The 112,968-nt window shown below is 67.6% G+C and carries 101 protein-coding genes, 1 tRNA gene and 1 riboswitch (1 of these 103 only partly in view); of the genes, 60 read left to right on the top strand and 42 right to left on the bottom strand.

All coding sequences use genetic code 11. The features are described from left to right. The 7 genes from FZ029_RS09630 to FZ029_RS09600 form a co-directional block, all read left to right on the top strand. On the top strand, nt 1-381 hold the 3' portion of the coding sequence (locus tag FZ029_RS09630) for an alpha/beta hydrolase (RefSeq protein ID WP_149269049.1). 414 nt of this gene lie to the left of the window's left edge; only the last 381 of its 795 coding nucleotides appear in the window; its start codon lies beyond the left edge, outside the window; its stop codon occupies nt 379-381. 96 nt (nt 382-477) lie between these two features. Beyond that, a tRNA-Ser gene (locus FZ029_RS09625) sits at nt 478-568 on the top strand. 320 nt (nt 569-888) lie between these two features. After that, nucleotides 889-1,443 carry a hypothetical protein gene (locus FZ029_RS09620; RefSeq protein ID WP_149269048.1) on the top strand — a complete coding sequence of 185 codons (555 nt, stop codon included), beginning with the start codon at nt 889-891 and terminating at the stop codon, nt 1,441-1,443. Beyond that, entirely contained in the window at nt 1,440-1,937 is a 498-nt protein-coding gene (locus FZ029_RS09615) for a hypothetical protein (protein ID WP_188051883.1), read from the top strand. The genes FZ029_RS09620 and FZ029_RS09615 overlap by 4 nt, the downstream gene beginning before the upstream one ends. A 24-nt stretch (nt 1,938-1,961) precedes the next feature. Beyond that, on the top strand, nt 1,962-2,429 hold the full coding sequence (locus FZ029_RS09610) for a hypothetical protein (protein WP_149201645.1): 468 nt from the start codon (nt 1,962-1,964) through the stop codon (nt 2,427-2,429). 13 nt (nt 2,430-2,442) lie between these two features. After that, the gene (locus FZ029_RS09605) at nt 2,443-2,997 is read left to right on the top strand and encodes a hypothetical protein (RefSeq protein WP_149201644.1); all 555 of its coding nucleotides are present in this window, start codon (nt 2,443-2,445) and stop codon (nt 2,995-2,997) included. After that, nucleotides 2,994-3,443, top strand: a complete 450-nt coding sequence (locus tag FZ029_RS09600) for a hypothetical protein (RefSeq protein WP_247892236.1) — start codon at nt 2,994-2,996, stop codon at nt 3,441-3,443. The genes FZ029_RS09605 and FZ029_RS09600 overlap by 4 nt, the downstream gene beginning before the upstream one ends. Nucleotides 3,444-3,738: 295 nt before the next feature. Here the strand turns inward: FZ029_RS09600 and FZ029_RS09595 are convergent, their stop codons facing one another. Together FZ029_RS09595 and FZ029_RS09590 are read right to left on the bottom strand one after the other, a co-directional pair. Then, nucleotides 3,739-5,754, bottom strand: coding sequence for a hypothetical protein (locus tag FZ029_RS09595; protein ID WP_149269047.1), 2,016 nt, complete (start codon nt 5,752-5,754; stop codon nt 3,739-3,741). A 278-nt stretch (nt 5,755-6,032) separates the two neighbouring features. Further along, a complete protein-coding gene (locus FZ029_RS09590) occupies nt 6,033-6,527 on the bottom strand; it encodes a MarR family transcriptional regulator (RefSeq protein ID WP_244560711.1) in 495 nt (164 codons plus the stop codon). Between the two features lie 401 nt (nt 6,528-6,928). Here FZ029_RS09590 and FZ029_RS09585 point away from each other — a divergent pair, with 401 nt between their 5' ends. Both FZ029_RS09585 and xth read left to right on the top strand, forming a co-directional pair. Further along, entirely contained in the window at nt 6,929-7,612 is a 684-nt protein-coding gene (locus tag FZ029_RS09585) for a fumarylacetoacetate hydrolase family protein (RefSeq protein WP_149269046.1), read from the top strand. 10 nt (nt 7,613-7,622) lie between these two features. After that, nucleotides 7,623-8,417: an exodeoxyribonuclease III gene (gene xth / locus FZ029_RS09580; protein WP_149269045.1), complete on the top strand. Its 795-nt coding sequence runs from the start codon at nt 7,623-7,625 to the stop codon at nt 8,415-8,417. Between the two features lie 40 nt (nt 8,418-8,457). On the opposite strand, the gene FZ029_RS09575 is transcribed toward xth, so the two are convergent. From FZ029_RS09575 to FZ029_RS09565, 3 genes are all read right to left on the bottom strand, one after another. Continuing rightward, nucleotides 8,458-9,039, bottom strand: coding sequence for a histidine phosphatase family protein (locus FZ029_RS09575; RefSeq protein ID WP_149269044.1), 582 nt, complete (start codon nt 9,037-9,039; stop codon nt 8,458-8,460). A gap of 40 nt (nt 9,040-9,079) precedes the next feature. Beyond that, nucleotides 9,080-9,925, bottom strand: a complete 846-nt coding sequence (locus FZ029_RS09570; protein ID WP_247892235.1) for a DUF882 domain-containing protein — start codon at nt 9,923-9,925, stop codon at nt 9,080-9,082. Between the two features lie 220 nt (nt 9,926-10,145). Next, nucleotides 10,146-11,069: an MBL fold metallo-hydrolase gene (locus FZ029_RS09565; RefSeq protein ID WP_247892234.1), complete on the bottom strand. Its 924-nt coding sequence runs from the start codon at nt 11,067-11,069 to the stop codon at nt 10,146-10,148. 259 nt (nt 11,070-11,328) lie between these two features. Here FZ029_RS09565 and FZ029_RS09560 point away from each other — a divergent pair, with 259 nt between their 5' ends. Continuing rightward, on the top strand, nt 11,329-12,105 hold the full coding sequence (locus FZ029_RS09560; RefSeq protein WP_149269042.1) for a hypothetical protein: 777 nt from the start codon (nt 11,329-11,331) through the stop codon (nt 12,103-12,105). Between the two features lie 51 nt (nt 12,106-12,156). Here the strand turns inward: FZ029_RS09560 and FZ029_RS09555 are convergent, their stop codons facing one another. Continuing rightward, complete coding sequence (locus FZ029_RS09555; protein ID WP_149269041.1) at nt 12,157-12,861, bottom strand: response regulator transcription factor; 705 nt, start codon at nt 12,859-12,861, stop codon at nt 12,157-12,159. A 130-nt stretch (nt 12,862-12,991) separates the two neighbouring features. Next, complete coding sequence (locus FZ029_RS09550) at nt 12,992-13,522, bottom strand: glycosyl transferase (protein WP_247892233.1); 531 nt, start codon at nt 13,520-13,522, stop codon at nt 12,992-12,994. Nucleotides 13,523-13,803: 281 nt separating this feature from the next. Between FZ029_RS09550 and ribA the strand changes: the two genes are divergently transcribed. The 3 genes from ribA (at nt 13,804) to FZ029_RS09535 (ending at nt 16,815) form a co-directional block, all read left to right on the top strand. Next, on the top strand, nt 13,804-15,054 hold the full coding sequence (ribA, locus tag FZ029_RS09545) for a GTP cyclohydrolase II (RefSeq protein ID WP_149269143.1): 1,251 nt from the start codon (nt 13,804-13,806) through the stop codon (nt 15,052-15,054). Between the two features lie 223 nt (nt 15,055-15,277). Further along, on the top strand, nt 15,278-16,261 hold the full coding sequence (locus FZ029_RS09540) for a hypothetical protein (RefSeq protein ID WP_149269040.1): 984 nt from the start codon (nt 15,278-15,280) through the stop codon (nt 16,259-16,261). Next, nucleotides 16,258-16,815, top strand: coding sequence for a L,D-transpeptidase family protein (locus FZ029_RS09535; RefSeq protein WP_149269039.1), 558 nt, complete (start codon nt 16,258-16,260; stop codon nt 16,813-16,815). Before FZ029_RS09540 ends, FZ029_RS09535 begins: the two co-directional genes overlap by 4 nt. 29 nt (nt 16,816-16,844) lie before the next feature. Here FZ029_RS09535 and FZ029_RS09530 read toward each other — a convergent pair whose 3' ends face one another. Beyond that, nucleotides 16,845-17,588 carry a YggS family pyridoxal phosphate-dependent enzyme gene (locus FZ029_RS09530; RefSeq protein ID WP_247892232.1) on the bottom strand — a complete coding sequence of 248 codons (744 nt, stop codon included), beginning with the start codon at nt 17,586-17,588 and terminating at the stop codon, nt 16,845-16,847. A 159-nt stretch (nt 17,589-17,747) separates the two neighbouring features. On the opposite strand from FZ029_RS09530, the gene FZ029_RS09525 reads away from it, so the two are divergent. Then, entirely contained in the window at nt 17,748-18,350 is a 603-nt protein-coding gene (locus tag FZ029_RS09525; RefSeq protein ID WP_149201635.1) for a hypothetical protein, read from the top strand. 76 nt (nt 18,351-18,426) lie between these two features. Here the strand turns inward: FZ029_RS09525 and FZ029_RS09520 are convergent, their stop codons facing one another. From FZ029_RS09520 to FZ029_RS09510, 3 genes are all read right to left on the bottom strand, one after another. After that, nucleotides 18,427-19,515, bottom strand: a complete 1,089-nt coding sequence (locus FZ029_RS09520) for a porin (RefSeq protein ID WP_149269038.1) — start codon at nt 19,513-19,515, stop codon at nt 18,427-18,429. A gap of 347 nt (nt 19,516-19,862) precedes the next feature. Next, complete coding sequence (locus tag FZ029_RS09515; protein ID WP_149269037.1) at nt 19,863-20,957, bottom strand: porin; 1,095 nt, start codon at nt 20,955-20,957, stop codon at nt 19,863-19,865. Between the two features lie 353 nt (nt 20,958-21,310). Continuing rightward, nucleotides 21,311-22,471 (bottom strand): porin, encoded by a 1,161-nt coding sequence (locus FZ029_RS09510; RefSeq protein WP_149201632.1) that lies wholly within the window; start codon nt 22,469-22,471, stop codon nt 21,311-21,313. A gap of 334 nt (nt 22,472-22,805) precedes the next feature. On the opposite strand from FZ029_RS09510, the gene FZ029_RS09505 reads away from it, so the two are divergent. The 6 genes from FZ029_RS09505 (at nt 22,806) to FZ029_RS09480 (ending at nt 28,568) form a co-directional block, all read left to right on the top strand. Next, a complete protein-coding gene (locus tag FZ029_RS09505; protein WP_149269036.1) occupies nt 22,806-23,345 on the top strand; it encodes a DUF3576 domain-containing protein in 540 nt (179 codons plus the stop codon). Nucleotides 23,346-23,429: 84 nt separating this feature from the next. Further along, entirely contained in the window at nt 23,430-26,000 is a 2,571-nt protein-coding gene (leuS, locus tag FZ029_RS09500) for a leucine--tRNA ligase (RefSeq protein ID WP_149269035.1), read from the top strand. Further along, the gene (gene lptE / locus FZ029_RS09495) at nt 25,987-26,529 is read left to right on the top strand and encodes an LPS assembly lipoprotein LptE (RefSeq protein WP_149201630.1); all 543 of its coding nucleotides are present in this window, start codon (nt 25,987-25,989) and stop codon (nt 26,527-26,529) included. Before leuS ends, lptE begins: the two co-directional genes overlap by 14 nt. An 18-nt stretch (nt 26,530-26,547) precedes the next feature. After that, nucleotides 26,548-27,573, top strand: coding sequence for a DNA polymerase III subunit delta (gene holA, locus FZ029_RS09490; RefSeq protein ID WP_149269034.1), 1,026 nt, complete (start codon nt 26,548-26,550; stop codon nt 27,571-27,573). A gap of 46 nt (nt 27,574-27,619) precedes the next feature. After that, the gene (locus tag FZ029_RS09485; protein ID WP_149269033.1) at nt 27,620-28,150 is read left to right on the top strand and encodes a tryptophan-rich sensory protein; all 531 of its coding nucleotides are present in this window, start codon (nt 27,620-27,622) and stop codon (nt 28,148-28,150) included. Nucleotides 28,151-28,229: 79 nt separating this feature from the next. Further along, nucleotides 28,230-28,568: a GIY-YIG nuclease family protein gene (locus tag FZ029_RS09480; RefSeq protein WP_247892231.1), complete on the top strand. Its 339-nt coding sequence runs from the start codon at nt 28,230-28,232 to the stop codon at nt 28,566-28,568. A 10-nt stretch (nt 28,569-28,578) separates the two neighbouring features. Here FZ029_RS09480 and FZ029_RS09475 read toward each other — a convergent pair whose 3' ends face one another. After that, nucleotides 28,579-29,616 (bottom strand): lysine-2,3-aminomutase-like protein, encoded by a 1,038-nt coding sequence (locus FZ029_RS09475; protein WP_149269031.1) that lies wholly within the window; start codon nt 29,614-29,616, stop codon nt 28,579-28,581. 66 nt (nt 29,617-29,682) lie between these two features. On the opposite strand from FZ029_RS09475, the gene FZ029_RS09470 reads away from it, so the two are divergent. The 3 genes from FZ029_RS09470 (at nt 29,683) to irrA (ending at nt 32,735) form a co-directional block, all read left to right on the top strand. Continuing rightward, the gene (locus tag FZ029_RS09470) at nt 29,683-30,438 is read left to right on the top strand and encodes a glycerophosphoryl diester phosphodiesterase (RefSeq protein ID WP_149269030.1); all 756 of its coding nucleotides are present in this window, start codon (nt 29,683-29,685) and stop codon (nt 30,436-30,438) included. 254 nt (nt 30,439-30,692) lie between these two features. After that, on the top strand, nt 30,693-32,090 hold the full coding sequence (locus tag FZ029_RS09465; RefSeq protein ID WP_188051882.1) for a nitronate monooxygenase: 1,398 nt from the start codon (nt 30,693-30,695) through the stop codon (nt 32,088-32,090). A gap of 219 nt (nt 32,091-32,309) precedes the next feature. Beyond that, the gene (gene irrA / locus FZ029_RS09460; RefSeq protein ID WP_149269029.1) at nt 32,310-32,735 is read left to right on the top strand and encodes an iron response transcriptional regulator IrrA; all 426 of its coding nucleotides are present in this window, start codon (nt 32,310-32,312) and stop codon (nt 32,733-32,735) included. A gap of 28 nt (nt 32,736-32,763) precedes the next feature. Here the strand turns inward: irrA and FZ029_RS09455 are convergent, their stop codons facing one another. Further along, the gene (locus FZ029_RS09455) at nt 32,764-33,006 is read right to left on the bottom strand and encodes a hypothetical protein (protein ID WP_149269028.1); all 243 of its coding nucleotides are present in this window, start codon (nt 33,004-33,006) and stop codon (nt 32,764-32,766) included. After that, nucleotides 33,003-33,245, bottom strand: a complete 243-nt coding sequence (locus tag FZ029_RS09450; RefSeq protein ID WP_085087450.1) for a hypothetical protein — start codon at nt 33,243-33,245, stop codon at nt 33,003-33,005. Before FZ029_RS09450 ends, FZ029_RS09455 begins: the two co-directional genes overlap by 4 nt. A gap of 279 nt (nt 33,246-33,524) precedes the next feature. On the opposite strand from FZ029_RS09450, the gene FZ029_RS09445 reads away from it, so the two are divergent. Then, nucleotides 33,525-35,591 carry an ATP-binding protein gene (locus tag FZ029_RS09445; protein ID WP_247892230.1) on the top strand — a complete coding sequence of 689 codons (2,067 nt, stop codon included), beginning with the start codon at nt 33,525-33,527 and terminating at the stop codon, nt 35,589-35,591. A 53-nt stretch (nt 35,592-35,644) separates the two neighbouring features. Beyond that, on the top strand, nt 35,645-35,866 hold the full coding sequence (locus FZ029_RS09440) for a hypothetical protein (RefSeq protein WP_014246575.1): 222 nt from the start codon (nt 35,645-35,647) through the stop codon (nt 35,864-35,866). A 62-nt stretch (nt 35,867-35,928) separates the two neighbouring features. Here the strand turns inward: FZ029_RS09440 and FZ029_RS09435 are convergent, their stop codons facing one another. Next, nucleotides 35,929-37,611, bottom strand: a complete 1,683-nt coding sequence (locus tag FZ029_RS09435) for a cation acetate symporter (RefSeq protein ID WP_149269027.1) — start codon at nt 37,609-37,611, stop codon at nt 35,929-35,931. Further along, nucleotides 37,608-37,931: a DUF485 domain-containing protein gene (locus FZ029_RS09430; RefSeq protein WP_149201621.1), complete on the bottom strand. Its 324-nt coding sequence runs from the start codon at nt 37,929-37,931 to the stop codon at nt 37,608-37,610. Before FZ029_RS09430 ends, FZ029_RS09435 begins: the two co-directional genes overlap by 4 nt. 231 nt (nt 37,932-38,162) lie before the next feature. Here FZ029_RS09430 and FZ029_RS09425 point away from each other — a divergent pair, with 231 nt between their 5' ends. From FZ029_RS09425 to FZ029_RS09400, 6 genes are all read left to right on the top strand, one after another. Further along, nucleotides 38,163-40,940, top strand: coding sequence for a cache domain-containing protein (locus FZ029_RS09425; RefSeq protein WP_149269026.1), 2,778 nt, complete (start codon nt 38,163-38,165; stop codon nt 40,938-40,940). A gap of 65 nt (nt 40,941-41,005) precedes the next feature. Further along, nucleotides 41,006-41,728 (top strand): response regulator transcription factor, encoded by a 723-nt coding sequence (locus FZ029_RS09420; protein ID WP_109075983.1) that lies wholly within the window; start codon nt 41,006-41,008, stop codon nt 41,726-41,728. A 156-nt stretch (nt 41,729-41,884) separates the two neighbouring features. Next, nucleotides 41,885-43,549, top strand: coding sequence for an acyl-CoA synthetase (locus tag FZ029_RS09415; protein ID WP_149269025.1), 1,665 nt, complete (start codon nt 41,885-41,887; stop codon nt 43,547-43,549). Between the two features lie 205 nt (nt 43,550-43,754). Further along, a complete protein-coding gene (locus FZ029_RS09410) occupies nt 43,755-44,504 on the top strand; it encodes an electron transfer flavoprotein subunit beta/FixA family protein (protein WP_149269024.1) in 750 nt (249 codons plus the stop codon). A 186-nt stretch (nt 44,505-44,690) separates the two neighbouring features. Next, nucleotides 44,691-45,617 (top strand): FAD-binding protein, encoded by a 927-nt coding sequence (locus tag FZ029_RS09405; protein WP_149269023.1) that lies wholly within the window; start codon nt 44,691-44,693, stop codon nt 45,615-45,617. A gap of 107 nt (nt 45,618-45,724) precedes the next feature. Next, nucleotides 45,725-46,615 (top strand): VOC family protein, encoded by an 891-nt coding sequence (locus FZ029_RS09400; RefSeq protein WP_149269022.1) that lies wholly within the window; start codon nt 45,725-45,727, stop codon nt 46,613-46,615. 44 nt (nt 46,616-46,659) lie between these two features. Here FZ029_RS09400 and FZ029_RS09395 read toward each other — a convergent pair whose 3' ends face one another. Next, nucleotides 46,660-49,149, bottom strand: a complete 2,490-nt coding sequence (locus FZ029_RS09395) for an ATP-binding protein (RefSeq protein ID WP_149269021.1) — start codon at nt 49,147-49,149, stop codon at nt 46,660-46,662. A 247-nt stretch (nt 49,150-49,396) separates the two neighbouring features. On the opposite strand from FZ029_RS09395, the gene murJ reads away from it, so the two are divergent. The 3 genes from murJ to FZ029_RS09380 all read left to right on the top strand — a co-directional run bounded on the left by murJ (nt 49,397) and on the right by FZ029_RS09380 (nt 52,988). Next, nucleotides 49,397-50,983, top strand: a complete 1,587-nt coding sequence (gene murJ, locus FZ029_RS09390) for a murein biosynthesis integral membrane protein MurJ (protein ID WP_149269020.1) — start codon at nt 49,397-49,399, stop codon at nt 50,981-50,983. 34 nt (nt 50,984-51,017) lie between these two features. Next, a riboswitch (SAM riboswitch) is annotated at nt 51,018-51,097 on the top strand. An 80-nt stretch (nt 51,098-51,177) separates the two neighbouring features. Next, nucleotides 51,178-52,386 carry an O-succinylhomoserine sulfhydrylase gene (gene metZ, locus FZ029_RS09385; RefSeq protein ID WP_149269019.1) on the top strand — a complete coding sequence of 403 codons (1,209 nt, stop codon included), beginning with the start codon at nt 51,178-51,180 and terminating at the stop codon, nt 52,384-52,386. A gap of 86 nt (nt 52,387-52,472) precedes the next feature. Then, on the top strand, nt 52,473-52,988 hold the full coding sequence (locus FZ029_RS09380; protein ID WP_149269018.1) for a phasin family protein: 516 nt from the start codon (nt 52,473-52,475) through the stop codon (nt 52,986-52,988). Nucleotides 52,989-53,009: 21 nt separating this feature from the next. Here FZ029_RS09380 and FZ029_RS09375 read toward each other — a convergent pair whose 3' ends face one another. Then, nucleotides 53,010-53,972: a cation diffusion facilitator family transporter gene (locus FZ029_RS09375; RefSeq protein WP_247892229.1), complete on the bottom strand. Its 963-nt coding sequence runs from the start codon at nt 53,970-53,972 to the stop codon at nt 53,010-53,012. Between the two features lie 152 nt (nt 53,973-54,124). Here FZ029_RS09375 and FZ029_RS09370 point away from each other — a divergent pair, with 152 nt between their 5' ends. Both FZ029_RS09370 and FZ029_RS09365 read left to right on the top strand, forming a co-directional pair. After that, nucleotides 54,125-54,544, top strand: coding sequence for an OsmC family protein (locus FZ029_RS09370; RefSeq protein ID WP_149269017.1), 420 nt, complete (start codon nt 54,125-54,127; stop codon nt 54,542-54,544). 89 nt (nt 54,545-54,633) lie between these two features. After that, entirely contained in the window at nt 54,634-56,700 is a 2,067-nt protein-coding gene (locus FZ029_RS09365) for a YjbH domain-containing protein (RefSeq protein WP_149269016.1), read from the top strand. A 2-nt stretch (nt 56,701-56,702) separates the two neighbouring features. Here FZ029_RS09365 and FZ029_RS09360 read toward each other — a convergent pair whose 3' ends face one another. Further along, the gene (locus tag FZ029_RS09360) at nt 56,703-57,125 is read right to left on the bottom strand and encodes a hypothetical protein (protein ID WP_149269015.1); all 423 of its coding nucleotides are present in this window, start codon (nt 57,123-57,125) and stop codon (nt 56,703-56,705) included. Between the two features lie 339 nt (nt 57,126-57,464). On the opposite strand from FZ029_RS09360, the gene FZ029_RS09355 reads away from it, so the two are divergent. Further along, nucleotides 57,465-57,629 (top strand): DUF1328 domain-containing protein, encoded by a 165-nt coding sequence (locus tag FZ029_RS09355; protein ID WP_085090676.1) that lies wholly within the window; start codon nt 57,465-57,467, stop codon nt 57,627-57,629. 328 nt (nt 57,630-57,957) lie between these two features. Here FZ029_RS09355 and FZ029_RS33575 read toward each other — a convergent pair whose 3' ends face one another. Next, on the bottom strand, nt 57,958-58,761 hold the full coding sequence (locus tag FZ029_RS33575; RefSeq protein WP_247892228.1) for an RNA polymerase sigma factor: 804 nt from the start codon (nt 58,759-58,761) through the stop codon (nt 57,958-57,960). Between the two features lie 702 nt (nt 58,762-59,463). Between FZ029_RS33575 and FZ029_RS09345 the strand changes: the two genes are divergently transcribed. The 4 genes from FZ029_RS09345 to FZ029_RS09330 all read left to right on the top strand — a co-directional run bounded on the left by FZ029_RS09345 (nt 59,464) and on the right by FZ029_RS09330 (nt 62,212). Further along, a complete protein-coding gene (locus FZ029_RS09345; protein WP_247892227.1) occupies nt 59,464-60,369 on the top strand; it encodes a transglycosylase SLT domain-containing protein in 906 nt (301 codons plus the stop codon). Between the two features lie 201 nt (nt 60,370-60,570). Then, nucleotides 60,571-60,906 carry a hypothetical protein gene (locus tag FZ029_RS09340; protein ID WP_149269014.1) on the top strand — a complete coding sequence of 112 codons (336 nt, stop codon included), beginning with the start codon at nt 60,571-60,573 and terminating at the stop codon, nt 60,904-60,906. 137 nt (nt 60,907-61,043) lie between these two features. After that, complete coding sequence (locus tag FZ029_RS09335; protein ID WP_149198568.1) at nt 61,044-61,355, top strand: hypothetical protein; 312 nt, start codon at nt 61,044-61,046, stop codon at nt 61,353-61,355. Continuing rightward, nucleotides 61,352-62,212 carry a methyltransferase domain-containing protein gene (locus FZ029_RS09330; protein ID WP_247892226.1) on the top strand — a complete coding sequence of 287 codons (861 nt, stop codon included), beginning with the start codon at nt 61,352-61,354 and terminating at the stop codon, nt 62,210-62,212. Before FZ029_RS09335 ends, FZ029_RS09330 begins: the two co-directional genes overlap by 4 nt. 51 nt (nt 62,213-62,263) lie before the next feature. Here FZ029_RS09330 and FZ029_RS09325 read toward each other — a convergent pair whose 3' ends face one another. Further along, nucleotides 62,264-66,592, bottom strand: coding sequence for a translocation/assembly module TamB domain-containing protein (locus FZ029_RS09325; RefSeq protein ID WP_247892225.1), 4,329 nt, complete (start codon nt 66,590-66,592; stop codon nt 62,264-62,266). An 83-nt stretch (nt 66,593-66,675) separates the two neighbouring features. Continuing rightward, the gene (locus FZ029_RS09320) at nt 66,676-68,646 is read right to left on the bottom strand and encodes an autotransporter assembly complex family protein (protein WP_247892224.1); all 1,971 of its coding nucleotides are present in this window, start codon (nt 68,644-68,646) and stop codon (nt 66,676-66,678) included. A 275-nt stretch (nt 68,647-68,921) separates the two neighbouring features. Between FZ029_RS09320 and typA the strand changes: the two genes are divergently transcribed. Continuing rightward, complete coding sequence (gene typA, locus FZ029_RS09315) at nt 68,922-70,748, top strand: translational GTPase TypA (protein ID WP_149198565.1); 1,827 nt, start codon at nt 68,922-68,924, stop codon at nt 70,746-70,748. A gap of 191 nt (nt 70,749-70,939) precedes the next feature. Continuing rightward, nucleotides 70,940-72,613 (top strand): iron ABC transporter permease, encoded by a 1,674-nt coding sequence (locus FZ029_RS09310; RefSeq protein ID WP_149269011.1) that lies wholly within the window; start codon nt 70,940-70,942, stop codon nt 72,611-72,613. 16 nt (nt 72,614-72,629) lie between these two features. Here the strand turns inward: FZ029_RS09310 and FZ029_RS09305 are convergent, their stop codons facing one another. Further along, nucleotides 72,630-74,528: a potassium/proton antiporter gene (locus FZ029_RS09305; RefSeq protein ID WP_149269010.1), complete on the bottom strand. Its 1,899-nt coding sequence runs from the start codon at nt 74,526-74,528 to the stop codon at nt 72,630-72,632. Nucleotides 74,529-74,647: 119 nt separating this feature from the next. Next, a complete protein-coding gene (locus FZ029_RS09300) occupies nt 74,648-75,154 on the bottom strand; it encodes an RT0821/Lpp0805 family surface protein (RefSeq protein WP_085089554.1) in 507 nt (168 codons plus the stop codon). 163 nt (nt 75,155-75,317) lie between these two features. Here FZ029_RS09300 and FZ029_RS09295 point away from each other — a divergent pair, with 163 nt between their 5' ends. Then, nucleotides 75,318-75,500, top strand: a complete 183-nt coding sequence (locus tag FZ029_RS09295) for a hypothetical protein (RefSeq protein ID WP_085089555.1) — start codon at nt 75,318-75,320, stop codon at nt 75,498-75,500. Nucleotides 75,501-75,538: 38 nt separating this feature from the next. Here the strand turns inward: FZ029_RS09295 and FZ029_RS09290 are convergent, their stop codons facing one another. After that, complete coding sequence (locus tag FZ029_RS09290; protein WP_149269009.1) at nt 75,539-76,549, bottom strand: patatin-like phospholipase family protein; 1,011 nt, start codon at nt 76,547-76,549, stop codon at nt 75,539-75,541. A gap of 190 nt (nt 76,550-76,739) precedes the next feature. On the opposite strand from FZ029_RS09290, the gene FZ029_RS09285 reads away from it, so the two are divergent. Further along, nucleotides 76,740-78,527 carry an ABC transporter transmembrane domain-containing protein gene (locus FZ029_RS09285; protein ID WP_149269008.1) on the top strand — a complete coding sequence of 596 codons (1,788 nt, stop codon included), beginning with the start codon at nt 76,740-76,742 and terminating at the stop codon, nt 78,525-78,527. Between the two features lie 138 nt (nt 78,528-78,665). Here the strand turns inward: FZ029_RS09285 and FZ029_RS09280 are convergent, their stop codons facing one another. The 3 genes from FZ029_RS09280 to FZ029_RS09270 form a co-directional block, all read right to left on the bottom strand. Continuing rightward, nucleotides 78,666-79,721 carry an ABC transporter ATP-binding protein gene (locus tag FZ029_RS09280; protein WP_149269007.1) on the bottom strand — a complete coding sequence of 352 codons (1,056 nt, stop codon included), beginning with the start codon at nt 79,719-79,721 and terminating at the stop codon, nt 78,666-78,668. A gap of 1 nt (nt 79,722) precedes the next feature. Continuing rightward, nucleotides 79,723-80,745: a Fe(3+) ABC transporter substrate-binding protein gene (locus FZ029_RS09275; RefSeq protein WP_149269006.1), complete on the bottom strand. Its 1,023-nt coding sequence runs from the start codon at nt 80,743-80,745 to the stop codon at nt 79,723-79,725. 97 nt (nt 80,746-80,842) lie between these two features. Continuing rightward, nucleotides 80,843-82,993: a bifunctional diguanylate cyclase/phosphodiesterase gene (locus tag FZ029_RS09270; protein WP_149269005.1), complete on the bottom strand. Its 2,151-nt coding sequence runs from the start codon at nt 82,991-82,993 to the stop codon at nt 80,843-80,845. A gap of 575 nt (nt 82,994-83,568) precedes the next feature. Here FZ029_RS09270 and FZ029_RS09265 point away from each other — a divergent pair. Continuing rightward, nucleotides 83,569-83,829 (top strand): hypothetical protein, encoded by a 261-nt coding sequence (locus tag FZ029_RS09265; RefSeq protein WP_149269004.1) that lies wholly within the window; start codon nt 83,569-83,571, stop codon nt 83,827-83,829. On the opposite strand, the gene FZ029_RS09260 is transcribed toward FZ029_RS09265, so the two are convergent. After that, entirely contained in the window at nt 83,801-84,142 is a 342-nt protein-coding gene (locus tag FZ029_RS09260) for a YnfA family protein (protein ID WP_149269003.1), read from the bottom strand. The genes FZ029_RS09265 and FZ029_RS09260 overlap by 29 nt on opposite strands. A gap of 187 nt (nt 84,143-84,329) precedes the next feature. On the opposite strand from FZ029_RS09260, the gene FZ029_RS09255 reads away from it, so the two are divergent. The 5 genes from FZ029_RS09255 to trpE all read left to right on the top strand — a co-directional run bounded on the left by FZ029_RS09255 (nt 84,330) and on the right by trpE (nt 88,853). Further along, a complete protein-coding gene (locus FZ029_RS09255; RefSeq protein ID WP_149198554.1) occupies nt 84,330-84,545 on the top strand; it encodes a hypothetical protein in 216 nt (71 codons plus the stop codon). Nucleotides 84,546-84,580: 35 nt separating this feature from the next. Beyond that, nucleotides 84,581-84,907: a hypothetical protein gene (locus FZ029_RS09250; protein ID WP_149269002.1), complete on the top strand. Its 327-nt coding sequence runs from the start codon at nt 84,581-84,583 to the stop codon at nt 84,905-84,907. A 111-nt stretch (nt 84,908-85,018) separates the two neighbouring features. Next, nucleotides 85,019-85,198: a CsbD family protein gene (locus FZ029_RS09245; RefSeq protein ID WP_149269001.1), complete on the top strand. Its 180-nt coding sequence runs from the start codon at nt 85,019-85,021 to the stop codon at nt 85,196-85,198. A gap of 220 nt (nt 85,199-85,418) precedes the next feature. After that, nucleotides 85,419-87,299 carry a peptidylprolyl isomerase gene (locus FZ029_RS09240; RefSeq protein WP_149269000.1) on the top strand — a complete coding sequence of 627 codons (1,881 nt, stop codon included), beginning with the start codon at nt 85,419-85,421 and terminating at the stop codon, nt 87,297-87,299. Nucleotides 87,300-87,341: 42 nt separating this feature from the next. Continuing rightward, entirely contained in the window at nt 87,342-88,853 is a 1,512-nt protein-coding gene (gene trpE / locus FZ029_RS09235) for an anthranilate synthase component I (protein ID WP_149268999.1), read from the top strand. A gap of 413 nt (nt 88,854-89,266) precedes the next feature. Here trpE and FZ029_RS09230 read toward each other — a convergent pair whose 3' ends face one another. From FZ029_RS09230 to FZ029_RS09185, 10 genes are all read right to left on the bottom strand, one after another. After that, complete coding sequence (locus FZ029_RS09230; RefSeq protein ID WP_149268998.1) at nt 89,267-90,754, bottom strand: carboxypeptidase M32; 1,488 nt, start codon at nt 90,752-90,754, stop codon at nt 89,267-89,269. Beyond that, a complete protein-coding gene (locus FZ029_RS09225) occupies nt 90,732-91,532 on the bottom strand; it encodes an SURF1 family protein (RefSeq protein WP_149268997.1) in 801 nt (266 codons plus the stop codon). Before FZ029_RS09225 ends, FZ029_RS09230 begins: the two co-directional genes overlap by 23 nt. Further along, entirely contained in the window at nt 91,529-91,936 is a 408-nt protein-coding gene (locus tag FZ029_RS09220) for a DUF983 domain-containing protein (protein ID WP_149268996.1), read from the bottom strand. The genes FZ029_RS09225 and FZ029_RS09220 overlap by 4 nt, the downstream gene beginning before the upstream one ends. Before the next feature lie 33 nt (nt 91,937-91,969). Continuing rightward, complete coding sequence (locus tag FZ029_RS09215; protein WP_211104130.1) at nt 91,970-92,845, bottom strand: cytochrome c oxidase subunit 3; 876 nt, start codon at nt 92,843-92,845, stop codon at nt 91,970-91,972. A gap of 21 nt (nt 92,846-92,866) precedes the next feature. Then, on the bottom strand, nt 92,867-93,511 hold the full coding sequence (locus tag FZ029_RS09210; protein WP_149268995.1) for a cytochrome c oxidase assembly protein: 645 nt from the start codon (nt 93,509-93,511) through the stop codon (nt 92,867-92,869). Further along, nucleotides 93,511-93,696, bottom strand: a complete 186-nt coding sequence (locus FZ029_RS09205) for a hypothetical protein (protein WP_149198545.1) — start codon at nt 93,694-93,696, stop codon at nt 93,511-93,513. Before FZ029_RS09205 ends, FZ029_RS09210 begins: the two co-directional genes overlap by 1 nt. Next, complete coding sequence (cyoE, locus tag FZ029_RS09200) at nt 93,693-94,604, bottom strand: heme o synthase (RefSeq protein WP_149268994.1); 912 nt, start codon at nt 94,602-94,604, stop codon at nt 93,693-93,695. The genes FZ029_RS09205 and cyoE overlap by 4 nt, the downstream gene beginning before the upstream one ends. A 152-nt stretch (nt 94,605-94,756) precedes the next feature. Continuing rightward, on the bottom strand, nt 94,757-96,391 hold the full coding sequence (ctaD, locus tag FZ029_RS09195; RefSeq protein WP_174757279.1) for a cytochrome c oxidase subunit I: 1,635 nt from the start codon (nt 96,389-96,391) through the stop codon (nt 94,757-94,759). Nucleotides 96,392-96,507: 116 nt separating this feature from the next. Then, entirely contained in the window at nt 96,508-97,359 is an 852-nt protein-coding gene (coxB, locus tag FZ029_RS09190) for a cytochrome c oxidase subunit II (RefSeq protein WP_149198543.1), read from the bottom strand. Between the two features lie 634 nt (nt 97,360-97,993). Next, complete coding sequence (locus FZ029_RS09185; RefSeq protein WP_247892223.1) at nt 97,994-99,373, bottom strand: DUF3422 domain-containing protein; 1,380 nt, start codon at nt 99,371-99,373, stop codon at nt 97,994-97,996. 229 nt (nt 99,374-99,602) lie between these two features. Between FZ029_RS09185 and tldD the strand changes: the two genes are divergently transcribed. The 4 genes from tldD to FZ029_RS09165 all read left to right on the top strand — a co-directional run bounded on the left by tldD (nt 99,603) and on the right by FZ029_RS09165 (nt 102,769). Next, nucleotides 99,603-101,036 carry a metalloprotease TldD gene (tldD, locus tag FZ029_RS09180; protein ID WP_149268993.1) on the top strand — a complete coding sequence of 478 codons (1,434 nt, stop codon included), beginning with the start codon at nt 99,603-99,605 and terminating at the stop codon, nt 101,034-101,036. A gap of 150 nt (nt 101,037-101,186) precedes the next feature. Beyond that, nucleotides 101,187-101,747: a polymorphic toxin type 46 domain-containing protein gene (locus FZ029_RS09175; RefSeq protein WP_149268992.1), complete on the top strand. Its 561-nt coding sequence runs from the start codon at nt 101,187-101,189 to the stop codon at nt 101,745-101,747. Nucleotides 101,748-101,833: 86 nt separating this feature from the next. Further along, nucleotides 101,834-102,121, top strand: coding sequence for an immunity protein Tsi6 family protein (locus FZ029_RS09170; RefSeq protein WP_149268991.1), 288 nt, complete (start codon nt 101,834-101,836; stop codon nt 102,119-102,121). Between the two features lie 108 nt (nt 102,122-102,229). After that, nucleotides 102,230-102,769, top strand: coding sequence for an ACT domain-containing protein (locus FZ029_RS09165; protein WP_149268990.1), 540 nt, complete (start codon nt 102,230-102,232; stop codon nt 102,767-102,769). 153 nt (nt 102,770-102,922) lie between these two features. Here the strand turns inward: FZ029_RS09165 and sugE are convergent, their stop codons facing one another. Then, entirely contained in the window at nt 102,923-103,240 is a 318-nt protein-coding gene (gene sugE / locus FZ029_RS09155; RefSeq protein WP_149198536.1) for a quaternary ammonium compound efflux SMR transporter SugE, read from the bottom strand. 225 nt (nt 103,241-103,465) lie between these two features. Here sugE and FZ029_RS09150 point away from each other — a divergent pair, with 225 nt between their 5' ends. From FZ029_RS09150 to FZ029_RS09140, 3 genes are all read left to right on the top strand, one after another. Beyond that, the gene (locus FZ029_RS09150; RefSeq protein WP_149268988.1) at nt 103,466-103,789 is read left to right on the top strand and encodes a succinate dehydrogenase assembly factor 2; all 324 of its coding nucleotides are present in this window, start codon (nt 103,466-103,468) and stop codon (nt 103,787-103,789) included. 120 nt (nt 103,790-103,909) lie between these two features. After that, on the top strand, nt 103,910-107,551 hold the full coding sequence (gene mfd / locus FZ029_RS09145) for a transcription-repair coupling factor (protein WP_149268987.1): 3,642 nt from the start codon (nt 103,910-103,912) through the stop codon (nt 107,549-107,551). A gap of 1 nt (nt 107,552) precedes the next feature. Next, nucleotides 107,553-108,506: an ACT domain-containing protein gene (locus tag FZ029_RS09140; RefSeq protein ID WP_149268986.1), complete on the top strand. Its 954-nt coding sequence runs from the start codon at nt 107,553-107,555 to the stop codon at nt 108,504-108,506. A gap of 116 nt (nt 108,507-108,622) precedes the next feature. Here FZ029_RS09140 and FZ029_RS09135 read toward each other — a convergent pair whose 3' ends face one another. Together FZ029_RS09135 and FZ029_RS09130 are read right to left on the bottom strand one after the other, a co-directional pair. Next, nucleotides 108,623-108,820, bottom strand: coding sequence for a hypothetical protein (locus tag FZ029_RS09135; protein WP_149268985.1), 198 nt, complete (start codon nt 108,818-108,820; stop codon nt 108,623-108,625). 57 nt (nt 108,821-108,877) lie between these two features. Beyond that, a complete protein-coding gene (locus FZ029_RS09130) occupies nt 108,878-109,288 on the bottom strand; it encodes an HIT family protein (protein WP_149268984.1) in 411 nt (136 codons plus the stop codon). A gap of 256 nt (nt 109,289-109,544) precedes the next feature. Here FZ029_RS09130 and FZ029_RS09125 point away from each other — a divergent pair, with 256 nt between their 5' ends. Further along, nucleotides 109,545-112,157, top strand: a complete 2,613-nt coding sequence (locus FZ029_RS09125) for a glycosyltransferase family 2 protein (RefSeq protein ID WP_149268983.1) — start codon at nt 109,545-109,547, stop codon at nt 112,155-112,157. Nucleotides 112,158-112,263: 106 nt separating this feature from the next. Continuing rightward, nucleotides 112,264-112,839 (top strand): hypothetical protein, encoded by a 576-nt coding sequence (locus FZ029_RS09120; RefSeq protein ID WP_149268982.1) that lies wholly within the window; start codon nt 112,264-112,266, stop codon nt 112,837-112,839. Nucleotides 112,840-112,968 lie beyond the last annotated feature (129 nt).

Below are 112,968 nucleotides of genomic sequence, written 5' to 3'. Positions count from 1 at the left end.
GCCCCCGACTTCACCGAAGACCTGATGTGGGACATCTTCGATGCCGATGTCCGCCGCCGGATCATGGAGGAGGGCGTCTGGAACCGCCCGTCGGAGTACGGCCCGGAGCCCCAGCCGATAACCCGCGCTCTGATCGAGGACGGCCGCAACCACCTGCTGCTGCGCGGCCCCATCGCCTTCGGCGGCCCCGTCCGCCTGCTGCACGGCCAGCGCGACCCCGACGTCCCCTGGCAGCTCAGCCTGCGCATCGCCGAGGCGCTGACCGGCGACGACGTCCGCGTCACGCTGGTGAAGGACGGCGACCACCGCCTGTCCCGTCCCCAGGATCTGGACCTGCTGTGCCGCACCGTCGGTGCCCTGGTGGACGGGATTGGTGGGTGAGATTGGCGTGGTTCAGCGTGCTATCAAAAAAACGTCGCCCGCGTGAAACGGAGGCTTGCATCACCTCGAACCTCTGGCTATAACGCGGGCCTCTACGGAGGGGTGGCCGAGCGGTTGAAGGCGCACGCCTGGAAAGTGTGTATACGTCAAAAGCGTATCGAGGGTTCGAATCCCTCTCCCTCCGCCACGAAATCAGGCCAGAGCGTTGATTTTCTCAGAAAATCCGCTCTGGCCTTTTTCGTTTCTCCACTGGTTGGCTTATTACTGTTTGGCCGGAAATACCGAAAGCGGCGCGCCAGATCCGTGGCTGGCGGCAGAATTACACCCGAATGTTGTGGGTGGATGTATTGACGACGCAACAGCGGTCTTCCGCCACAATCCAGCTGCCGCCGGAGCAACCAACACGGCTCGGAATCGGACGAATTAATCCGTATGTGTTTCCCCTTGCAACAAAACCCTACTTTCGGTTTTATGGATGTATGGTTTAGATGTGCTGTCGAGGTTCGCGTGCGTGTACACATTGGATTGGCTGCGGCCATTCTTGCTGCTGGTGTGCTGTCCGCATGCCAGACAATGAATGATGTGGCGAAAACGGTCGGCAAGCCACCGGAGAAAGCGCTTGAAATGCGCGCACTCCAGACGCGCCGTTTCGACAGTGAGAACGAGAAGCTTCTGCTCGAGGCAGGGACCCAGACCCTTCAGGATCTTGGCTTCACCATTTCCGAGGCGTCGAGCGATGTCGGCGTGGTGGTGGCATCCAAGCAGCGGAATGCGGAAGAGGGTGGACAGGTCGCGGCACAGATCGGCCTGACGATCGCAATGGCTCTCCTTGGCGTGGCAAACAATCCCACCTGGGACCAGGAGCAGACCATTCGGGTGACGTTTATCGCCAACCCGGTGTCGGGCGGCCGCCAGACCGAAGTGCGCACCACTTTCGACCGAATCCTCGTCAATAATCATGGACACGCCTGGAAGGCGGAGTTGCTGATGGAACCGCAACTCTACCAGGAGTTCTTTGAAAAGCTCTCCGCCAGCGCGTTCCTTGAGGCTCACAAGATATGACACCGCGCAAGAGCATCCGTTTTGCGATCTTCGGCGCCATGGCGCTGACCGTCGCAGGTTGCCAGACCAACAATCAGCCGCAGGTCGTGCTCAGCAAGAAAAGCCCCGTCGAGCTGAGGGCCATGCAGGCGCGTGCCTTCGAAACCTCCGATCAGAACAAGACTCTGCGAACGGTGATCGCCACGTTCCAGGATCTTGGCTATGGGATCGACAAGGTCGAACCGGCTGCCGGAACGGTTTCGGCAACCAAGCTGGCCAAGCTCCGCATGACCGCCACGGTTTATCCGCGCGGTTCTTCGCGCATGATCGTGCGCTCCAATGCCTTGGTCATGAATCCTGGAATGGAAAGTCAGGTGGACGATCCGGCATTTTACAAGGACTTGTTCTTTGAACCCCTGTCCAAGGCAATGTTCCTGACGGCCCTGGAACTGGGAAGTGAAGAGGATGTTCCGCCGGTGCCGGACGCTGCATCGAAGACGACTGCCAAGCCGTAATCCTATTCAGATCGAGGTCTTTCCATGCTCTTCAAGAATTTCTCATTGGCCGCGATGGGGCTTGCCTCGGTGCTGCTCGCCGGTTGCCAGACGGCCGGAGAGCATGCTGCGGCCGTCCGTCAGGCACAGGATGCGGATCGCCTGACCGTCGGCAAGGTGCAGCGCGAGATCCGCATCGGCATGACGAGTGCCGAAGTCGTGGAGGTGCTTGGTTCGCCCAACATGGTGACGACGGATGACCGTCGGCGCGAGAACTGGGTCTATGACAAAATCTCGACGGAAACGGCGTACTCTACCAGCAGCGGCGGCGTGAACGCATTGATTCTGGGCGGTGGTCCGATCGGTGCCGGCATTGGCGGCGCCTTGGGCGGCGCTGGCGTCAGCAGCTCCGCGGGCGCGCGCAGCACTTCCCAGCGGACGTTGACGGTGATCGTCAAGTTCGACGAGAGCAGCCGGGTCCGCGATTTTTCGTATCGCTCCAGCAGCTTCTGACGGGAGCTGCAGCATGAAATGCCGGGTTGTCGTATCCGCCCTGATCCTAACGGCGTTGGCGGGCTGCCAGCAGACTCCGGGAGCGCAGCAGCAGGCCGCTGCGCTCACCCTGGCGGCTGAAAGCCTTGGGCAGCGTCAGATGCAAACCCGGCGTTTCGACACGAACGATGAACAAGCGATCCTCGCGGCATCTGCCGGCGTGTTGCAGGACCTGGGGTTTACCACCGAGGAGACAAACCTCAAGGCCGGGCTGATCGTCGCTTCCAAGGATCGCGATGCAGTCGAATCAGGGCAGGTTGCCGGGCAGGTCTTTTTTGCTCTCCTGGTTGCGGCTATGGGAGGCCGTGCCGATCCGGTTTGGGACGCCAATCAGAAAATCAGGATCTCCATCGTGACGCGCCCTTCGGCCGACCGGAACGGCATCATCGTCCGCGCGACGTTCCAGCGCGTGATCTGGAACACGAAGAACCAAATCTCGCGCGTCGAGACAATCGACAAGCCCGAAATCCATCAGCAATTCTTCGAAAAGCTTTCACAATCCGTTTTTCTCGAGGCGCACCAGATATGAGCATGCCCAATTGCCGCAATCTGTCGGTCCGCGGCTGGGCCATGGCACTCGTGTTGGCATTTCTTCCGCTTGGCGGGTGTCAAACGGACTCGAAGCAACAGGTGATGGCTGTCGACAAGAGCCAGGTCGAATTGCGTGCAATTCAGACGCGTGCATTTGACACAAGTGACCGCAACCTTACGATCCGTACGGTAATCAGCAGTCTTCAGGATCTGGGCTTCGTCATCGATAAGGCCGATGAGCAATTGGGGATCATCAGCGGAACCAAGCTGTCCGGCTATGCCATGCGCATGACGGTTACCGTTCGCCCGCGTGGTAAAGCCCAAATGTCGGTGCGCGCGAGCGCGCAATACAATCTGGTCGCGGTATCGGATGCGGAGCCTTACCAGCAGTTCTTTGCTGCCCTTTCAAAGGCGATGTTCCTGACTGCCAACGAAGTCGACTGAATCCTGAAAAAGGACCCCGATTGATTCAGTCAATCTCTTCATTTTGGCAAACAGGCATCTTGGGTTAACTGGCCACGCCATAGAAAAGCCGGCCCCACATCGGCAATCACCGGTGCGGTGCGGGCTGTCAGTCGGTTCCGGTGCCTGGAACGGAAAGGGGAGTGCCCATACTTCGGCCACGACACGCGGCGCAGGAGTCGATGAGCTGTGCCTGTTCTTCCGGGGACAGGTGTCCTTGACCATGCCCCACCGGCCGGTCCACGGCGCGCCCGGATGGGGCGCCGCGGATTGGCGGTCAGCCGATCTGATGGGCGCTGACCGTATAGCCGGCCAGATCCGTCCCGGTTCCGGCCATCAGCGCGTTCACCGTGAGGTAATGGGTACCGGATCGAGTCGCGGTGTAGAGCAGACTGTCGTTGCCCCAGGTATAGTTCCAGAAATCGGCGCTGGTTCCACCGGACACGGCATTGCCCTGCTGATCGCGCAGGATCAGGCCGGCGCCGTCGCCGTCCCTCTTGAGGTCGAATTCATAGGTCTGGCCGGCCTGGAGCGACACTGCGAACCAGTCGTTATCCCCGTTCAAGGAACCGTCGGACGGGCGGTAATCGATGTGCCCCGTGGCGCTGCCGCCGACCGCCAGTCCCGCGGTCGTGCTCGCGTCGTTGGCGATGTCGTCGACCATGCCGTTGTCGGTGGCCTTGATGGAGTAGGGGCCAACGTCGTTGCCTGACAGCTTGATGTGGTAGGTTTCGGTCTTGTTGGCCGTATAGCTGTAGAAGCGATGGCCGTCCCTGGACGTGTAATAGTAAATGCCGGCGCTGTCGTCCGGCGGTCCCAGCCAGCGATCATTTCCAAGTGCGTCTTTGAGCGCGAAGTTGAAAGCCTGACCCGGCGTGGTTACGTCGAATGTATAGCTGTGGCCCTGCTGTAGCGACAAGGCGATGTAATCCTCGTCCCACGTCTGGTTGATGGTGCCCGTGATCGTCTCGCCGACCGACATCCGCCCGGCCGTGCCCTGCGAGTTGCCGAACTCGTCGGAAAACGCGGAATCGGTTGCCACCCTCTGCGCCCAGACCGTGTAGGGAACCGCACCCCTGGCGCCGGGTCCCAGCACAAAATCATGCTCCAGGTAATAGGTGCCGCTCGTCGCCACCGTGACTTCCGGCGAGGATAAGGCGTTTTCCCCGCCCGGCATGTAGGATCGCGTGGCCACGCTGAAGCCTTTGGCGTCATAAAGCCTGAGCATCGGACCCGAACCGCTGGTACCGTTACCGGCGCTGGTGCCGAAGCGATACACCGATCCGCGCTCCAGCGTCACGGCGAACCAATCCTTGTCGAAATCCTTCTCCGCCACGCCGCTGGCGGTGCCGCCGACCGTAAGCCGCCCCGTGGTCCAGATGTTGTTGGAGAAATCGTCCGACAGCGTGACCGGGGTGGTGGTGGTGGTCGTCGTCGTCGTATTCGTGACGTCTCCGCCCTTCATGGTGATCGAATAGCGTCCGGTGCTGAATCCGCTCACCGCCGCGTAGACGGAACTGCTCGTGCCTGGCGTGTAGGTGAGTGTGTGGACGCCATCGCCGTCCCGGTCGCTGTCGCTCGCCAGGATGGTGCCGCGCTCATCAATGAGCGCGAAGTCGTGGGTTCCCTTGCCGGGAAAGCTCACGGACAGCGTGTAGGTCGAGCCCGCATTGAGCGTCGTCTTGAACCAATCGACGTCGTAGACCCGCTCGATCATGCCGGTGGCGGTGGTCCCGCTGCTGACCCGACCCAGCGTCGTGGTGTTCTCGGCATAGTCGTCCACCGGGATCGTCCGTCCCTCGCGGAAGCCGTTCTGGATATAGTGGCGTTGCGCGGCGGCCATGTCGGTGCCGAAAGCCGCCCGCAGGTCGGCATTCGCGGACAGATAGCCCGCGGCGTTGAAATAGGTGTTACGGCCCTCGCGCTGCCCGAATTCGATGTAGTGCCGCGTGGCGGCGGCGGTATCGGTGCCGAAGGCCGCCAGAAGGTCGGGGTTGGCGGCCACGTAGCTCAAGGCATCGAATGTGGTCGTCCGCCCCTCCTTGAGGCCGAATTCGATGTAATGCCGCGTGGCGGCGGCGGTGTCGGTGCCGAAGGCGGCCGGCAGATCGGGATTGGCGGCCTCGTAGCTCAAGGCGTCGAAGGTGGTCGAGCGCCGCTCGGCGGATCCGAAGATGGAGAAATGCTGCGCGGCGGCGGCGGTGTCGGCACCGAAGGCCGTGATCAAATCGGGGTTCGCAGCGAGGTAGCTCAGCGCGTCGAAACCCGCTTGGTTGCTGGGAGTTGACGTCATGGTGCGCCCCGTTCTTGCCGGTGGTGTTGGATTTTATGAAAATACTAAAAGGTACTGAGAGGCTATTGTATGCACGTATTTATGGTATGAGATAGATATGATCGCTTTGCAAGGCGTTTTCTTGCCGCAGGTTTGTGCAAATGATGCGTGAACACCGCATGCTCTACTCGGGCGCGCAAGGCGCCCAAAGAGAAAAGCCCGCCCTGCATCCGGCGATTGCCGGTGCGGGGCGGGCTGTCAGTCGTTTCCGGTGCCTGGAACGGAAGGGGCGGCGCCCCTTACTTCGACCGCGACACGCGGCGCAGGAAGTCGATGAACTGCGCCTGCTCTTCCGGGGACAGGTCCTTGACCATGCCCTGGTCGTGCGCCTGGACGCGCGGGATCAGGTCGTCCATCAGCGTCTGGCCTTCCGGCGACAGGCGCAGCGCGTAGGAGCGGCGGTCGTTGGGCGAAGGAGCGCGCACGACGAGGCCGCGCGACTCGAGACGGTCGATCACAGCGACCATGGTCGACCGGTCGATCCCGACCGCCGTGCCCAGGTCGGACTGCGACAGCCCCTCGTTCTCCCGGATCATGATCAGCACGCCGAACTGGCCGGGCGTGATGTCATGCGGAGCGACCGCATTCTGAAAGCTCTGGAACACCGCAACCTGAGCCTTGCGCAGGTTGTAACCCACCAGCTCCGGAAGGGGGCCAAGGGCGAGCTTGCCGTTCTTGCCGGGCCGCAGACGCGACCGCCGGTCGGCGGGGGTGGAACGCTCGTTGTCAGTCACCGTGGATGCCATATTTTGGATGAATTATCGGATGAACGGATAAAATGCGGGCAAGGCTTTCGTTTGTCAGCAAGAACCGCACGGAGGAAGGCTGACGCATATCAGGTATGCGTGAAACGTATTGGTGAGAGGGCATACAAATTCCATCTTGAAGAGTCAAGAAGTGATCGACGCCGATTCGACGCCGATCGCCCGCCCAGCGGTTTCCCCTGCCGCGCGCGGGTTCCCGAATCGGAGCTTCCGACGCCCGGTCCCCCCCAGACCGGGCGTCTTCGTTTTTGGCCCGCCCCTGTCCGGAACGCCGTAGCGCATTGCAGGGCAGGGCGGATGGTTGGACGCTTGGTCCGTTGGCGGCTTTTGGGTTAGCTGTTCGGAAGTGTTCCAACCAGAGAGCCGATGCCATGGCCTTCGCCATTCCCCTGTGGTCCCAGCCGGCCGTCCCCGTCGCGGGCGGCGATCCGTTTCCGGTGCGCCGCATCTATTGCGTCGGCCGCAACTATGCCGCCCATGCGCGCGAGATGGGTGCCGATCCCGACCGCGAGCCGCCCTTCTTCTTCATGAAGCCGGCCGACGCCATCGTCGCCGACGGCGCCACCATCCCCTATCCGCCGAAGACCGCCAACCTGCATCACGAGATCGAGCTGGTGGTGGCGATTGGTACCGGCGGCCGCGACATCCCGGTCGACCGCGCTCTGGACCATGTGTTCGGCTATGCCGTCGGGCTCGACATGACCCGGCGCGACCTGCAGAACGCCGCCAAGAAGGAAGGCAAGCCCTGGGACATGGGCAAGGGCTTCGACCAGTCGGCACCCTGCTCCGCCATCCGCACCGTCGCCGACATCGGTCATCCGGCCAAGGGGGCGGTCACCCTGCAGGTGAATGGCGAGCCGCGGCAGAAGGGCGACCTGTCCGACCTGATCTGGTCGGTGGCGGAGACGATTTCCTACCTGTCCGGGCTGGTCGAACTGCAGCCGGGCGACCTGATCTACACCGGCACGCCGGAGGGCGTCGGCCCGGTGGTGGCCGGCGACGTGCTGACCGGCGCGGTCGAAGGCGTCGGCACCCTGACCCTGACCATCGCCTGAGCCGCCGGACATGCGCATCGCGACCTGGAACATCAATTCGGTCCGCATGCGTCTGGACCTCCTCCTCCGCCTGATGGAGGAGGAGCAGCCGGACGTGATCTGCCTGCAGGAAACCAAGGTGGTGGACGCCGACTTCCCGCTCGGCCCGCTGGCGGAGCGCGGCTATGTCCACGCCCACATCCACGGGATGAAGAGCTACAACGGCGTCGCCATCCTGTCGCGCCTGCCCTTCTCTTCGCACGACGTCCAGCACTGGTGCGGCAAGCAGGACTGCCGCCACGCGCTGGCCCATCTGCCGGGCGGGATCGAGCTGCATTGCGTCTACATCCCCGCCGGCGGCGACATCCCCGACCCGGCGGTGAACGACAAGTTCGCCCACAAGCTCCAGTTCCTCGACGAGATGACCCACTGGCTGGGCACGGAGCGGACGCCCGACCGGCCGATGGTGCTGGTCGGCGACCTGAACATCGCGCCGCTGGAACAGGACGTGTGGAGCCACAAGGAATTGCTGTCGGTGGTCTCCCACACGCCGATCGAAGTTGACAAGCTGGCGGCGATGCAGGCCTCGGCCGGCTGGGTCGACGCCATGCGCCGCTTCGTTCCGCCGGAGGAGAAGCTCTACACCTGGTGGAGCTACCGGGCGAAGGACTGGGCCGCCTCCAATCGCGGCCGGCGCCTGGACCACATCTGGGTGACCCCGCCGCTGGAAGGCGCGCTGACGGGCGTCAAGGTGCTGCGCGACGCCCGCGGCTGGGAGCCCAAGCCGTCGGACCATGTGCCGGTGATCGTCGATCTGGCCGTCTGAGATCTGGCAGTCTGACAGGGAAGGGGGCCGTCGTGCCCCCTTACTCCAGCAGGCCGATGTTCATCCGCACCAGCTCCGGCGCGCCGTCTTCGCCAATGCGGAACAGGTGGGCGCAGCCGTTGCGCAACTCCTCCGCCGGGTCGGCGCGCATGTCCCAGCCGGTGGCGAGCGAATAGAGCGCACGCAGGATGCCGTTGTGGGCGACGGCGCCGGTGGGGCGACCCTCCGCCGCGAGGTCGCCGAGCCAGGAGCGCAGACGGGCCTGCACCTCGCGCGGGCTTTCGCCGCCGGGCGCCTTGAAGTCCAGCCCCAGCCGGTCATGGCGGGCCGGCATGCGGCCGTCGGCGCGCAGATCCTCGGTGCGCTGGCCTTCCCACTCGCCCCAGTCCATTTCGACGATCCGCGGCTCCGGCGTCGGATCGAGGCCGAGCAGGGTGGCGGTCTCCCAGGCCCGGCGTTTCGGGCTGGAGACCCAGCGCAGCCCGGCCGACTCGGGCGGCAGGCGATAGCGGGCGACCCGTGCGCGGCCGGCGTCGGACAGCGGCTCGTCGATGCTGCCCTGGATGCGCCCTTCGGCATTCCAGGCGGTCGGGCCGTGGCGGAGGATCAGCAGGGTGGTCATGACGGTACCGCTGCGCGGGTGACGGGACTTCGCCCCGAGTTTAGCGTTTCGCCGTCTTCTGCACCGGCATTTCCTTCACCTGGGCCAAGGCCACGCGGACGCGCGACAGATCGGGGGCCGCCGCCCTGACGGCGGCCTTCGCCGGAGCCTTGGCCGGTTTGGCCGGCGGCTTGCCCGGTTTGGCCGCTTTGACTGTCGCCTCGGCCACCTGCACGCGGCCCTTGCCGCCGCCACTCTTCTGGGCAAGCGCCTGGGCATTGGCACGGGCGCGGGCCTGCGCCTCCAGGATCTGCGGCGCGCGCGGTTCACCGGTCTTCGGCGTCCAGGTGCGGAAGGGGCCGGTGTCGACATGGACATGGCCGGTGTGGGCGTACATGGCGTAGCCGCCGCGCTGCATCGCCGCCGCTTCCTCCGCCAGCCGCGAGGGCGGGATGCCGGCGATTGAGAAGTCCGCCGCCTGACCGCGCATGTGATAGGAGTTCTCGGCGACGTTCGGGTTCGTCCGGGCGAGGCTGGCGTTGGTGGCGCTCGACCGGTAGCCCGACGTGATGCGGATCGGCGACTCCGGCGGCGCGCCGACGCGCCGGCGCAACTCCACCAGCATATCGACCAGGGCCGGATCAACCGGGATCACCTCGTCGCTGCGGCGGTCGCGGAACAGGACGGCGATCTCGCGCATCGCGGCCGGATCATAGCCGCTGCCGGGGCCGTCGCCAGGGCGCCAGTAGGTGACGGACGCCGTCTCGCCGCTGGCGGGATGCTGCAGGACCACGCTGCGCGGTTCGCCGTCCAGCTTGGCGCTTTCCAGCGGCGGCGCGGTGGCGCAGCCGCCAAGCTGCGTCGCGACGGTCAGCACGGCGAGAATACCCAAGGCACGACCGGTCATGCGCATCGCTTTTCCCCCCAAGCTTTGCACGCATCAACGACCCCGCCCGCCCCAATCGTGGCGGGGTTGCACACCGATCTAATACCAAGATTGTCACAGGAGGCCAGTGTGACAAAGCAACCTGTGGCGTAATGAACACGCACAAGCGCTTTTGCTCAGTGGAACCGATTGTTCGGGATTCAACCGGTGCGGATGGCGCTGAACTTAAGCTGCGCCGATCCTACAGGGACAGCTCCATCCCTTCATAGGCCACCAGGGATCCGGGGCGCATCGCCGCCGCCTCCGCGGCAATGGCGTCCAGCGCGTCGTCGGTACGGGCCGGGTCGTGGTGGAAGATCACCGCGCGGCCGACTACGGCCGCCTCGGCCAGCCGCAGGCATTCCTGCCAGGTCGAATGGCCCCAGCCGACGCGCGTCGGGTATTCGGCGTCGGTGTAGGTGCTGTCATACACCATCACGTCGGCGCCGCGCAGCAATTCCAGGATCACCGGATCGCGCCCTTCGGCCGGATGTTCGGTGTCGGTCAGGACGCACAGGCTGCGGCCGCCATGCTCCACCCGGTAGCCGGTGGCGCCGTCGGGATGGTTCAGGCGGCAGGTGCGCACCACGACACCCGGCGCCAGTTCCAACGTCTGGCCGGCCTGGAAATCGCGGTATTGGCAATCGGCACGGAAGATCTCGACCGGCACCGGGAACAGCGGCGCCGTCATCATGTCGGCCAGCACGGTGCGGAAGGGCCGTTCCGGCGGCAGATGCCCGGACCACAGCCGCAGCCGGCTGGCCGGATCGAAGGCCGGCGCGAAGAAGGGCAGGCCGCTGATATGGTCGAGATGGCTGTGGGTCAGCAGCAGGTCGATGTCGGCCGGCCCGCCGTCGCGCGCCAGCGACTCGCCCAGCGGCCGGATGCCGGTGCCGCAGTCGAAGACGATGTGGGCGCCGCCGCAGCGCACTTCGATGCAGGCGGTGTTGCCGCCATAGCGCACGGTGGCCGGGCCGGGCGACGCGATGCTGCCGCGCACGCCCCAGAAGCGCACGAGGAAGGGTGACTCGCCGCCGGACTCGTCCCTCGCGGGTGACGGGGCGGGCGGTCGTGTCGAATTGGCGGCCGGATCGATGGCCGAATTGATGGTCGAACGAACGGTCATGACGGCGCCATCGTGGCGGCCCCGCTTGCCCAAGTCTAGTAAATCTCTCCCCCCGCGGCTCCCTTCCGGACGGATCCCTCGGGGCGGGGACAAGACTTCCGAACAGGCGGTGTCACGAGTCGACACCCTACGAAGGGCATCTGTCCAAACCCATAAGATGTGGTAGGTTGGGGCTCGTCGCGCATTGCGCGGCATGACTCGATTATTTCCCACGGGTCCCCGCGCGGGTGGGGACCGGCTCCGGCGGAACCCGACGCGGATGGATCCTGACAAGCTCGCCAAAGTCCTCGCCATGGCCGAGTCGGAGCATCAGGGCGAGGCGCTGTCCGCCCTGCGCGCCGCCCGCATCATGCTGTCCCGCGCCGGCCTGTCCTTCCGCGATCTGGCGGAGCGTGCCCGTACGCCGGTGCCGCCTGCGGCCGAGCCGGCGCCCGCCGCCCAACCTGCCGAACCCGCCGGTGCGCCGGCCCCGCCGCCGCCGCCGGACGAACTCGTCCGCGGCCTGCGCCGGCAGGTGAAGGATCTGGAACTGGAACTCGCCACCCTGCGGCGGCAACTCGACAAGGCGGCGGGCGATGCCGACCGCCAGCGCGAGGAGGCCGACCGCTGGCGCACCCTGGCGCGTGAGACGGCGGAAAAGCTGTGGGACATGGGCAAGGCGCTGGAGCGCAAGCACTCCCGCCATGCCGATGGCGACAAGCGCCGCGCGGTGCTGGACCTGCTGCAGGACCCCGGCAGCGCGCTGCTGTCCGACCGCGAGATCGCCCGGCGCGTCGGCGTGTCGCCGCACGACGTCGCCCACTGGCGCCGCCGGATGGCCATCGTCGGCCGCAAGCTGCGGCTGCTGCCGGTGGTGCCGCGGGGGCGCGGCCTGTGGGTCGGCCCTTCGGCCTGCGGCCTGGGCGCGGCGCGGCTGGGCAAGCTTTCGGGTGGGCCGCAGATGGGCGAGCGTCGCCGCTGGCTGGGCTTTGCCGGCGAGGTCACCATCGCCGAACGGGGAAGCCGCCGCGAACTGGCCTCGGTCGGCCGGCGCTGATCGGAGAACCGGCCAAAAGGCTGATCTGGTGAGGCCGACCGGGAAGGCGGCTCAGGGCACCAGCCGGTAGCCGCCGGGTTCCGTCACCAGGATGCGGGCGTTGGAAGGATCGGCCTCGATCTTCTGGCGCAGGCGGTAGACATGGGTCTCCAGCGTATGGGTGGTGACCGCCGCGTTGTAGCCCCAGACCTCGCCCAGCAGGGTTTCGCGCCCGACCACCAGATCGCCGGCCCGGTACAGGTATTTCAGGATCGCCGTTTCCTTCTCGGTCAGGCGGATCCTGCGGTTGGTCGCCTCCTCCAGCAGCAGCTTGGCGCCGGGGCGGAAGCTGTAGGGGCCGATGGCGAAGACCGCGTCCTCCGTCTGCTCGAACTGGCGCAGCTGGGCGCGCAGCCGGGCGATCAACACCCCCAGGCGGAAGGGCTTGGTCACATAATCGCTGGCGCCGGATTCCAGCCCCAGGATGGTATCGGCGTCGCTGGCCGACGCGGTCAGCATGATGATGGGGCAGCGCACCCCTTCACGCCGCAGCAGCTTGCAGACGTCGCGGCCGTCCATGTCCGGCAATCCGACGTCGAGCAGGATGGCGGAGAAGCCGGTTCCGGCCCCGCCCGCCTTGCGGACCGCGTTCAGCGCGCCGGCGCCGTCGCCGGCCTCCTCCGTCTCAAGCTCCTCCAGCAGGCGAAGCTGTTCGGCCAGCGACTGGCGCAGGGCGGTGTCGTCGTCGACCAGGAGGATGCGCTTTGCGATGGTCATGGTCCGCGGCACGAAGTCGGGAGTCGAAGATTGGCGCCGGCACGGCCGGGGGCGGCGCCTTAGTAGCATGGCGCCGGTGGATTGTCGTGATGGCTTGTGGCGAAGCGGATGGGCCTTCCAGATGGGCCTGCTACAGGACCGCCAGCAGCGCCGCCGCCCCGTCGGCGTCCGCCGCGGCGAGGACGATCCGCTCGGGCCGCACGCCCAGGTCCCGCAGGGTGGCGGCGACGGTCCCGTCCGGCACCGCGACATGGCGCATCAGCGCCAGCGTTCCCTGTTCCAGATTGCGGTGCACGGCGGCCTCTTCGGCGGTCAGACCCGGTTCGGTCCAGTGCAGGCGTTCGATCAGCGCCGTGAAGCGCAGGCGCCAGCTGTCGGCCGGCAGGCTGGCGGCGAGGTTGGGCAGGGTGTTGCCGTCCAGCAGGACCGGCGCGCCATCGGGCAGCCGCGACAGCGCGACGTCGGCGGCCAGGATCGCCGAGGGATCGACCTGCGGGTGCGGGCCGGGCAGGGCGTGGAGCATGATGCCGGCGCCGGCGGCGCGCAGGGCCTCGACCATGCGGCGGGCATAGGCGTCGGCAAGGGCGTCGGCGGCAAGATCGGCCGGCATCACCAGATGCACGGACAGGGGCGGATCAAGGGGCGTCGAAAGGGTGGTCACGGGGGAAAGGCTCCCGGTTGAAGGGCTGCGGTCGCCATCCTAGCGCCCATGGTCAAGGGCGGCGGAGCGGCCCGTTGGAGGTGCCGACTCCGCCCGGCCGGCGGCCCGGGATGGTCCCCGCGCCGGCAGGCTAGCCGGATCGTTGCGTCCCCGGCAACGGTGTGGCGCGCGGGAATTGCTGGACAGGGGCGCGCCACCTGCGCTTTGCTTCGCCCGCCGAACGCACCATGTCCCGTTTTACGCGCCGTATCCGGCGCACCCGCTACGCAAAGCCGCTGACGATGCAAGCCGAACGCTCCTCCGCCACCACCACGGTCACCCTGTCCACGCCCGCGGCAGCTTCCGCGGCGGCGCCCATCGACGAGGCCGCCGTGCGCGCCGTCGACCGGGCGCTGGCCGCCCTGCGCCGGGGCGAGGTGGTGGCGATCGAGACCGCCGACGGCACGGTTGGCGCGGCGGTGTCGGTGGAGTCGGTGGCGCTCGACGCCGTGGAGCGGCTGAAGGCGCTGACCGGCGGCACCCCGCGGCTGGTGGTCACCCGCCGCCGCGCCGTGGTGCTGGGGCTGGCCGCCGCCGCCGTGGCGCAGCCGGTGAGCGACATCGCCGACGATCAGGCGCCCGGCGCCGCGGCGGAGGCGTTCGGCGCCATGACGCTCGACCGGCCCGGCGGGCTGACCGCCGACCAGGCCCATGCGCTGGCCGATCCCGAACAGCATCCGCAGGCCCAGGACGCGCTGCCCCCCGGCCTGACCGCCGTCGAGGCTTGCCCCGGCAGCCGCGAGGCCGCGGCGGTGGACCTCGCCCGGCTCGCCCGCCTGCTGCCCGCCGCCATCACCGCGGACCTGCCGTCTTCGACCCTGAAGAGTGCGGCGGAGTGGGCGGCGGAGCATGACCTGCTGCTGGTGCGGGCGTCGGACGTCGCCGATTATCGTGTCCATGTGGTGCGGACCCTGCGCCGCGTCGCCGACGCGCGGGTGCCGCTGATCGGGTCGGAAAACACGCGCATCTACGCCTTCCGCCCGGCCGACGGCGGGCCGGAGCATCTGGCCATCGTCATCGGCGACCCCGATCCGCAACAGCCGGTGCTGGCCCGCCTGCATTCGGAATGCTTCACCGGGGACCTGCTGGGGTCGCTGCGCTGCGACTGCGGCGACCAGCTGCGCGGCGCCATCGCCGAAATCGCCCGGCAGGGCAGCGGCGTGCTGCTGTATCTGGCGCAGGAGGGGCGCGGCATCGGGCTGGTCAACAAGCTGCGCGCCTACCGCATCCAGGACCGTGGCTTCGACACGGTGGACGCCAACGAGATCCTCGGCTTCGAAGCGGACGAGCGCGTCTATCTGCCGGCGGCCGAGATGTTGCGGCAGCTTGGGTTCGAGTCCGTGCGGCTGATGACCAACAATCCGGAAAAGCTGCGCCAGCTCGCCCGTTGCGGCATCGCGGTGGTGGAGCGGGTGGCCCACATCTTCCCGGCCAACGGCCACAACGAGGCCTATCTCCGCACCAAGGCGGAACGCAGCGGCCATATGTTCTGAACGAACGGCCGGGGCGAAAGGCCGGGGCCGGCGGGGCAGGAATCGCCATGCCGGCCCGGCAGTTCTTGCCGGCCTCTTGCCGGCCGGGCCGCGCTGGGAATCGGATTCCGGGTGCTGACCGTCCGGATCCTCCCGAATCGGTCGATTCCGGTTCGGATCGGGCGCCCCGGCTTGGCACGCCGCTTGCTGTACCTGTCGTGACCACCGAGCCGGGAGACCGCCCATGGCCATCGACGCCACCATGATCGACAGCAGCGCCGTACAGCGTCCGGTGCCGCGCGAAAAGGCGTCGCCGGTCATCAGCGACGGCCACAATGGCGGCCCGGTTGAAATCCAGGGCGACATGTCCTTCTGGGACTTCCTGGACATCATCAACCCGCTGCAGCACATCCCGATCGTCAGCACCATCTATCGCGAGATCACCGGCGACACCATCCAGCCGTCCATGCGGATCATGGGCGACATGCTGTATGGCGGCGTGATCGGTGGCATGGCCTCCATCGCCAACGCGGTGGTCGAACAGGCGACGGGTCAGGATGTCGGCGAAACGGTCATGACCTCGCTCGGCTTTGGGGGCGGTGACCATCCCGCCGCCTCCACGGCCGTCGCGGACGCCTCGGGGGGGCCGGCGGCGTCCGGCTCCCCCGCGGAGCCCCTCGCAGCGCCGAAGCAGGCGCAGCCCGCGCAACAGGCGCCCGCCGGTGGACTTGCCGCCGCGCTGGCCGCCGCCAAGCCCGCCGATCTCGGGGCGACGACGCCGCAGCCCGCTGCCGGGCAGCCGGTCCGGCTTGCGGCCTCCGGCTCTGCCGCCACCTCCGCCGCCAAATCGGCAGATGCCTCACCGGTCCTGACGGCGCAGCTCGCGGCCGGGGCGGCTCCGCACCCCAGCAAGATGCCGGCGCGCGACACGCCGCTGGCCAGCTCCGCGCTGGCGAAGCACAGCGCCCCCCGCTATGCGGCGCCGGTCCCCGGGGCGGTGACCGCCAACGCGCGCACCGCCGGCGCGACGGCGGCCAACGGAGGCCAGCCCCAGCCCGCCGCCGGACAGCCGGGCGGCCAGCCAACCGAAGCGCCCCCTGCCGCCGCCCAGACTCCGGTCGCGCCGGACATGCTGTCGGAGACGATGATGCGCAACCTCGCCAAGTATGAGCAGTCGCGCAAGGCGGCGCAGGGTGCCGCGAGCACCACCACGCGGGTGTCGGGATGACGATCGAGATCACCGTGACGCCGGATGCCGGCGGCAATGGCGGCGGCAATGACGGCGCACCGGTCACAACCGGCCGGCTGCGCTGGCCGGGCGGCGAGGTGCCCTGCGTGCTGGGCCGCGGCGGCGTCCGTGCCGACAAGCGGGAGGGCGACGGCGCCACCCCCGTCGGCCGCTTCCCGCTGCGTCGCGTGCTGTGGCGTGCCGACCGGCTGGCTCCGCCGGAGACCGGGCTGCCGCTCCACCCGATCGCCGAACATGACGGCTGGTGCGACGCGCCGGAAGATCCCGCCTACAACCGTCCGGTCATCCGGCCCTATCCCGCCAGCCACGAGGAGATGTGGCGGGACGATCATGTCTACGACGTCGTGGTGGTGATGGGGCACAATGACGACCCGGTGGTGCCGGGGATGGGCAGTGCCGTGTTCCTGCACCTCGTCCGCCCGGACCGTACGCCGACCGCCGGCTGCGTCGCGCTGGCACCCGACGACATGCTGCGCCTGTTGAAGGACTGCGGGCCGGGAAGCGCGCTGAGCGTCGCCGGCCCGGCCGCCTGATGCTGCGACCTGTTAGCGGGCCGGGCCGTTCACTGGGCCGGATAGGGGCGCGCGCCGAAAATCGCCGTGCCGACCCGCACATGGGTGGCGCCGAAGCGGACCGCGGTCTCGTAATCGCCGCTCATGCCCATGCTGATTTCCGACAGCCCCAGCCGGCGGGCCATCTCCGCCAGCAGGGCGAAATGCATCGCCGGCTCCTCGTCCACCGGCGGGATGCACATCAGCCCGGTGACGGGCAGCCCCAGCCGGTCGCGGCAGTCGGCCAGGAAGGCCTCCACCTCCGCCGGAGCGATGCCGGCCTTCTGCGGTTCTTCGCCCGTGTTGACCTCAATCAGGCAGCGCGGGCGGCGGCCGGATTTCGCCATCTCCTCCGCCAGCGCCTCCGCCAGTTTCGGGCGGTCCAGCGTCTGGATCACGTCGAACAGGGCGACGGCGTCCTTGACCTTGTTGGTCTGCAGCGGACCGATCAGGTGCAGTTCCAGTTCGGGAAAGCGCTCCTTCAGCGCCGGGAACTTGGCCTTGGCCTCCTGCACCCGGTTCTCGCCGAACACGCGCTGGCCGGCGGCGAGCGCCTCCTCCACCGCTTCGGCCGGATGGGTCTTCGACACGGCGACCAGCGTCACCGCATCGTTGCCGCGGCCGCAGGCCGAAGCCGTTTCCGCAATGGCGCGGCGCACCGAGTCGAGCCGTCCCGCCACGTTGTCCGCGCCGGCGGAACCGCCTGCTTCGGCGCCGGTTTGCGTATCTCTGCCAGTGCCCTGCGTCGTCGTCATGGCCGCCCCCAATCCGGTCGCTGCGGGTGTACAGCGCTTCCGCGGCGTGTTAGCGGACGGTCCGCGGAAACGCAAGCGCCCCAAGCGACCATGCCCTTTGCGTCCGGATCGCCGGTGCGGGGGATCGTCATCGTTTTTGCATATCGAGGAGACCTCCGCATGCGGAGTCCGTTTCGTTCCCTGCTCTCCGTCCTGACGTCGGCGGCCCCCGCCGGCCTCCTTGCTGCCGCGGTCGCCGTCTGGTCCGTCGCCACTCCCGCCCACGCCGAAGACCATGCGAAGCCGGCTCCCAAAACCGCAACGCCCAAAGCTGAGGCCCAGGCGAAGCCCGGCGCCAAGAATGGCAAGGCCAAGCTGATGCTCGGCTCGCCGATGACCAAGGTGCGCTTCAGCGAGCCCGCCTATCCGCTGACGGACGACGGCACCTATCGCAGCTTCATGGACAAGGTTCTGGACGAATACGGCCGTCGCTGCGTGCGGCAGGAGCAATTCGGCTGGGAAATCGCGAAGGACGATCAGGAGCGTCTGGACTTCATCTTCCAGGGGACGATGGCGAATTACGGTCGTCTCGGCTTTCTGCTGGGGGAAATCCACCCCAAGTCCGTGACCGATCCGGAAACCATCGCCTTCCTCGCCGACCGTAACAAGGAACGCTACCTGCTGGTCTGGACGCCGCTGGAGTCGTCGGTGCTGTTCATGATGTGCGACACCGCGGCCAAGGATGCCAAGGCCGACCAGCCGAAATCCGCTCCGAAGAAATAGGGCGGTCCGGAATGACGGAAAAGGCGGCGGATTTCTCCGCCGCCTTTCGCGTTCGTGCCGTACCGGGCCCCGACGCTCAGAAAGCGAAGCGGGTGTCCCACAGGACGATGTTGGCGTCGTTGTTCACGCCGCCGACCTTGTTGTCGAGATAGCTGTATTCCAGACCCGTGGTCAGGCCCGGCGCCACGGTGTAGGTCACGCCCGCCTGCCAGACATGGGCGCGGGAGTTCAGCCCGGCGAAATTGCCGTCGATGCCCTTGGCGTCGGTGTAGGTGGCGGCCAGGATGACCGGACCCAGCGTGTAGTTGGCGCCGACGATCCACAGCTGCTGATCGTCCACCCCGCGGGTGCCGGTGGCATAACCGCTGTCGCCGCTGAACGCGTAGCTGCCGCCGATCTTGAAGTCGGCATAGGACACATTGGCGCCGACATGGACCGAGGACAGGTCCTCGAGCCCGCTGGCCGCCTTGGCGAACTGGTAGGCGGCGCTCGCCTCCACGCCGAAGCCGCCGAACGCGCCCTTGTAGGTGGCCTGGACCTCGGCCATGTCGTGATAGGCGGTGGTGTTCTTGCGGCGGTTCACGTCGGTGTTGCTGCTGCCGTACACCGGGGTGTAGGCGGCGCCGACCTGGAACCCTGCGAAGCTCGGCGTCAGGTAGACGATCTTGGTGCTGGCGTCGCCCGATTCCAGCGTGCGCAGGCTGCCCAGCACATAGGGGGCGCCGGTGGCGTTCACGTAATAATTCAGGAACTGGGCGTCGGGCGAACCTTCGATGCCTTCGACGTTCGGGCCGATGATGCCGTATTCGTCCGACAGGCCGTTGATCACGCCGGCCTGCACCGTGCCGAAGCCGCCGTTCACGAAGATGAAGGCGCGGTCGCTGTCGGTGCTGCGGTTGTTGGCGGTGCCGCCGGAGGCGCGCAGACGCAGGCGGGCGCCGTATTCCAGGCCGTTGTCGGCCTTGGCCGTCGGGGTGATGTTGAGGCGGAAGCGGTTGGCGAACTCGGTCTGGCGCAGCCCGGTGTCATTGTCCTGGTCGACATAGGCGCCCTGGAACCAGGCGTCGCCGCCCAACAGGATATCGAACTTGGCCTGGGCCGAGGCGGTGCCGCAGCCGGCGGCGAGGGCGATGGCTGCACAGCCGATGACGAGAGAGCGCTTCATGACGTGTCATCCTGGATGCATGCGCCTCATCGGAGGGAGGCGCGAGCGGTGTCTTGTGCTCCAAGACTTAATCCCGCCACCCGGCGACCGACAAGTGGCCGAGATGGTGGAGGTCTCCGCATCCCGAGGACAGTGACGGGAAAAACACGCACTCCCGGATCATGTAAATTCATATACTAAGTATTTGGCGAATTGCTTGGAGTTGCTTGCAAAGAGATCGCTGTTTTGTCACCCGAAAGGGTTAACTCTTTTGGCAAGGGGCGCGGTGGTCTTTTCGACCGGCGGGACAAAAAAAGAGGCGGCGGATTTCTCCGCCGCCTTCGCGTCTGCTGCCAGGAGCCTGCTTCTTAGAAAGCGAAGCGGGTGTCCCACAGAACGATGTTGGCGTCGTTGTCACGACCGCCCGACTTGTTGTCGACGAAGCTGTACTCCAGGCCCGTGGTCAGGCCCGGGGCGACGGTGTAGGTCACGCCGGCCTGATAGATGTGGGCGCGGGCATAATCGGCGGCGGTGGCGGCACCGGTGCCGACATTGGCGCCCTTGGCGTCGGTGTAGGTGGCGGCCAGGATCACCGGACCCAGGGTGTACTGGGCGCCGACCAGCCAGACCTGGTTGTCGTCAACACCGGTATGGCCCTTGCGGTAGCCGCTGTCGCCGCTGAAGGCATAGCTGCCGCCGATGGCGAAGGCGCCGTAGGAGATGGTGGCGCCGGTGTGGACCGACGACAGGTCTTCGAAGCCGGTCGGGGCCTGGGCGAACTGGTAGGCAACGCTGGCTTCCAGGCCGACGCCGCTGAAGGCGCCCTTATAGTAGGCCTGGATTTCACCCATGTCGTTGTAGGTGACGTTCTTGCGGCGGTTCACGTCGGTGCCGCTGCTGCCGTAGGTCGGGGTGTAGGCGGCAGACAGCTTGAAGCCGGCGAAGCTCGGGGTCGAGTAGACGATCTTGGTGCTGGCGTCGCCCGACTCGAGCGTGCGCAGCGAACCCGTCACGTACGGCAGCGAGGTGACGCCGTAGTAGATGCTGTAGAAGCCGTCCGGGCTGCCCGAGATGCCGTCGACGTTCGGGCCGATGACGCCCGAGTCGTCCGACGGGCCGTTGGTCACGCCGGCCTGCACCGAACCGAAGGTGCCGTTCACGAAGATGTAGGCGCGGTCGTAGTCGGTGGTGCGGACGTTGCTGGTGCCGTTGTTGGCGCGCAGACGCAGGCGGGCGCCGTATTCCAGGCCGTTGTCGGCCTTGGCCGTCGGGGTGACGGTCAGGCGGAAGCGGTTGGCGAACTCGGTCTTGCGCAGGCCGTTGTCGTTGTCCTGGTCGACATAGGCGCCCTGGAAGAAGGCGTCGCCGCCCAGCAGGACGTCGAACTTGGACTGGGCCGAGGCGGTGCCGCAGCCGGCGGCGAGGGCAACGGCTGCGCAGCCGATAACGAGAGAGCGCTTCATGGATTGTCCATCCTTGTGCGTACGCCCCGTTTGACCGGGAGCGGCGGTTGTCTTATCGGCCGTGACCTTCCGGTCGGGGCCCTTATGCGGATGACTTAATCGCGAGTTGCCCGGGCCGACAAGGGGGAAACTGACGTGCCTTCACGCATCCGCAACACAGTTGCGGGAAAACCACACAGGTAACTCTCTGAAAAGAAAGGGAAAATTGGTTCTGCCGCTTTTTTGGCGCAAATGCGGCTCAGGATTTGGGCGCCCTGCCCGCGCCGCGGGCATAAAATTGGGCATAAAAAAAGAGCGGTGGCCGAAGCCACCGCCCTCTCTTTCCGTTACCGGACGTTCGATCGACGGATCGATTAGAACGCCAGGACGGTGCGGACGAGCACGACGTTGCCCTTGTCGCTGAGCGCCGAGGTCTCGGCGTCCAGGTCGAAGTAGTCGTACTGAGCCTGCAGGGTCAGACCCGGAGCAACGGTGTAGCCGATGCCGATTTCGTAGACCTGCAGCTCGCGGTCGCCGGACAGGGCCACCGAGCCGGCGTCCTTGCCGTTCTTGTAGTTGGCGCCGACGACGATCGGGCCGGTGGTGTACTGAGCGCCGACAACCCAGTTGCGGGTCGACTCGGTGAACAGGCCGGTACGGTCGTTCAGGCCCGACTTGCCGAAGTCGGTGTAGCTGCCGCCGACGCTGAAGCCGGCGTAGCCGACGCTGGCGCCGACCTGCCAAGCGTTCAGGTCCTTGTAGTTCGAACCGGCGACGTTGTCGACGGCCTGGCCCCAGTAGTAGCCGGCGCTGCCCTTGACGGTCACGCCGCCGAAGGTGTTGTTGTAGTTCGCGCCGACTTCGACCATGTCGGTGTAGGTGCCGTTGCCGCCGCCGGCGAAGGTGCCGACCGGCTTGGTGCGGTTGACGTCCGTGCCCGAGCTGTCGTTACGCGGGGTGTAGCTGGCGCCCAGCTGCAGACCGGCGAAGCGCGGGGAGAAGTAGACGATCTTGGTCGAGTTGCCGTCCGGGTTCAGCGACGGCCAAATGATGCTGTTGCCGGTCACGGTCGCGGCCGGGCCGTTGCCACCGATGTTGGTGTTCGGGCCGAAGTAGTTCTGGACCTGATCGACCAGGGCCAGCGGCAGGTAGTCGGTCGGCGCCGAGACGTAGGTCTCGTCGTTGAACGAGTTGGTCACGCCCATGCGGACCTGACCGAAGGTGCCCTGCGCGAAGATGTAAGCGCGGTCAGCGTCGGTGGTACGGGCGTTGTTGGCGCCGGAGTTGGCGCGGATGCGCATGCGGGCACCGTACTCCAGGCCGTTGTCGGCCTTGGCGGACGGGATGATGTTGATGCGCATGCGGTTGCGGAATTCGGTCGAACGCAGGCCGGAGTCCAGATCCTGATCGACGTAGCCGGCTTCGAAGTAGGCGTCGCCGCCGACCTTGACTTCGAACTTGGCCTGGGCGTTGGCGGCGCCAGCGCCGAAAGCGAGAGCGGCGGCAGCGGCGCCGGCCAGCAGATAACGGTTCATGATTGTTGCCTCCATCCTGGCAGCAGATGTTTCAGCCTGGTTGACGTCCTGGCTGAGACTTTCGTACGCACCCCCGCCCTTGCCAGCAAGCGGCAAATCTCCCCGATTGCTGCATTGGGGGGACAGTGTGTCGCACGGAGCACACTAAGAAGACCCCCCTGTCCGCCCCGCCACAGTCGAAGCCGGCAGACCCCGCCTGTTGTCGTCCTGTTGTCGCGAGGCGGGGCAAAGACGCTTCCGCTGTTGCGTGGGGCCGTCCACTTATGGTCTGTTCACCGGCATTCCGCGCGTGACTCGCGCGCGGTATCCCCATTTCTGAACCGGGTTCCCGACCATGCGCCGTTCGACCGCCCTTCGCCTTGTCCCTGTACTGCTCGCGGCTTCCGTCTCGATCGCCGGCTGCGCAAGCTGGGGCGGCAAGACCGAAACCGTCGAAGAGCAGATGAAGAACAAGGACTACAAGTTCGGCAGCCTGCTCGGCACCGATGGCGGCCTGAACCTGTTCGGCAAGAACAAGCGCGGCGGCGACCAGGACAGCGCCGGCGGCATCGGCGTCAACAGCTTCCTGTGGCGCGCCTCGCTCGACACGCTGTCCTTCATGCCGATCGCCTCGGCCGATCCGTTCGGCGGCGTGATCCTCACCGACTGGTACACCCCGCCCGATTCGCCGGCCGAGCGCTTCAAGGTCAACCTCTACATCATGGACCGCCAGCTGCGCGCCGACGGCGTGCGGGTGTCGGTGTTCCGCCAGCAGCGGACCGGCAACGACTGGCGCGAGGTTGCGGTCGGGCCGGAGACCGCCGGTCAGCTGGAGGATGCGGTGCTGACCCGCGCCCGCCAGCTTCGGGTCTCGCAGAACGCCGTCGCCCGCTGACGCGGCGGCCGGCTCTTCGGGCTGCCCCCGGGCGGTCCCCCGGGCCTTCGAGCATCTGGTACAACGGAAAACGGCGTCGCGTTCATGTCGCGTTACAATGTCAAGGAAACCGAGGCGAAGTGGCAGGGCGTGTGGGACGGCAATGGCTGTTTCACCGCGCGCGAGGACGCCTCCCGGCCCAAATACTATGTGTTGGAGATGTTCCCCTATCCGTCGGGGCGCATCCACATGGGCCACGTCCGCAACTACACCATCGGCGACGTGATCGCGCGCTTCAAGCGCGCCAAGGGCTTCAACGTCCTGCACCCGATGGGCTGGGACGCCTTCGGCCTGCCGGCCGAGAACGCCGCGCTGGAGAAGAAGGTCCACCCGGCCGCCTGGACGCGCGAGAACATCGCGACCATGCGCGGGCAGCTGAAGACGATGGGCCTGTCCATCGACTGGGACCGCGAGATCGCCACCTGCGATGTGGAGTATTACCGCCACGAGCAGAAGATGTTCCTGGATTTCCTGAAGGCGGGCCTCGCCTACCGCAAGGAATCCTGGGTGAACTGGGACCCGGTGGACAACACCGTTCTCGCCAACGAGCAGGTGATCGACGGCCGCGGCTGGCGCACCGGCGCGCTGGTGGAAAAGCGCAAGCTGTCGCAGTGGTTCCTGAAGATCACCGCCTATGCCGAAGACCTGCTGAAGGGCCTGGAGACGCTGGACCGCTGGCCCGAGCGCGTCCGCATCATGCAGGAGAACTGGATCGGCAAGTCCACCGGCGTCCGTTTCCGCTTCCGCATCAAGGGGCGCGAGGAGGAACTGGAGGTCTTCACCACTCGTCCGGACACGCTGTTCGGCGCCTCCTTCGCCGCGATCTCCCCGAATCACCCGCTGGCCGCCGAACTGGCCGCGTCCAGCCCGGAACTGGCCGAGTTCATCGCCGAATGCAACCGGCTGGGCACCAGCGAGGAAGCGATCGAGACGGCGGAGAAGCGCGGCTTCGACACCGGCCTGAAGGTCGTGCATCCCTTCGATCCGTCGTGGGAGCTGCCGGTCTATGTCGCCAACTTCGTGCTGATGGAATACGGCACGGGCGCGATCTTCGCCTGCCCGGCGCATGACCAGCGCGACCTGGATTTCGCCCGCAAGTACGGCCTGCCGGTCCGTCCGGTGGTGATCCCGGCCGATGCCGACCCGGCCGCCTTCGAGGTCGGGACCGAGGCCTACACCGGCCCCGGCGTGCTGCGGAACTCCGCCTTCCTCGACGGACTCGATACCGAGTCGGCCAAGGACGAGGCCGGCAAGCGGCTGGAAGCGGCGGGCCAGGGCGAGCGCACCACCCAGTACCGCCTGCGCGACTGGGGCGTGTCGCGCCAGCGCTATTGGGGCTGCCCGATCCCGGTCATCCACTGCGAATCCTGCGGCATCGTCCCGGTTCCGGACGACCAGCTGCCGGTCGTGCTGCCGGAGGACGTGACCTTCGACAAGCCCGGCAACCCGCTGGACCACCACCCGACCTGGAAGCACACCAGCTGCCCGACCTGCGGCAAGCCGGCGCTGCGCGAGACCGATACCTTCGACACCTTCATCGAGTCGTCCTGGTATTTCGCCCGCTTCTGCTCGCCGAAGACCGAGGATGCGGCCTTCACCCGCGACTCGGTCGATTACTGGCTGGGCGTCGACCAGTATATCGGCGGCATCGAGCATGCGGTCCTGCACCTGCTCTACAGCCGCTTCTGGACGCGCGCGCTGAAGACCTGCGGCTATCTGGATCTGGAGGAGCCGTTCACCGGCCTGTTCACCCAGGGCATGGTCAACCACGAGACCTACAAGGACGCCGGCACCGGCGCCTGGCTGGCCCCGACCGACCTGACCAAGAACGACAAGGGCGAGTGGGTCCGGGCCGACAGCGGCGCGCCGGTCAATGTCGGCCGCGTCGAGAAGATGTCGAAGTCCAAGAAGAACGTGGTGGACCCGGCGCACATCATCGGCACCTATGGCGCCGACGCCGCCCGCCTGTTCATGCTGTCGGACAGCCCGCCGGAACGCGATCTGGAATGGACCGAGGCCGGCATCGACGGTGCCTGGCGCTACATCAACCGCCTGTGGCGGATGGTGACCGAGGCGCCGGTGGAACTGCCGGCCGCCGGCGCTCCGAAGCCGGAGTCGTTCGGCCCGAAGGCCGAAGTCGCCCGCCGTCTGGTCCACAAGACCATCGCCGGCGTGTCGGAGGACCTCGACAAGTTCCGCTTCAACAAGGCGGTCGCCCGTGTCCGCGAGCTGTCCAACGCGCTGGGCGAGCTGGACGGCACCGGCGAGGGCGAGGGCTGGGTCCTGCGCGAAGGCTTCGAGTCGCTGGTCCGCTTGGTCGGCCCGATGATGCCACATCTGGGCGAGGAGCTGTGGGCGCAGCTGGGTCACACCACCCTGCTGGCCGACCAGCCCTGGCCGGAGGCCGACCCCGCCCTGGTGGTGGAGGACAACGTCAAGGTCGCGGTCCAGGTCAACGGCAAGCTGCGCGCCACGCTGGAGCTGCCGCGCGACATGGACAAGGACGCAGCGGAGCAGGCGGCGCTTGCCGATGCCAACGTCCAGCGCGCCATGGACGGCAAGCCGGCGCGCAAGGTCATCGTCGTCCCGAACCGGGTGATCAATGTCGTCGTCTGATACCAGACTGTTCCGCCAGACCGTGGCGCGGGGGCTGTTCGCCCTCGCGCTCGGTCTGTCCGCCCTGTCGCTGTCGGGCTGCGGCTTCCAGCCGCTCTACGGTGGCCAGGGGGTTGGAGCCGCCGCAGCCGACCGGCTGATGGAGGTCGACATCGCGTCGATCCCCAACCGGGAAGGGCAGAAGCTGCGCAACCTGCTGATCGACAACTTCTATCCGTCGGAGCGGCCGAGCAATCCGCGCTACCGGCTGGATGTGGCGCTGTCGGCGTCGGAGCAGAAGCTGGCCCTGCAGAAGGACGCCACCGCGGTGCGCGCCCAGCTGCTGGTCAACGCCCCCTACCGTCTGACCGACACCCAGACCGGTCAGGTGGTGTTCCAATCCAGCTCGCGCTCGATGATCAGCTACAACACGCTGGAGCAGCATTACGCGGCCATCGTGACGGTGCAGAGCGCCTACGACCGGGCGCTCGAGGATATTTCCAACGACATCACCACCCGCGTCGCCATGTATCTCGGCCGCGGGTCCTGACCGGCCGGGGATGCACGGGTGAAGCTCCAGCCCAAGGCGATCGACGGTTTTCTGCGCAGCCCGGACCGCAAGGTTCGGGCGGTGCTGCTTTATGGCCCCGACTCGGGCCTCGTGCGCGACCGCGCCCAGACGCTGGGCAAGACCGTGGTGCAGGATCTGTCCGATCCGTTCCGCGTCGCCGAGTTCCTGGGGCGCGCGATCGCCGACGATCCGGCCCGGCTGGTGGACGAAGCCGCGGCGATCTCCTTCACCGGCGGCCGGCGCCTGATCCGTGTCCGCGACGCGGAGGACAACGCCACCGCCGCCTTCACCGCCTTCTTCGAGAATTTGCCGCCGGGCGACAGTCTGGTGGTGGTCGAGTCGGGCGACCTGTCGGCCCGCTCCAAGCTGCGGCTTCTGTTCGAGGGAGCGGACGCCGCCGCCGCGATTCCCTGCTATGTGGAGGAGGAGGCGTCGCTCGGCCGCGTCATCGCCGACATCCTGCATGGCCATGGGCTGACCGCCGATCCCGACGTGCTGAGCTTCCTGGCCGCCAACCTCGTCGGCGACCGCATGGTGGCCCGCGGCGAGGCGGAGAAGCTGGCGCTCTACATGGGCAAGGAAAAGCGCGTGCGGCTGGAGGATGCCCAGGCCTGCATCGGCGACAGCGCCGCCCTGTCGATGGACGAGCCGGTGTGGGCGGCGGCGGAGGGCGATTTCGCCACCCTCGACCGCTCGCTGGCGCGGCTGTTCGCCGAGGGCACCTCGCCGGTGCCGATCCTGCGCGGTGCCCAGCGCCATTTCCAGCGCCTGCAACTGCTCACCGCGCAGGTCGCCGCCGGCAAGTCGGCGGAGGCCGCCGTCGAGTCGCTGCGCCCGCCGGTCTTCTTCAAGCTGAAGACCCGGCTGGTCAAACAGACGCGCCACTGGTCGCCCAACCATGTCCGGCAGGCGCTGGAACGGCTGGTCGATGCCGAGGCCGACTGCAAGCGCACCAACATGCCGGACGAGACGCTGTGCGCCCGTGTGCTGTTCCAACTGGCTTCGCTGGGCGCCCGGCGCTGAGGGGCGCTGACTTGACCATTGGGGTCCCCGCGCTATCTGGCGGGGCATGAGCGACGCCACATACACCACGCCACCGCCCGCCCCCTTCCGGGTGCGCTGGTGGCAACCCCTGCTGTTCTGGGTCATCGTCAACGCCTGGGGCTTTGTCGAACGCGGCGGCCAGCCCTTTGCCGGGCACCAGCCGTCGCCCTTGCAGCCGCCGGGATGGGTGTTCCCGGTGATGTGGTTCTCGCTGAACGTCTTCCAGATCTGGGGCGACATCCGCCTGCTCGACCCGGCGCGGCGAATCCGCAGCCGTGGCCTGCTGATCGGCCTGCAGGCGGTGACCTGGGTGATCTACGCCACCTTCAGCCTCGTCTATTTCACGCTGGGCAGTTCGATCCTCGCCGCGGCCTGGACGGTGTCCTTCTTCGTCATCACCTCCGTCTGCATCGCGATGGTGGCGCGGGACGACCGCGGCATCGCGCTGATCTGGACGCCGCTGATCCTGTGGACCGGCTTCGCGTCGGTGGTCGGCATCCACAACGCGCTGATCAACCCCGATCCGCTGTTCGGCACCCCGGCCCTCCGGGGATAACACCCGGATAAAATCCTTGCATCGAATATCACCCGGGTATAACCAGTCGGGAACGATGATGCATGCGGTGAGGCTGGACGTGGTTGGCAAAGAGGATCGCAAGGCGGCGGTGGCCGCCTACAAGGAGCGCAAGAGCGTGGCCGGCGTGTTCGCCGTCCGCTGTGGGGCTGCCGGTGCGGTGTGGGTGGGCGGCGCGCCCGATCTCGACAAGATCCAGAACCGCCTCTGGTTCCAGCTGAAGATGGGCGGCTGTCCGCACCGCAGCCTGCAGGCGGCATGGAACGCCCATGGGCCTGAGTCGCTGGCCTTCGAAATCGTCGAGCGGCTGGAGGACGAGGATCTCGCCTTCGCCCGCACCGCCGCGCTGAAGGCGCGGGTCGCCCATTGGGTCGCGACGATGGAGGCCGAGGCGATCTGACTGGGAACGCTCAGCCCCGGTAGTCGTGGACCCGTCCGGTGAAGTCGGTCACGCGATAGCTGTCCTCGCCCTGCTCCTCGATCCAGGCCGCGGCGGCGGGGGCCTTGCCGTGGCCGCCGGGGATGTCGAGGACATAGGTGGGCTGGCACAGCCCGGACAGCTTTCCGCGCAGGCCGGCCACCAGCGCCTGCCCCTCCGCCAGGGTCGGGCGGAAATGGCTGGTGCCGGCGGCGAGGTCGGGGTGGTGCAGGTAATAGGGCTTCACCCGGTTGCGAACCAAGCCGCGGAACAGCGCCTCCAGCGCCGCATGGCTGTCGTTGATGCCCTTCAGCAGCACGGTCTGGCCGACCAGCGGGATGCCGGCCTCCACCAGCCGGGCGAGGGCCGCCCGCACCGGCGGCGTCAGTTCGTCGGCATGGTTGATGTGGACGGCGACCCAGGTGGCGAGGTCGGGGGCGGTAAGCGCCTCCAGCAGTTCCGGGGTGACGCGCTCCGGGTCGGCGGCGGGGATGCGGCTGTGCAGGCGGACGATGCCGACATGCGGCATGGCCGACAGCGCCTGGACGATGCCGCGCAGCCGGCGCGGCGACAGCAGCAGCGGATCGCCGCCGGTGATGACGACCTCCCAAACCTCCTGGTGATCGCGGATGTAGGCGAGTGCCGCATCCAGCTCGTCGGCGGTCAGCGCCTCGCCGCCCGGACCGACCATCTCGCGGCGGAAGCAGAAGCGGCAATAGACGGCGCAGGCATGCAGCGGCTTCAGCAGCACCCGGTCGGGATAGCGGTGGACGATGCCCTTCACCGGGCTGCGCGCGCCGTCGCCGATCGGGTCCTCGCGCTCCTCCGGCGTGCTGTACGCCTCGGCGGGGGAGGGGACGTACTGGGCATAGAGCGGATCCTGCGGGTCCGTACGTCCGGCCAGCGTCTCGCGCAGGTACGGCGTCAGCGCCACGGCATAGCGGTCGGCGACCGTACGTACGGCCTCGCCGGCTTCCGGAGTCATCAGCCCGGCGGCCACCAGATCGGAAACGCTGTGCAGGGCCTTCATCGCTCTTTCCCGCTTCGACGGAATGGGTCATGTAGGAAAGCGACCGCTCTTACTCCTGCGAGACCCATGCTGTCGACTCTTCCCCGCCTGATCGGCCACCGCGGCGCCAAGGAAAGCGCCCCGGAAAACACCCTCGCCTCGATCCGCGAAGCCGCCCGCCAGGGCGCCCGCTGGGTGGAGGTGGATGTCATGCTGACCCGCGACCAGCGGCCGGTGCTGATCCACGACGACACGCTGGACCGCACCACCACCGGCACCGGCGCCGTGCCGCTGCTGGATCTGGCGGCGTTGCAGCAGCTCGACGCCGGGCGCTGGTTCGATGCCGCCTTCGTCGGCGAACGGGTGCCGACGCTGGAGGAGGCTGTGGACCTGATCCGCGAGCTGGGCCTCGGGCTGAACCTGGAGATCAAGCCCTATCCGGGGCAGGAGGAGATCACGGCGGAGGTGGCGCTGAACACCCTGCGGCCGCTGTGGCCGTCCGACCGGCCGCTTCTGCTCTCCAGTTTCGAGGTGCCCTGCCTGGAGGTGGCGCGGCGGCTGTGGCCGGAGATCCCGCGCGGTTATCTGCTGTGGGACCCGCCGGCCGATTGGGCCGCCATCGCCGACCGCATCGGGGCGGCCACGCTGAACGTCGACCAGAGCCGCCAGACCGCCGACAGCGTGGCGGAATACCGTGCCAGCGGCCGGCCGGTGCTGTCCTACACCGTCAACGACGCCGAGCGCGCCAGGACGCTGTTCGGTTGGGGCGTGTCGGCGGTCTTCACCGACGCGCCCGGCCGGCTGGCGCGGGAACTGGGGCCGCTCGCCGGATCGGGCGCCTGATGATCCGCCTGATGATCCGCCGGGGGACCGGTCGACACGCTGACGCTTCCGTTCGCAACTGCGGCAAATCGTGAACGTTTTTTGCGCGGGGGGATGAATCCGCTCGTAGGGCGCGCCAATTCCTCATATATAGAACCGCACTGGCGATCCCGCCGGAACCCACGCGGATTCCGGTGGAGCCTTTCGTCGTCTGGTAGTCCGCCGCTTTGGTCCGGCATCCCACGGGATGCCACGTTCGGTCTTTGGAGGGTTCGTTGAAGGCGTTGAAGCCGTTGCCGATGTCCGGCCGGGAGGTTCTGCCGCTCGTCGAGGGTGGCAAGGGTATTGCCGTGTCCAACGGCGAAAGCTCCGGCGCCTGGGCGGCGGCCGGCGGGATTGGCACCTTCTCGGGTGTCAACGCCGACAGCTATGATGAGAACGGCAACCTTCTGCCGCAGATCTACAATGGCAAGACCCGGCGCGAGCGCCATAACGAGCTGATCGCCTTCGGCATCGAGGGCGGCATCGCCCAGGCGCGCATCGCGCACGAGACGTCGAACGGCCAGGGCCGTATCCACATGAACGTCCTGTGGGAGATGGGCGGCGCCGAGCACATCCTGCACGGCGTGCTGGAAGGCGCCCAGGGTCTGATCCACGGCGTCACCTGCGGCGCCGGCATGCCTTACAAGGTGGCCGAGATCGCCGTGCGCTACGGCGTCCATTACTATCCGATCGTCTCGTCGGCCCGCGCCTTCCGCGCGCTGTGGCTGCGCGCCTACCACAAGTTCCGCGACCATCTGGGCGGCGTGGTGTACGAGGATCCGTGGCTGGCCGGCGGTCACAACGGCCTGTCCAATTCCGAGGACCCGCAGAAGCCGGAGGATCCGTTCCCCCGCGTCCTGGCCCTGCGCCAGATGATGAACAGCTTCGGCCTGAACGACACCCCCATCGTGATGGCGGGCGGCGTCTGGTGGCTGTCGGAGTGGGAGGACTGGATCGACAACCCCGATCTGGGTCCGGTCGCCTTCCAGTTCGGCACCCGTCCGCTGCTGACCCAGGAGAGCCCGATCTCCATGGCGTGGAAGCGCAAGCTGGTCGCGCTGCAGCCGGGCGACGTCTTCCTGAACCGCTTCTCCCCCACCGGCTTCTATTCGTCGGCGGTGAAGAACCCGTTCCTGCTGGATTTGATGGGGCGGTCCGAACGCCAGGTCGCCTATCTGTCCAAGCCGGTGGGCGAGCATTCGGCCGAATTCCCGGTCGGTCCGCGCGGCCGTCCGGTCTATGTGACCGAAAGCGACAAGCAGCGCGCCGAGGGCTGGCTGTCCCAGGGCTTCACCACCGCCCTGAAGACGCCGGACAGCACGCTGGTCTTCGTCACGCCCCAGCAGTCGGAGAAGATCCTGCACGATCAGGTCGACTGCATGGGCTGCCTGTCGGCCTGCGGCTTCTCCAACTGGGCGCAGAACGAGGAGGGGACAACGGGCAAGCGTGCCGATCCGCGCTCCTTCTGCATCCAGAAGACGCTCCAGGCGGTCAGCCATACCGACGACTGCGAAAACCAGCTGATGTTCGCCGGGCACAACGCCTACCGCTTCGCCAGCGATCCCTACTACAACGACGGCTTCATCCCCACGGTGAAGCAGCTGGTCGAACGGATCGCCACCGGCTACTGACCGGGCGCATCATCGGACGGGCAAGGCCGCCGGCGGGAGACCGCCGGCGGCCTTTGCATTCCTGCAACGCGCCTGTGTCGCCCAGTTGACCTCGGTGCGACAATGGCTTGCGCGGCCTTTCCGAATGGTTTTACAGTTATACGGATTGCGGCCCTGTGCCGCGGTTCAGTGTTGGACCTTACGTTCGATCCCGAATTCGACAGTACGGGGGCCACGCCCATGATGACCGCCGAACGTCCCTTCAAGCGAGTCCTAGACCGGCTGAACGGTGCCGGTCTGCGCCCGACCCGCCAGCGCCTCGGCCTTGCCCGGCTGCTGTTCGAAGGTTGCGACCGGCACGTCACCGCGGAACAGCTGCATGGCGAGGCGCTGTCCGCCGACCTGCCGGTTTCACTGGCGACGGTCTACAACACGCTGAACCAGTTCACCGCCGCCGGCCTGCTGCGCGAGGTGGTGGTGGAGGCGGGAAAGTCCTATTTCGACACCAACACCAGCGATCACCACCATTTCTTCGTCGAATCCACCTGCCGGCTGGAGGACATCCCCGCCGACCGGCTGATGGTGCAGAACCTGCCGGCCGCTCCCGCCGGCACCCGCGTCGCCCGCGTCGACGTGATCGTCCGCCTGATCCAGGACGATTGCTGAACCTGTTCTTGCAGATCCCGTTTCGCGCTCAGTTCCTGTCGGCCGGTCCCGGTTCGGTGGAGTTGGGCGCACGGTCGACGAAGGGCCAGCGCATGAAGGCGAAGGCCCAGACCGCCACGACGTTGATGTAAGGGAACAGCAGCAGCAGGATCCACAGCGGACTGCGCCCGGCCTTGGCCAGGACCCAGCCGCCGGCGATCAGCATGTACATCGTGACGATCGAGCCGATCAGCAGTTCCCAGAAGCCCAGATGGATCACGGTCTCCGTCATGCCGTCCTCCGTGCCTTGACCTTGCGCGCCTGACGCGCCGGCAGAACCGGCCAGCGGCTGTGCGCCATCACGCCGATAGGAACGACATGCCCGAGCGGAACCAGCGAGAACAGGGCCCACAGCGGCGAAAAGCCGGCCCGCCGCAGGATGCGCGACAATGGCCAGACGATGGCGATCTGGAACAGCATCAGCCCCAAGAACGGCCCCTGACTCAGGCCATCGATGAAATCCTGCAGCATGCCGGTCCGGACCCTCCTCCACATCATTGTCGGGCAGAGAAGCGCGGGCGGGCGGCTTTGTCGAGCCAAACTTTTCCCGAACCGGGCTTCCGGCACCTCGTTGGAGGTTCTGCACGGATCAGGGGTGTGCGAACGTGAAATGTCCCGCATCGGCATGCTACAGTTCGCCGCGTCCGGCCTTTCCGGCTTGACGTCGTTTCAGAATTCAGATGCGGCGGGCCATTCTCTTTGACGGATCTCTCCGAACCGGACGGTGGCGCACACGGGAGACGGTGGCGCTTGTCGTCCCTGCCGCCGGTCGCCGCGTTGCGCATCGGCCTGCTTGTGGCGGTGATCGCCGGCTTCTGGCTGGTCGCCTACGCCGACCTCGACCGCGCGCGCGACCGGGCGATCCAGGACGGGCTGCGCCAGACCGTCAACCTGTCGATCCTTCTGGAGGAGGATGCCCGCCGCGTCATCGTCGTTGCCGGCTATTCGCTGCGTACCATGGCGGAAAGCGGACGCATCACCGCTCATCTGCTGAGCGACGCGGCTGGGCCGCCGGGCGCGGATGCCGGCCCCGGACCGGCACTGCGGACCCTGCTGATCATGGAGCGGGACGGACGGGTGCGGCAGGCCGCCGGCCTGGACGACCCGGCCTCGGTCGCCGGAACCCCGCTGGCCGACGCGGTGCGCGACGGTTCTGCTACCTTTGTCGGGCCATACCAGGCGGCCGACGGCGGCTGGCGGGCGGCCATGATCCGGCCGTTGACGGACGGCAGCGGCGTGGCGGCGGCGGTGCTCGACCTCGACCGCTTCACCAGGCTCTACGCCAGCCAGACCATCGGGCCGCTCAGCATCATCCTGCTTTATCGCGAGAATGGCGCGGTCCTGGCCTATTCGCGGACCGGCCTGCGGCTGGATCTGGACCGCGCCGCCTTCGCCGCCTTTCTGCCGCGGCTGCCCGCCGGCGAAGCCGCGCGGACGCTGTCCGGCTTCGACCCGGCGGAAGGGCGCGAGCGCATCGGCACGGTCCGCCGGGTGGCGGGGTTGCCGCTGTACGTCTATGTCCGAATCCGCACCGACGACGTGCTTGCCGGCTGGTACAACGACCGCTGGAAACGCGTCCTGGAAACCGCGGCGGTTTCGGTGGTGGTGACGCTGTTGGCCCTGCTGGCCTTGCGGCAGCTCGGGCGGCTGGAGACGACGACACTGGCGTTGCGGGCCAGCGACCGGCGGTCGCAGGCGCTGTTCGACAGCAGTTTCCAGATCATGGGGTTGCTGTCGCCCGATGGACGGGTTCTGGCGCTGAACCAGCCGGCCTGCGCGCTGGCCGGGTTGCCGGCCGAAGCCCTGGTCGGACACCGCGCCTGGGAGTTCCGCGGCTGGGCCCGCACCGACGAGTTGGCGGCGGGATTCCGTCAGTCCATCGAAAAGGCGGCGTCGGGACGATTCGTCCGCTATGAGACCGACGTGGTCACCGACGGCGTGACCCGCGTGATGGACGTGACGATCAAGCCGGTGTTCGACGACCGTGGCGCCGTGACGGTGCTGGTGGTCGAGGCGCGCGACATCACCGAACGGGTGGAGGCGGCGGCGCGGCTCGCCGCGGCGCTCGATCAGGCGGAGGCCGCCAACCGCGCCAAGAGCGCCTTCCTGGCGACCATGAGCCACGAGCTGCGCACCCCGCTGAACGCCATCATCGGCTTTTCCGACATCATGCTGCACGAGCTGTTCGGCCCGTTGGGCAGCCCGCGCTACCGCGACTATGCCCGCCATGTGCAGAACAGCGGCAGGCACCTTCTCGACCTTATCAACGACGTGCTGGACATGTCGAAGCTGGAGGCCGGGCGCTACACGCTCGATGAAAGCTGGCAGGAACCGGCTGGGACAATCGAGAATTGCCGCGCGCTGGCCGCGGTGCCGGCCGATGCCGGCGGTGTGCTGCTGGCGGTGGACTGCGCCCCCGGCCTGCCCAGCCTGCTGGCCGACGAGCGCGCGTTGCGGCAGGTGCTGCTGAACCTTCTGTCGAACGCGGTGAAATTCACCCCGCGCGGCGGCCGGGTGACGGTGAGCGCGGTGCGGGAGGAGGACGGCGGGATCACCATCTCGGTGCGCGACACCGGCATCGGCATTCCGGCCGAGGCGCTGACCCGTATCCTGGAGCCCTTCCAGCAGGCCGACAGCAGCATCCCCGGACGCTTCGGCGGCACCGGGCTGGGGCTGTCGATCTGTCGCGATCTGATGAGCCTGCATGGCGGAAGCCTGTCCATCGACAGCGAGCCGGGCCGCGGCACCACCGCCGCCATCCGCTTTCCGGCGACCCGCGTCGGCCCGCCGGTTGCGGCGGAAGGATTGCCGGCGTAAGCCTGTCGCCAACCGAGCCTGTTGGCTTTGAGGCGGATCGAAAGGCGGACGAGATGATCGGGAATGACGGGAAGCCGGTGTCCAAGGAGGACCTGCGCAAGCACATCGCCGCCTACAACGGCCAGTCGCGCGGCTCCAAGGAATTCGCGGCGATCCCCCGCGCGCTGGTGACCATCCTCGATGGGCTGAAGCCGGGCAAGACCGGCTACGTCAAATGCCTGGACGGGCAGGTTCAGCTGTCCCGCCGCAAGGACAACAGCGTTTCGGCGGGGTGACAAAAGGAAAGCGCCCCTCCCCGAGGCCGGGGAAGGGCGCTTTTTTTCTGAGTACCAGACTGTCAGTGCTTGGCCGCGGCGGCGGCACCGATGCCGGTCTGGGAGCGGACGAACTGGTCCTCGAAGGCGTCGCGCTCGGCGCGGGCCGACGCGCTGCTGTCCAGCTTCGACACGATGATGGTGACGAGGAAGGCCAGCGTCATCGAGAACAGGGCCGGCTGCTCGTAGGGGAAGATCGGCTTCGGGTTGTTCAGCACGACGACCCAGACGGCGTTCGACAGGACCACCAGCGTGACCGCGGAGATCAGGCCGGCGATGCCGCCCGCCAGCGCGCCGCGCGTGGTCAGCCCCTTCCAGTACATCGACAGGATCAGCACCGGGAAGTTCACCGAGGCCGCGACGCCGAAGGTCAGGCCGACCAGGAAGGCGACGTTCTGCTTCTCGAAGGCGATGCCCAGCACCACGGCCAGTACGCCCAGCACCAGCGACGCGATCTTGGACACGCGCATCTCCTCGCGCTCCGTCGCCTCGCCTTTGCGGATGACGCGGGCGTAGAGGTCGTGGGCGATGGCCGAGGCGCCGGCCAGCGCCAGGCCCGACACCACCGCCAGGATGGTGGCGAAGGCGACCGCCGACAGGAAGCCCAGGAACAGGTCGCCGCCCAGCGCCTTGGCCAGATGCATCACCGGCATGTTGCCGCCGCCGATCAGCTTGCCGCCGACCTTGCCGCCTTCGAAGAACTGCGGGTCGGTACCGACGATGGTGATCGCCGCCATGCCCAGCACGCAGACGATCAGGAAGAAGAAGCCGATGAAGCCCGAGGCGTAGAAGACCGACTTGCGGGCCTCACGCGCGTTGGGGACGGTGAAGAAGCGCATCATGATGTGCGGCAGGGCGGCGGTGCCGAACAGCAGGCCCAGCGACAGCGACACCGCCGACACCGGGTCGGCCAGCAGCGTGCCCGGCCCCATGATCTTGACGCCGTCCTTGTGCGCGGCGATGGCGCTCTTGGCGATCGCCTCCAGGCTGAAGCCGAAGCGCGACAGCGCCAGGAAGGCGAGCAGAATGCCGCCGCCCAGCAGAAGCACCGCCTTGATGATCTGCACCCAGGTGGTGGCGATCATGCCGCCGAAGGTGACGTAGACCACCATCAGCACGCCGACCACGATCACCGCGACGTTGTAGTCCAGCCCGAACAGCAGCTTGATCAGCTGCCCGGCGCCGACCATCTGGACGATCAGGTAGAAGCACACCACCGTCAGCGAGCCGATGGCGGCGAAGGTGCGGATCTTGCCCTGGTCCAGCCGGTATGAGGCGATGTCGGCGAAGGTGAAGTGGCCGAGGTTGCGCAGCCGCTCCGCCAGCAGGAACAGGATGATCGGCCAGCCGACGAAGAAGCTGATGGTGTAGACGAAGCCGTCATAGCCCTTGGCGAAGACGAGGCTCGACAGGCCCAGCAGCGTCGCGGCCGACATATAGTCGCCGGCGATGGCCAGACCGTTCTGGAACCCGGTGATGCCGCCGCCCGCGGTGTAGAAGTCCGACGTGGAGCGGGTGCGGCTGGCCGCCCAGTAGGTGATGCCCAGCGTCATCAGCACGAAGGCGATGAACATGCCGATGGCCGACAGGTTGATCGGCTGCTTTTCCAGCTGCCCGACATCGCCGGCGGCCAGCGCCGGCACGGCGAACAGGGTGGCGAACAGAGTGGCGGCAGCCGCCGCGAGGAGGATCCGGCGGGCGGTCATTGCAGCGTCTCCCGCGTGATCTCGTCGGTCAGGTCCTGGAAGCGGCCGTTGGCGAAGTGGGAGTAGACGCCGGTCAGCAGCCAGGACAGGATGATGATCCCCGCCCCGATGGGAAAGCCGACGCTGAGCGACGACTCGTCGGAGATCGGCTTGTGCAGCAGGTCCGGCGCGAAGGCGACCACCATCATGAAGCTGTAATAGCCGACCAGCACGATGGCCGACAGGATCAGGGCCAGCCGGCTGCGCTGGCGCACCAATTCCTGGAATTTGGGGTTCCGGCGGACCCTCTCATAGACCGGGTTGTTGGCGGGGGAGTGCATGTTTCCTCCAGACGCTGGACGTCCTTGTGGTGCCCGACCCAAATTGATGGGATTCGGCTTATGGCTTTTCGGCTAACAAAACACTGTTTCGCAAATTTCCCGGAAATATGACGAATTGTTTCAGCGTAATTCAGGTAACAATCCCACCGATTCGCATTGAGACGCAGCGGCGAAGCTGGGATGATGGCGGCAACTCCCCAATTCCCGCATCCTGCCGTCCCCGCCCGGAAAATGATCCGCTCGCCCCTGTTCCTCCGGCTGTTCTCGGCGATCCTGATCTCGCTCGGGCTGTTCTCCGCCGCGGCCTATGTCTTCTCGGTCCCCTTTATCGAGGAGAAGGCCTACGAGATCGAACGCGACGCCAGCCGCACCATCCTCGACAACGTGTTCGAACTGGTCAGCCGCATCCGCGTCGGGCTGGAGGAACAGCGGACATCCACGGTGGAGTCGTACAAGACGCGCCTGCGCGACGTGCTCGAACTGGCGGTCGGCTATATCGAGCATGTCTATGCCCGCGCCGACCGTGGCGAGATCACGATGGAGGAGGCCCGGCGCGAGGCGATGGAGGGGCTGCACGCCTTCCGTTACGGCAACGGCGACTATGTCTGGGCCATCGGCTACGACTCGGTGATCCTGTCCCACCCGTCGCCCGACTACGAGGGACGGAAGTCCGACGATCTGCGCGACAATCTGGGCCGCCACATCCTGCCCACCATCGTCGCCACCGCCAAGCGCGAGGGGGAGGGGTTCCAGACCTATCCGTGGTGGCGGCCCAACGGCGACGAGCGGGCGCCGAAGCTCAGCTTCTTCAAGGATCTGTCGAAGCGCGGCATCATCGTCGGCACTGGCGCCTATCTGGCCGACGTCGACGCCGAGGTGGAGCGGCGCAAGGCCGAGGCCATCGAGGATCTGCGCCAGGCCCTGCGCAAGCTGCGCATCGCCCGCACCGGCTATCTCTACATCTTCGATTCGGCGAACCGGATGATCATCCATCCGAATTCGAACATCGAGGGCACGGCCTTCGGCGACCGGCTGAATTCGGCCACCGGGCGCCCGATCGCCGAGGATCTGAAGGCCGCGGCGGCCAAGGGGATGCCGCTGACCTACCTGTGGGACAAGCCCGACGACCCCGGCAATTATGCGTATGAGAAGATCAGCTGGGTCCGGCATTTCGAGGGGTTCGACTGGTACATCGCCTCGTCCGTCTATGTGGACGAGCTGCGGCGGTCGTCGGTGGTGCTGGGCAACCGCATCCTCGCCATCGGCATGGCGCTGATGGCGGCGGGCAGCCTGCTGGGTTACGTCGCGGTCGGTCGGCTGGTCAGGCCGCTGCGCCGTCTGGCCGACACTGCGGCACAGGTGCGCGCCGGCGACCTCGACGCCCAGAGCGGCATCCGCCGCGGCGACGAGATCGGGCTGCTGGGAACCGCCTTCGACGGCATGGTCCGGCAGCTGCGCGACACCGTCGCCACGCTGGACAGCCGGGTGCGCGACCGCACCGCCGCGCTGGCGGAGGCGGAAACCCGGCAGCGCGTGATCCTGGACGCCATTCCCGCCTGCATCGCCGGGCTGGACCGCGACGGCCGGCTGACCTTCGCCAACCTGCGCTGGGCCGAACTGGTCGGGCGGGACAAGGGGGAGGTGATCGGCCGCGACCTTGCCGCCGTGGTCGGCCGGCGCGCCATGGCGGCGCTCGGTCCCCATCTCGACCGCTGCCTGTCGGGGAGCGTGGTGACCTTCGAATATGCCTTCCCGCGCGACGGCCGCGACATGGTGACCAAGACGACGCTGATCCCGCATCGTGGAGAAGAGGGCGCCGTCACCGGCCTGTTCGTTCTGACGCTGGACATCACCGACGAGAAGCAGACCGAACGCCAGCTGGTGGAGGCTCAGCGGCTGAAGGCGGTCGGGCAGCTGTCGGGCGGGCTTGCGCATGATTTCAACAATTTGCTGTCGATCATCATCGGCAACCTGTCGGCGGCGCGCGACCGCTACGCCGCGGTGGAGGGGCTGGACGCCTATCTGGAGCCGGCCCAGCGCGCCGGCCGCCGCGGCGCCGACATCACCGCCCGTCTGCTCGCCTTTTCCCGCCAGCAGCCGCTGAAGCCGGAGCCGATCGAGCTGTGCGGCCTGCTGCGCGACATGGCGGTGTTGCTGCGCCGCTCCTTCCCCAGCTCCATCGCCATCGGCGTGCCGGAGGAGGGGCGGGAATGCTGGACCATCGCCGACCAGACCCAGTTGGAGAACGCGCTGGTCAACCTCGCGATCAACGCGCGCGACGCCATGGCCAGCGGCGGGCGGCTCGACATCGCGGTGGGCATCCGCAAGCTGGAGGGCGACCAGTCCTTCGACGAGCCGGTCCGGCCCGACGATTACCTGGAAATCCGCGTCAGCGACACCGGCACCGGCTTCACGCCGGAGGCGCTGGCCCGTGCGGTGGAGCCCTTCTTCACGACGAAGGCTTTGGGTTCGGGGCTGGGGCTGTCGATGGTCTACGGCTTCGTCAAGCAGTCGCGCGGCTATCTGCGCATCGACAGCCGGCCGGGGGAGGGGACCGCCGTCACCCTGCTGCTGCCGCGCGCCGAGCCGGTGGCGCGCCTGCAGGACGCCGATCCAGCTTCGGCCGAACCGCAGCCCGGTGGCTGGTCCGGCCAACTGGCGCTGGTGGCGGAGGACAACGACGACGTGCGGCAGGTGATGCGCCAGCAACTGGTGGACCTCGGCTTCTCGGTGGTGGAGGCGGCCAGCGGCGACGAGGCGGCGGAGCTGGTGGAGCAGATCGACGGGCTGTCGCTGCTGGTCTCCGACATCGTCATGCCCGGCCTGTCGGGGGTGGAACTGGCGCGGCGCGCCCGCCTGCTGCGGCCGGCCATGCGGGTGGTTCTGGTCAGCGGATTCGCCGTCGAGTATGGCGACGTCCCCGCCGATGCCGTCATACTGCGCAAGCCATGGGACAAGCGGGACCTGGTGGCGGCCATCGGCCACGCCGCCGAACCCGCGCCGGCCTGATATGATCGGGTCAAGGGAATGCACCTGAAAAAATTCAGGGCGACGAGTGCCGAGGGGAAACGCGCGTGGGACAGAAGAAGCGCATCTATGTGGTCGAGGACGAGGCCGACATCCGCCGACTGGTGACGGAGGTGCTGGAGGGCTACGGCTATGACGTGTCCTGCTGGGCGAGCGGGCGCGAGGCGCGGGCGGCGATCCAGCGTCAGGCCCCCGACCTGTGCCTGGTGGATCTCGGCCTGCCGGACATGGACGGCCTGACCCTGGTGCGCGAGCTGTGGGAGGACGTGCGGTTCGGCGTCATCATCCTGTCCGGGCGCGGCGGCACCTCCGACCGCGTGCTGGGGCTGGAGCTGGGCGCCGACGACTATATCGTGAAGCCGTTCGAGTCGCGGGAACTGGTGGCCCGCGTCAACAGCGCCATCCGCCGCCGCGAACAGCTGTCCAGCGCCGCCGCCCCGGCCGAGACCGCGCGGGCGCGCTTCGGCCCCTGGGTGTTCGATCTGGGCAACCTGACGCTGACCGCCGACGACGGCCGGCAGGAAAGCCTGACGGCGGCGGAGGCCTCGCTTCTGCTGATGCTGCTGAAGGCGCCCAAGCGCGTGCTGTCGCGCGAGCATCTGCAGGGTCCCGACCAGGACCGCGACGATTTTCCCTATGACCGCAGCATCGACGTCCGCATCTCGCGCATCCGCAAGAAGATCGAGGAGGACCCGCGCGCGCCGCGGCTGATCAAGACCGTTTACGGCGCCGGGTATCTGTTCGCGGGTGACGTGACGTGGCTGCGGTGACGGGGGCACCCCCCTCGCGCCACCGTGAAACAACGCCAATAACAATTGGTCATAATCCTGAGAAAGTTGCGCAAAGCTGATCTGGTAGAGGCTGTTTCCAACACCGCCGCGCCCAATGTCGGCGCGCAACAAAGAACCCCTGGGGAGAACGGTCCGATGAGTGAAACTGCCGCCGCGGCGAATCAAAGCGTCGATGCCAGCGTCAATCCGTATGAGCGCGATCTCGACCGCAACGCCGCCAATTTCGTCGCCCTGACGCCGCTGACCTTCCTGGAGCGCGCCGCCGCGGTGTGGCCCGACCGGCTGGCCGTCGTCCACGGCCCGGTCCGCCGGACCTGGGCGGAGACCTTCGTCCGCGTGCGCCGTCTGGCCGCGGCGCTGGCGAATGTGGGGATCGGCACCGGCGACACCGTCGCCATGCTGGCCGCCAACACACCCGAACTGTTCGAGGCGCATTTCGGCGTGCCGCTGGCCGGGGCCGTGCTGAACGCCATCAACACCCGTCTGGACGCCGAGGCCATCGCCTTCATCCTGAAGCATGGCGAGGCGAAGATCCTGATCGTCGACCGCGAGTTCTCCGCCGTCGCCAAGAAGGCGCTGGCCCTGCTGGAAACGACGATCCCGGTGGTGGACATCGACGACCCGACCTATACCGGCGGCGAGCTGATCGGCGACCGCGACTATGAAGCCTTCATCAGCGACGTCGGGACCGAACATGCCTGGACCCTGCCGGCCGACGAATGGCAGGCCATCGCGCTGAACTACACCTCCGGCACCACCGGCAACCCGAAGGGCGTCGTCTATCACCACCGCGGCGCCTACCTGAATGCGGTGTCGAACGCGCTGTCCTGGAACATGGGCGACGCGCCCGTGTATCTGTGGACGCTGCCGATGTTCCACTGCAACGGCTGGTGCTTCCCCTGGACCATCGCGGTCACCGCCGGCACCGCCGTCTGCCTGCGTCAGGTCCGCCCGGACGCCGTGCTGACGCTGATCCGCGACGAGAAGGTGACCAACTTCTGCGGCGCGCCCATCGTCCTGAACATGCTGAACAACGCCCCGGCGGAGTTGAAGCAGGGCATCGAGCAGAAGGTGAAGGTGATGGTGGCCGGCGCCGCCCCGCCCGCCGCCGTCATCGCCGGCATGGAGCGCATGGGCTGGGAAGTCACCCATGTCTACGGCCTGACCGAATGCTACGGCCCGACCGTGGTCTGCGTCTGGCATGACCGCTGGGACGGCCTGTCGCTGGACGAGAAGGCGGCGATCAAGGCGCGCCAGGGCGTGCGCGGCCCGATGCTGGAGGCGGTGATCGTCGCCGATCCCTTCACGCTGGAGCCGATGCCGAAGGACGGCCGCAGCATGGGCGAGATCATGATGCGCGGCAACAACGTCATGAAGGGCTACCTGAAGAACCCCAAGGCGACGGAAGAGGCCTTCGCCGGCGGCTGGTTCCACACCGGCGACCTCGCCGTCTGGCACGAGGACGGCTACGTCGAGATCAAGGACCGGTCGAAGGACATCATCATTTCCGGCGGCGAGAACATCTCGTCCATCGAGGTGGAGGATGTCCTCTACAAGCACCCGGATGTGCTGGAGGCCGCGGTCGTCGCCCGCCACGACGAGAAGTGGGGCGAGACGCCCTGCGCCTTCGTCACCCTGAAGGACGGCGCCACCGCGACCGAGGCCGACATCATCGCCTTCTGCCGGTCGCACATGGCCCACTTCAAGTGCCCGCGCACGGTGGTGTTCGGCCCGCTGCCGAAGACCTCCACCGGCAAGATCCAGAAATACGTCCTGCGCAAGCAGACCGAGGGGCTGTAAGGGGCGGGGCACTTTGCCCCCTCCCTAACCCTCCCCCTATCGGACCGGCCTGCGGCCGGCCGAGGGGAGAGGGGACTGCCGCCGTCCTTTGCGAAATTCTCGCAAGCGTCCTGCCCCCTCTCCCACCGAAGGTGGGGGAGGGATGGGGAGGGGGCCAACGCCCCGCCATGCCTGCACGCCGCCCATTTTCAAAGGGACCCGCGCCATGAAGATCCTCTGCGCCGTGAAGCGCGTCGTCGATTACAACGTCAAGATCCGGGTGAAGACCGACCAGTCCGGCGTCGAGACGTCCAACGTGAAATTCTCGATGAACCCCTTCGACGAGATCGCCGTCGAGGAAGCCGTCCGTCTGAAGGAAGCCGGCACGGCGACCGAGATCGTCGTGGTCTCCGTCGGCCCGACCCAGGCCCAGGAAACCCTGCGCACCGCTCTCGCCATGGGTGCCGACCGCGCCATCCTGGTGCAGACCGACGTCGAGACCCAGCCGCTGGCCGTCGCCAAGCTGCTGAAGGCCCTGGTCGAGAAGGAAGCGCCGGGGATGGTGATCCTCGGCAAGCAGGCCATCGACGACGACTGCAACCAGACCGGCCAGATGCTGGCGGCCCTGCTCGGGTGGGGTCAGGGAACCTTCGCCTCGAAGGTCGCCGCCGCCGACGGCAAGGTCGCGGTGACGCGCGAGATCGACGGCGGTCTGGAGACGGTGGAGCTGAAGCTGCCGGCGGTGGTGACGGCCGATCTGCGCCTCAACGAGCCGCGCTATGCCTCGCTGCCCAACATCATGAAGGCGAAGAAGAAGCCGCTGGAGACCGTCACGCCGGATGCGCTGGGCGTCGATGTGACGCCGCGGCTGACCACGGTGAGGGTGGCCGAACCGGCGAAGCGCCAAGCTGGCATCAAGGTGCCGGACGTTGCCACCCTGGTCGACAAGCTGAAGAACGAGGCGCGGGTGATCTGAGGACTGGCTGTACCGGGTGCCCCCTCCCCATCCCTCCCCCGCCCTTGGCGGTGGAGGGGGCAGGACGCTTGCCGACGTAATTGATGCGCGAAGCGGCGGCAGTCCCCTCTCCCTCGAAGAGGGGGAGGGTTAGGGAGGGGGCATTCGAAGCTGACACCTAACACCCGCCAACCAAGGACCCGCCCCATGCCCATCCTGATCCTCGCCGACCACGACAACGCCACCCTGAAACCCGCCACCGCCCACGCGGTGACCGCCGCGAGCAAGCTCGGCACCGACATCCACCTTCTGGTCGCCGGCCGCAACGCCGCCCCTGCGGCGGAGCAGGCCGCCAAGCTGGCCGGCGTCGCCAAGGTGCTGTTCGCCGACGATGCCGCCTACGAGCACGCCCTGGCCGAGCCGGTCGCGGCGCTGCTGGTGTCGCTCGCCTCCGGCTACAGCCATGTCCTCGCCGCCGCCACCTCGGTGGGCAAGAACGTGCTGCCGCGCGTCGCGGCGCTGCTCGACGTGGCGATGATCTCCGACATCACCGCCGTGGTCTCTTCGGATACGTTCGAGCGGCCGATCTATGCCGGCAACGCAATCGCCACCGTGCAGTCGTCCGACGCGGTGAAGGTCGTCTCCGTCCGCACCACCGCCTTCGAGGCGGCGGCAGCCACCAACAGCGCCACGATCGAGAACATCACAGCGGTCGCCGATCCCGCCCTGTCCAGCTTCGTCTCGGCCGAGCTGTCGAAGTCGGAGCGGCCGGAACTGACCTCCGCCCGCATCGTGATTTCCGGCGGGCGCGGCATGCAGTCGGGCGACAATTTCCACCTGCTGGAGGCCATCGCCGACAAGCTGGGCGCCGCCGTGGGCGCCAGCCGCGCGGCGGTCGATGCCGGCTTCGTGCCGAACGACTACCAAGTCGGGCAGACCGGCAAGATCGTGGCGCCGGAGCTGTACATCGCCGTCGGCATCTCGGGCGCCATCCAGCATCTGGCCGGCATGAAGGACAGCAAGGTGATCGTCGCGATCAACAAGGATGAGGAAGCGCCCATCTTCCAGGTCGCCGATTACGGCCTCGTCGCCGACCTGTTCAAGGCCGTGCCGGAGTTGCAGCAGGCGCTGTGACGATCAGGCCGGGCCTCCCACGAGGAGGCCCGGCCGCTTCGCGCTTGCCGCGGCGGGCCGGCTGTTCTATCGCTGGCGGCACAGCAACCCGACAGCGGCAGGACGCCATGAGCATCGACGGCATCACCGGACTGGACCATCTGGTCATCGCCACCCGCGACCTGGACGCGGCGCGCGACGCCTATACCCGGCTCGGCTTCACCGTGACGCCGCGCGGCCACCACACCCAGCTGAAGTCGGCCAACCACACCATCCTGTTTCCGACCGGCACCTATCTGGAATTGCTGGGCATCGAGGAGCAGCGGCCGGCCAACGCCCACTACGCCGCCTTCCTGCGCCAGCGCGAGGGCATCGCCGCCGTCGCGCTGAAGACGCCGGACGCCCACGCCGCCGTCGGGGCGCTGACCGCAGCCGGCTTCCCGGTATCGGAACCCGTCGATTTCGGCCGCCCGGTGGAACTGCCCGGCGGCACCCGTGACGCCAATTTCACCATCACCCAGATCGACCCGGCCGCGACCCCGGCCGGCCGCGTCTTCCTGTGCCAGCACCACACGCCCGATCTGGTCTGGCGCCCCGACCAGATGGAGCACGCCAACGGCGCCACCGGACTGGAAGCGCTGGTGATCGCCGCCGCCGATCCCGATGCGGTCGCCGCGACCTATGCGAAGCTGCTGGGCGGCACCGTCACCGACCGCGGTTCCGCGCGCGTGGTGGAACCGCCAGGGTCCGGCGACGGTCAGGTCCCGGTGCTGGTTGCCACGCCGGACCGGCTGAATTGGGCCTGGACCTCCGATCCGGCCTTCTCCATCGCTACCCTGCCCTTCTTCGCCGGCTTCGTGTTGCGTGTCGCCGATCCGGTCAAGACCCAGCAGGTTTTGCAGAAGAGCAAGTTCCCGACGGTGGTGGGCGAAGGCGTGCTGCGGGTCGGGTCGGCCAGCGCCTGCGGCGCCATGATCGCCTTCGCGCAGGATTTCGACCTGAACAGCCTGATCGCCTGACCAACCTCGGATGCCAAGTCAGGTGATCGTCTCAGGCGATCGTCTCAGGCGACCGTCTGGCGTTCGCGCAGAATCGGCTCCAGGGCCTCGGCCACCGCGCGTCGCAGGTCGGCGGCGATCACCGGCTTGTGCATGACGCGGAAATTGCCGGCCTCCGCCTCCTGCGCGCGGGCGGGAGCGGTGTCGCCGGTGACCAGGATGCCGGGCAGGATGCGGCCGAGCGCCAGCCGGACCTCCCGGATCGCCTCGGTCCCGGTACGGCCGTCGCGCAGACGGTAATCGGCAACGATCAGGTTGGGAACCGGCCCGCGATTGGCGAGGTCGAGCGCCTCGCTGCAGGATTCGGCCGCCAGGACGACATAGCCCCACTCCTCCAGCATTGCGCGCATCCCTTCGCGCACGATTCCGTCGTCCTCGATCACCAGCACGGTGGTGGCGAAGCCCGGCGAGAGCACCAGCGGAGCGGGCATGGTCTTGGCCGCCGGCGCGTCGGCGATCGGCAGTTCCACCGTGAAGACCGATCCCTCGCCGGGGGCGGACCGCACCGTGACCTGATGGTCGAGCATCGCCGACAGCCGCCGCACCACCGCCAGACCGAGCCCAAGGCCCCGGTCGCGGTTGCGGCTGGGATTGCCGACCTGCACGAACTCCTGGAAGATGTCCTCCTGCTGGTCGGCAGGGATGCCGATGCCGGTGTCCCAGACCTCGATCCGCAGCATATCGCCCCGGCGGCGGCAGCCGATCAGGATGCGCCCCCTGTCGGTGTAGCGCAGTGCGTTCTCCACCAGATTCTGCAGGATGCGGCCCAACAGCATGGGATCGCTGCGGACATGGGCACTGCATGGCACGATGTGCAGGATCAGCCCCTTCTGGACGGCGACCGAGCGGCTGTTGGCGGCCACGCGGTCCATCACCTCCTGCAGCGGAAACACCTCCACTTCCGGAATCACCGCCCCGGCCTCCAGACGGGAAACGTCGAGCAGCCCGTCCAGCAGCATCTTCAGGGCGCCCAGCGCCCGATCCATGGTGCCCAGGACATTGCGGGTCATGCCGTCGCTGACGCGGGTGGACAGCACCTCCATCAGCAGCATCAGCGACTGTACCGGCTGGCGCAGGTCGTGACTGGCCGCCGCCAGGAATTTCGACTTCGCGACGTTCGCAACGTCGGCCTCCCGCCGGGCTTCCGTCAGCGCCGCCTGGGCCCGCTTGTGCTCGGAGATGTCGCGGACGGTGGCGATCAGGCTGACCAGACGGTTGTCGTGATCGCGCACCGGCGACGCGCTCAGTTCCAGGCAGCGCGGTCCTTGCGGGTCCGCCCCGTCCTCGACGAGGCCGGGACGGGTCAGTTCCACCCGCGCGTCCCGGCCCACCACGATGGCGTCGCGCAGCGGCTGCAGTGCCGCCCTGTCGTTCGTCGCCCGCTCCAGCGCGGTCAGGGCGCCACTGCCCATCAGGGCGGAGATCGGCGCACCCAGCAGCTGTTCCAGCGCCGGATTGACATAAACGATGGGCATGCCTGGCTGGGTGGCGTCGGCGATCATGATGCCGTCGTTGCTCCAGGCCAGCGCCCGGTTGCGCACCCTCAGCGCCCGGTCGGTGTGGCGGCGCCATTGCAGTTCGACGATGAAGGCGATGACAAACAGCAGGATAACGACCGTAGTGGCGACCGCCCAGCCGATATAGAGGCGGGCATTGTCGCGCCAGGGTCCGAACACCGTCTCCACCGATTCGCCGACGACCGCGATCACCGGATAATCGGGAGCCGACCGGAAGGCGGTGATCCGCTCCACGCCGTCGATCGGGCTGGTCAGGCGCATATGGCCGACCGGATGCTGCTTGATCGCCTGCCAAAGCTCTCCATTGGCCGAATCGCGGTTCGACGCCGCGTTCATCCCGGCGTTGCGGGAGATGATGATGCCGTCGGAGCGCAGCAGCGCCGCCGCACCGTCCGGCGGCAGGCCGAGCACGCGGTAATAGCGGACGAAGGATTCGACCGGAATGTCGGCGACGGCGATCCCGGCAAAGGTACCGTCGGTGTTCTCCAGCCGGCGCGACACCGGGATGATCAGGTCATGCGTCTCCGACGAGGCATAGGGAATGCCGATCACCAGCCCGCGCGGCGCGCTGTCACGGGCGATGCGGAACTCGTCGCGGTCGGTGATGGCCCCCTGGAAGGTTGCCCGTCCCCCGCCCATGGTCAGCAAGCCCGAGGCGTCATAGACGCGGACGCCCACCACCAGCCCCTCTTCGAAGGCGCGGCGGGAATCCAGGCGCATGGCGCGGTTGCGCTCGGTGTTGGCGATCAGGTCCAGCAGCAGGTCGTCGACCCGGCGGAAGGTGGAAACCGCATGCTCCTCCACCAGACGGGCGACGACGGCGGTCTTCTCATGGGCCGTCTGGTCGAGCAGGCGCTCTTCCCGATGCAGACGGTCGAGCAGAATCCACCACAGGGCCGCGATGGCCAGTGCAACCGCCAGGGCAGGCAGGACCAGCCGCCCGCCGAAACCGGAAAAAAGCCAGAGCGCCCGCTTCACGTATACCCCGAACGCAGTGGATCATCCGCCGGCCGCGTCCGTCGGCGAAAATGTGGACGGCAGCGGCAGGCGGACGCCAGCATGCCGTAACGCCCGTGCCGACGCAACGCCATTACCGGCAAGGTGGCAGCGGCGGACAGTTGCTCCACCCAGGCAGACCAGCGCCATCACCACCACCGACGGCACCGCACCCACTGCGCCGAAAAGCCGGCTTTGCCACGCTTCCCTGGCCGGCTATACCGCCGCGATGAATTTCGCACGCGCCATCGCCACCGTCGGCGGCCTGACCCTGCTGAGCCGGCTGGCCGGCTTCGCACGCGACATCCTGACCGCGGCCGTGCTCGGCGCCGGGCCGGTCGCCGACGCCTTCTTCGTCGCGCTGAAGCTGCCCAACCTGTTCCGCCGCCTGTTCGCGGAAGGCGCCTTCGGTGTCGCCTTCGTTCCGCTCTTTGCCGCAGAGTTGCAGACCCGAGGGCGCGCGGCCGCCATCCGCTTCGCGGAGGAGGCGCTGGCGATGCTGCTGGCGATGCTGCTGCCCTTCACCTTGGCCGCCATCGTCGCCATGCCCTGGCTGATGCACGGCCTGGCCCCCGGCTTTGCCGACGAGCCGGCCAAGTTCGACCTGGCGGTGGACATGGCGCGGCTGACCTTCCCCTATCTGGCGCTGATCTCGCTGGTGGCACTGCTGGGCGGAGTGCTGAACGCGCTCGACCGTTTCGGCCCCTTCGCCGCCGCCCCCATCGCCTTCAACCTGACGCTGGTCGCCGCCCTGCTGATCGCCCCGCGGCTGGGGCTGGAGCCCGGCACCGCCATGGCGGCTGCGGTCACGCTGTCTGGTGCGGTGCAGGTCGGTTGGATGGCCTGGGCCTGCGGCAAGGCGGGCGTGGCCCTGCGGCTGCGTCCGCCGCGCATGACGGAAGGGATGCGGCGGCTGTTCAGGCTGATCGGGCCGGGTGCGGTCGGGGCCGGCGTCATGCAGATCAACCTGTTCCTGAACATCGTGCTGGCCTCGCTGCTGCCGTCGGGCGCGGTGTCCTTCCTTTATTATGCCGACCGGCTGAACCAGATGCCGCTGGGCGTCATCGGCATCGCCATCGGCACCGCCCTTCTGCCGGTTCTGGCCCGCCACGTCGCCGCCGGGGACGAGCGGATGGTCCGCCATTACCTGAGCCGCGCACTGGAGTTCAGCCTGCTGCTCGGCCTGCCGGCGGCGGTCGCGCTGGGTGTGGCGGGAGCGCCGATCGTCTCCGTCCTGTTCCAGCGCGGCGCCTTCGGTCCGGAGGAGGCGCAGGCCACGGCGATGGCTCTCGCCGCCTATGCCGTCGGCATCCCAGCCTATGTGATCGTGAAGTCGCTGAACGCCGCCTTCTTCGCCCGCCACGACACGGTGACGCCGGTGCGCGTCGCCGTCATCGTGACGGTGGCGACCGCAATGCTGGCGCTGCTGCTGATGCCCTGGCTGGGCCATGTCGGCATCGCGCTCGCCACCGGTTTGACCGCCTGGCTGGATGTCGGGCTGCTGGTTGCGGCGATGCGGAGGCGCGGCCTGTTCGACCTCGACGACCGACTGAAACGCCGCGCGCCGCGCATCGCGGTGGCGGCGACCGGCATGGGGGCGGCGTTGCTGGTCGGCGACCATGCGCTGGCGCCCTGGCTGGCGGCGTCGTCCACCGCGGTGCGGTTCGCCGCCCTGGCGCTGCTGGTGGCCGGCGGCGCGGCGACCTTCGGTGGGCTGGCGGTGCTGCTGGGCGGGGCGAAGCTCGGGGACATGAAGGGAATGCTGTCGAAGTCCTCCTCTCCGCAAGGAGCAGAGGAGACCGCAAGTCATGGCTAGCCGCACTTGACGGCGGTCATATGCAGTCGTACAAGCGATCCCACGTGGTGATTTGGTCGACCGGCTTGCGGGCCACGTAAAACAATCCGCTAAAAAGGTCCGAGCCGCGTCCGCGCCTCGACCCGATCGGTCGGGGCGTTTTTTGTTTGCGGCCGGCCTCGCCCCACCGGCGATCATCAGGGGAGAGTTGCGGAATGTCGCGCACCGATCATCGCAATCCGAACGTCGCGGGGCTGCGCCCGCGGTCCAAGCTGGTCCATGGCGGCATCCGCCGCTCGCAGTTCGACGAGACCTGCGAGGCGCTGTACCAGACCTCCGGTTTCGTCTACGGCTCGGCCGAGGAGGCGGAGAACGCCTTCGCCAACGACGGCTCGCGCCATGTCTACTCGCGCTTCCGCAACCCGACCTCGGCGATGTTCGAGGACCGGCTGTCCGAGTATGAGGGCGCCGAATGGGCCTATGCCACAGCCAGCGGCATGGCGGCGGTGCATGGCGCGCTGATGAGCGGCCTGCGCGCCGGCGACCGGGTGGTGGCGCCGCGGGCGCTGTTCATCTCCTGCTATTGGATCCTGAAGGAGCTGTGTGGCCGCTACGGCATCGAGACGGTGTTCGTCGACGGCACCAACCTGACGGAGTGGGAAGAGGCGCTGTCCAAGCCGACCAGGGCGGTCTTCCTGGAAACCCCGTCGAACCCCGGGCTCGAGGTCGTCGATCTCAAGGCGGTCTGCGATCTCGCCCACAAGGCGGGCGCGGTGGTCGTCGTCGACAACGCCTTCGCCACGCCTGTCCTGCAGCGTCCGTTCGACTTCGGCGCCGACGTCATCATCTATTCGGCGACCAAGCACATCGACGGTCAGGGCCGCTGCCTGGGCGGCGTCATCCTGGCAAAGGACAAGAAATACGCCTCCGAGGTCATCCATCCCTTCCTGCGCAACACCGGCCCGACCATCTCCCCCTTCAATTCGTGGCTGCTGCTGAAGGGGATGGAGACGCTGGATCTGCGTGTGCAGGCCCAGTCGTCGGCCGGTCTGCAGGTCGCCGAGTTCCTGGAAAGCCACCCGAAGGTCGCCCAGGTGCTGTATCCGCTGCTGCCCAGCCACCCGCAATATGATCTGGTGCGCAAGCAGATGACCGGCGGCGGCAACATGCTGTCGGTCTTCCTGAAGGGCGGCAAGACCGAGGCGTTCAACACGCTGAACGGCCTGCGCATGGTGATGATCTCCAACAATCTCGGTGATTCGAAGAGCCTCATCACCCACCCCGCCACCACCACCCACTCCAAGCTGACGGACGAGGAAAAGGTCGCGGCGCGGATCGAACCCGGCCTGCTGCGCCTGTCCGTTGGTCTTGAGGACCCCCAGGACATCATCGAAGATCTCGACCGCGCGCTCGCCGAGGCGTAAAGATCGTGCCGGAACTTATGCTGCAGTGCAGCGTTGATGCTGCAACCAAGTTCCGGCAACGATTTTTCGAGAGAGGGGCGACGCCCATGTCATCACAGAACGCCGGCAACGGCCATCCCACCGACAGGCTTCTTGCGGTGGCGGGGCAGCTTACCAAGACCGGCCTTCGCAGCAGCGAAATGGGCGTCGCGGCCGCGCAGACCATCGGCTATCGCACGGCGATGATGACGGCTGCGCTTGCGAACCCCATCGACTTCGCCAATCCGGAGTTCATCCGCATGGGGGCGGAGAAGGTGGAGGCGGCGGTCGAAGCCTTCCATGCGGTCGCGACCGGCATCGGCGAGTTCGGACAGGCCTGGATCACCATGATCACCAAGCAGACCCAGGCGGCGGCCGCCACCATCGGCGGGCTCGCCACCTGCAAGAATCCGGTGGAGATCGTCGACGTGCAGCAGCGTCTGCTGGCCGACGCGGTCGATGCCGGCATCCACGCCAACCTGCGCCTGATGGAGGCGACGGCGGCACTGGCCGCCGCCGGCATGAACCCCGCCTACCGCAAAGTGCGCGCCAACGCCCGCCGCCTCGCCCGCGAGCAGGCCTGATCCGCGAGCAGGCATGAAGGGTCACACGACCTCCGGCGGGGCAAGGCGGCAGCAACTGCCGTCCTGCTCCACCTGGATGGTGGCGTGGCCGATGCCGAAGCGGTCCTTCAGCACCGACGAGAGCTCCAGCAGGAGACCGTCGCCCTGGTCGGTGCCGGGACGCACCAGATGGGCGGTCAGCGCGGTTTCCGTCGTGCTGATCGGCCAGATGTGCAGATCATGCACCTCCTCCACGCCGGGCAGTCCGGCCAGATAGCGCTCCACCTCCGCCCGATCGATGCCGTCGGGAACCGCATCCATCGCCAGCCGTACCGAATCGCGCAGCAGGCCCCAGGTCCCGGCGATGATGACCAGCGCGATGACGATGCTGGTCACCGGATCCAGCCACAGCCAGCCGGTGAAGCGGATCGCCAGCGCCGCGATGACGACGCCCACCGACACAGCGGCGTCGGCCGCCATGTGCAGATAGGCGCCGCGCAGGTTGATGTCCCGCTTCTGCCCGCCCATGAACAACCACGCGGTCCAGGCATTGATGACGATGCCGATCACCGCCACCACCATGACCGTGGTTTCCGCCACCGGCTGCGGATCGGCAAGCCGATATGCCGCCTCCAGCAGGATGGCGCCGACGGCGATCAGCAGGATCATCGCGTTCAGCAGCGACGCCAGGATCGACGCGTTGCCGAAGCCGTAGGTATAGCGCCCCTGCGGAATCCGCCGGCCGAGCCACGCCGCGCCCCAGGCCAGCAGCAACCCCATCACGTCGCTGAGATTGTGCCCGGCATCGGCCAGCAGTGCCGTGGAATTGGCGAGCAGCCCATAGACCGCCTCCACGACCACGAACCCGATGTTCAGCAACGCACCCAGCGCGAAGGACCGGTCGTAGCGCGCCGGTCCGTGATGGTGATGGTCGCCGTGGTCGTGCCCGGCCTCCGAAGAACCGCCATGGGAATGGCCGTGCGGCATGGTGAATGGCCCCGTCATCGCAATACACGTCACCGTACCGCCGACTTTGGGCGTGCGGGCGCCGCCGGACAAGTCCGGCGATGGAGGATCTGCATCCTCTTGCGCCGCCCCGCCGCGGCGCCTAGCTTCGCGCGGACACTCACGATCAACAGTGAACGAAGGAAATGGTCATGAAGGCGCGCGTCACTTGGGTGGACGGCAAGATGTTCGTCGGCGAATCCGGCAGCGGCCATGCCGTGGTGATGGACGGCGCCCCGGAATCCGGCGGTCGCAACGCCGGCATCCGCCCGATGGAAATGCTGCTGATCGGCATGGGCGGCTGCACTTGCTTCGACGTGGTGATGATCCTGGAAAAGGGCCGTCAGCAGATCACCGACTGCGTCGCCGCCATCGAGGCCGAGCGGGCGGACACCGATCCGAAGGTCTTCACCAAGATCCACGTCCATTTCACCGTGACCGGCCGCAAGCTGGACCCCGCCAAGGTGGAGCGCGCCATTGCCCTGTCGGCGGAGAAATACTGCTCCGCCTCGATCATGCTGGGACAGACCGCGGCCATCACCCATGACTTCGAGGTGGTCGAGGCCCCGTAAAGGCGACGGCCTCCGCGTCTTTTCAGTTGCATTCATACGCGTGACTCGCGAAGGATCGGATCGCATTTCCGAACCTTCGCGATCAGTGCGTGCGCCTTACCCCACTTCTCATTCTACTCGCGGCATCTCCGGTTCTGGCCGATGAGGCAAGATACAGCCTGTCCGACTGGGGCGGGATCGGGCTGTTGCAGATGCCGAATGCCCGGATGGCGCCGGACGGTTCGATGAGCGGCGGGCTGACCGCGCTCGGCGACCTGCACCGCCACTACACCATATCCGCCCAGCCGCTGCCCTGGCTGGAGGTCACCGCACGCAACAGCGCCTATCCCGGCTATTACGGCCTCACCGAGCCCGGTCTCGATCTGAAGCTCCGGGTGCGGCGGGAGGACGAGCGCGGGCCGGCGCTGGTGATCGGCGGGCGCGACGTCACCGGGTCGGGGCTGGACCTGCCGGGCAAGGGCCGCTTCGCCGGCGAATATGTTGCCCTGTCGCGGCGCTGGTGGGACCTTGACCTGACGCTCGGCATGGGATGGGGCACGCTGGGAGAGGGCGGGCAACTGCGCAACCCGCTGCGCTTCCTGGGAGGCCGTTTCCGCCGCGATCGCGATCCATCGGCATGGCCGGCCACACGCGGCCCCAAGGCATGGTTCAGCGGCGAGCGGGTGGCGCTGTTCGGCGGGGTGGAGTGGCACACGCCGGTCGACGGGCTGAGCCTGAAGCTGGAGTCCTCCGGCGACCGCTTCCGCGCCCAGCGGCAGGACGAACCGGGCTTTGAGTCCGGCAGCCGCTACAGCCTGGGCCTGTCCTGGCGCCCGGCATCCTGGGCCGACCTGGGCGCAGCCTATGAACAGGGCAGACGCCTGATGCTGCGGCTGTCGGTCCGCTTCGACCCCGCGGTGGATGCCGACCGCCCCGACCGCCCTCCCCCCGGCGTCGGGCCACGCCCATCGGCCGGGTCCGCCCTGTCGGCCGATGCCATCGCCCTGGTGGCGCGCAGCCGCGGCCTGCCGGTTCGCTCTGCCCGCATCGACGGAGAGATCGCGACCCTGTGGCTCGATCCGGCCGGCAATGGACGGATGCCGCTGGCGCGCGAGGTTGGCGACGCGGCCCGCCTGCTGGCCGATCTGGCGCCGCCGCAGGTCGAGCGGTTGCGCGTCGTCACCGGCGCCGGCGGCCTGGACACAGCTTCCGTTACCGTGCTGCGCCGCGATCTGGAACGGGCCGCCAATCACCGCGGCAGCGCCGAGGAGATCTGGCGAACGACGCAACTCGCCGCCGCCGCGGCCCCGCCGCCGGACTGGCGCCCCCGGCTCGACCTGTCCACCCAGCTGGTCGCGAGCTTCGATCTGGCGGAGTTGGGGACTGCGCTGGCCCAGCGCACCCACACCGACGTGATGCTGCGGGCGGAGCCTCTGCGCGGGCTGGTGCTGGGCGGCGGACTGCGCATCAATGCGCCAAGCGATCTGCAACTGCTGGACACCAATGCCGTGCCGGCGGCGCAGCCGGTACGAAGCGATCTTCCGCGCTACGCCGACCGCCCACTGGCCCTCGACCATGCTTATGCGGCGTGGCTCGCCCGGCCGGCGGAGGGGCTGACGACACGGTTGTCCGCCGGCCATCTGGAGGAGATGTATGCGGGCCTCGGTGCCGAGGCACTGTTCCAGCCATTCGCCGCCCGCTGGGCGCTCGGCCTCGACCTCAATCAGGTCTGGAAGCGGCGGCCGGAAAGCCTGCTGGCCTTCGACCACGGCGACGCCCGCGGCACCGGGCATCTCAGTCTCTATTGGGAGAGCCCCGGCGCAGACACGACCACCGCGTTGCGGCTCGGGCGCTATCTCGGCGGCGATTGGGGCGGAACGGTGGAGGTGATGCGCCGCTTCGACGGCGGCATCGGCCTAAGCGCCCACACCACCTGGACCGAGGGTCCGGACGGCGCCCAGAGCCGCTTCGGTGGACGGATGGATTGGGGGTTGGCGCTGGTGGTGCCGATCGCGGCATCGGGATGGCTGCCGGTCGGCGGCACGGTGGAAACGGCGGTCCGCACGCTGGGCCGCGACGCCGGACAGCGCCTGCAGCAACCGCTGCCGCTCTACGATCTCCGCGTGCCGGGAGGCGTCGGCCGCCTCACCGGCACATGGTCTAAACTGCTGGAGTGACGTCAGCGGCCCGGCGTAACCGAGGGGTTGAGCGGGTCCAGGACCACGGTCGTCCACTTGCCCTGCGGGGTCATGGCGTTGGCGACGTATCGGTCCCCGTCCTTGCGGAAATCGCGCAACGAGACATAGCCGGCGGCGCTGAGCTGGTTCAGCAGTGTCGTCTGGCGCAGTTCGATCGGCTTCTGCCCGGGACCGCGGCGTGCGGCGACGCCGGACGCCGGTCCGGAGGATGAGCGCCCCGACTCCATGGCGGACGATCCCGTCAGATCGCCGCCGGTGCTGCCGGAATAGGCGCCCGCATGGGTCTTGCCGCCCGGCTGGCTTTGGGAACCCGAATAGCTTTGGGAATAGGTCTGCTGCGCCATCGCGGCGGGCGCCAGCGCGAGCGAAGCGGCCATGGCCGCCAGGAACAGTCCGGTCTTCATGGAATCCTCTCCTGCTGTCGGCTTGTCTTGCCGTCGAATGCCGGTCCTCAAGAACACGAAACTACCTGGCCGCGCCTTTGTTGCATAAATGCCAGCCCGCACCGCCCAAGCGGCGACCCGATACTCCGACCGGTCGGAACGCGGGAACATCGCGCCCACGACAGTGTTCTGGTCTTCGAATGCCGCCGCACCGGCTGTGCTTACCGTCACCTTCCCGACTTGCCAGCGAGGCAGTGTCCATGTGGCGGAGACGACGGGACGGCGGGTGCGGCCACGACTTGTCTCATCTGTGACGCCGGCAGTCCTTGGCGACTATTCGGCCGAGCGAGGGAGGGTATGATGCTCTATTGGGCTCTTGTTTTCTTCGTCATCGCGCTGATCGCGGGCGCGCTCGGGTTCGGCGGAATCGCGTCGGCCAGCTCCGGCATCGCGCAGATTCTGTTCTTCCTGTTCCTGATCCTGTTCGCCATCAGCCTGATCATGGGTCTGGTGCGGCGACGGTAGACAGGAGGCCGTCCGGCCGGGCGATCGGCCAATGGGATTCTCCGCCGGGACCTTTTCCCACGCGAAGGAACCATAGACGGATCGCCCGGTTGATTACGGCATCTCCTGACGCTGCGACACTCTCTCCTCCCGAGGTGACGTCAGGGCCGGCGAGCCCGGGCGGCACTTCGATTGTCCCCGCCTCCGGCGGCGTCCGACACGGGCGCCGCCGTTCTTTTTCCGCCTTTGCGGATTGATGTGGTTGCAAGTGAAAACGGGGCACCCGACGACCGGGCACCCCGCGAAATCCATCCTGTCTCCGATGCCCGCCCGCTCAGGCGCCCGTGCTTCAGGCGTCCGCGTCGTCCGACGGATTCTGGCCCTCCATCAGAAGCCGCAGGGCGCGGCGGCCGCGCGACAGGCGCGACTTCACGGTGCCGATGGAGATGCCGAGGATGTCGGCCGCCTCGTTGTAGGAAATGCCCTCCAGACCGATCAGCAGAACGACCTCGCGCTGTTCGTTGGGGAGCAGGGCAAGGGCCCGGCGCAGGTCGCGCAGTTCCATCCGCACGAACTGCGAGCCCGGTGCGGCCCCGATCGCCGCCTGCGCCTCGGCGTCGATGTCGACCACCGGCTGGCGGCGGCGTACGCCGTTGATGTGAAGGTTGCGCAGGATGGTGAACAGCCAGGCGCGGAGATTGGTGCCGGGCCGCCACAGATGCAGGCGCGACAACGCCCGTTCAAGGCATTCCTGAACCAGATCGTCGGCCAGCGTCGCATCGCGAACCATGGCGCGGGCGAACCGGCGCAGTCGTGGAATTTCCTCCTCGATCTGGCGGATCACCGCGGGATCGGACGGAGCATTGGGATCAGGGCGGAAATCGTCCTCGGTTTCCGCCTGCACGGCCACCACGCCGGTGTCGGCTACGGCCGTATCGGCTTCGCCGGCCTCGGTGCTGGCTTCGGCCCGCTTGGCCTCCGCATGGGCAGTCAAATGGGTCTCCATCCCGGCATCGGCGGTATTCGGGTCTGTGTACGTCGGCAGGCCGTCCGAACGGGTCCGGCCAACGGCCTCGGCGCCGAACGGCATCGGATCGGCCAGTGCCGGGCCGCGCGGTCGGTCGCTCAAGGTTGTCGCGACGTGGTTCGCCATCGGTGAAACGATGCCTCCTTCAATGCCGTTCGCCACGGCGACGCCGACCGCTTTCTTCGAGTGCGGGCGACAATGCCGGGGCCTCCGGCGCGAAGGCCCCGGACGCGGGAATCTCCAAGGGAAACTCCATCGTCCGGGGCCATCGAATTTGCAGCCGATTATCTGGCCCGATCCGTACGTAATCAGTGCACAAAGGAGCTGCCAGTTGGGAAAAAGGCTAGTGGGTCATACAATAGGGCCGGTTAACCCCTAGAGTACCCCGTGTATCCCACGCCAATCACCGTTCGGGCGTTGGCGTAACATCTGGTCTTTCGTTATTTCTCCAACTCGATTGGAGGACGCATGACCAACGTGAAAAGAAAAAGACCGACCGACATTCGTCGATCGGCCTATGTATTTTTTATTGGCAGCGCCACATCAAGCACTTACGGCGATGTATTTTCCGGCAGCCGGCCTTCCGTTTCGGCTTATGCCACCACGCCTGACACCCGGCCAGACGGATACAGCGGCGTCCTCCCCGAGAGTTCTGCTTCCGACCTTTCGATGGTCTCCGAAAGCCTGAAGAAAATCATACAGGGGGGTCCTGTGGAAGGCCACACGAACCTTTGCGGTACACCGTCCGCGTCGCACAGTCCCGCAACCTCACGACGCATCACCAGACACGGCACCCGCCCGGCACGATTGGCGGCGTTGTCGGCGGCAATGCTCCTGCCTGCCCTGCTGGCGGCGGCTCCGGCGAATGCCGGCATCTCCGAGAAGACCGTTGCCGCGCTGGAGGCCCTCGCCAACAAGGGCAGCGCCCGTGCGCAATATGAACTGGCGCAGCATTACGACCGCGCCGACGGGGTGAAGGCCGACTCCCGGCTCGCCTTATCCCTCTATTGCCGCGCCGCCCGCCAGGACTATGCCGACGCGGCGTTGATGGCCGGCCGGATGCACATGGCCGGGCTGGGTGGCGTGTCCAAGGATGCCGATCTCGGCCGCGCCTGGCTGCGCAAGGCCGCATCCCTCGGCAACGAGCAGGCGGAGCGGCTGGTCGGCACTGTCAGCGTCACGGTGAAGGCGCCCGACCGCTGCGAGCCGCCCAACCTGCGATGGGGCATCATCCGCAAGCCGCCTGCCGAGATCCGCGCCATGGTGCAGAAGATGGCGCCGACCTACGGCCTCGACCCCGATCTGGTGCTGGCGGTCATCGCGGTCGAGTCCGGCTACCGCGTCGACGTCGTGTCGAACAAGAACGCCCAGGGCCTGATGCAATTGATCCCGGAGACCGCCGAGCGTTTCGGCGTCTCCGACCCCTTCAACGCCGAACAGAACCTGCGCGGCGGCATGAAGTACCTGCGGTGGCTGCTGGCCTATTTCGATGGGAACGTCGCCTATGCGCTGGCGGGCTACAACGCCGGCGAGGGAGCGGTCCTGCAGTACAAGGGCATCCCGCCCTACCGCGAGACGAAGGATTACGTGACCAAAATCCGCAGCATCTACGCGCAGACCTATCATCCCTTCAACCGGGATGTCGTGCAGTCCGCCGGCCTCGTCAGCACCGCGCGAGAGGAGGTCGCCGAGCTGTCGCTTTCGACCAGAACGCGCAGCAGCGGAAAGCGGTGAGGACGGGAGATTGCGACTCGGAAAAATGCGACTCGAACGACTCGGGAGTGGCTTGGTTAACACTTTGGTTATAAAATGACGATTACCCTCGGGGCACGACGGATTTCGCAAGCGCTGGCGCCCATCGGGACGCCATCCCGCGTCACCCGCCAGCGTCTCACCTGCAACGTTTCATCCGAACGTTTCCCGAGGACCTGCCCGATGCCCATGGCCGCCGACGTCGACACCATCGAACGCACCTCCATCGTCGCCTACACGCTGCTGAACGAGCTTCATGAAGTCCTGGCCCTGCCCAAGGCTCCGGACGACGTCACGCTGGGCATCCTGATGGGCATGGCCATGTTCCTCGACGACAAGGTCGGCCCGATGCGTGCCAAGCGCCTGATGAGCGAGGCGCCGACCATCGTGCTGAAGACGGACGCCCACGTCACCGCCGACCAGGCCCAGCGCATCATGCCGGTGCTGCGCGCCTTCGGCGATCACCTGAAGGAACTGCGCATGAAGGCGGAGCGTCCGGTCAGCGGCTCCGTCGGCTGACGCCAACCATCGATTTCCAAGTTTTGCCGATTTCCGAATTTTGCGGACCCGACGCCGACCGCGGCGCCGGGTCCGTCGTGTCGGCCGGCTGTCAGGCTGCTTGACCGAACGGTGAAATGGGCCGAAGCTTTCGGCCCATGGACTGGTTCACCGGGATCAGCATCGTCGCCATCATGGCCGGCGTGACCGTCAGTACCGTCGTGCTGGTGGCCGTCGGATCGATCCGCCGCAGCCTGAACGAGGCGGCGGGCCGCCAGTCCCAGCAAATCCGCAAGCTGACGGAGACGGTGGCGACCCTGTCCCAGCAGCAGCAGGCGGCGCAGACCCGCATCCAGCAACTGACCGACGCCAACCGCAAGCTGTCCGACGAGCTGTCGGCGCTGGGCGAACGGCTGAACGACGCCGACACGGTCAAGCGCGTGGCCGGCACGGCGAGGCTTCTCCATTGACCGCGACTGTCCTTCCCGACGCCCCTTCTTCCGATGCGGCCCCTCCCGATGCGGCCAGAGAGCGTGACCGCTGGGCCGCCAGCGCCGACGCCTGGGACCGCTGGGCCGATCCGATGGCCGATCTCGCCGACAAATTGAACCGGCCGCTTCTGGACGCCGCCGGTCTGAGGGAGGGTCACCGTCTGCTCGACCTCGCATCGGGCGCGGGCGAGCCGGCGTTGAGCGCTGCGCGCCGCGCCGGACCCGATGGGCTTGTCGTCGGCAGCGACCTCGTTCCCGGCATGATGGCCGGCGCCGTCCGTCGTGCCCGCAGCGTGGAGGGACCGGCCCCCGCCTTCACCGCCGCCGACATGACCGCCCTGCCCTTCGCCGACGCCGCCTTCGACGGGGTGACCTGCCGCTTCGGCATCATGTTCGTGCCGGGCGTGGATTCCGCCCTGCGCGAGGTGCGGCGCGTCCTGCGCCCCGGCGGCAAGGCGGCCTTCATGGTGTGGGGTCCGCGCGCCGGCAACGGCCTGTTCGCGGAGATCGGCGACGTGGTCGCCGACCATCTCGGCGAGGACGGCAGCCTCGACCCGTTGTTCCGCTTCGCCAAGCCGGGATTGCTGTCCGAGGTGATGCGGGCCGCCGGCTTTGCCGAAACCTCGGAGACCGACCTGACCCCGGTGCGCAAGGCCCCCGCCGGCCAGCCCTTCTGGCGCGCCGCGCTGGACATGAGCTTCGGCCACCGGCTGGGGGGACTGAGCGCGGAGCGGCGCAAGGCGCTGGAGCAGGACATCGCCAAGCGGTTCGATGCCCAGGCGGTGGACGGCATCGTGCCGGTGCCATCGCACGCGCGGATCGTCGTGGGGTGGTGAGGTCGGGTGGGGGCGTCGTCAGCCGACACCCCCTCAATAATCCTTCTCCCCTCAATAATCCTTCTCGTAGATCACCCCGAACTTGGTCTCCGAGTTGGCTCCGACCGAAGCGGTGCCCTTCAGGTTCTTGGTGATGTCGACTTCGACCTTCGCCCGGCTCTGGTTGGCGCCGATGCCCTGTTCGACGCCGACATAGACGCGGTCGCTGACATAGCGGCCGGCCTGAACGGCGCCGCCCTTGCCGTTCTCACCCTGGGTAAAGTCCAGCCGGTCGACGCCCAGGCCGCGGCGCACCTTGTCCAGGATGCCGCCGCCACCGCCGCCGATTCCCGCCAGCGAGGCCGCCGACTGGGCAAGCTGAACCGCTTCCGCGGCGCTCAGGTCGCCGACCGACTTGCCGAACAGCACGCCGGCCAGCACCTCGTCCTGCGGAAGTCCTTGCGGGGAGGTCAGCTCGATCTTCGGCTGGCGGGCGGTGCCGCTGACCACGACGTCGGCGGTGATGCCGTTGGCCGTCGCCTCCGCCAGCAGGTCCAGCCGCGGGTCGATCGGCTGCGTGCCGTCGAAATCGAAGATGCCGCGCTTGAACTCGAAGTTCTTGGCCAGCAGGTCCAGGTTGCCTTTCAGGATGGTGAAGCGGCCGGTCACCTCCGGCGCGGCGGCGGTGCCGCCGACACGCAGGTTGCCGCCCAACTCCGCGTTCAGCCCGCGGCCGCGCACGAAAATCTGGTTCGGCGCGTTCACCGTCATGTCCAGCGCCAGCACGAAGGGCGAGGCTGCCGGCGGCGCCTCCTCCGGTATCGGCACCCGGCGCGTGCCGCCGACGGTGGACACCTGCGTCGTCCCGCGGGCGCGGCGGCCCTTGCCGACCTCCGTCACCTTCAGATCGACGACATTGGCGGGCATGCGGTCGGGGACCTGGATCTCGGCACGGCGGATGTCCACCGGCCCGGCCAGCCGGGCGTTGGTGAAGCCGCCGGTCAGGGTCAGGTTCGCCCCGATCTCCGCCGTCACCAGATCGATCTCCAGCAGCCGGGCATTGTCGGCCTGCAGCCTGATGTCCAATTGCTGGTCGGCGGCGGCACCCGGACGGATGACACCATTGGCGGTGAGGACCCCGCCGTTGCGGGTCCTGCCGCGGAAGCTCTGGATGGTGAAGACGTCGCCGTCGCCGACCAGCCGCGCCTCGATGTTGGTGAAGACGGCACCCGAGGCACGGTTCTCGTAGCGCCCGTTCGCCAACACGACCGATCCGCCGAGCGACGGCCTGTCCACCGTTCCGCCCGCCCGCACATCCAGCCGCAGGGAACCACGCGCCCGGTCGCCCGATGCGGCGAGCAGGTCGTTCGCCAGCGACAGATCGACCGTGCCGTTGACCGCCGCCTCCAATGCGCCATTTGGCGGCACGCTGACGACGTAGCTGTCCGGATTCATCACCAGCGGCAGGGCGGCGTTGGCGGTCAGCGTGCCGGCATTCTTCGGCATGGCCATGCGGCTGGCCAGGGTCAACCGGCGGTCGCGCCACTGGATGTCCGCCGTCGCGTCGATGCCGGGCAGCCCGGCCTGGGTGGTCTGCTGCGCCTTCAATCCGCTGATCCGCAGGGTGGCGTCGGCGCGCGGGCTGCGCAGCGTGCCGCCCAGCGACGCCCGCGCATTGGCGGTTCCGTCCAACGCCAGCGTCGGGCTGGCCAGCTTCGCCAGCGCCAGCGGAAGGCGGTCGATGGTCAGCTCGCCGCTCAGCCGCTCGCCGTTCAGGCCCAGGTCGGCGGCCAGCCGGGCATTGCCGGACGACAGCCGCAGATCCTTCACCTCATAACGGCGGTCGGCCAACAGGATGGTGGCGGGGGCGGTCATCCGCAGATCCTCGCCGGCATAGCGCGCCTGCAGGCGGTCGAGCCGGATGCGGGTCACGCCGCCATCCATCGCCAGCCCGCCGGCGAGGTCGAGCGCGACCGGCTGCGCGCCGGCGCCATTGGCGTTGGCCTGGAAACCGGCCTTCGCCAGCGACCCGTCGACGGAGGCGGTGACACTGCGCAGCTCATTGCCGGCGGCATTGCCGTCGGTCATCTCCACCCGCGCCTTGCCGCTGGGGGTGCCCAGCGCGTCGGCGATGTCGGCTTTCGCGGTCAGTTTCCGGGCGGTCAGCAGCGGTCCGCCTTCACCGTCCACCCGCAGGTTGCTGGCGTCGGCGGTCAGGTTGGCCGCCTGCTTGCCGCCCTTGCCGTCCAGCGCCAGGGTGAAGCTCGCCCCGCCGCCCAGCGGCATGCCCGCCAGTTCCGAAAGCCCGTTCAGGTTGGGCAGCTTGCCCTCCAACCGGCCGGTGGCGAGCAGCGTGTCGAGCGCCACCTGCGCCTCGCCCGTGATCCGGTTGGTGCCGTTGGCAATGGTCAGGCCATCGAGCCGCAGCGTCTGTTCGCGCAGGGCATAGCGCCCGTCGAGCGACAGCGGCGTCTTGTCCAGGTTGGTGCGGGCCGACACCGTGCCGTTCGGCGTGGCCGGCAGGCCGGCGGCGGTCGCCTTCACCTCCGTGGCGCCCAGCCGGCGGCCCTGCACCACGAGGTCGCGGGCGTTCAGCGTCGCCTGCGCCTCGATGGCGTCGAGCGGGCCACGGGCGGTGGCCTCCAGCGTCGCCGCCCCCTCCATCGGCGTGCCGAGCGCGGTGCCCAGCGGCTCCAGCTTCGCCACCGTCAGGGTGGTTCGCGCATCGACCTTGTTGTCCGCCAGGGCCGCATTGCCGGTCAGCTTGCCGTTGCGCCCATCCACCGTCAGGTCGGTCAGGCGCATGGCGCCGTCGGGCTCCATGCGTGCCGCCAGCGCCAGCGTCGCCTTATCGCCTAGCACGGCGTCGGCCGGGGTGCCGGTAGACAGACGGTCGATGGTGCCGGTCAGATCGGCGGTCAGCGTGCCGTCGGCAACGCGTTTGACCGGCCCCGACAGCGCCACGGCGCCTGCCAGCGGCCGGCCGGCGAGGCCGGACAGCGGGGCGAGGTCGTCGGCGCTCGCGCTCAGGGTCAGGTCCGCGGTCTGGCCCCAGCCACCGATGGTCCCCTTCGCCTCGGCCCGCGCGGCGGCGGCGTTCAGCGCCAGCGTCTCCAGCCCGATCCCGCCGCTGCCTGTGTCGATCCGCGCGCGGGCGGCCAGGGTGGTCTCCGGGCCGGTCAGGCGGGACAAGGCCGGATCGTCGGCGGCGAGATCGCGCAGGGTGGCGTTCACCGCGACGTTCAGCGCGCTCAGCGCCCCTTCGGCGGAGCCCTCCACCACACCCTCGCGCCAGGACAACGGCGCCAGCGGGTGCAGGGCGGAGTCCGGCCCGGCCTGGACGGTCCAGCGCAGGTTGAGGCTGTTGTAATCGGCGCCGATGTCGCCGTTCACCGTCGCGTTCGCGGCGGCGACGGTGAGCGCCAGCGGTCGCAGGGTGATGGCGCCGGACGGCGCCCGCAGCACGGTCGCGTTCAGCGTCGGGCTGGGACCGATCAGCGGAGTCACCGTGTCGCCCGCCAATCCGGCGATCAGCGGCGCGACGTTGCCGCCGGCCGCAAGCGTCAGGACATGCCCCTCCGGCGCCTTCTTGATGGTGGCGTCGGCGTTGAGCGTGCCGGTGGGGGCCGCGGCCTCGCCGGCGGTGGCGGTCAGCTTGCCGGTCCAGTCGTCCAGCGTGCCGTCGCCCTTCAGCGCCAGTTGAACCGGCGGCAGACCGGGCATCGACAGCGCACGGGCCATGACGCCGCCGGCCGGTTCCGACGCATTGACCGACAGGTTGAGCGTGTTCTTGCCGGGATCGAAGGCGGCGACCAGATCGGCCTGTCCGGGCTTGTCGTCGATGCGTGTGACCGACAAGTTGGCGTTCAGCGCCCCGCCGCCATGCTCCAACAGCACCGAGCCGGCAATGCGCAGCACGGCCTGTTCGCCCAGCAGCGCCGGCGCCAGGTCCAGCCGTTCCACCACCAGCTTCTTCAGGTCGATGTCCACCGGCAGGCTGGGCAGCAGCGAGGCATTGGGGTCGGACGGCGTCGCAGGCTGAGTCGTGACCGGCGCGCGGGTCACCGACACCGATGCCGCTTCCAGCGCATCGATCTTGGCGCTGCGCATGAACAGGGCGGATGGCGACATCACCACATGCAGCCGGTCGATGGTCAGCCAGACGCCCTGGCTGTCGGCCAGCGTGACGGTGGCGATGGTGAAGTCGGTGGGGATGCTGCCGTCGATCGCGCCGAGCTTCAGGTGCATGTCCGGCGATTCGACCGCCCCTTCGATCTTCTCCGTCAGCCATTCGCGGGCGGAATCGCCGGAGAACAGCGAGAAGGCCCGGACGGGCTGCGGACCGGCCAACAGGCCGGTGAGGATCGTCAGACCGACCAGAAGTAAGCGAACCGCCGTCACACCATGCCCTTTCACCAGCGCCACCCGTGTCCTAACCGCAATAAACGGTCATCGTCCCGGAGGATTGGGACGAAATTGCGCCATTAGAACGCCTGCCCCAGGCTGAGATACAGCTGCCAGCGCGCATCGCCGTCGGCGGGGTTGAGGGGTATGCCGACATCGACGCGCAGCGGGCCGAAGTCGGTGTAGTAGCGCAGGCCCAGACCGGCGCCGACGCGCAGAGGCTCGCTGAAGTCCGGATAGGCCGAATCATAGACGGTGCCGGCATCGACGAAGGGCACGATGCCGATGCTCTCCGTCACCTTGATGCGCAGCTCGGCCCCGATCTCGAACAGCGACCGGCCGCCGACCGGATCGTCATAGCGGTCGCGCGGCCCGGCCTTCTGGAAGCCGTAGCCGCGCACCGACCCGCCGCCGCCGGCATAGAAGCGGTGGTCGGGCGGGATGTCCGACAGCGAGGTGCCGAGGATGCTGCCCAGCCCGATCCGCGCCGCGGCGACATAGCGCCCGTCATTCCCGAGATCGTAATAGGTGGAGCCGTTGAAAAGCACCGAGGTAAAGGGCGACTCGGTATCCCCGCCCACCGGGAACCAGGGCGTCACCTGCAGCGAGGCCCGCTGGCCGGAGGTGGGGTTCAGCAGATTGTCGGTGCCGTTCCAGGCCGCCCCCAGCGGCACGCCGATGAAGGAGGTCTGATAGGTCTTGTCCTCCGTCCGCACCCGACCGCGCTCGCCGGTCAGGCCATAGCTGACGGTCAGCTGGTCGGTCAGTGGCCGTTCCAGCTTGACCGTCAGTTCCGATGCGACTCGGCTGTAGGCCGGCGGCTGGTCGTTCACCACGGCGAAATTGACCAGCAGGGATTGTTTCACCGCCAGGAAGTCGGGTTTGCGGAAATTGACGCTGAAGCGCAGATCCGGCAGGTCGTTGCCCTTGCTCGACGTACCGCCGGACGACCCGGCCACACGCCCGACATCGACACCGACGCGCAGTTGCTCCGCCCCGCCGAACAGATTGCGGTGGCCCCAATAGGCATTGGCGCCCAGCCCGTCCTGCGTCGAATAGGTGACGCCGCCGCCGATGAAGCGGCGCTTGCGCTCGCTGACCGAGACGATCGCCGGCGTCACGCCGTCCGGCCCCGGTTCGTCCGCCATCCGCACGCGGACGGTGTCGAAGACCTGGAGCGCGGCGATGTCCTGCCGTGCCCGGTCGGTGGCGGTCGGATCGAAGACCTGTCCCTCCTTCCAGGCGAGACGCCCGCGCACCAGATCCTCGTCGACCTTCTGCAGCCCTTCGATCCGGGTGGCGCCATAGCGGGTCAGCGGGCCAGGGTCGACGGTGTAGGCGACATCCATCGTCCGGTCGGAATGATCGACCACCACCTCGCGGTCCGATGCCTTGGCGAAGGCATAACCGCGTTTGGTCAGCCGGCCGACCAGCTCCGATTCCGCATCCAGCACCTTCTGCGCCACGGCCGGAGCACCGGCGGCGAGGCCGAGATCGTCGGTCGCGACCTCCTTCGGCAATGTGGAACTGCCGGTGGAGTTGGCGGCGCCGCGCACCGTCACCGTCTTGATGTGGTAGAGCGGCCCCGGCGTCACCGCCACCGTCACCTTGACCGGCGGCGCCTCTCCCCCGGCGGGCATGGTGCCGGCCGCCGCGGGATCCTCGATGCGGATGTCCAGCTTCGCGTCGTAATAGCCGGCGGAACGCAGCGCCGTCTGCAGACGGTCCCGGTCGCTGTCGGCCCGCCGCTCCAGCCCGATCAGCGAGGGCGGATGGTCGTCCTTCAGCTCCACCAGGGTGGAGGCGTCGCGCAGCGTGCCGCGCAGTCCGTCATCCTCGACGCCGGTGATGTCCACTTCATAGGTGATGCCGGCCGGCCGCACCTCCTCGTCCGGCGGAGCGGCCTCCGGCGATGCACCCTGCGGCGGCACCGCTGGCACGGCGCCGGGGATGCTGTCCGGAGGCGAATCCTGGGCATGCCCGGCGCCTGCCGGCCCCAGAATCAGCAGGGCGGCGACCAGCGGAGCGGCGATGGGGGCCTTGAGCGGCACGGCTGCAATCCTCGTTGCGGCGGCCGCGCGGCGGCGGGAAGCGGAAGCGAAACGGATCATCGTTCCCAATGTAGGGTCCAATGACGCATGGCTCCATCCCGGAAATTCGCGTTAGACCAAAGGGCACGGCGCTTGCGTTTTGGCCAAGGATCCATATATTGCGCCGCAACAGTTTCCCCGACAGCGCCCACGGATTGATCTTCGTCGGGCCTTTTTGTTGTTTGTGGCATGACGCTGCTGCGTGTCGGGGGTGCCATTGCGAGACCGAAGGCTCCATGAATCTCCGTAACGTCGCCATCATCGCCCACGTCGACCACGGCAAGACCACGCTGGTCGACCAACTCCTCAAGCAGGCCGGCTCGTTCCGCGAGAACCAGCAGGTGGCTGAGCGCGCCATGGACTCCAACGATCTGGAGCGCGAGCGCGGCATCACCATCCTGGCCAAGTGCACGTCCGTTCTGTGGAACGACCTGCGCATCAACATCGTCGACACCCCCGGCCACGCCGATTTCGGCGGCGAGGTGGAGCGCATCCTCTCCATGGTCGACGGCGTCGTCCTGCTCTGCGACGCGGCCGAAGGCCCGCTGCCGCAGACCAAGTTCGTGCTGGGCAAGGCGCTGAAGCTCGGCCTGCGCCCCATCGTCGTCATCAACAAGGTGGACCGTCCCGACGGCCGTCCGCACGAGGTGCATGACGAGGTGTTCGACCTGTTCGCCTCGCTCGACGCCTCGAACGAGCAGCTGGACTTCCCGACCCTGTTCGCCTCGGGCCGCAACGGCTGGGCGACCACGGACCTGGAGAACGGCGCCCGCGAGACGCTGACCCCGCTGTTCGAGCTGATCCGCGACCATGTCCCGGCCCCGAAGGTCGAGGAAGACCTGCCCTTCACCATGCTGGCGACCACGCTGGAAGCGAACCCCTATCTGGGCCGCATCCTGACCGGCCGCATCCAGACGGGTTCGGTCAAGGTCAACATGTCCGTCAAGTCGATGAGCCGCGACGGCAAGCTGGTCGAGAATGCCCGCATCAGCAAGGTGCTGGCCTTCCGCGGCCTGGAGCGCGTTCCGGTGGAAGAGGCGCATGCCGGCGACATCGTCGCGCTGGCCGGCCTGACCAACACCACCGTGGCCGACACCATCTGCGCCCCGGAAGTCGCCGAGCCGCTGGCCGCCCAGCCGATCGACCCGCCGACCCTGGCGATGACCTTCTCGGTCAACGACAGCCCGCTGGCCGGCCGCGAGGGCGACAAGGTCACCAGCCGCATGATCCGCGACCGCCTGTTCCGCGAAGCGGAAGGCAACGTGGCTCTGCGCATCGCCGACACCGAGGGCGGCGACGCCTTCGAGGTGGCCGGCCGCGGCGAACTGCAGCTGGGCATCCTGATCGAGACCATGCGCCGCGAGGGGTATGAGCTGGCGATCAGCCGTCCGCGCGTGCTGTTCAAGACCGACCCGCTGAACGGCCAGCGCCTGGAGCCGATCGAGGAAGTCGTCGTCGACGTCGACGAGGAGTTCTCCGGCACCGTCGTCCAGAAGATGTCGGAGCGCAAGGCCGACCTGATCGAGATGCGTCCGAGCGGCGGCGGTAAGACCCGCATCGTCTTCCACGCCCCGTCGCGCGGCCTGATCGGCTATCAGGGCGAGTTCCTGACCGACACCCGCGGCACCGGCATCATGAACCGCCTGTTCCACGGCTACGCTCCCTTCAAGGGCGCCATCGCGGCGCGGCGCACCGGCGTGCTGATCTCCAACAGCGACGGCACCGCGGTGGCTTACGCCCTGTGGAACCTGGAAGACCGCGGCCCGATGCTGATCGATCCGGGCGTTCCGGTCTATCAGGGCATGATCATCGGCGAGCACACCCGCGGCAATGACCTCGAGGTCAACGTCATCAAGGGCAAGCAGCTGACGAACATCCGCACCACCAGCAAGGACGAGGCCGTTCGCCTGACCCCGCCGATCCAGATGACCCTGGAAAAGGCGCTGTCCTACATCTCCGACGACGAGCTGGTGGAAGTGACGCCGAAGTCGATCCGCCTGCGCAAGCGCTACCTCGACCCGAACGAGCGCAAGCGTCACCAGCGCGCCGCCGAAGCGAGCTGATAGCGGTTCGCATATAGGGTAGAGTACCGGCGTTGATGCCCCCTCCCTAGCCCTCCCCCGCTTCGCGGGAGAGGGGACTGCCGCTCTCTCCCCCCTCCACCGCCGAAGGCGGGGGAGGGAGGGACCCGCGAAGCGGGAGGGAGGGGGCACCCGCCTCCACACCACACACCACCCGCGAGGACACCCCCCGCATGGCGATGGCGACCGACGCGAAGTCTCCCGGCTCCCCGTCCTTCTCTCCCCGCCAGCTATGGTCGCGTATCGGCCCGACCGGCCTGTTCGCCCTGATCCTCGCGCTGCTGATCGCCCTGCCGATCCTTGCCGTCTTCGTCCAGTCCGCCGGCGTCTCCACCGATCTGTGGGGGCACATGGCGCGGACGGTGCTTCCCGGCTACATCCTCAACACCCTGATCCTGCTGGGGATCGTCGGCGTCGTCACGCTGGTGACCGGCGTCGCCTGCGCCTGGACCGTCACCATGCACGACTTCCGCGGGCGCGGGGTCCTGCAATGGCTGCTGCTGCTGCCGCTGGCCATGCCGGCCTATGTGCTGGCCTACACCTACACCGACTTCCTGCAATATGCCGGGCCGCTGCAGTCCTTCCTGCGCGCCACCTTCGGCTGGCGCCGCGGCGACTACTGGTTCCCGGAGATCCACACCGCCTGGGGCGCCGGGCTGGTGCTGTCGTCGGTGCTGTACCCCTACGTCTATGTGCTGACCCGCGCCGCCTTCCTCGAACAGTCGGTTTGCGTGCTGGAAGCCAGCCGGACGCTGGGCTGCACCGCCTTCGGAGCCTTCCGCCGCGTGGCGCTGCCGCTGGCCCGCCCGGCGCTGGTGGCCGGCGTCGGCTATGCGCTGATGGAGACGCTGGCCGACTTCGGCGCCGTACGCTATTTCGGCATCGACACCTTCACCGTCGGCATCTACCGCACCTGGTTCGCCCTGGGCGATCCGGCCGCGGCGGCACAGTTGGCCGCCGTCCTGCTGCTGGTGGTGCTGGCGCTGGTCGGGCTGGAGCGGCTGTCGCGCGGCAGGATGCGTTTCCACCAGACCACCGGCCGCTACCGCGCCCTGCCCGCCCCGCGTCTGTCGGCCTGCGGCACGGTGATGGCCTGGATCGTCTGCCTGACGCCGGTGCTGTTCGGCTTCCTGCTGCCGGGGGCGGTGCTGATCCGCATGATCCTGCGCGGCGGTACGGAGTTGACGCTCGCCCGCTTCACCGATCTGACGGTGAACACCTTCATCCTCGGCGCCAGCGGCGCGCTGCTGGTGGTCACGGTGGCACTGATGGTGATCCACGGCGTGCGCCACGACCGCAGCGGCTTCGCCACCGGCGCCGCGCGCCTCGCCTCGCTCGGCTACGCCACGCCGGGCACGGTGATCGCAGTCGGCATCCTCATCACCGTCGGGATGACGCGCGATTGGACCGGCTGGCCGATGGGCGCCATCCTCGGCACCACCATCGCCGGCATCCTCTACGGCTATCTGATCCGCTTCTTCGTCGTCGCCTATGGGCCGCTGGAGTCCGGATTCGCCAAGATCGGCCCGAATCTGGAGGGCGCCGCCCGCTCGCTCGGCCACACGCCGCTGCAGGTGCTGCGCCGGGTCCACCTGCCGCTGCTGCGCCCCAGCCTGCTCAGCGCCGCCATGCTGGTGTTCGTCGACATCACCAAGGAATTGCCGGCGACGATGATCCTGCGGCCCTTCAACTTCGACACGCTGGCAATCGAAGCCTTCCGCATGGCCTCCACCGAAAGGCTGGACGACGCCGCCCTGCCCGCCCTGGTGATCGTGCTGGTCGGTTTGGCCCCGGTCATCTATCTCAGCCGCACCATCGCCGCGTCGCGGCCGGGACACCAGGGGTAAGCTCCGGGGGTCACGTTCAGGCGGCGTCGTTCCGGCTTTCCACCCGTTCCTCTCGCTGCGGTTCAGCCGGCGGCGGCAGCGCCTCCGGCCGTCGTGCCCGCAGCTTCTCGCGCTCCTTCCAGCGCCGGAAGGCGTGTTCGTTCCACCACCCGCGCAGCCGCCCGCCGACATCGGCGATCCTCTGGTAGAGCGGCCGGCGTCGGCTGGTCACGCGGGCCGGTTCCAGCGCCATGCCGACCGAGGTGATGGTGTCATCCTCCATGTCGCGCACGATCAGCTCGACCCCGCCCATGCGCACCCGGTCGCCAAGTTCACAGGAGCCGCCGAACTCGTTGCGCAGCAGGTCCCTCAAGGTCAGGCGGGCATTGGCCATCGACAGCGGCAGGCCGTACATCTCGGCGATCTGCTCCACCGTGGCATCGGGACTCAGCACCAGATCGCCGTAGAACTCCCGGTCGTTCTGGTCGAGCGCCCGGCTGCCGCCATAGAGCTTGTCGATCAGCGGCAGCCTGTGCTGCGGCGTGAACAGATAGACATGGTCGCCGGGCTGCAAGGGCTTCGCCTTGTGCAGCGGCACCACCGCGCCCGACCGGATGACCAGAGACGGCTTGGCCCAGCGCGGCATGCGCTGACCGCGCGCCGCCGGGCTTTTGGCATGGACGGTGTAGGCCACCAGCTCCTGATCGGCATTGCCGGGCAGCTCAAGCTCCACACGTTCCACCGGGCCGCGGCGCGGCGGAACGATCAATTCCAGCGCCCGAGCCATGCTGCCGATGGTCCAGCCCTGCACCAGCAGCGAGACGACCACGACGACGAAGGCGGTGTTGAAGATCAGCTGGCCGTTCTCAAGCCCGCCCAACACCGGCACCAGCGCCAGCAGAAGCGACACCGCCCCGCGCAGGCCGACCCAGGCGATGAAGCTGGTCTCCCGCACCGAGAAGCGGAAGGGCAGCAGGCACATCCACACCGCGGCCGGACGGGCGACCAGGATCAGCACCGCCGCCACGCCCAGCGCCGGCAGGATCATGCCGGCGAACTCCCGCGGCGTGGCGAGCAGCCCCAGCATCACGAACATGACAATCTGGCTGAGCCAAGTCAGCCCGGAATGGAAACGACGCAGTTCCAGCGCCCCGCGCAGCCTGACATTTCCGGCATAGAGCCCGGCGGCATAGACGGCCAGATAGCCGCTGCCGCCCAGCACGTTGGTGACGGCGAAGATGAACAGGGCAAAGGTCAGCGTCACCACCGGGTTCAGCCCGGATTCGAAATTCGCCTTGTTGATGAAGGCCACCAGCAGCCAGCCACCGGCCAGCCCCATCACCCCGCCCAGGGCGAAAGCAAGCACCAGCTCGCCAACGATGGCGGCGGGGGAGGCCAGACCGTGGGTCGCCGCCTCCACCAGCAGGATGGTCAGCATGATGGCGACCGGATCGTTGCTGCCCGATTCGATTTCAAGCGTGGAGCGGACGCGGTCGCGCAGGGTGATGCCGCCGACGCGCAGCAGGAAGAAAACCGCCGCCGCGTCGGTGGAACTGCAGGCCGCCCCCACCAGCAGCGCTTCGGTCCAATCCAGACCCAGCAGCCAATGGGCGGCGACACCGACCACGCCGGTGGTCACCGCCACCCCCACCGTCGCCAGCGTCATCGCCGGCCATGCCGCCGCCTTGTAGCTGGCGAGCTTGGTATCGAACCCGCTCTCGAACAGGATCACCGCCAGCGCCATTGACCCGATCAGGAAGGCGGAGCCGGCATCGTTGAAGGAGATCTGGCCGATCCCATCCTCTCCGGCCAGCAGGCCGATGCCGAGGAAGATCAACAGCAACGGCGCACCGACCCGCAAAGCGAGGTAGCTGGTCAGCACGCTGACGATCAGCAGGGTGGATCCGATGAGGATGATGTAGCTGACCGCCTCCATATGCCCCGCACGCCGTTCGCATCAGGCCGCCATCCGGCGGAACTCCTTGATTTTGACGGCAACCTCCCACATCCGCAAGGCGTAGGACCCGGAGGCGGTCATTCGGATAGGCTGTACGCTTACGACATCAGCCTCCAGCTTCCGTCAGGCTGACGGCAGGCGGTGCCGCGCGCGACCTCGGTCTTGCCGTCGATCACGACCGTATGGTTGTAGTCGCGGCAGGTCTGGCCGTTGCTGCCCTGATAGGTCTTCACCGGCTGGATGGTGCCCCGATTGCCGGATTCCGGATTGTTCCAGGTGATGGTCTGGTTGTTGGCGACCGCCCGCTCCTCCGCGTCCGACGCGCGGTTCTGGTCGGCAGCAGTGAAGTGACGGGCCAACTGCTGGCCGGCATAGGCGCCCACCAGCGTGCCGATGGCGGTGGTCGCCAGCTTGCCCGCCCCGCCGCCGAAGCGGGAGCCGAGCAACCCGCCGGCCACGGCGCCGCCCAGCGTGCCGACGGTCTCCGATGTGTTCATGCCGCCGATGCCCCCCATGCCGCCATTGGGGTTCTGGCAGGCGGCCAGCGACAGGGCCGCGGTGGCGGCCAGAGCGGTGGTGCGCAAATGCTTGGTGATCGACCGCATGGTTGTTCCCCCGATTGAACGTTGCACGGTTAAAGTCCGGTCAACGCTTGAAAGGGGAAGTGGTTCCGCCCGAAAGTATCAAAACGGAAAGATCAGGGGGCGATGGAAGCAAAATGCGCTTCCGCGTGTTTAGACTCCGAACAGTCAACACGAGGAGGGTTGCATGATGTCCCGTTTGCGTCTGATCGGTGCGGTGTTCGCGCTTCTTTCCGTCACTGCCTGCTCGACTGGCGGCGTGGTCGGCGGTGCGGCCGGTGCGGCCGGCGGTTACGCGGTGGACGGCACCCGCGGCGCCGTGATCGGCGGCCTGGGCGGTGCGGCGCTGGGCACCGCGATCGACCACTAAGGCCATCTGCCGCCGAGTTCGGCCGCCAAGCAAGGCAATCAGTCCCGCCCCTGCCCGCGCATCGATTCGCGCGGGCCGGTGGCGAAGACGGCCAGCGCGTCGTGCAGGTCCGGCAGGACGCGCTCCACCGCCGCCTCACCCTCGCGGATGCAGTCGTCGGCACGGTCGAACTCGGTCAGGCCGATATGGCCAAGCCGCGGCACGATGTGGACGTCCGGCGGGTCGCCGGCCAGCCGCGACCGGGTGATGCGGTCGGTGACGATGCCCAGCGAAGAGACCATCACGCCGAACAGGCTCGGCCCCTCATAGTCGCGGCGGAAGATGCGGCGCGTCAGGGCGCCGATCCCGCTGAACGGGCGCTGGCCCGGCGCCTCGTCCTCCACCAGCTTCAGCAGGTCGAAGCCGGCGGCGGTCGGCACGCTGGCGCCCGGCTTGCGCGCCTTGCCCAGGATATCGCCGGACAGGTTGACGGCGATCACCATCTGCGCGCCCAGCGCCCGACAGGCCGACACCGGCACCGGGTTGACCAGCGCGCCGTCGATCATCCATCGCCCGTCGATGGACACCGGCGGAAACACGCCCGGCAGCGAGAAGGACGCCCGCATGGCGTCGACCAGTTCGCCGCGCTGCAGCCATACCTCGTGGCCGGTCACCAGATCGGTGGTGACGGCGGCATAGGGGCAAGGCAGCTCCTCGATCCGCACGTCGCCCAGATGCAGGCGCAGCTCCGCCAGCAGCCGGTCGCCGCCGATCAGCCCGCCACCCTGGCGCAGCCGCAAATCCAGATAGCCGACGATCTTCCGCCGCGTCAGCGTGCGCACCCACTCTTCCAGCGTGTCGATCTTTCCCGCCAGATGGACGCCGCCGACCAGCGCCCCGACCGACGAGCCGCAGACGATGTCGGCCTCGATCCCATAGCGCTTCAACGCCCGCAGCACGCCGATATGCGCCCAGCCGCGCGCCACCCCGCCGCCCAGCGCAAGACCGATGCGCGGACGCCGCGCACCGGTGCCATTAAGTCCGCCATTGAGGCCAATTCCGTTCGGCATGGGCGCTCCCCCTTCCCTCGGCGGCACGATGTTCGCCGCCCCGATCATCGGCAGCTTCCCACGGAACCGGTAAAGGAAGCCTGTACCCAGCACGGCTGCCTCCGCGTCGACCGGTGGACAAAGCCGAAGCCCATGGGCTAAGCCATCCCCATCGGACAAGAGCCCATCGGACAAGAGATCGGATGCGACCGTGACGAACAAGAGCGGCAAGCCCCTGCGCCTGGATGCGGCCACCGAACGGCTGGCGGCCCGGATGTGGCGCGAGTGGGTGCGACCCTATCGCGGCAAGCTGTTGCTGTCCTTCCTGCTGATGGCGATCGTGGCGGCGGCCACCGGTGCCTATCCGCTGCTGATCGACCGCTCCTATGCCATGTTCTCCGCCCAGGATCGCGGCATGCTGCTGGCGATCCCGCTGGCGATCATCGCGGTGACCGTCATCAAGGGCGTGTCGCTCTATTCCCAGACCGTGGTGACCAGCGACATCGTCCAGCGCGTCATCGCCGACGTCCGGCTGGCGATGTTCACGCACCTGCAGTCCGCCGACATGGCGCAGTTGCACGCCACCCCGACCGGGGCGCTGACCTCGCGCTTCATCAACGACGTCGACCTGATCCGCAACGCGCTGACCCGCACGCTGACCGGGCTTGTGCGCGACATCCTGACGGTGATCGCGCTGGTAGGGTCGATGTTCTATCTGGACTGGCTGCTGTCGCTGATCGTCTTCATCATCTATCCCATCGCCGCCGTGCCCATCGTGCGGATCGGCAAGCGACTGCGCCGCGTTTCCCGCGATACCCAGGCGCAGATGGGCGACATGACCTCGCTGCTGACCGAAAGCCTGTCGGGCGCGCGCATGGTCAAGACCTACAATCTGGAAGACTATGAGCGCGCCCGCGCCGGCCGCGCCTTCCACGAGAACTACCAGCTGACCATGAAGGCGGTGCGCGCCCGCTCGCGCATCGACCCGATGATGGAGGTGCTGGGCGGCGTCGCGGTGGCGGGGGTGATCGCCTTCGCCGGCTACCGCATGACGCTGGGCGAGGGATCGGTCGGCGCCTTCTCCGGCTTCGTCGGCGCACTGCTGATGGCGGCCCAGCCGGTGCGCGCCATCGGCACGCTGAACGCCGCCCTGCAGGAGGGCATGGCCGCCGCCCAGCGCATCTTCGAACTGCTGGACCAGCAGCCGACCATTGTCGAGCAGCCGAGCGCCAAGCCGCTGTCGGTTACCAAGGGCGCGGTCGCGCTCCGCGGCGTCCGCTTCTTCTACGAGACCGGGGCCGACACGCTGAAGGGCATCGACCTGGATGTGCCGGCCGGCAGCACGGTGGCGCTGGTCGGGCGCAGCGGCGCCGGCAAATCGACGGTGTTCAACCTGATCCCGCGCCTCTACGACGTGACGGGGGGCGACGTGCTGATCGACGGCCAGGACGTGCGCGGCGCCACCCTGCGCAGCCTGCGCGGCGCGGTCTCCATCGTCAGCCAGGATACGGTGCTGTTCAACGACACGGTGCGGGCGAACATCTGCTTCGGCCGCCTCGACGCCGGGATGGATGACGTGATCGCCGCCGCAAAGGCCGCCGCCGCGCATGACTTCATCTCGAAGCTGCCGGAGGGTTACGACACGGTGATCGGCGACCGCGGCGTCAAGCTGTCGGGCGGAGAACGCCAGCGTCTGGCGTTGGCCCGCGCCTTCCTGAAGAATGCGCCGATCCTGCTGCTCGACGAGGCGACCAGCGCCTTGGACAGTGAATCGGAGCGTCTGGTGCAGGCGGCGCTGGAACGGTTGACGGCGGGTCGCACCACGCTGGTGATCGCCCATCGTCTGGCGACCGTCCGCAATGCAGACCGCATCGTGGTGATGGAAGGCGGCCGCATCATCGAACAGGGCACGCACGAGGCGCTGCTGGCCGCCGATGGCGCCTATGCGCGTCTGTGCCGGCTGCAGTTCGGCGAGGATGAGGTGCGGGCGGGGGCGTGAGATCCCGCCCCGATTGCCCCCTCCCCGACCCTCCCCCGCTACGCGGGAGAGGGAGTAAGCGCCAGAACAGCGGCAGTCCCCACTCCCACCGAAGGTGGGGGAGGGTTAGGGAGGGGGCATCCGCCTCGACAACTCCCTTCACCCCGCCGGAAACACCATCACCCGCTCGGCCGCCATCGCGGCGGACAGTTCCTCGCCGGCGCGGACATTGACATGCCCCGGCAGGCGCGCATGGATTTCCGAGCCACCGAGGTCCAGGCAAACCCGCGTCGCCGGTCCCAGGAAGCTGGAATGCCGCACCCGCACCGGCACCGCATCGGGCCGAGCGCCCAGCGGCACCAGTTCCAGATCCTCCACCCGGCAGGCGACCTCGACCTTGGTTCCGCCGGGCAGGCCGGGCGCCATGACCCGGCCGAGCGGCGTTACGATGTGCCCGTCGCGCACCGTTGCCTCGAAGCGGTTCACCTCGCCGAACAGGCGGGCGACGAAGCTGTTGGCCGGGCGCTGGTAGAGGTTCACCGGCGTGTCGGCCTGGACGACGCGTCCGGCCTCCATCACCACCACGCGGTTGCCCATCTCCATCGCCTCTTCCGGATCATGGGTGACGACGATGGTGGCGATGCCGCTGGCGCGGATGATCCGCACCACCTCCTCCCGCACCGATCGCCGGAGCTGCTCGTCCAGCGCCGAGAAGGGCTCGTCCAGAAGCAGAACCTTGGGGTCGCGCGCCATGGCGCGGGCCAGCGCCACCCGCTGCTGCTGGCCGCCCGACAGGGTATGCGGGTAGGCGTCGGCATAGCGGGTCAGCGCCATGGTCTCCAGCAACTCATTCACCCGCCGCCTGCGTTCGGCGCGCGGACGGTCGGTCTGGCCGAAGGCGATGTTGCCCGCCACCGTCAGGTGCGGGAACAGCGCGAAGTCCTGGAACATCATGCCGACCGGCCGCCTTTCCGGCGGCAGAGACCGACCCGCGGTGGCGAGCTGCTGCCCCTCCACCGCGATCTCGCCCCTCTGGACAGATTCCAGCCCGCTGATCAGGCGCAGCAGGGTCGACTTGCCGCAACCCGACGGGCCGACGATGCACACCACCTCGCGCGGGGCGACCGACAGCGATACGCCGTCGACCGCGGTCAGTTGCCCGTATCGGTGGGTGATGCCGGAGAGGATGACGGAAGGGGCGAGGGTGTCGGTCATCTTACTTCCAGCCGGCACGGTCCATGATGCGCAGCGCCTGCGGCGTGTGGGCGGCGAAGGAGGCGGCATTCACCTCGGCCGCCTTGAAGCTGCCGAGCTTCACCAGTTCCGGATGCGGCTGGACCGCCGGGTTGACCGGATACTCCATGTTGCCGTCGGCGAACTGGCGCTGCGCCTCCGGGCTCAGCAGATATTCCAGCAGCTTGCGGGCATTCTCCTGGTTCCTGGAGGTCTTCACCACGCCGGCGCCGCTGAGGTTGACGTGGGTGCCGCGGTTGCCCTGGTTGGGGAAGATGACGCCGACCTTCGCCGCGGCCTCGCGGTCCTCCTGCTTGGCCGAGGTGATCATCTTGCCGACGTAATAGGTATTGGCGATGGCCAGATCGCCCTCGCCCACCGCGACCGCCTTGATCTGGTCGGTGTCGCCGCCCTGCGGCGGACGCGCGAGGTTGGCGACGAGGCCCTTCACCCACTCCTCCGTCTTTTCCTCGCCCAGCGCTTCGATCATCGAGGCGGTCAGGGCGAGGCTGTAGGGATGGGTGCCGCTGCGGGTCAGGACGCGGTGCTTCCACTCCGGCTTGGCGAGATCCTCGTAATCCTTGATCTGCTCCGGCTTCACCCGGTCGCGGGCATAGACGATGACGCGGGCGCGGCTCGACAGGCCCCACCAGGCCCCTGCCGGGTCGCGCAGGTTGGCCGGAACCTTGATCGCCTCCAGCTCCGGCGAGGTGACCGGGGCGAGCAGACCTTCCTTGGCCGCGGCGGCCAGACGGCCGGCATCCACGGTGATGAAGAGGTCGGCCGGGCTGCTGGGCCCTTCCGACTTCATGCGCTGAATCAGTTCATCATGGTTGCCTTCGATGATGTTGACCTTGATTCCGGTCGACTTCGTGAAGGTTTCATAGATCGCGCGGTCGGTGTTGTAATGACGCGAGTTGTAGACATTGACTTCCTGCGCCTGGACCGAAAAGGCGGTCAAGGCACCGACGGCAAAAGCGACACCAGCGATCTTGTCGATGAACATTCATCACTCCCGGACTGCGAATGGCTCTCAATTCCGTGAGAATGGATATCAGTTGCAGCTGGCGCTGTCGAGACAGGATTCGCCCCAAGTCGAGGGATCAGGCGATCGCAGGTGCGGCTTGGGAGCGCACCATGTCGGCCAGCGCCTCGGGCGGCATCGGGCGGCCGAACAGATAGCCCTGCATCAGGTCGCAGCCGACCGACACCAGGAAATCGCGCTGCTCCGCCGTCTCCACTCCCTCCGCCACCGTGGTCAGGCCCAGGCCGTGCGCCATGCCGACGGCGGCGCGGACCAACGCGTTGCTCTTGGGGTTCTCCGGCACGTCGATGACGAAGGCGCGGTCGATCTTCAGCTTCGCCACCGGCAGCTGCTGCACATAGCTGAGGGAGGAATAGCCGGAACCGAAATCATCGATGGCCGCCTGGATGCCCAGATCGGCCAGTTCGCCCAGCGTCCGCACCGCCACCTTCAGGTCGCGAACCGCCGCCTGTTCGGTGATCTCCAGGCCGAGATGGCTGCGCAGTGACGGATGCTCGCCCAGCAACTCCTCCAGCCGGAGGGTCAGGTTGCCGCGCAGGAACTGCTGGCCGGAGATGTTGAGGAAGACGCGGTCGGGCAGCACGCCATCCGCCTCCCAGACCGCCATCTGTGCGACCGCGGTGGACAGCACCCAGTCGGTGATCGGCACGATCAGGCCGCTTTCCTCCGCGACCGGGATGAACTCGCCGGGCGAGACCGGTCCCAGGGCGTGATGTTCCCAGCGCAGCAACGCTTCCGCCGACCGGACCTGGCCGGCCTTGTCGACGATGGGCTGGTAGACGAGGCGCAGCTCGTTGCGCTCGATGGCGTGGGTCAGATGCATGGTCAGCAGCATCCGCCGGGTCGCCGCCGCCGCCATTTCCGGCGTGTAGAAGCAGACGGCGTTGCCGCCGTTGTGCTGCACCGCCTGCAGGGCCAGCTTGGCCTTGGCGTTCAGGTCCTCCAGCGTGCTGACCGTGTCGTCCTGCACCGCGGCGCCCACCGACAGCCGCAGCCGCACCCAATGCCGGTCGGCGTAGATCGACGCGGTCAGCCGGTCGTGCAGCACGCCGGCCAGCGTGCGCGCGTGGTCGGCGTCGGTCACCCGTGACAGCGCTGCGAATTCGTCGGCGGCGATCCGGCAGATGATGGTGTTGGGCGGCAGCACTTCCGTCACGCGGCTGACCATCGCCTTCAGCGCGGCGTCGCCGACATGGAAGCCGAAGGCCTCGTTCACGTCGCTGAACTGGTCGACGTCGAGCGAGAACAGGGCGAACAGGCTTCCGCCCGCCGCCGCGTCTCCCCCTTCCGCACGGCTGCCGGCGAACAGCGCCTCGCACTCCTCGAGGAAGGCGGTGCGGGTCAGGACACCGGTCAGGGGATCGTGCCGTGCGAGGTAGGAGGCGCGCTGCTCCGCCGCGAGGCGTTCGGAGATGTCGCGGATGATGCCGACGAAGGTCACATCCTCGCCCAGCCGTGCCTGGCCGACGCTGAGATGGATCGGGAATACCGTGCCGTCCTTGCGCTGACCCAGCGTTTCGCGGCCGATGCCGATGATCTTCGCCCTGTCGGTCCGCATATAGGTGTCGACGTAGCGGCCATGGTCGCGCGAAAAGGGCGGCGGCATCAGGATCGACATGTTCCGCCCGACCAGTTCACCGTCCTCATAGCCGAACAGGCGGCAGCAGGCGCGGTTGATGGAACGGATGATGCCGGTGCGGTCCGAGACGATGATGCCATCCACCGCCGCGTCCAGCAGGGTCGCGATGAAGGAATCCCGGCAGGTCACGAATTCCGCGATGCGGTCGGGGTCGCCGGTGAGGTGAAAGGTGCCGAGATATCCGACCGTCGCACCGGCGGCATCGCGATGGACGATCATGCTGCCGCTGAGGATCGAACGCCGGCCGTCGCAGCCGACCGTCGGGCAATCGACCGGCGCGAAAGTCTGCACCGGCGATCCGTCCAGCGTCGCGACGGCCGCGGCCAGCGCCGCGGTCACGGGATGGTCGATGCCGGTCAGCGCTTGGCCGATCAGGTCCGCCGGCAAGCGGTCCAGAACCGCCGCGAAATGCGGATCGGCATGGCGGCACAGGCCGTCACGGTCCAGATAGACCAGCGCCATCCCGCCGTCGTCCAGCAGGCTGGCGGCCAAAGAGGCCAGAAAGGCGGGATCACGCGGCATCGCGGCGGCTTTCGCCCCGCTGGAACCGCTGTTTTCGGAACCGTTCATCTGATCCGCCGGTTGTAGGTCCACGAAACGATCCGCATTTTTCCACTCCGGCCGAAAGGCCGGCCTGATGATGCACCGACGGTCGCCCGGCGCCTGAATCGGATGCCCGACGGAGGTATTATGACCCCGTCCGGCTTGATTTCCAACGCCAAGCAATCCCGCAAATGCCAAACATTTGCGCAATCCGTTGCCCGTGATGCATTCGCACTCTAACGGCTAGAGTCCGATACACGATTGACATGGTTCAATGCGCGGCACCGTTCCCGGAATAAACGGCCGCGCCCGGCAGCACCACTACAGCTTTTGCGCGTGTGGTCTGCGACAATTCAGTGGCATCCGCCGCAACGGACTGGACCTGCGGCGGTATTGGCCCCAGGATTCTCTCCACACATTCCCCGCACGGGAAGCAATTCGCCTGACAGCCCGCGATGGAGGAATAAACCGGACGTCCCAGGCGTTTGTCCGACAATGGCCGCAGCCACAGGCGTGAACCACCAGCGTCACGTCGGATGCTGCCGTCGCTTCGGGTCCGCCAATGGTCCGCGGTTCAAGAAATCGATTGGGAGCATTCAGACATGACCAACGCATTCAGCCAGATCAGCCACGCCGATGGCCGTGCGTACTACCAGGGCACCCCGCTGTCCCTGGCCGATGCGCAGATCATGCTCAACGACGACATCCTCCGCCGGACCGTGCGCGTCGGCGCCTATCTGCGGGTGGACGACGCCGGCCGCCTCGTTCTGGTGAACGGCCCCGCCCTGAGGCGCTCGATCAGCCGGCCGGTTCCGCCCAATCTGTCACCGACCTTCACCCCCCGCGGGGGCCGGCAAGAATAAGCGCCGCCCCGGCCAGACAGACCAGTGCGCCGGCCGCGTCCCAGCGGTCCGGCCGCGCGCCCTCGACCAGCCAGAGCCACAGCAGCGACGCCGCGATGTAGACACCGCCATAGGCGGCATAGGCCCGCCCGGCGAAGTCGGCGTCGGCCCGTGTCAGAAGCCACGCGAACAGGCAGAGGCTTGCGATGCCGGGCAGCGTCCACCATGCGCTCCGCCCCAGCCGTATCCAGGCCCAGAAGGCGAAGCAGCCGGCGATCTCCGCCAGCGCGGCCGCACCATAGACGGCCAGTGTCGCCCCCAGCGCCCGCGCCATCCTGCCTCCGTTTCTTCCCCGTCATCGACCGGGCCGATGCTGCCCATCGCCGATTGCCGCGTCAATGCGTTGGGCGCCGGTGAATTGCGCCACAGCTCGTTTCAATTTGCCGCCGCAATATTACAGCGCATTCATGGACTTCATCGGGGGTGCGGCATAAATTCACGAGGAACGGAGACATACGGCGATGTTCATAGACGCGACCAATCCAATGCGGGACGCCTTTGAAACGATCCAGGCCACCGACGTGATCTCGGATGCGAAGAAGCACGTCCTGTTTCAGGGACTGGAGGCATTGCGCCGTCAGCATTGCCCGGAGCCGGCCCAGGCCGTCCGATGCTGCGAGGAGTGCCTGACCCGACACCGCTGCCTGCCGGCGGTTCTCGACCTGCTCGGTTCCTGACCATCAGCCCCGACGATCGGATTGGACGCGGCAGAGTGAGGCTTACGCTCGACGACGAAGCGACATTGTGTTCCGTCGAGATCCTGGCGGAGGCGGTCGAGATGGCTTTCGTTCCCGGCATCCTCGAACTGCGCACCCTGCGCGATTCCCTGAATGAGGCCCTGCGCACCCGCTCCCCGGCGGCGGTGAGGCTGGCCTACAGCGCCTTCAGCCGCGTCGACCGCGATTTCCGCGACAAGATCGCCCACCACGCCCTGCAACTGGCGGCGTTGCGCCGGCACAGCGCCGGCCCGATGCGCATCGGCGGTGGTGCCCCACCGCGCCGGGCTGATCGTGGTATCGACGAACCGCGCCGGGCCTGATCCCCGAAGCCCTCGACGGGGTCGACTTGTCTTTCGTGTACTATTTGTAATGGACCCTTTGCCCTTCCGCCCTGTTGTTCCGGCATAATCAACACGCAAGAGGTTGCCACCATGGACAAGGACCGGATCGAGGGCGCCGCCCGCACCATCAAGGGCTCGATCAAGGAAGCGGCCGGCAAGCTGACCGGCGACACCAAGACCGAGGCGGAGGGCCGGGGCGAAAAGGCTGCCGGCAAGGTGCAGAACAGCATCGGCGGCGCCAAGGATGCGCTACGCGATGCGTTGAAGTAATCCCGGCTCCCGCCGAGGGTTCCGGTACAAGCCGCGTATCCGACGCCCCGGCTCCGCCATTTCCGCGGGGCCGGGGCGTTCGTTTGCGAATTTCCGCCGACGAGAGGAACGGCGCCGGAGTTCGGCGGGGTGGAAATGGGCTGTTGCCGCCCCACCCTCCCCTATCTATGATGCGCCGCCCCGGCCGGATGGCCGAACGACGCGCTTAGATTCGGGTCCCATGCTCCAGTTCATCCGCAATTTCGCCGGCTCCTGGGTCGTCAAGATCCTGTTCGTGCTGTTGATCCTCAGCTTCGGCATCTGGGGGATCGGCGACGTGTTCCGCTCCACCACCCCCACCACCGTCGCCGAAGTCGGCAAGGTGGAGATCGGGCAGCAGGCGCTGGACCAGGAATTCCGCCGGCAGATGGAACGGCTTCGCCCGATGCTGGGCGGAAACCTGACCGCCGAGCAGGCCAAGCGATTCGGCCTTCTGGAGCAGTCGCTGCAATCGCTGATCCAGCGCACGCTGTTCGACCTTGCGGCGGCCGACATGGGCATCGCCGTCGGGCCGGAAGTGGTCCGCATGCGCATCGCCGAAGAGCCGGCTTTCCGCAACCAGCAGGGCCAGTTCGACCCGAACGTCTTCCGGTCCGTGCTGCGCAACAACCAGCTGACCGAAGACGCCTATGTCGCGATGATCCAGCGCGAGACGGCGCGCCAGCTGGTCGCCGGTGCGGTGTCCGCCGGCCTCACCCCGCCGCAGCCGCTGGTGCAGGACCTCTACCGCTATCGTGGCGAAAAGCGCGTGGCGGAGGTGGTGACCCTGCCGAACGCCGCCATCGGCGACGTCGGTGTGCCCGACGATGCGATGATCAAGCAGGCGTATGAGGACCATCAGGTCCGCTTCACCGCTCCGGAATACCGCGCCCTGACGGTCGCCCGCCTGTCGCCCGACGCGCTGGCCAAGGACATCAAGATCGACGATGGCCAGCTGCGCAAGGCGTATGAGGAGCGCGCCAGCGAATTCGGCGCCCCGGAAAAGCGCACCGTGCAGATGGTGGTGGTCGACGACGAGGCGAAGGCCAAGCAGATCGCCGAGGGCGCGAAGGCCAAGGGCCTCGCCGAAGCCGCCAAGGATGCCGGCGTCGAGCCGGTGACCCTGGACAACATCGCCAAGGCCGACCTGCCGGAGATCGGCGATGCCGCCTTCGCGCTGGAGCCGGGCAAGCCCTCCGACCCGATCAAGAGCGCGCTCGGCTGGCATGTCATGGCCGTCAACGGCGTCACCCCGGCCTCGACCAAGAACTTCGAGGACGTCCGTGGCCAGTTGGAGGCCGAGTTGAAGAAGGAGCAGGCGCTTGACTCCGTCTTCTCCATCGCCAACCGGGTCGAGGACCAGCTCGCCAGCGGCGCGCCGCTGGAGGAGGTGGCGCAGGCCCAGGGTCTGGCCCTGACCAAGGTCGCCGCCGTCGACAGCACCGGCAAGGCGCCGGACGGCAAGGATGCCGCGCCCGACCTGCCCGGCCTGAAGGCCCTGCTGCCCAACGCCTTCCAACTGAAGACCGGCGCCACCTCCAACCTTGCCGAGGGCGAGGGCAGCGTTTTCACCGCCGTCCGCGTCGACAGCGTGATCCCCGCCGCGGTCCGTCCGCTGGCCGACGTGCGCGATCAGGTCATCGCCGACTGGCAGCAGGAGCAGCGTGCCGAGCGCGCCGCCAAGAAGGCCGAGGAAATCGCCGCCAGCCTGAAGAAGGGCGCCGAGGCTGCGGCCCAGGACGTTGCCACCCAGGCCGGAGCCAGCTTCGCCATGACCGCCCCCTTCACCCGCGATGCCCAGTCGGTCCAGGGCCTGCCGGCCGACATGGTCGCCAAGCTGTTCGCCGCCAAGCCGAACGAGGTCGTCACCGGCAACACCGCGGACGCCCAGGTCGTCGCCCGGCTGAAGGAGGTCATCCCCGCCGACCCGAAGGCCGCCGACGCTGATCTTGCGCCGGTCCGCGCATCGGTCGAACAGGGGATGGAGAACGATCTGGTGGCTGAATTCACCAACGCGCTGCGTGACAAGTATCCGGTCCGCATCCACCGCCAGCGCATCGACCAGTTCTTCGCCAGCAACTGAGTCTCCGGCTCAGCCGACAGCAACCCCGAGAGGTTCCGTGCCGTGAAGGTCCAGCCCGATACCACCACCTTCGATGCCGCTTACGCCGCCGGTCGGCCGCAGGTGGTGTGGACCACGCTGGTCAGCGATCTGGAGACTCCGGTTTCCGCCTACATGAAGCTGGCGGACGGCCGTCCGTTCGGCTTCCTGCTGGAATCGGCGGAGCGTGGCGCCGGATCGCGGCGCGACCGCTATTCGGTGATCGGCTTCAAGCCGGACGTGGTGTGGCGGTCGCGCGGCAACCGGGCGGAGATCAACCGCGACGCCCTGCACGACCGCGACGCCTTCAAGCCGCTCGACAAGGCACCGCTTGAAGAGTTGCGCGCGCTGATCAACGAGAGCCGGATCCCGCTTCCGGACGAGTTGCCGCCGATGGCCGCCGGTCTGTTCGGCTACATGACATACGACATGGTCCGCCTGATGGAGCGGCTGCCGGACAACAATCCGGACGAGCTGAACATCCCGGACGCCATCCTGACCCGGCCCAGCATCGTCGCCATCTTCGACAGCCACACCGATTCGATCACGCTGGTGACGCCGGTTTGGCCCAAGGCCGGCAAGGATGCCGCCACGGCCTATGCCGACGCGCGGGAACGGCTGACCGACGCGCTGGCCGACCTGGAACGTCCCCTGCCCTATCGGCGGGAACCGCGGACGGAGAACGGCCTGCCGCTGGCCTGGACCTCCAACACGACGCGCGAGGAGTATCACGCGATCGTGGAGAAGGCGAAGGAGTACATCCGCGCCGGCGACATCTTCCAGGTCGTGCCGTCCCAGCGCATCCGCTTCCCCTTCAAGCCGTCGCCGCTGGCGCTGTACCGCACGCTGCGCCGCCTGAACCCGTCGCCCTTCCTGTTCCACTGCGACTTCGGCGAGTTGACCGTGGTCGGCTCCAGCCCGGAAATTCTGGTGCGGGTGCGCGACGGCAAGGTCACCGTCCGCCCGATCGCCGGAACCCGCAAGCGCGGTGCCACCACGGCGGAGGACGAGGCGCTGGCAGCCGATCTGCTGAGCGATCCGAAAGAACTGGCCGAACACCTGATGCTGCTCGACCTCGGCCGCAACGACGTCGGCCGGGTGGCGAAGGTCGGCACGGTCAAGGTGACGGCCAAGATGATCGTGGAACTCTACAGCCACGTCATGCACATCGTCTCCAACGTCGAGGGCGACCTCGATCCGAAATTCGACGCGCTCGACGCCTTGGTCGCAGGCTTCCCGGCCGGTACGGTGTCCGGCGCGCCGAAGGTCCGCGCGATGGAGATCATCGACGAGTTGGAGAAGGCCCGCCGCGGCGTCTATGCCGGCTGCGTCGGCTATTTCGGCGCGTCGGGCGCGATGGACACCTGCATCGCGCTGCGCACCGCCGTGCTGAAGGACGGCATGATGTATGTCCAGGCCGGCGGCGGCGTCGTCGCCGACAGCGATCCGGAGGCCGAGTATCAGGAAACCGTCAATAAGTCGATGGCCCTGATCCGCGCCGCCGAGGAAACGCTGCGCACCGCCGCGCGGGGATAAGGCCGCCGAAAAGCTCGACGAAAACAGGCCGCCTCTTTGGCGGCCTTTTTCATGCAACGAAGGTTGTGCGCGACACAGTGTTTTAGTCGCCGCACAGCTTATCCACAGAAAAGTACACGCCGCAGGCCAACGGACGCGCACACATCTGCAACCATGCATCTATAGTGGGAGTGTGTGAACGGGGTGGCGGATAGGCCGCCACCGCCGCACACAAACAAGGGAGAGAAGAGGATGGACAAGATCCTCACACTCCTGATCCTGCTGTTGCAGATCATCAAGGCGTGCCTTGATCTTCTGAACCGCTGATCGGATGGGTGCATCGAGGCTGGCCGGCCCCGATGCACCTGTCCCTAAAGATAAGCCATTTTCCACGCTTGCCAAGAGGCTTCCGCAAGCTCCCCGCGAGTTGGCGGTCAGAGATACCGCCGCTCCAAATGTCGCTTGAACACCGACGCGTCCAGCGGCCGGCCGGTTGCCGCCATCAGCAGTTCGTCGCCGGAGGCGTGGAAGCATCCGGTTTCGTGAACGTTCACCCGCAGCCAGTTCACCAGTGGCGCGAACTCGCCACGCGACAGTGCCGGGACGATCTCCGGGTCGGCGCTGCGGGCGGCGTCGAACAGTTGGGCCGCGGTCATGGCGCCCAGCGTGTAGCTGGGGAAATAGCCCCAACCGCCTCCCGGCCAGTGGATGTCCTGCAGGCAGCCCAGCCGGTCATCCGGCGGCACCACGCCGACCAGTTCGGCCATGCCGTCGTTCCAGGCGCCCGGCAGGTCCGGCAGGGTCAGATCACCGGAAATCAGCGCCTTTTCCAGGCGATAGCGCAGGATGATGTGGGCGGGATAGGTGACCTCGTCGGCATTGACGCGGATGAAGCCGCGCTCCACCCGGCTGTAGAGCCGGCGCAGGTTGTCGGCCTCCCAGGCAGGCCCTTCCCCGCCGAAGGCCTCGCGAACCACCGGCGACAGCCACGTGATGAACTCCGCCGAGCGGCAGGCCTGCATCTCCATCAGCAGCGACTGGCTTTCATGCACTGCCATGCCGCGTGATTGCCCCACTGGCTGGGTCAACCATGCGCGTGGACGGCTCTGCTCGTACAGCGCATGGCCGGTCTCGTGCAGGATTCCCATCAGCGCATCGGTGAAGTTCGCCTCGTCATAGCGGGTGGTGATGCGCACATCGCCGGTGGCCCCGCCACAGAAGGGATGCAATGACACATCCAGCCGGCCGCGACTGAAATCGAAGCCCAGCCGTTCCATCATGCGGACGCCAAGCTCGCGCTGTTTTTCGACCGGGAACGGCCCTTGCGGCTCAATTACCGCCGGCGCCGCAGCTTGGCGGTCGAGCACGCGGCCGATCAGGTCGGGCAGGAAGCCGGACAGGTCGGCGAACAGCGCATCGATGCGCTCCGCCCGTGCCCCGGGATCGTGGCTGTCGAGCAGCGCGTCATAGGCGCTGACCCCCATCACGGACCCCAGCGCCTCCGCTCCTTCGCGCACGCGGGCCAGCACCTCGGTCAGGGAGGGCAGCAGCTTGGCGAAGTCGCTCTCCGCCCGCGCCGCGCGCCATGTCATCTCGCAGACGGAGACGGCCTTGCTGGTCGCCTCCACCAGGTCGGCGGGGATGGCGGTGGCGTGGACGTGATTCCGGCGCATCTCGCGCAGGTTGGCGCGCTGCCAGGCGTCGAGGCTGTCGTCGCTCTCCGCCTCGGCCAGCAGATCGGCCATGCGCGGGTCGGTCGCCAACTCGTGCGCGATCACCGACAGGGCCGCGGTCTGCTCCGCCCGGCCGTCGTTGGCCCCTTCCGGCATGATCGTCTGGGTGTCCCAGCCGAGGATGCCCAGCGCGTCGCCGATGGCGGCGATGCGGGCGTGGCGGCGTTCAAGCTCCTGATATGCGGTCATCGGGTCGTCCGTCGGTTCCGGTGTCGGCGCGCTTGCGCTGAGACAGCACGTAGATCCCGGCGAGCGTCACCGCAAGCCCATACCAGGTCAAGGCATACTGCAGGTGGTTGTTCGGCAGTTCCACCCGCGGCGCAATCCCCGCCAACGTTCCGGCCGGCGCGCCGGGCAGCCCGGCCCCCTGCCCCGGCAGCATCTCCACCACCACGGGAGCCACCTCGCCCAGAGAAAGCGCAGCCGCCATCGCCGACGGATCGGCGCGCATCCAGGCGGAACCCGGCGACGGGGTCCCATTGCCGGGTTGGAAGAAACCGGCAGGCTGCGGCACGCGGACGATGCCCTTGACGCTCACCTCCCCCTCGACCCGCGCAGCGGTGCGGGTCGAGGGATCGCGGCGGTCCATCGGCACGAAACCGCGGTTGACCAGCACGATGCCGGCCCCATCCGCCCGCTGTAACGGGGTCAGCACCTCGTAACCCACCTGTCCCTGATGCGGGCGGGCGATCAGCGGCATTTCCTTGTCGTTCAGGAAACGTCCGGCCAGCGTCACCGGGCGGAACTCCCACACTGCCGGATCGTCGATGCGGGCGGGGAGAGGCACCGCCGGTTCGGCCATCTGCCGGTCGATCCGGGCGATCAGTTCCTGTTTCCACTGCAGCCGCTCCAGCTGCCATGTGCCGAGCCCGATGGTCACCGCCAACCCGGCGAGAGTGACCAGCGTCGCACCCAGCGACGGGCGAAAGCGGCGCCGCTCGCCCGCTTCGGCGGCGGCGGCACTCACGAACCCTTCTCCACTTCGCTGCGGCGATAGCGGTACTGCAAGGCGACGACATAGGCCTTCGCGGGCCGCAGCATGCCCAGCGTCAGCGCCAGCACGACGATGCTCCAGACGATGGCATGCAGCCACAGCGGCCAGTCCACCGTCATCGACACCCACAGCGCCACCGGCACGACCAGGAAACCCAGGATGAAGATCAGGAAGACCGCGGGCCCATCGCCGCTGTCGACCTGCGAGAAATCCAGGTCGCAGACATTGCAGCGCTCCGCCACCGTTAGATAGCCGTCGAACAGACGCCCCTTGCCGCAGCGCGGGCACGCGCTGCGCAGGCCCGCCGACAATGGGGAAACTCTGGGGTACAGATCGATCACGCAATGACCTCCCGTTCGGACCGTTCCGGCAGACATATGGGCCGCCGGAACGGCTCGGCACCGGTGGCGTCAGTGTGCGGCGATCACACCGCCATGACCACCCCACCAATAGACCGACACGAACAGGAACAGCCAGACGACGTCGACGAAGTGCCAGTACCAGGCCGCCGCCTCGAAACCGAAATGGCTTTGCGGCGTGAAGTGCCCCTTCACCGTGCGCACCCAGCAGACCGCCAGGAAGATGGTGCCGACCAGCACATGGAAGCCGTGGAAGCCGGTCGCCATGTAGAAGGTCGACGGGAAGATGCCGTCGGTGAACTTGAAGGCCGCGTGAACGTACTCATAGCCTTGGAAGAAGGTGAACAGCGCGCCCAGCAGAACGGTCAGCCCCAGCGCCTTCGCGGCCGTCCGGTTCTGTCCCTCGAGTATTGCATGGTGCGCCCAGGTGACGGTCACGCCCGACAGCAGCAGCGTCAGCGTCATCATCAGCGGCATGTCGAACGGGTCGATGACATGCACGTTCGGCGGCGGCCAGATGGCGTCGGGATTGATCGGCGAAACCTTGGGCTCCAGCGCCGCATGGAAGAAGGCCCAGAAGAAGGCGGCGAAGAACATCACCTCCGACGCGATGAACAGCGCCATGCCATAGCGCAGGCCGATCTTCACCACCGGCGTGTGCGCATGCTCCACCACCGACTCGCGGATGACGGATCGCCACCAGCCGAACATCGTCACCAGGATGGCCAGGATGCCCAGCACCAGCAGGAACTTGCCGCCGCCGTGCATGAAGATGACCAGCCCGGTCGCCAGAAGCCCGCCGGAAAATGCGCCGATCAGCGGCCAGGGGCTGGGCTTCAGCAGATGGTAGGGATGCGGGATGCCGGCGCCCGGTTCATGGGCTGATGGTTCGGCGTGCGGCATTTGCCCGTGGGTGATGTCGGCCATCGTCTCACTACCCCATATTGTTCAGTTTGTGGCGGTCGCCCCCGGCTCCGCCTTTTGTTTGCTTGCCCCCGGAGCCTCGGACGTGGATGCGGCGGCCGTGTGCTGCGCGAGCTTGGCCTCGCTGTCCTTGGCGCGGAAGAAGGTGTAGGACAACGTGATGGTGCTCACGTCGTCCATGTTCGCATCGTCGGCCATCGACGGGTCGACGAAGAAGGTCACCGGCATGTCAACGACCTGACCGGGCTCCAGGATCTGCTCGTCGAAGCAGAAGCATTGGATTTTATTGAAATAGACGCCCACCTTTTCGGGGGTGACGTTGTAGACCGCGGTGCCGACGGTGGGCTTGTTCGCCCGGTTCTCGGCGCGATAAGCGGCAAACCCGGTTTCGCCCAGCTTCAGCACCAGCTCTTTCTGCTCCGGCTTGAAGGACCAGGGAAGGGCGGAATTGGTGTCGGCGTTGAAGCGGATGGTTACCTTGCGGTCGACGACGCGCGCCGCAGCCTGCTCCGCCCGCTGGGTCGTACCGCCGAAACCGGTGACGGAACAGAACAGGGAGTAGAGCGGGACAGACGCGTAGGTCAGCCCGATCATCCCGGCCACCATTCCGAACAGGGAGCCGAGGATGAGGCGGTTGCGGCGGCGCAGCTTGTCGTCGCGCCCGGCCATCAGTGCGCCCCACCCATCCGCACCACCGTGATGGCATAGAACAGGGCGACCAGCGCCAGCAGCGCGGCCAGAACCGCCAGATTGCGGCCCCGCAGTTTCTTGGCGCGAAGGTCGGCCTCCTGCCGCCTTTGCTCTTCGACCGAGGTGCGGGTATCGGTCAGGTCGTCGCGTTCCATCACCGTCATGCCCACCCTCCAAGGATCAGCTGCTCGCCCATCATCACGGCGAACAGCAGGAACAGGTACAGGATCGAGAAACCGAACATCTTCTTGGCCGGCTTGTCGTCGGCGGCCCGCAGGACGCGGACGGCGCAGCCGACGAACATCAGGCCGAGGATGGCCGACACCGCCAGATAGACCGGTCCGGCAATGCCGACGAAGTACGGCGCCGCGGCCACCGGCAGCAGGATCAGCGTGTAGAGCAGCATCTGGCGCTTGGTCGCCGCCTCCCCCGCCACCACCGGCATCATCGGCACGCCGGCGCGGGTGTAGTCGCCGTTGCGGAACAGGGCCAGCGCCCAGAAATGCGGCGGCGTCCACAGGAAGATCAGCAGGAACAGCAGGATGGACGGCAGGTCGACCGTGCCGGTCACCGCGGCCCAGCCGATCATCGGCGGGAAGGCGCCGGCAGCCCCGCCGATCACGATGTTCTGCGGGGTCCGGCGTTTCAGCCACATGGTGTAGACGAAGATGTAGAAGCCGATGGTGACCGCCAGCAGCACCGCCGCCGTCCAGTTCACGGCCAGCCCCATCACCACCACCGACAGAACCGACAGGGTGACGCCGAAGCCCAGCGCCTCCGCCGGTTCGACCCGGCCCGACGGGATCGGGCGCTTCACCGTGCGGGTCATCACCGCGTCGATGTCGCGGTCATACCACATGTTGATGGCACCCGACGCGCCGGCGCCGACGGCGATGCACAGAACGGCGACCATCGCCAGGAAGGGGTGGATATGGCCGGGCGCCAGCACAATGCCGGCCAGCCCGGTGAAGACCACAAGCGACATGACCCGCGGCTTGAGCAACTCGATGAAATCACCGGCCGACGCCCCTCCGGTGTGGTTGAGCGTCAGTTCGTTCGTCACGTCCGTCATATCATGTCCTTGTCGTCTTCTAACCCCGGTCCGTCACCCCGGCGCCCTCTGCCATTTCCTGGCCGCCCGCACCCATTTTCGGGCTGCTCGGCTTGATACCCTTCTTTATCAGGCGGGCGCCTCCTCGCGGCGACGCCCGCCGGTTAGCATGCTTACTTCACCTGCGGCAACGTTTCGAAAGCATGGAACGGCGGCGGCGAGCTGACCGACCATTCCAGCGTGCCGGCCTGCGGCCCCCAATAGGCGCCCGGCACCCGTTCGCCGCTGCGCAGGGTCTTCCAGGCGATCCACACGAACAGCAGCGTCGAGGCGAAGGACAGGTAGGCACCCAGCGACGAGACCATGTTCCAGCCCCAGAACGCGTCCGGGTAGTCCGGGATGCGGCGCGGCATGCCCGACAGGCCCAGGAAGTGCTGCGGGAAGAACACCAGGTTGACGCCGATGAAGGTCGTGTAGAAATGGACCTTGCCCCAGAACTCCGGATACTGGCGCCCCGACATCTTGCCGATCCAGTAGTACCAGCCGGCGAAGATCGAGAACACCGCGCCCAGCGACAGCACGTAGTGGAAGTGCGCCACGACGTAGTAGGTGTCGTGCATATAGTTGTCGAGACCGCCGTTCGCCAGCACCACGCCGGTGACGCCGCCGACCGTGAACAGGAAGATGAAGCCCAGCGCCCACAGCATCGGCACCCGGAATTCGATCGACCCGCCCCACATGGTGGCGATCCAGGAGAAGATCTTCACGCCCGTCGGCACCGCGATGATCATGGTGGCGGCGGTGAAGTAGGCCTTGGTGTCGACGTCCAGGCCGACCGTGTACATGTGGTGCGCCCACACGACGAAGCCGACCACGCCGATCGCGACCATGGCGTAGGCCATGCCGAGATAGCCGAACACCGGCTTCTTGGAGAAGGTCGACACGATGTGGCTGATGATGCCGAAGGCCGGCAGGATCATGATGTAGACTTCGGGGTGGCCGAAGAACCAGAACAGGTGCTGGAACAGGATCGGATCGCCGCCGCCTTCGGGGTTGAAGAAGGTGGTGCCGAAATTGCGGTCGGTCAGCAGCATGGTGATGGCGCCGCCCAGCACCGGCACCGCCAGCAGCAGCAGGAAGGCCGTCACCAGCATCGCCCACACGAACAGCGGCATCTTGTGCAGCGTCATGCCGGGAGCGCGCATGTTGAAGATGGTGGTGATGAAGTTCACCGCGCCGAGGATCGAGCTGGCGCCGGCCAGATGCAGGGCGAAGATCGCCATGTCGACCGACGGCCCGCTGTGGCCCAGCGTCGACGACAGCGGCGGGTAGATCGTCCAGCCGGTTCCGGCGCCTGTGCCGACGAAGGCGGAGCCCAGCAGCAGCAGGAATGCCGGCACGATCAGCCAGAAGCTGATGTTGTTCATGCGCGGGAAGGCCATGTCGGGCGCCCCGATCATCAGCGGCACGAACCAGTTGCCGAAGCCGCCGATCAGCGCGGGCATCACCACGAAGAACACCATGATCAGGCCGTGCGCCGTGATCAGCACGTTCCACATCTGGCCGTCGGAGACGAACTGCAGCCCCGGCGACTGCAGTTCCGCCCGCATGATGACGGAGAACAGGCCGCCGATCAGCCCGGCGATGACCGAGAAGATCAGATAGAGCGTGCCGATGTCCTTGTGGTTGGTCGAATAGAACCAGCGCTGCACGAAGCCCGGGACGTGATGATCGTCATGCCCGTGCCCATGGTCGCCAGCATGCTCCCCATGTCCTGGTGTGCCATGTCCCGGTGTGGCGTTTGCCATGTCTCTACCCTTTGTCGCTGTCCCTGGCCGCCGTTCGCTCCGGTTCCTTGGGGCTCCGGCGGCTGGGTGGGTTCTTCTTATCGCGTCGTCCCTCTGACGGGCTGTGCGAAGTCCGCTTATTCGACCAGCGTGCCGGTCGGGCGCTGCGCCACGTCGCGGTCGCCGTCCTTCGGCGCGAAGGCGGTCTTGGCCTTGGCGACCCAGGCGTCGAACGCTTCCCGGGACACGGCTTCCACCGCGATCGGCATGAAGCCGTGGTTGGTGCCGCAGATCTCGGAGCACTGGCCGTAATAGACGCCTTCGCGCTCTGCCTTGAACCAGGTCTCGTTGATGCGGCCGGGAACGCCGTCCTTCTTCAGGCCGAAGGCGGGAACCGCCCAGGAATGGATCACGTCGCCCGCCGTCACCAGCACGCGCACGGTGGTGTTCACCGGCACGACCACGCGGTTGTCGACCTCCAGCAGGCGCTTCTGGCCGGGCTTCAGATCCGTCTCGGGGATCATGTAGCTGGAGAAGGTGATGTTGCCGTGGTCGGGATATTCGTAATCCCAGTACCACTGGTGGCCGGTGACCTTGATGGTCATGTCGGCCTGCGGAATGCGCTCCGCCGCGTAGAGCAGCTTGAAGGACGGAACGGCGATCACGATCAGGATGATGACCGGAACCACGGTCCAGGCGACCTCGAGCAGCGTGTGGTGCGAGGTCCTCGACGGGACCGGGTTCCTCTTCGCGTTGAAACGGACGACGCAATAGGCCAGCAGGCCCGCGACGAGGATCACGATCAGCGTGATGATGACGGTCAGCAGGTCGTTGAACGAGGTCATCAGGTGCTTGACCGGCGAGGCGGAGGGCTGCATGCCCATCTCCCACGGCCGCGGCTCGTTCGCCAGGGCGGTCGTCACGCCCCAGCCCCCTACCATCGACAGCACAGCCGCCAGGCCGGCGGCGTACAGGCTTTGCCTTCTCATCCCCAACCCCTTCTTAGCCGCGACGCTCGTCATGGCACGCGGTCGTCTCTTCCCGCCGACGCTCCCTCCGCCCTGTTGGTCCGGACCAATATCTGTTCGCGCGGTCCATGGTTGGGCTTATCAGCGAACGCCAGTTTATGCAGGGATCACGCCATCTTAGCGCGACATATACCCGCAGCCGGAGCTTATCCCCGCGCCCCGCTGGGTTACAAGCCTTTCCTCTCTCCCACTGTATGCATAGACTTTTCCTCACATTCGCATGAGCCGTGCGGATAAAGGTTGAGCACGGGTTGGGGTCATGCCATGCGACATTCCGCCGCAGTCCGTTGGACAAGCGGATTTTTCCGGGGATGGGGGCTGGAAAGGATCAGAGGGTGGGTCGCGGACAGCGCGCAGGATTGTTGCGGCGGCAGAGTGCGACTTAATGATTAAGGATGGGGGAAGTCCGCGCTTCGGGCGATATGGGCGAAGGTGGTAGGCGGCGCAGCCCCCTCCCCAACCCTCCCCCGCGTTCCGCGGGAGAGGGGGTTGAACGCTTGTAGTTATGACTTGAACGCGAAGCGGCGGCAGTCCCCTCTCCCGCGAAGCGGGGGAGGGTTAGGGAGGGGGCAATGCTGTGAGCAAAAGCAGAATCTCAATGCCCGCCGACGAGCACCTTGCGAATCCGGCGCACGCCCGACCAGACGAAGGCGATGACGATGGGGATCATCACCCCAACCAGCATGTCCGGATCGACCTTGAGCCCGAAGCCCTTCAGCCCTTTCGCCGCATAGCCGACGATGCCGACGAGGTAATAGCTGATCGCCACAACCGACAGCCCCTCGACCGTCTCCTGCAGGCGCAGTTGCAATTGCGCACGGCGGTCCATCGACTGGAGAAGTTCGGCATTCTGACCCTCCACCGCGATCTCGACACGGGTACGCAGCAGGTTGCTGGCCCGCGCGACGCGCTGCGACAGCGAATCGAGACGCTGCTCCACCGCCTCGCAGGTGCGGATCGCCGGGTTCAGGCGGCGGTCCATGAACTCCTGGATGGTCTGCAACCCCTCGATCCGGATCTCGCGCAGTTCCTCGATTCGCCGCTCCACCAACTCATAGTAGGCGCGGGCGGCGCCGAATCGATAGGCGGTCTCGGCGGAGATCTGCTCGGTCTGGGCCGCCAGCAGGGTCAGGCGGTCCAGCAGGTCGCGTTCGTCCTGCAGACCGCGCAGGCTGGCGATGCGGGTGGTGACGTCGGACAGCCCGGCCTCGATCGGGCCGATGCGGGGCAGCACGCCGCGGGCCATCGGCAGGGCCAGCAAGGCGAGAACGCGGTAGGTCTCGATTTCCAGCAGCCGCTGGACGACGCGGCCGGTCTGTCGCGGCGTCATCGAATGGTCGGCGACCAGCATCCGGGAGAAACCGTCGCCGTGGATGCGGAAGTCGGTCCAGGCAGTCGCCGACCGGCCGGCGATCCGCGACCCGACATAGCTTTCCGACCCGAACATCGCCGCCATCATGTTGGGGGACGGCTCCGGCTGGTCGGGGGAGAGCACGGCGACATGGATGCCGACCAGCAGCTCGCCCGGCAGCCCGGCCAGCCAGTCGCGCGGCAGGGCGTGCAGCGCCGGCTCCAGGAATGGATCGGCCAGGGAGCCGGCCGGCATCGCGCTGGGGCGGAAGACAGTCCAGGCCGAGAATTCCGTATGCCGCTCCCACTTCAGGTGAAAGCTGCCGAAGGAGGCGCTGTGGTGGGTGGCGCCCTGCGGCGGCCGGACCACGCCGGCCCAGTCGCACAGCGCCTCCAGATGGCGGCGGTCGGACTCCGCCGCGCCCTCCCCCGACAGCATCGCCAGCATGGTGGCGCGCACCGGCGCGGTCAGCGATTCGGGTGGCCGGGCATGAACCTCGTTGGTCAGCGTCTGCCGCAGCGGATGGTCGCGCAGCGGACGCGGCCCGGTCATGCCGGTACCGATTCCGGAGGCGCCGGCGCGGTTCAGGGTATCCGTGGTCGTCCGCACCGCTCCGTCGCCCATGCTTTCCTCCGCCATCCCAGCACCGTACCGTGAGGATACACAATCCGGCATCGGCGAACTTGCCGGATCGCGCCAGCGTCGCCACACTATAGTCAGTCCGTTAGAACACATCGTACGGTGCGGCGCGAGACCGCCCGCTATGACACTGTGTCCTACCATGGAACAAGGCCGGCACAAGCCATCGGGCCGGGCAGACCGGGTTCCGCCCCATCACAGGTTCGGAGTTTTCATGAGCGCGCTTGCCGTCACCGACGATCTCTTCTTCAACCGCGCCGGCATGGACCGCGCCCGCGTGGAAGGCGTCGTGCAGGACGCCCTGCACAGTGCCGACGATGGGGAGCTTTATCTCGAATACGCCCAGAGCGAGTCGCTGGGCTGGGACGATGGGAAGCTGAAGTCCGCCAGCTTCGACACCACCCAGGGGTTCGGCCTGCGCGCCATCGCCGGCGAGGCGACCGGCTACGCTCATGCCAGCAACCTGTCGGAAGAGGCGATCCGCCGCGCCGCGGCCACCGTGCGCGCCGTGCAGGCCGGCCACACCGGCACGCTGGCGGAACCGCCGGCCGGCACCAACCGCGCGCTCTACATCCCCGACAACCCCCTTCACCTCGTTCCCTTCGAGGAAAAGGTGAAGCTGCTGGCCGACATCGATGCCTATGCCCGCGCCAAGGACGAGCGGGTGCGGCAGGTCAGCTGCTCGATCAGCGGCGAATGGCAGGCGGTGCAGATCATGCGCGCCGACGGCGTGCGCGTCGCCGACCTGCGTCCGCTGGTCCGCCTGAACGTCTCCGTCGTGGTGGCCGAGGGCGACCGGATGGAAACCGGCGGCTATGGCGGCGGCGGCCGAGTGACCTACGAACACTACATCCAGCCGGAGACCTGGCGCGGCTTCGTCGACGAGGCGCTGCGGCAGGCCCTGGTCAACCTCGCCTCCGTCCCGGCCCCGGCGGGTGAGATGACGGTGGTTCTGGGCAGCGGCTGGCCCGGCATCCTGCTGCACGAGGCCATCGGCCACGGGCTTGAGGGCGACTTCAACCGCAAGAAGACCTCCGCCTTCTCCGGCCTGATGGGCCAGCGCATCGCCGCCCCCGGCGTGACCATCGTCGATGACGGCACCATCGAGAACTCGCGCGGTTCCATCAGCGTCGACGACGAGGGCACGCCCGGCCAGTGCACCACGCTGATCGAGGACGGCATCCTGGTCGGCTTCATGCAGGACCGCATGAACGCCCGCCTGATGGGGATGCGCCCGACCGGCAACGGCCGGCGCCAGAGCTTCGCCTACAACCCGATGCCGCGCATGACCAACACGGTGATGCGCAACGGCAACCACACGCCGGAAGAGATCATCGCCTCCGTCAAGAAGGGCATCTATGCCAAGAACTTCGGCGGCGGCCAGGTCGACATCACCAACGGCAAGTTCGTCTTCTCCGCCAGCGAGGCCTACCTGATCGAGGACGGCAAGCTGGGTCCCGCGGTGAAGGGCGCCACCCTGATCGGCAACGGGCCGGACAGCCTGACCAAGGTGTCGATGATCGGCAACGACAGCCGTCTCGACCCCGGCGTCGGCACCTGCGGCAAGGATGGCCAGGGCGTGCCGGTCGGCGTCGGCCAGCCGACGCTGAAGCTGGAAGGCCTGACGGTCGGCGGCACCGCAGCCTGACGCCTAGGGGCATCCCCACTCCCGTGCCTTGAAGAGGGGCCGGACCGTACGTGCGGTCCGGCCCCTCTTCGCATTTCGGGCTTGGAGCACCCGATTGCATTGGTATCGTCCTTTCGGAGATTTTCAACCTTCCGGACTGGATGATTGCCCATGTATTCACTTCCGCGTATTTTCAAGGCAGCGACACTCGCATTGGGACTGGCATTGGTTTCGGCACTGCCGGGACACGCCCAGACCGCCCCCACCGCCGAACAGGTGGTCGCCGCCAAGTCCGCCGGCACCGGCGCCGACCAGCTGAACGCGCGCGTGGTGGTGGCGAGCTATTTCTATTCCTCGACCGACCTCACCTCCGCCCGCTACGCCGATGATTCCAAAGGCATCGATTTCTCCAAGCCGCTGGAGGTGATCGACGTGGCCGCCGGCACCACCTGGTACCAGTATGTCCGCACCGGCTACGACAGCATCCGATTCGGCAACTTCTTCTCTCCGGTGGTGACGGCGACGCCCGACTGCCTCGGCATCTCCGGCACCGGCCGGGCCGAATACAAGGCGGTTCTGCCCGCCGGCCAGGGGCTGAAATCGGTCGCCGCCCCCATCGTCGACAGCTGGACCACCCCCGGCACCAGCGTGCAGACCAAGGGCGGCTGCGCCCAGGTCGTGGTGCCGAACACCGTCAAGGCCGGCGTCACCAGCGGCGGGCTGGTGCAGTAAGGTCGTGACCAACCGCCGCCGTCGCTGTTCTCCCGATGGCGGCGATGGTCCAGACTGGCCGCCGCCTTTCGCCACGGAGTCCCGCCATGTCCGACATCGCCACCACCGACGATCTGCGCCGCCATATCGCGCAGGCCCAGGCCGGGGTTGCCGCGCTGGAACGGCGGGAGCCGGAGAACAGCTGGCTGACCAGCATCCGGCGCCAGCTCGACTATGTCGACTCTGCGGCGCGGGACGGAGCCAAGCGGCTGGACCGCGCCGAAGACCTGAATTTCGGCCTGCTCGCCTCCCATTACGTCGATGACATCGACCCGGAGTTGGCGGCGAAGCTTCACGCCATCAGCGCCGCCACCCGCCTGCTGTTTGGCGGCTAAGCGATATTTTGTGCTGGCGTTCCCGGCACCCCGCTTCGATGATCGCCCATCCGGACGGCACGGCCGAACCCGTGCCCCTCGAAGAAATCCGATCACGGGAGACGTGCGATGGCGACGGAATCGACTGCTGGCTTGGCCCTGGTTTCCACCTTCTGCCCCGACCGGGTCGGTCTGGTCTCCGGCATCACCAGCCACCTGTTCGAACAGGGCATCAACCTGCGCGACGCCACCTTCGCCTCGCTGGGCAGCGGCGCCGAGTTCTCCGCCGTCTGCGAGTTGCCCGACAACCTGACGGTGGCGGAGGTTCAGGCCAGCCTGTCGTCCCTGCCCGTCCTGGCCGGCGCCGAGGTGAAGGTCAGCCCGTTCGCCTTCGACCCGCAGCCCGGCCCGCAAGCGCTGATCACCCACCGCGTCGAGGTGTCGGGCGGCGACCAGCCCGGACTCGTGGCGCGCCTGTCTGAGATCTTCACCCAGTTCGACGCCAACATCGTCCGTCTGGACGCGCAAACCCTGCCCGACCGCGCCGGCGAGCGCTACGTCCTGCGCTTCTCGGTATCGATCCCGGCGGAGCGGGCGGAGATTTGCCTGTCGGCGGTGGCGAATACGGCGGAGACGTTGGGGCTGACCTGCCGGACGGAGGCGCTTTGAGGGGGTGCTGTACGCCCCCTCCCCATCCCTCCCCCGCTTCGCGGGAGAGGGGGTAGGACGCTTGTCGGAGTGAACTGAATCGCAAAGCGGCGGAGTTCCCTCTCCCGCGTTAGCGGGGGAGGGTTAGGGAGGGGGCAATATCTTGCCCCCCCCTCACCCATGCAGAACCTTCAGCCCCACGATCCCGCCGATGATCGCCGCGATGCACAGCAGCCGCAGCGCCCCGGCGGGCTCGCCGAACAGCATCATGCCCAGCACCGCGGTGCCCACGGTGCCGATTCCCGTCCACACCGCATAGGCGGTCCCCAGCGGCAGGCTTTTCAGCGCGACGCCCAGCAGCAGGATGCTCGCCAGCATCGCCGCGGCGGTCAGCACGCTCGGCACCAGGCGGGTGAAGCCCTCGGTGTATTTCAGGCCGACGGCCCAGGCGATTTCGAAAAGACCGGCGAAGAACAGCGTGACCCACGCCATGACGGCGACTCCGTCCTGGAATGGCGGGGTCGTCCCCACCCGGTTACCCTCTTTCCATCGGTGGGGTCGTCCCCACGGGTCTGAGCGCAGATAGGACATCAGTTGGCCAGGGTCAAGGCAGGCAGCCATGGTTGCATCGCCGCGCCGGCCCGTGCAGGATGGGGTTCCTGAATGGTTCCCCTCTTCGCCGCTGGTGGCGCTGGGGGCTTTCGACGTTGGACAGAAATGACCGAAAACGGCACCCCCACGGCTTCCAAGACGCAGGCTCCCGAGAAGGCCGAATCGCTTGAGAACCGGCGCAAGCGCCTGCGCTTCCGCTCCTGGCACCGCGGCACGCGCGAGATGGACCTGCTGATGGGCAGCTTCGCCGACGCCCATGTCGGCGACTTCGACCACGACATGCTCGACCGGTTCGAGGCACTGCTTGAGCTTGGCGATCCCGACCTCTACGACTGGATGTCGGGGCGAGAACCGGTGCCGGCCGAGCATGACAATGACGTGATGCGCCTGTTGACGGCATTCCGTTACACACCACGTCAAGGCTCCTGACGGAGCCGGTCAAGGCTCCCGACCGTGCCGGTCAAGGCTCCTGACGGAGCCGGTCAAGACTCCTGACGGAGCCGGCCCAGGCTCCCCGACAAGCACTCCCCTTCTCCGAGGCATCCTCCTTTGGTCAGTTACGATCTCCAGCCCGGCCGCGCCGGCCGTCTCCTGATCGGCGGCGCGCCCGAGGGTCATGACGCCCGCATCCTGGCGGAGCTTGCGCAGAAGGCCGGGGCCTATGGCCTGCTGCATGTGGCGCTGGACGACACGCGCTGCGCCCTGCTGGCGGAGGCGCTGGCCTTCTTCGCGCCGAAGCTGGAGGTGCTGACCTTCCCGGCCTGGGACTGCCTGCCCTATGACCGGGTGTCGCCGAACGGCGGCATCGTCGCCCGGCGCATCGACACGCTGACCCGGCTGATCGCCCGGCGCGAGGCGGCGTCGAACCGGGACGGGCTGGCGCCGCTGATCGTGCTGACCACCGTGAACGCCGTCGTGCAGAAGGTGCCGCCGCGCAGCGCCTTCAAGGACGCGGTGTTCACCGCCAAGCTGCGCGACCGGATCGACCTGGAGAAGCTTCAGCGCTACCTCGCCGGCAACGGCTACACCCGCGCCCAGACGGTGCGGGAGCCGGGCGAGTTCGCGGTGCGCGGCGGCATCGTCGACCTGTTCCCGCCCGGCACCGAGGAGCCGCTGCGCCTCGACCTGTTCGGCGACGAGCTGGAGGGGGTGCGCGCCTTCGATCCCATGACCCAGCGCACCACCGATAAGCGCGACCGTGTCGAACTGAAGCCGATGTCGGAGGTCTTCCTCGACGAGGCCGGGATCGCCCGCTTCCGCTCCGGCTACCGCGAGCTGTTCGGTGCGGTGACCGACGACGATCCGCTGTACGAGGCGATCTCCGCCGGGCGCAGCTATGGCGGGATGGAACATTGGCTGCCGCTGTTCCACGAGAGCATGGACACGGTGCTGGATTACCTGCCGCGCGGCATCGTCAGCCTGGACCATCAGGCCAACGAGGCGCGCGACGCCCGCATCGCCCAGGTCGTCGATTTCCATGCCTCCCGCGATTCGATGATGACCATCGAGAAGCGGGCGGGATCGCCGGTCTACAAGCCGGTGCCGGTCGCCTCGATGTTCCTCGACGCCACCGTCTGGGACGCGCTGATGGCCGAGCGCGCGGTGGCGCAGCTCCAGATCTTCTCGACGCCCCCCGGGATCAAGGGCACGGTGGATGCCGGCGGCAAGCGTGGCCACGACTTCGCGGAAGAGCGCAACCGCCCCGACATCAACGTCTTCGACGCGGTGAAGGACCATATCCGGGCGCTCCGTGCCGACGGCCGCAGGGTGCTGATCGCCGGCTATTCCGCCGGGTCGCGCGACCGCCTGTCCAACGTGCTGGCCGACCACGGCATCCCCGGCCTGGAGCCGGCGGAGAACATGGAGGATGTCCGCCGTTTCGACCGCGGCATCATCGGCACCATCGTGCTGGGGATGGAGCATGGCTTCACCTCCCCCGACCTCGCCGTCATCACCGAACAGGACATCCTCGGCGACCGTCTGGTCCGCCCGGCCAAGAAGAAGCGCAAGGCCGCCAACTTCATCGCCGAGCATTCCGCCCTGCACGAGGGCGACATCGTCGTCCACATGGACCACGGCATCGGCCGTTATGACGGGCTGGAGACGCTGGAGGTCACCGGCGCCCCGCACGACTGCCTGCGCATCGTCTATGAGGGCGGCGACAAGCTGTATGTCCCGGTCGAGAACATCGAGGTTCTGTCGCGCTACGGCTCGGAGGACGCCAATGTCCAGCTCGACAAGCTGGGCGGCGCCGGCTGGCAGGGCCGCAAGGCGCGGGTCAAGAAGCGCCTGAAGGACATGGCGGAAGCCCTGCTGAAGATCGCGGCGGAGCGCATGCTGAAAAAGGCCGATCCGGTGCTGACGCCGGAGGGGGTCTATCAGGAATTCGCCGCCCGCTTCCCCTACCCCGAGACCGACGACCAGTTGAAGGCGATCGAGGACATCTTCACCGATCTCGGCAGCGGCCGGCCGATGGACCGTCTGGTCTGCGGCGACGTCGGCTTCGGCAAGACCGAAGTGGCCCTGCGCGCCGCCTTCATGGTGGCGATGAGCGGCAAGCAGGTCGCCGTCGTCGTGCCGACCACCCTGCTGGCGCGCCAGCATTTCAAGACATTCTCCACCCGCTTCGCCGGCCTGCCGGTGCGCGTGGTCCAGCTGTCGCGCATGGTCACCGCCCGCGAACAGACGCTGGTGAAGAAGGAATTGGCGGAGGGCACGGCCGACATCGTCGTCGGCACCCATGCCCTGCTCGCCAAGGGGCTCGACTTCAAGCGGCTCGGCATGGTGATCGTCGACGAGGAGCAGCATTTCGGCGTGAAGCAGAAGGAGCGGCTGAAGGAACTGCGCGCCGACATCCATGTGCTGACGCTGACCGCCACGCCGATCCCGCGCACCCTGCAGATGGCGCTGTCCGGCGTGCGCGAACTGTCGCTGATCGCCACCCCGCCGGTCGACCGTCTGGCGGTGCGCACCTTCGTCCTGCCCTACGACCCGGTGGTTATCCGCGAGGCGATCCTGCGCGAGCATTACCGCGGCGGCCAGAGCTTCTACGTCTGCCCGCGCATCGAGGATCTGGCGAAGGTGGCCGAGCGGGTGCGCGATCTGGTGCCGGAGGTCAAGATCGTCACCGCCCACGGCCAGATGCCGGCCAGCGAGCTGGAAGACGTGATGACCGCCTTCGACGAGGGCAAGTTCGAGGTCCTGCTCGCCACCAACATCATCGAGAGCGGCCTGGACATCCCCAATGCCAACACGCTGATCGTCCACCGCGCCGACCTGTTCGGGCTGGCGCAGCTTTACCAGATTCGCGGCCGCGTCGGCCGGTCGAAGAAGCGCGGCTATGCCTATCTGACCTACGCTCCGAACAAGCCGCTGAACGCCACCGCCCAGCAGCGCCTGCACGTCATCGAGACGCTGGACAGCCTGGGCGCCGGCTTCCAGCTCGCCAGCCACGACATGGACATTCGCGGCGCCGGCAATCTGCTGGGCGAGGAGCAGTCGGGGCAGGTGCGCGAGGTCGGCGTCGAGCTTTACCAGCAAATGCTGGAGGAGGCGGTCGCCAATGCCCGGGCATCCATGCAGGAGGGCGCCGTCGCGGCGGCGGCGGCACAGGAATGGGTGCCGCAGATCAACCTGGGCACGCCGGTGCTGATCCCGGAAAGCTACGTCCCCGACCTGACCGTGCGTCTGTCGCTCTACCGCCGCATCGCCGATCTGGTCGACCGGGCCGAGGTGGACGGCTTCGCCGCCGAACTGATCGACCGCTTCGGCAAGCTGCCGGAGGAGGTGGAGAACCTGCTGGACGTCGTCACCATCAAGCGCTGGTGCAAACAGGCCAACATCGACCGGGTCGATGCCGGGCCGAAGGGTCTGGTGCTGGCCTTCCATGACAATTTCTATGCCGAACCGGCAAAGCTGCTGACCTACATCGCCCAGCACCTGACGCTGATGAAGCTGCGGCCCGACCACAAGCTGGTCTATATCCGCGAATGGTCCGATCCGCAGGCCCGCGTGCGCAGCGTGCAGAAGCTGGTCAAGGATCTGGCGGAAATGGCGTCGGGCGGTGGCGTGCCACGCGGCGAAACACCGCCGCCGCCGCCTCCCCCGCCGCCGCCCAAGCCGACCGGCGCCAAGATCGCCTCGCGATTCGGCACGCCGTCGCGATTCGGCCGACCGACCGGGCGACGCTGAGATGGATGAGCTGATCAGGAATGCCTCGCTCGCCCGCCGGCTGGCAATCGGCGACCGGCGGACGGTGGGCGACGCCCCCTCCGTCGCCGACGAGGTATCGGCCGACCGCGGCAAGCTGGCGGAACTGGTCGGCTGCCTGTTCGACCGCAACGCCAGCGTCCGTATGCGCGCAGCCGATGCGCTGGAACGGGTCTCGCGCGGCAATGCCGGCTGGCTCGATCCCTATGTCGAGCATCTGCTGACCGACGCCGTCGCCATCGAGCAGGCGGAGGTGCGCTGGCATCTCGCCCAGATCGTGCCGCGCCTGACCATGACGGAGGAGCAGCGCCACCGCGCCGCCGTCCTGCTGGCGGACTGGTTCGAGAACAGCCCCAGCCGCATCGTCCAGACCAGCGCATTGCAGGCGGTGGTCGATCTGGCCGAATCGGACGCCAACCTGCGCGCCACCTCGGCGGAGATGCTGGGCCGCGCCATGCGCTCCGGCGTCCCGTCGCTGGCCGCCCGCGCCCGGCGCATCCTGAAACCTTTCGAGGTGGACGAAGCCACGCTGACCGCAGCATTGGTGCGGGAGCAGACCGGCCTGACCCTGTCGATTCTGCCCGACCGTCTTGCGGTGGCGCAGCTTCCGCCCGGCAGCGGCCTGCCCGACTGGCTCGACTGGACGGACCCGCTGGTCGGCGCCACCCGGACGGGAGAGGAGCTGTCGATTCTCTGCCGCGAGGACCGGGTGCCGGAGGGCGTGAAGGCCGAACGCGGCTGGCGCGCCTTCCGGGTGGAGGGCGTGGTCGATTTCACCCTGTTCGGCATTTTGGCCCGCATCGCCGTTCCGCTGGCGCAGGCCCATCTGCCGATCTTCGCGATCTCCACCTACAACACCGACTATGTGCTGGTCCGCGCCGACGATCTGGAAAAGGCGGCGGACGTGCTGGCGCTGACCTGCACGGTGAAGCGGTAGAGGCCGATTGCCCCCACCCTCCCACGCCTTCGGCAGGAGAGGATGGATTCGCGATGCGGCGGAGTTCCCTCTCCCTCGAAGAGGGGGAGGGTTAGGGAGGGGGCAAAACTTTTCCTTTAAGTCCCGCCGCCCTCGCGCTGGCTTTGTTCGATGATCTCCTCCCGCTCACCCATCTCCTCCCACTTCTTCTGGACGGGCTTGTCGGGATCGCCGGACGCTTTGCCGGTCTTGTCGACCAGTTTGTCCTCGATTCGCTGGGCGGCGTCCGACGGCGCATCGGAGGTCACGGATTTGGAGCGGTCCTGATCGGTCATGGCGGCGGTCTCCCGAAAAGATGGTTGACCACTCAAACACTCACCGCCCGATAAAGTTCACGGCGTCGTTCGGAACGCCTCGGCCAGCCGTTCCGCCAGGGCATCGGCCTCCGCCGCCTCATACGGTTCGGCATGGCCGGAACCCCACACCGGCCCCGGCCAGGCCGGGTCGCCGCGCGTCCGCCCGATCACATGGACGTGCAGCTGCGGCACCATGTTGCCCAGCGCCCCGACATTCATCTTGTCGGGCGAGAACAGCCGCTCTACCACGCGGGAAGCCTGCGCGATCTCCCGCATCAGCGTCGCCTGATCGTCCTCGTCCAGCCGGTGGATTTCCACGGCCCCCTCGCGCATCGGCACCAGGATCAGCCAGGGCCACAGCCGGTTGTTCATCAGCAGCACCCGGCAAAGCCCCAGATCGGTCACATGACGGGTGTCGGCCCGTAGCCGTTCGTTAAGGGAAAACATGCTTCACTCCATTCATGGCCTGCGCCGGGCGCCGCCGGGGAATAAACCGGAGGCTGCCCTGTTATAGCCGGCAGTGGCGGGGCAACCGCGAAGCTTGTATAGATTGCCGTGCGCGCCGGCCATACGGCACGGGCGGCATTCGTTTGACGATTGTAGAGTTCGGTCCGAGGATATGGTCGGGGCGGCAACGGTCCCCTTGCGCCATCTCCGCGGGCCGTATCCATGTTTTCTGGTGCGGCGAGCGAGAACGACCCACATGCGCAAATCGGCCTTTGCGGTTCTGATCCTGGTGATCCTCGGCAACATCGCCTTCTGGGCGCTGTGGAACCGTCCGGTGGACGAGCGGTCCTGGGCCGGCGCCATCACCGGCGTCGCCTATACCCCCTTCCATTCGGACAAGAGCCCGTCGAAGGGCGACAAGGCGTCCGCCGAAGACATCGAGCAGGACATGGACGCGCTGGAGGGCGCGGTAAAGGCCGTCCGTACCTACTCGACCACCGACGGTTCCGAAATGGTGGCGGCCATCGCCGCCAAGCATGGGCTGCCGGTCACCGCCGGCGCCTGGACGACCGGCAAGCCGGAAATCGACGAGCCCGAACTGGCCGGCCTGATCAAGCTGGCCCGCGCCAACAGCAACGTGCGCCGCGTGCTGGTCGGCAACGAGGCGATCCTGCGCGCCGACCTGACCGTTCCGCAGGCCATCGACTACATCAAGCGGGTGAAGAAGAAGGTCAACGTCCCGGTCTCCATCGCCGAGCCGTGGCACGTCTGGCTGAAGAACCCGGAACTGGCCGAGGCCGTGGACTTCCTCGCCGTCCACCTGCTGCCCTATTGGGAAGGCGTGCCGGTCGACCAGTCGGTCGACTACGCCATGTTCCGCTACAACGAGCTGAAGCAGAAGTTCCCGAACAAGCACATCCTGATCGGCGAGATCGGCTGGCCGGCCGATGGCCCGTGGCGCCGTGGCGCCGAGGCCAGCCAGGTCAATCAGGCGAAGTTCATCCGCAACTTCCTGAACGTCGCCGCCCAGAACAAGCTCGACTACTTCATCATGGAGGCCTTCGACCAACCCTGGAAGCGGGAGATCGAGGGCACCGCCGGCACCAGTTGGGGCCTGTGGGACTATCAGCGCAACCCGAAGTTCCCGATGATCGGCGGGGTGCATGAGGTCCGCAACTGGGAGATCAAGTGCGCGACCGCCATCGCGCTGGGCTTCCTGCCGCTGGTGTTCTTCCTGTGGCGCCGCAGCGACCTGAAGATCGGCGGCCAGATCTTCTACGGCGCGCTTATCCAGGCGGTGGCTTCCGTCCTGGTCTTCACCGTCAGCGCGGCATCGGCGGCCGGACTGGCGCTCACCACCGAAATCGCCTGGGGCCTGCTGATCTTCTGCCAGCTGGTGCTGTTCGCGGTCATGCTGATCGACGGCATGGAGCTGACCGAGGTCGTCTGGCAGCACAAGTTCAAGCGCAAGTTCATCCCCTGCTCCGCCGCCCCGCTGCCCAACGCGGCGAAGGTGTCGATCCATGTGCCCTGCTACAACGAGCCGCCGCACATGGTCATGCAGACGCTGGACGCGCTGGCCAACCTCGATTACCCGAATTACGAAGTCCTGCTGCTGGACAACAACACCAAGGACCCGGCGGTTTGGCGTCCGATCGAGGAATACTGCAAGAAGCTGGGACCGAAGTTCCGCTTCTTCCACCTCGACAACTGGCCGGGCTTCAAGGCTGGTGCGCTGAATTTCGGTCTGGCGCAGACCGCCCCCGACGCCGAACACATCGCCGTCATCGACAGCGACTATCAGGTCCATCCCGACTGGCTGAAGGCGACCATCCCGCACTTCAACCGGCCGGAGGTCGGCTTCGTGCAGTCGCCGCAGGACTATCGCGAGTGGGAACATGATCTGTTCCAGCGCATGACCAACTGGGAATATGCCGGCTTCTTCCACATCGGCATGATCCAGCGGAACGAGCGCAACGCGATCATCCAGCACGGCACCATGACCATCATCCGCAAGTCGGCCCTGGAAAAGGTCGGCCGCTGGGGCGAGTGGTGCATCACCGAGGACGCCGACCTCGGCCTGCGCCTGTTCGAGCATGGCTATGAGGCCGTTTATATGCCGGAAAGCTATGGCAAGGGCCTGGTTCCCGACAGCTTCTCCGCCTACAAGACGCAGCGGTTCCGCTGGGCCTATGGCGCCGTGCAGATCCTGAAGCATCACTGGCGCCAGCTGTCGCCGGGCGCGAAGGAGCTGACGGCCGGCCAGAAGTACCATTTCATCACCGGCTGGCTGCCCTGGTTCGCCGACGCCGCCCACATGATCTTCGGCATCGCCGGCATCATCTGGTCCATCGGCCTGATGGCCTTCCCGAAATATTTCGAGTTCCCGCCGAACGTCTTCATGATCCCGACGCTCAGTGTCTTCGCCTTCAAGGTCGGCGCTTCGCTCTGGCTCTACGAGGCGCGGGTGAAGTGCGGCTTCTGGGACAAGGTCGGGGCGGCTGTGGCCGGCATGGCGCTGACCCACACGGTCGGCCGCGCCATGTGGCTGGGCATCTTCACCTCCGGCCGGCCCTTCGTCCGCACGCCGAAGTGCGAGAACCAGCCGGCGCTGATGCAGGCCTTCCTGATGGCGCGCGAGGAGCTGGTGCTGCTGGTGTCGCTGTGGGGCGCGGCGCTGGCCATTGTCATGGTCTTCGGCCACGAGAACCGCGACGCCTTCATGTGGTCGGGCCTGCTGGTGGTGCAGTCGCTGCCCTATCTGGCCGCCTTCATCACTGCGTTGATCAACGTTTTCCCCACCATCGGCTTCGGCAAGAGCAAGCCGGAAGCCGCCGACAGTGCCGTCGGGGCCGGGGCCGGCGACTGACGGATCGGACGATTGGCCGATGGAGGCCCGGCGCTTTCGCATTGACGAAAGCGCCGGCTCTGCCAGACTTGACCGCTGAGGGAGTGGTTTCCCCGGGAGGCGGCTCATGTCCGGCAATCTCACATCCGGGCGCGGCATCGGCCCGCCGGAGTTCAGCGTCCGCACCACCACGGGCGTCGAGCGGAGCGGCAGCGCCACCGACCGCAACAGCCGCCGCAACAGCCGCCAGGAACGGCACGACCGTGAGCAGGAACGGCGCGACCATAATCCGCCCAATCCGCAGCGCCGCCGCCTCTATGACCTCTTGTTCGATGAGGTCGACCAGTTCGATGGGTTGGATGAGCGTCAGCGGACCCGGCTGAAGGACAATCTCCGCAGCCACCTGTCCAACCGCGCGCCGCACCCACCGGCCGCTCCGCCCCAGGTCCACCATGACGAAGAGGCGCTGGCCGAAGCCCTGCTGAAAGATCCGGCAGCGGCGGTCCCCGTCGATCCCGAGCACATCGTCCAGGCTGCCATCGCCGCCGCACCGGAACTGGATCCGGAAACCGCCCGGCTGGCCGAACAATTGCGTGATTGCCTCGCCCGCAACACCGACCGCGCCCGCAAGGTGGCGGTCTACCTGCACCTGCTGCTCACGCTGGAAGGGGCGTTCCGACCGCATATGGTGGTGGATGTGTGAGGGGTTGCTATGGGGAGGTGTCGGCTGGCGGCTGCCCCCTCCCCATCCCTCCCATAGGCGCTAACATACCGGCTTCCTTATGAAGGGAGCCGGTATGTTTTCGGTCTGGCGTTTTCGTCGTCGGGGCGG

Source organism: Azospirillum sp. Sh1 (assembly GCF_008365135.1).
Lineage (GTDB): Bacteria > Pseudomonadota > Alphaproteobacteria > Azospirillales > Azospirillaceae > Azospirillum > Azospirillum oryzae.
Note: the sequence above shows the minus strand (reverse complement) of the source record. Positions and strands in the feature narration are given on the sequence as shown.

What these genes read in the sequence shown, in the direction of transcription:
- FZ029_RS09615 (WP_188051883.1), top strand. Translation starts at nt 1,440, where the DNA reads ATGACACCGCGCAAGAGCATCCGTTTTGCGATCTTCGGCGCCATGGCG.
- FZ029_RS09610 (WP_149201645.1), top strand. Translation starts at nt 1,962, where the DNA reads ATGCTCTTCAAGAATTTCTCATTGGCCGCGATGGGGCTTGCCTCGGTG.
- FZ029_RS09605 (WP_149201644.1), top strand. Translation starts at nt 2,443, where the DNA reads ATGAAATGCCGGGTTGTCGTATCCGCCCTGATCCTAACGGCGTTGGCG.
- FZ029_RS09600 (WP_247892236.1), top strand. Translation starts at nt 2,994, where the DNA reads ATGAGCATGCCCAATTGCCGCAATCTGTCGGTCCGCGGCTGGGCCATG.
- FZ029_RS09595 (WP_149269047.1), bottom strand. Translation starts at nt 5,754, where the DNA reads ATGACGTCAACTCCCAGCAACCAAGCGGGTTTCGACGCGCTGAGCTAC.
- FZ029_RS09585 (WP_149269046.1), top strand. Translation starts at nt 6,929, where the DNA reads ATGGCCTTCGCCATTCCCCTGTGGTCCCAGCCGGCCGTCCCCGTCGCG.
- xth (WP_149269045.1), top strand. Translation starts at nt 7,623, where the DNA reads ATGCGCATCGCGACCTGGAACATCAATTCGGTCCGCATGCGTCTGGAC.
- FZ029_RS09575 (WP_149269044.1), bottom strand. Translation starts at nt 9,039, where the DNA reads ATGACCACCCTGCTGATCCTCCGCCACGGCCCGACCGCCTGGAATGCC.
- FZ029_RS09570 (WP_247892235.1), bottom strand. Translation starts at nt 9,925, where the DNA reads ATGACCGGTCGTGCCTTGGGTATTCTCGCCGTGCTGACCGTCGCGACG.
- FZ029_RS09565 (WP_247892234.1), bottom strand. Translation starts at nt 11,069, where the DNA reads ATGACCGTTCGTTCGACCATCAATTCGGCCATCGATCCGGCCGCCAAT.
- FZ029_RS09560 (WP_149269042.1), top strand. Translation starts at nt 11,329, where the DNA reads ATGGATCCTGACAAGCTCGCCAAAGTCCTCGCCATGGCCGAGTCGGAG.
- FZ029_RS09555 (WP_149269041.1), bottom strand. Translation starts at nt 12,861, where the DNA reads ATGACCATCGCAAAGCGCATCCTCCTGGTCGACGACGACACCGCCCTG.
- ribA (WP_149269143.1), top strand. Translation starts at nt 13,804, where the DNA reads ATGCAAGCCGAACGCTCCTCCGCCACCACCACGGTCACCCTGTCCACG.
- FZ029_RS09540 (WP_149269040.1), top strand. Translation starts at nt 15,278, where the DNA reads ATGGCCATCGACGCCACCATGATCGACAGCAGCGCCGTACAGCGTCCG.
- FZ029_RS09535 (WP_149269039.1), top strand. Translation starts at nt 16,258, where the DNA reads ATGACGATCGAGATCACCGTGACGCCGGATGCCGGCGGCAATGGCGGC.
- FZ029_RS09530 (WP_247892232.1), bottom strand. Translation starts at nt 17,588, where the DNA reads ATGACGACGACGCAGGGCACTGGCAGAGATACGCAAACCGGCGCCGAA.
- FZ029_RS09525 (WP_149201635.1), top strand. Translation starts at nt 17,748, where the DNA reads ATGCGGAGTCCGTTTCGTTCCCTGCTCTCCGTCCTGACGTCGGCGGCC.
- FZ029_RS09520 (WP_149269038.1), bottom strand. Translation starts at nt 19,515, where the DNA reads ATGAAGCGCTCTCTCGTCATCGGCTGTGCAGCCATCGCCCTCGCCGCC.
- FZ029_RS09515 (WP_149269037.1), bottom strand. Translation starts at nt 20,957, where the DNA reads ATGAAGCGCTCTCTCGTTATCGGCTGCGCAGCCGTTGCCCTCGCCGCC.
- FZ029_RS09510 (WP_149201632.1), bottom strand. Translation starts at nt 22,471, where the DNA reads ATGAACCGTTATCTGCTGGCCGGCGCCGCTGCCGCCGCTCTCGCTTTC.
- FZ029_RS09505 (WP_149269036.1), top strand. Translation starts at nt 22,806, where the DNA reads ATGCGCCGTTCGACCGCCCTTCGCCTTGTCCCTGTACTGCTCGCGGCT.
- leuS (WP_149269035.1), top strand. Translation starts at nt 23,430, where the DNA reads ATGTCGCGTTACAATGTCAAGGAAACCGAGGCGAAGTGGCAGGGCGTG.
- lptE (WP_149201630.1), top strand. Translation starts at nt 25,987, where the DNA reads ATGTCGTCGTCTGATACCAGACTGTTCCGCCAGACCGTGGCGCGGGGG.
- FZ029_RS09485 (WP_149269033.1), top strand. Translation starts at nt 27,620, where the DNA reads ATGAGCGACGCCACATACACCACGCCACCGCCCGCCCCCTTCCGGGTG.
- FZ029_RS09475 (WP_149269031.1), bottom strand. Translation starts at nt 29,616, where the DNA reads ATGAAGGCCCTGCACAGCGTTTCCGATCTGGTGGCCGCCGGGCTGATG.
- FZ029_RS09470 (WP_149269030.1), top strand. Translation starts at nt 29,683, where the DNA reads ATGCTGTCGACTCTTCCCCGCCTGATCGGCCACCGCGGCGCCAAGGAA.
- irrA (WP_149269029.1), top strand. Translation starts at nt 32,310, where the DNA reads ATGATGACCGCCGAACGTCCCTTCAAGCGAGTCCTAGACCGGCTGAAC.
- FZ029_RS09455 (WP_149269028.1), bottom strand. Translation starts at nt 33,006, where the DNA reads ATGACGGAGACCGTGATCCATCTGGGCTTCTGGGAACTGCTGATCGGC.
- FZ029_RS09450 (WP_085087450.1), bottom strand. Translation starts at nt 33,245, where the DNA reads ATGCTGCAGGATTTCATCGATGGCCTGAGTCAGGGGCCGTTCTTGGGG.
- FZ029_RS09440 (WP_014246575.1), top strand. Translation starts at nt 35,645, where the DNA reads ATGATCGGGAATGACGGGAAGCCGGTGTCCAAGGAGGACCTGCGCAAG.
- FZ029_RS09435 (WP_149269027.1), bottom strand. Translation starts at nt 37,611, where the DNA reads ATGACCGCCCGCCGGATCCTCCTCGCGGCGGCTGCCGCCACTCTGTTC.
- FZ029_RS09430 (WP_149201621.1), bottom strand. Translation starts at nt 37,931, where the DNA reads ATGCACTCCCCCGCCAACAACCCGGTCTATGAGAGGGTCCGCCGGAAC.
- FZ029_RS09425 (WP_149269026.1), top strand. Translation starts at nt 38,163, where the DNA reads ATGATCCGCTCGCCCCTGTTCCTCCGGCTGTTCTCGGCGATCCTGATC.
- FZ029_RS09415 (WP_149269025.1), top strand. Translation starts at nt 41,885, where the DNA reads ATGAGTGAAACTGCCGCCGCGGCGAATCAAAGCGTCGATGCCAGCGTC.
- FZ029_RS09410 (WP_149269024.1), top strand. Translation starts at nt 43,755, where the DNA reads ATGAAGATCCTCTGCGCCGTGAAGCGCGTCGTCGATTACAACGTCAAG.
- FZ029_RS09405 (WP_149269023.1), top strand. Translation starts at nt 44,691, where the DNA reads ATGCCCATCCTGATCCTCGCCGACCACGACAACGCCACCCTGAAACCC.
- FZ029_RS09400 (WP_149269022.1), top strand. Translation starts at nt 45,725, where the DNA reads ATGAGCATCGACGGCATCACCGGACTGGACCATCTGGTCATCGCCACC.
- murJ (WP_149269020.1), top strand. Translation starts at nt 49,397, where the DNA reads ATGAATTTCGCACGCGCCATCGCCACCGTCGGCGGCCTGACCCTGCTG.
- metZ (WP_149269019.1), top strand. Translation starts at nt 51,178, where the DNA reads ATGTCGCGCACCGATCATCGCAATCCGAACGTCGCGGGGCTGCGCCCG.
- FZ029_RS09380 (WP_149269018.1), top strand. Translation starts at nt 52,473, where the DNA reads ATGTCATCACAGAACGCCGGCAACGGCCATCCCACCGACAGGCTTCTT.
- FZ029_RS09375 (WP_247892229.1), bottom strand. Translation starts at nt 53,972, where the DNA reads ATGACGGGGCCATTCACCATGCCGCACGGCCATTCCCATGGCGGTTCT.
- FZ029_RS09370 (WP_149269017.1), top strand. Translation starts at nt 54,125, where the DNA reads ATGAAGGCGCGCGTCACTTGGGTGGACGGCAAGATGTTCGTCGGCGAA.
- FZ029_RS09360 (WP_149269015.1), bottom strand. Translation starts at nt 57,125, where the DNA reads ATGAAGACCGGACTGTTCCTGGCGGCCATGGCCGCTTCGCTCGCGCTG.
- FZ029_RS09355 (WP_085090676.1), top strand. Translation starts at nt 57,465, where the DNA reads ATGCTCTATTGGGCTCTTGTTTTCTTCGTCATCGCGCTGATCGCGGGC.
- FZ029_RS33575 (WP_247892228.1), bottom strand. Translation starts at nt 58,761, where the DNA reads ATGGCGAACCACGTCGCGACAACCTTGAGCGACCGACCGCGCGGCCCG.
- FZ029_RS09345 (WP_247892227.1), top strand. Translation starts at nt 59,464, where the DNA reads ATGCTCCTGCCTGCCCTGCTGGCGGCGGCTCCGGCGAATGCCGGCATC.
- FZ029_RS09340 (WP_149269014.1), top strand. Translation starts at nt 60,571, where the DNA reads ATGCCCATGGCCGCCGACGTCGACACCATCGAACGCACCTCCATCGTC.
- FZ029_RS09335 (WP_149198568.1), top strand. Translation starts at nt 61,044, where the DNA reads ATGGACTGGTTCACCGGGATCAGCATCGTCGCCATCATGGCCGGCGTG.
- typA (WP_149198565.1), top strand. Translation starts at nt 68,922, where the DNA reads ATGAATCTCCGTAACGTCGCCATCATCGCCCACGTCGACCACGGCAAG.
- FZ029_RS09310 (WP_149269011.1), top strand. Translation starts at nt 70,940, where the DNA reads ATGGCGATGGCGACCGACGCGAAGTCTCCCGGCTCCCCGTCCTTCTCT.
- FZ029_RS09305 (WP_149269010.1), bottom strand. Translation starts at nt 74,528, where the DNA reads ATGGAGGCGGTCAGCTACATCATCCTCATCGGATCCACCCTGCTGATC.
- FZ029_RS09300 (WP_085089554.1), bottom strand. Translation starts at nt 75,154, where the DNA reads ATGCGGTCGATCACCAAGCATTTGCGCACCACCGCTCTGGCCGCCACC.
- FZ029_RS09295 (WP_085089555.1), top strand. Translation starts at nt 75,318, where the DNA reads ATGATGTCCCGTTTGCGTCTGATCGGTGCGGTGTTCGCGCTTCTTTCC.
- FZ029_RS09290 (WP_149269009.1), bottom strand. Translation starts at nt 76,549, where the DNA reads ATGCCGAACGGAATTGGCCTCAATGGCGGACTTAATGGCACCGGTGCG.
- FZ029_RS09280 (WP_149269007.1), bottom strand. Translation starts at nt 79,721, where the DNA reads ATGACCGACACCCTCGCCCCTTCCGTCATCCTCTCCGGCATCACCCAC.
- FZ029_RS09275 (WP_149269006.1), bottom strand. Translation starts at nt 80,745, where the DNA reads ATGTTCATCGACAAGATCGCTGGTGTCGCTTTTGCCGTCGGTGCCTTG.
- FZ029_RS09270 (WP_149269005.1), bottom strand. Translation starts at nt 82,993, where the DNA reads ATGAACGGTTCCGAAAACAGCGGTTCCAGCGGGGCGAAAGCCGCCGCG.
- FZ029_RS09265 (WP_149269004.1), top strand. Translation starts at nt 83,569, where the DNA reads ATGACCAACGCATTCAGCCAGATCAGCCACGCCGATGGCCGTGCGTAC.
- FZ029_RS09260 (WP_149269003.1), bottom strand. Translation starts at nt 84,142, where the DNA reads ATGGCGCGGGCGCTGGGGGCGACACTGGCCGTCTATGGTGCGGCCGCG.
- FZ029_RS09255 (WP_149198554.1), top strand. Translation starts at nt 84,330, where the DNA reads ATGTTCATAGACGCGACCAATCCAATGCGGGACGCCTTTGAAACGATC.
- FZ029_RS09245 (WP_149269001.1), top strand. Translation starts at nt 85,019, where the DNA reads ATGGACAAGGACCGGATCGAGGGCGCCGCCCGCACCATCAAGGGCTCG.
- FZ029_RS09240 (WP_149269000.1), top strand. Translation starts at nt 85,419, where the DNA reads ATGCTCCAGTTCATCCGCAATTTCGCCGGCTCCTGGGTCGTCAAGATC.
- FZ029_RS09230 (WP_149268998.1), bottom strand. Translation starts at nt 90,754, where the DNA reads ATGACCGCATATCAGGAGCTTGAACGCCGCCACGCCCGCATCGCCGCC.
- FZ029_RS09220 (WP_149268996.1), bottom strand. Translation starts at nt 91,936, where the DNA reads ATGTCTGCCGGAACGGTCCGAACGGGAGGTCATTGCGTGATCGATCTG.
- FZ029_RS09215 (WP_211104130.1), bottom strand. Translation starts at nt 92,845, where the DNA reads ATGGCCGACATCACCCACGGGCAAATGCCGCACGCCGAACCATCAGCC.
- FZ029_RS09210 (WP_149268995.1), bottom strand. Translation starts at nt 93,511, where the DNA reads ATGGCCGGGCGCGACGACAAGCTGCGCCGCCGCAACCGCCTCATCCTC.
- FZ029_RS09205 (WP_149198545.1), bottom strand. Translation starts at nt 93,696, where the DNA reads ATGACGGTGATGGAACGCGACGACCTGACCGATACCCGCACCTCGGTC.
- cyoE (WP_149268994.1), bottom strand. Translation starts at nt 94,604, where the DNA reads ATGACGGACGTGACGAACGAACTGACGCTCAACCACACCGGAGGGGCG.
- ctaD (WP_174757279.1), bottom strand. Translation starts at nt 96,391, where the DNA reads ATGGCAAACGCCACACCGGGACATGGCACACCAGGACATGGGGAGCAT.
- coxB (WP_149198543.1), bottom strand. Translation starts at nt 97,359, where the DNA reads ATGAGAAGGCAAAGCCTGTACGCCGCCGGCCTGGCGGCTGTGCTGTCG.
- FZ029_RS09185 (WP_247892223.1), bottom strand. Translation starts at nt 99,373, where the DNA reads ATGGGCGACGGAGCGGTGCGGACGACCACGGATACCCTGAACCGCGCC.
- tldD (WP_149268993.1), top strand. Translation starts at nt 99,603, where the DNA reads ATGAGCGCGCTTGCCGTCACCGACGATCTCTTCTTCAACCGCGCCGGC.
- FZ029_RS09175 (WP_149268992.1), top strand. Translation starts at nt 101,187, where the DNA reads ATGTATTCACTTCCGCGTATTTTCAAGGCAGCGACACTCGCATTGGGA.
- FZ029_RS09170 (WP_149268991.1), top strand. Translation starts at nt 101,834, where the DNA reads ATGTCCGACATCGCCACCACCGACGATCTGCGCCGCCATATCGCGCAG.
- FZ029_RS09165 (WP_149268990.1), top strand. Translation starts at nt 102,230, where the DNA reads ATGGCGACGGAATCGACTGCTGGCTTGGCCCTGGTTTCCACCTTCTGC.
- sugE (WP_149198536.1), bottom strand. Translation starts at nt 103,240, where the DNA reads ATGGCGTGGGTCACGCTGTTCTTCGCCGGTCTTTTCGAAATCGCCTGG.
- FZ029_RS09150 (WP_149268988.1), top strand. Translation starts at nt 103,466, where the DNA reads ATGACCGAAAACGGCACCCCCACGGCTTCCAAGACGCAGGCTCCCGAG.
- FZ029_RS09140 (WP_149268986.1), top strand. Translation starts at nt 107,553, where the DNA reads ATGGATGAGCTGATCAGGAATGCCTCGCTCGCCCGCCGGCTGGCAATC.
- FZ029_RS09135 (WP_149268985.1), bottom strand. Translation starts at nt 108,820, where the DNA reads ATGACCGATCAGGACCGCTCCAAATCCGTGACCTCCGATGCGCCGTCG.
- FZ029_RS09130 (WP_149268984.1), bottom strand. Translation starts at nt 109,288, where the DNA reads ATGTTTTCCCTTAACGAACGGCTACGGGCCGACACCCGTCATGTGACC.
- FZ029_RS09125 (WP_149268983.1), top strand. Translation starts at nt 109,545, where the DNA reads ATGCGCAAATCGGCCTTTGCGGTTCTGATCCTGGTGATCCTCGGCAAC.
- FZ029_RS09120 (WP_149268982.1), top strand. Translation starts at nt 112,264, where the DNA reads ATGTCCGGCAATCTCACATCCGGGCGCGGCATCGGCCCGCCGGAGTTC.